Genomic DNA, 114,450 nt, shown 5'->3' on the forward strand with positions numbered 1-114,450 from the left:
GTTGCGCGACACGTCGAGCTCGGCCGACAGCGTGCGGCTCGACGGCAGCACAGCGCCGCTCCTGATCCGGCCGCTTGCCATCAGCGCACGCATCTGCTGGGTCAGCTGCGCAGTCAACCCGGCATCGTCAGTCCGCTTCAGGTCGAGCAGTTCGGCGAGGATCAATCTGGCTCCTTGGTTCTATCCAATCTGGCTCTTTCGAGAGAGCCAGCCTGATCCTATTCACAGGGGGTATCGCCCGCAAGGATTCTGTCGTGGACCAGTCACTCTCCCCTGCCAAGGCCGCCGCCCTGTTCATCGTCGTGGTGCTGGCGTGGGGCATCAACTGGTCGGTGACGAAATCGCTGGTCGAGGCGGTGCCGCCGCTGTGGACTGCATCGATCCGCAGCTGGGTCGCCCTGGTCGCGCTGCTGGTGATCCTGCGCGCCAGCGGCAATCTGATCATTCCGCGGATCGCCGATGTGCCGGTCGTGCTCAGCGTGGCGCTGCTGCACATGACGTTCTTCTCGACGCTCGTCGCCGCCGGCCTGCGCTATCTGCCGGCCAGCAAGGGCATCGTGCTGGGCTACACCACGCCGCTCTGGGTCGCGCTCGCCGCCGGCGCCGCGCGAACCGAGCGGCTCGGCGCACTGAAACTCGTCGGCGTCGCGTCGGGGCTCGCCGGGCTCTGCGTCATCCTCAACCCGGCATCCTTGGACTGGAGCAATCTGCACGTGATCGCCGGCGCCGGCATGATCATCCTCGCCGCGATCTGCTGGGCCGCCAACATCATCTATATCCGGTCGCACCGCTGGATCGCGACGCCGTTGCAGCTCCTGCTGTGGCAGGTGCTGGTCGCAACGCTGGTGCTGACCATCACGGCGCTGGTCACCGAGGGCGTGCCCACGGTGACATGGTCGCCGCACCTCGTGCTGCTGTTCCTCTATTCCGGCTTCATCGGCACGGCGCTGGCCTATTGGGCGATGTCTGTCGTCAACAAGAGCCTGCCGGCGCTGACCACCTCGCTCGGCACGACGGGGACCCCGATCGTCGGTATCCTGACCGCGGCGCTGCTGCTCGGCGAACCGATCGATCTCTCGCTGGCGATCGCCGCGGCCCTGATCGTCGGCGGCATCGCGCTGAGCTCGCTCGCGGATGCGCCGGCGCGGGCCTAGAGCAGGACGAAGTTAAGTTGAGACGGTTTGACCTCGGACTTACACTTAATGCGGTACCTTACCCGTCCGTCGGATTCGACGGGCATTTGCTGTACGATGGTGTAATTCGCAGGCGGTTCAGTTCCCGTACGTCCTTGTCGCCCTGCGGTTGGTGGCGAACGTCTTCATTGAGCTTATACGCATAGGACATGTGTTTACCTCACGGTTTCTGCTGCTCCAACGGGGCTGGAATGCACCCCCTTGCTTCCGGAGCCTGACGCGCTCACGTGCGGACCATTTTTGCCTTGGCGGGTTCGCTAATCCTCGAGTATAGATTTTGTAGCGTCGAATATCTGTTCAGCGGTGCCCTTGATGGTACCCTTCGCCCACGCTTGAAACACAGCGACGTAGGCGTTCCTGTAAGCCTCTTCATCTGCAGAAAAGTAGACTTCGTCGGTAGCGGTATCCAAGACGAGTGCTCCTATATCGATGCAGATTTCCTCGACTAAGACCAGCCGCTCTTCCTGCTCGGCCAGATGCCGCTTTACAATGCTCATTTGATCTCCTGCTTTGCTCTTAACTTACCACGTCTGTCGAATTGCACGGCCGCCCAATCCACTCTCGAAAGGGTTCTTGAAGAGTTTGGAAAGGTCGCATTGGGCGAGGCAGCGAAATAAACAGGAAAGGCATCCCTGGCAGCGGAGGTAACTCCGCAGTCTGCATGCATCGCTCGTGGTTCAGCTCTTCGAACAGTCTTTGCTGTCTTTCGCCAGGGATCGAAACTACGTGTCAGCGGTCCAGCGATCTGAGGCTGCCGCTAGTATTAACGTCATGCTTAGGTTGGCTTGACGATTGCAGTTCAGGCCAAATTGTCGGCTCTTCTCTCGGCAACTACGCGCAATGATTTTGACGGGAAGCCACCGACGAGCTTACTTGGGTATTGCTTTGACTGGATTCCATCAAAAACCCCGCCCCCAAAGATTTGGGAACGGGGCATGACCACAAGCTCTGCCAGTACATCCGTGGCGAGAGCGACAGGTCTGTCGTACTCTTACTTAAGCAGCAGCACGAAGATTGTCAGCGGCGGACTTGCCCGTACGACGGTCTGCGACGACGTCATAAGACACCGTCTGACCTTCGCTGAGAGTGCCCATGCCGGCGCGTTCGACCGCGCTGATGTGAACAAAAACGTCGCTGCTGCCGTTTGACGGCTGAATAAAGCCGAAGCCTTTTTGGCTGTTAAACCACTTCACTGTACCTGTGTTCATCAGGTCGTCCTTTCGTATACGCGCAGGATCTGACGCGCAGAGTTGCGGCCAGTGTCCGAGTTCGTCGATGTTGGAGAATGTCTGAAACGTGCGCGCCGTCAGGAACTGAGGCGAAAGCGGAACAGTTGTTCGGCCAGTATCGATGCTTGAGAGACTACACCAACGGTTGAGAGAGTACAATAAGAAATCCAATAGCGCTTTTCACAAGAGTGGTGGTTTGCTCCGAACATGGTAATTGATGGACCTTGGTGCCCGGAAATATGGCGGCTCCTCCTCTGCACAGCAAAAGGACAAAGCGTCGGTCGGGCCGGCGGCTCCAAATGCTTCCGCGAGCTTCACTTTTTGCGCACTTTGCTGCATAGTTCGGCATGGCAAAGGTAAAAGTGAGTTTCAAACCAGTCCGTAACTCTGAAGGCGACTGGGCTATCATCGCCGAGTACGCAGGCGCAGAACCCCGAGAAATCAAGGGTTTCACAAGCAAGACGGAAATTGACGATTGGATGAATGGAGAGCGTCGGATCGCGTGGCTCCGATCCCAAGGTTACGCGAAGTGACTTGATGACTCCTTCCTCCAAATATCTTCGCAGGGCGATACGGCCCTGATCGATGAGTGCAAGGAATCGAGCAATGACCGAACGGAAACGCTCCGCCCAGCAGCAGGTAGCCGACGAGGCGGACCGCAAGGCGCAAAACCCAAACGGTGCGCGGCAAAGGATTGCAGACAGTCAGGCCGATCCAGAGTTCCAAGAAAACCACAGACGTCTCAGAGCGGAGCGGATAGCGCGAGAGGTCGGGGGCAAGGCCGGCCGGTGAGGCGTTTTAAAGTCTTATTCCGGGATGTTCTTTCCCCTTAAGCGATCAGCGTTCATCTGCCATTTGTCTGTCGGCTTTCTTCTCGAGAGACTCGCCCAACACTAGCAGTGTTGAGTAGAGCTGTTGCGACATACCTGGTGTTGCGGCACTCGCTTTATTTCCTCTCGCATTGCCATGGCTATTCCCGCAGTGCCTTCGTGATCGGAGCTAAGACAGAAGAGACTTCGTGGCTGGAGCTCAGGTGCAAGTCGATGTTATTTGCGGCGATCCCGCTCGATCCGGTTGGCAGCCGCGAGCTTTCCCTCAATGTACTGTTCTAGATCACCAACCTTCTTCTCGATGGCCTCTCGCGTGATGTTTTGATTCTTGGCGCCATCAACGAGCCGCTCAACCAGTACGTCCACGCTTTGGGAAGCGCCTGGTGTCCCGTATTCTTCCGCAGCGTGAACGCTATTCTCGATCCAAAAATCAATGTACTCGCGGGTCTTCGTTAGCATATGAAGTCTTTGCCAGCACCGAATTGAGCTCACTGTGGAGCGTAACCACATGCCGAATTGGGAGCAAGGCGGACACCCCACACGTCGGTTACAGGCTATTCCAGCCTCAGCGGCCTAGTTCGATTTTCGCAGTGGCTGCTTCGCCTTTTGGGCGCATAAATTGGCATGCTCGATTCTTATAACCGATCCTGTCGATGTGGCGCGGTCTATAGCCGAACCGAGGCGATGGCCCTGGGTCGGCAGCTTCGAATGCTCGGTTTGCGGCGCGACGATAGAATCGTGGAACGCCGCTTGGGTTCCAACCTACAGGTTGATTGGCGGGCCCGTCCCACCGCCCCGAACTAGCAACTAGCGACGCGCTGCAGCATTGGCCGGTGATGGCAGAGTCTTTCGGCAATTCGTTCACTCTCGTTGAGGTGACCTCAGACGACGCGCCGCGGCCGACGAGGCAGATGTGGTTAGCCTTGGCCAAGCCAAATCAGGCCCTGACGCTGGTCCTTGCGGCTGTTCCCGAAGGCTGGACGGCGGAAGTTGTACCAGCTGTTCTCACGGAAAAGCAGCAAAGGATGTTCGAGGAACTCAACCTTGAACCCGGCGATGTTTACAGGATCGCTCCAGAGTAAGGCATCCTCGGTGGGCGCGCGGCGTCTGCTACCTACTCCAGGCCGAACAAGGCTGAGGCTATTGCGATGTCGGCTATGCGGGTGGATCGGACGCGGGGTCCTGCTTCCCTCGACCGCCGCTTGTGGCCCCTGAGCCGACAAACGATCAGCGGGTTTCTACCGCTACAGTTTCCACAGCACCTTCCATTGGCTATTTTTCAGCTTATGCTTAACCAACTAGATGACCAATTCCGTGGAGTTGAAAATGGCTTCGCCAATTCGAATTGGTGCAATTCTGATCGCTACTGCCGTTCTCGCACCAGCGCATGCAATGGCACAAACGCTTCCTCCTAGTAATCTGCCAACGAAGGAGCAACTTGCGAACGACAATAATCTCTTCATCTCTTTGGCAAAAAAGGTGCTGAAGTGGGAAGAGCCGGCCGAACCCGTCAGGATCGTCGGGCCGATCTACTTCGTGGGCACAAAGGGGTTGGGGGTTTTCCTGTTCACCACATCCGAGGGCCACGTCCTGATGAACACTGGAATGCCGTCCTCCGGTCCGATGATCGTGGACTCGATCCGGAAGCTCGGATTCAAGCCCGAAGATATCAAGTTGATGATCAACGGCCACGCACACATCGATCATGCGGGCGCCTTCGCCTTCATGAAGAAGCTGACGGGGGCGCAGTTGGCCGTCATGAAGGACGATGTCGCGGCGATGGAGAGCGGCGACAAGGACGATTTCAAGTACGCGAACGACTTCGCCTACGAAGGCGTGAAGGTCGATCGGGTGCTGCGCGATGGCGACCAGATCAGGATGGGCGACGTCCTGCTTACTGCCTATCACACGCCGGGCCACACGCGGGGAGCGACCACCTGGATCGCCAACCTGGTCGTCGACGGCAAGGCCTATATCGTGGCCTTCCCCGACGGCGCCGGGTTCAACCCCGGCTACCGCGTGGCGAAGGACCCTTCGTACCCCGGCATCGAGGACGACTACCGCAACACCCACCACGCGCTCGAGATGATCAAGCCGGACATATGGCTCGCTCAGCACAACGAGTATTACGACCTCGAAGGCAAGCGGAAGCGGGCGGAGACCGAGGGCGTGAAGGCCTGGATCGACCCGGAGGGCTACAGGCGCTTTGTCGCAGGGAAGAAGCGCGCGTTCGAGGACGAGGTCGACGAGGAGCTGGGCGCCCCCAAGGCAGCCGCGAAGTAGGGAGTTATGGCGATGAAATCGGCGGCCCGTCTGGTATTTGCCCTTATGCTGATGTCCGCATCTGCGGCAATCGCTCAGGATGCCAAACCCACCGCGGTCAACGCCCACAACTTCGTCCGCGCGGAGAGCGACCTCTACTTCCGGAAGGCCGCGGTCGACGACGCTTCGTTCGGCAAGCTCACGCACCGGCGCGAAATGGCCTCGATCGACAAGCAGGACGTGGTCCGGATGAACCGCGACACCCTGTACTCGCATGGCGTGTTCGATCTCGATGCGGCCCCGCTCACGATCAAGCTGCCGGACGCCGGCAAGCGTTTCATGTCGATGCAGGTGATCTCGCAGGATCACTACACGACCGAGGTGGTGTACGGCCCCGGCACCTTCACCTACGACAAGAACAAGGTCGGTACTCGCTACGTCTACGTCATCGTCCGCACGTTGGCCAATCCCGAGGACCCGCAGGACGTGAAGGCCGCGAATGCTATGCAGGACGCAATCGAGGTGCGGCAGGCAAGCGCCGGCAAGTTCGAGGTGCCGAATTGGGACCTGACGTCGCAGACCAAGGCCAGGGCCGCGCTCGAGAGCTTGGGGTCGCTCGGCGGGACGGTCGACCGTTTCGGACGGAAGGATGAGGTCGATCCGATTGACCATCTGATCGGCACAGCCATCGGCTGGGGCGGCAACCCGCGCTATGCCGCCGACTACCAAAGCGTCTTCCCGCCGAAGAACGACGGCAAGACGGTCTATCGCCTGACGCTCAAGGATGTTCCGGTGGACGGCTTCTGGTCCATTAGCGTCTACAACGGCCAAGGCTTCTTCGAGAAGAACGAATTCGGCGCATATTCTCTCAACAACCTGACCACCAAGGCGGATGGAGCCGGGGTCTACACCATCCAGTTCGGCGGCTGCGGCAAGGATACGCCGAACTGTCTGCAGATCGTCGAGGGTTGGAATTTCACGATGCGGCTATACAGGCCACGCAAAGAGATACTTGAGGGAAGTTGGAAACTGCCGGCGGCGCAACCGGCATCTTAGTAACGTCGCGTATTGGGCCCTTAGCGGACATTCACTCGGGCATCTTCAATGTCAGCTTTTTGACGGCAATCCGGAATCTCACAATCCCGCACGCGGGTACCCGATTGAGATTTATACGTATACGCCCTAATCTCATCATGCTCCAAAGCATGATCCGGAAAAGTCGAAGCAGTTTTCCCTCGCGACAAACGCAGAACGCGTTTGCGCGGAGATCATCGCTCTTTCAGCCTCAGGCCGTTGCAAGCGGCCTGACCCGCAGCGCGCCGCGCAGGCCGGCGGCGGTGCCGAGCATGATGCCGGCGATGGCGATGAACGACGACAGCGACAGCGTCGACAGGCCGGTCAGCCCCTGCCCGACCGAGCAGCCGAACGCCATCACGCCCCCCGCGCCCATTAGCACGGCACCACCTGCCGAGCGCAGCATGTGCTGCGGCGAGCGGTAGCCTTCGAGCTTGAAACGCCCGGTGGCGAGCGCCGTGACCAGGCTGCCGGCGAACACGCCGAACACGGTGACGATGCCGAAATTGAGCGTCGAGCCGGTCGACAGCATGACGTATTGCAGCGCGTCGGCGATCGGCGCGATGAAGGTCAGCGACGTCACCGGCACCGGATTGAAATCATCGGCGCCGAGATAGCCGGTCGCGTACCAGCCCCCCGCCACCAGCAGGCCCACGATCAGGCCGGCCGCGATCTGGCCCGGCGACTTGCGGAACGGGACATGGGCAAAGGCGAAGATGATCAGGATGGCCGACAGCACCGCGGCCGCGACCATTCGCGCCGGCACCGCGCCGAGGCCGCTGCCTGCCAGCAGCGCCGGCACCGAGTTGGCTGAGACCGTGGCCTGCGACGCCTGCACCATCGCGATGCGCGCAGGCGCGATCAGGCCCTTCAGCGTCATCTCGGCGACGATGCCGAGCACGATCACGACCACGAAGGAACGGAGATTGCCGCGTCCGAGCAGAACCAAGGCCCGCGAGCCGCAGCCGTTCGACAGCACCATGCCGTAGCCGAACAAGAGCCCGCCGAGGAAGATGACCGGCGCCGAGAACGAGGGCTGCAGATAGATCGACTTGCCGAGATCGACGAGGCCCGCCGCCGCGAGCAGTTGCGAGGCCGCGATCGCAATCCCCATCGCCAGCGCGTAAGTGCGCACCAGCCGGCCGTCGCCCTCGGCCCACCAGCCGCGCAGCCCGCTCATCATGCAGAAGCCGCTGACGAGCCCGACCGAGCCATAGATCAGGCCGATGATCAGGGCGGCGAGGATGACGATCGTTGCGGGGTCCATACTGTTCTCTTGATCCTAGACCGGGATGAGTTTGGGTTGAAACGGGTCCGCAGGCTGGGTTTACCTCTCCCCATTGGGGAGAGGTCGATTTGCGCAGCAAATCGGGTGAGGGGCCGCTGCTCCAACGAGAGAGCGTAACCCCTCACCCGGCGCTACGCGCCGACCTCTCCCAAGGGAGAGGTGAACTTCCGCCGCCGCTCCAGATCAAACCTAATCTCATCATGCTTCAGTTTATCCCGTCATCATGGCCGCAGGATCACGCGGTCGCGCGACGAGCCGGCCACGGCAACGAACGCCGCCTTGGCCTGTTCCAGCGGATAGATCGCACTTGGCTTGATCGGAAACGGCTTGAGATGTCCGCTGGCAAATCCGGGCGCGAGCTCGCGCAGCACCTCGCCGGTCGCGACCGACGAGAATGCGAGCGTGTCGATGCCGACATAGGTATGCTGGCCGCGGTAGAATTCGAGGATGTTGAACTGCACGATGCGGTCGACCGCCGCGATCAGGATCTGGCGGCCGCGCAGCGCCAGCGATTGGTGCGCGGCCTGGAAATAGGGATCGCCGACCGTGTTGTAGACGATGTCGGCGCCCTTGCCGCCGGTCAACTCGCGCACTTGCGCCGCGACATCAATGGCAGAGGCATCGATCACCTCGACCGGCGCATTGCTATGGCCCTCATAGGGCTCGCTCCTGCGCACCACGCCGATCACGCGCGCGCCGCGCCAGCTCGCGATCTGCACCGCGGCCTGGCCAACCTTGCCGTTGACGCCCATCACCAGCACGGTCTCGCCCGGCTTCGGCAGACCGGCGCGGCGCAGGCCTTCCATCGCGGTGACAAAGGGCACGCCGATCCCGGCGGCTTCGTCCCAGGAAATGCCGGCGGGCTTGTCCACCGCGGCATCGGCCTCGACCACCAGATGCGTGGCGTGGGTACCGTCGCGGCGGATGCCGAGGTCGCCGGACGAGCCGAACACCTCGCGCCCGATCAAGCCCGGCGGTCCGTCGATCACGACGCCGGCGTAATCGCGGCCGGAGGTGCGCGGGAAGACGGCATAGGGCATCAGCCCGGTCGCGGCCTTGACGTCCGACGGATTGACCGCCGCCGCCTTCACCTCGATCAGGACGTCGTTGTCGCCGCGCGAAAGTGCATGGGTCTCCACCACCGGCGCCACCGCCGCCGCGTTCTCCGCCTTCGTCAGCAGGCGGACGCAGCGGGCATCGATGGGATGACGGTTTGCTTGCGGGGCCGGCGGCATGAGCAGTCCAGTCTTGGTCATGAAGCACGCTGCAAACGCGCGCGGATGGCGGCGGCCGGGTGGCCTCTCGTCATGACTAATCGACTGACCGATCAATTCAAGGGGCTTGTTGAGACCGACGGTTCAGAGCCTCGGCGGCGGCGCCGTGCCGAGGATCGCCTCGATCGACAGGCCAAGCCCGAGCAGTCTTGTATCGCTGCCGACCGGACCATCGAGCTCGAGCCCGACCGGCAGGCCGCCGGGCGTCATGCCGGCGTAGAGTGACAACCCGGGAAGCCCGGCATTGCTGCCGGGATCGGTGTTGCGGATCATGGTGCCGAAGGTCGGCACCGGCTCGCCGCCATTGACCGACATCTCGCCGGATCCGGCCTTTTCGTCGATGAGCGGCGCGGGCGCGATCGTGGTCGGAAACAGGATGGCATCTAGTTTGTTGTTCCCGAGATACGCGGCAAAGATCGCCTGCAGCGCCGGCCGCTGCGCCTTGATCGCATCGTCATAGGCAGCGCCGAAGGCGTCCGCCGTGATCGCACCGAAGGCACCGACGACATCGGGACTGGCGACGGCGGCCGCGATGTCGGACAGCGCGATCCCCTCGATCCCGGAGGCGGCGAGCCAAGCCGGGATATCGGCGATCGGCTCGTGCAGCGCGACGACGAAGGACACCTTGTCGTTCTGCTCGAACAGGCCGGGCATATCGACGTCGACCAGCACCGCGCCATTGGCGGTGAGCCGCGTGCAGGCTGCACGGGCGACGGCTTCGACATCGCGATCGAGCCCGCTCCAGAAACAGGCGGGAACGCCGAGACGCACGCCACGCAATGGAATGGCTGCGGCCTGCGGCGCGCCCGTGATCACGGCATCGAGCAGCGCGACATCGGCGACGGTGCGGCCCATCGGGCCGACGGTGTCGCGGGTATGGCTGATCGGAACCACCTGGTTGTCGTCGTGGTAGCGCCGCTCGGCGCCGCCATTGCCGACCGACGGCCGGAGACCCACGGTCCCGGTCAGCGCCGCGGGCACGCGGGTCGAACCGCCGGTGTCCGATCCGAGGCCGCAGGTCGTGATCCGCGCAGCGATCGCCGCCGACGTTCCGCCCGACGAGCCGCCCGGGATCCGGTTGGTGTCGTAGGGATTGCGCACCGGTCCGGCGAAGGGTGCGAGATTGGTGCTGGTGATGCCGAAGGCGAGCTCGTGCAGATTGGTCTTGCCGATGACGACGGCGCCGGCGTCGAGCAGCTTTTGCAGCGACGGTGCGTTGCGCGCCGGCCGCGCATGTTGCAGCGCCGGTGTGCCGCCCGACGTCGGCAGGTTCGACGTGTTGATGTTGTCCTTCACGACGATCGGAAGCCCGGCCAGCACGCCGGTGCGCTTCCCCGCATCGACCTCGCGCGCCGCGGCCAGTGCGCCGTCGCGGTTCAGCACGATGAAGGCGTTGAGATGCTTGAGCCGCTCCGCGCGATCGAGCGCCGCCTCGACGACGCTGACTGCGGTCACCTTGCCGCTGCTTATATGGGCCACGATCTCCGCAGCGGTTGTCTCACTGGTATCGGCCATGGAAATCCCGCGCCCTCCTGGATTGCGGGCGAGAGGCTATTCTTTAGGCCGCTTGTCGTAAACCCGTTTCGCCTTGCCGAGCGAACGCTCCAACGTCTCGGGCGCGACGACGCGGACGCGGGTGGAAATGCCGATCGTGTTCTTGATGAAGGCAGATACCTTCTCGGCATGCGCGGTGAGCCCCTCGCCGTCCCAGCTCTCGGGCCGGGCTTCGGCGAGCACCGTCATCTCGTCCATGCGGCCCTCGCGGGTCAGCTCGATGACGAAATGGCCGCCGCACCAATCGGTCGCCAGCAGAACTTCTTCAATCTGGGTCGGGAACACGTTGACGCCGCGCAGGATGATCATGTCGTCGGAGCGGCCGGTGACCTTCTCCATCCGCCGCATGCCGGGCCGCGCCGTGCCGGGCAACAGCCGCGTCAAATCGCGGGTGCGGTAGCGGATGATCGGAAACCCTTCCTTGGTCAGCGAGGTGAACACCAGTTCGCCCTTTTCGCCGTCGGGCAGCACCTTGCCTGTCAGGGGATCGATCACCTCCGGATAGAAGTGATCCTCCCAGATGTGCAGGCCGTCCTTGGTCTCCACGCATTCCTGCGCGACGCCCGGGCCGATCACTTCCGACAGGCCATAGATGTCTGACGCGTCCATGTCGAAGGCCTGCTCGATCTCGACACGCATCGCGTTGGTCCAGGGCTCGGCGCCGAAGATGCCGAACCTCAGCGACGATTTGCGCGGGTCGAGGCCCTGGCGCTTGAACTCGTCGAGGATCGCCAGCATGTAGCTCGGCGTCACCGTGATGATGTCGGGCTTGAAATCGTTGATCAGCTGCACCTGCCGCTCGGTCATGCCGCCGGAGATCGGGATCACGGTGCAGCCGAGCCGCTCGGCGCCGTAATGCGCGCCGAGACCGCCGGTGAACAGGCCGTAGCCATAGGCATTGTGCATCAGCATGCCGCTGCGGCCGCCGGCGGCGCGGATCGAGCGCGCCATCACATCGGCCCATGTGTCGATATCAGCCTTGGTGTAGCCGACCACGATCGGCTTGCCCGTCGTGCCCGAGGAGGCATGGACCCGCACCAGCTGCTCGCGCGGTACCGCGAACATGTTGAAGGGGTAATTATCGCGCAGGTCGGTCTTCACCGTGAATGGAAATTTGGCGAGATCGGACAGCTGCTTGAAGTCCGTGGGGTGCACGCCCGCGGCCTCGAAGCTTTTCTTGTAGTGCGCGACATTGTCATAGGCGTGCTTGAGCGACCAGGCGAGCCGCCTGGTCTGCAACGCCGTGATCTCGTCGCGCGAGGCGCGTTCGGCCGCATCGAGCTCGGCGTGATAACCGCTATCCGCAACCCTGAGCTTTGCCGCCATCGACGTTTCCCCCGAAACCTTATGCCTTGATGTCCGTGTCCGGCAGCCAGGTGCCCTGGATCACGCGCGAATGTCCGCGGAACTCGGCGATCACGCTGCCGCCGGCAGTGACGCGCACGTCGTAGATTCCCGAGCGGCCGCTGCGCGAGACCTCACGCGCGGTCGCCACCAGGCGATCGCCGAGCTTGCCCGGCCGGATGAAGGTGACGTTGCCCTGCGCCGCCACCGCGCGATCGTTGCGGCTGTTGCAGGCAAAGGCGAAGGCTGAATCGGCGAGCGTGAAGATGTAGCCGCCATGGCAGATACGCTGGCCGTTGACCATGTGCGGCTGCACCGTCATCGCCATCGTAGCTTGCCCCGGCTTGATCTCGACCAGCTCCATGCCGAGGCCCTTGCTGGCGTCGTCTTCCTTCCACATCGCATCCGCGCAGGCGCGGGCGACATCCTCGGGTGATAGCGTGGCCTTCACGTTCACATCGAACTCCCTGTGCGCGGGCCCGTTGCGACGGGCCTCTTGGTGTCAGTGTTGGGCGCAACACCTTGGGTGTCAACGCGCCCGTAGAATTAGACGTGGTCGTAGTCGACCACGACCTTGTCCGAACACGGCTTGGCCTGGCAGGTGAGGATGAACCCCGCCTTCAGCTCCCACGGCTCCAGCGAATAGTTCAAATCCATCGGCGCCTCGCCCTCGACCAGCTTGGCGCGGCAGGTCGAGCACATGCCGCCCTTGCAGGCGAACGGCAGGTCCATGCCGGCGCGCAGCGCGGCGTCGAGGATCGACTCGCCGTCGGCCACCGGCACCTCGCGGCGCTTGCCGTCGATGATCAGCCCGGCGATCGCCTTCGGCGGCGCGCCGGCGGGAACGACGACCTTCGGACGCGGCTTGCCGCCGAATTCCGAGACGAAGCGTTCGACATGGATGCGCTCGTCGGCGATGCCGATCTCGCGACAGGTCGTCTCGATGGTTTCGCTCATCGCGGCCGGACCGCAGACGAAGACATGATCGACGGTTGCGGCCGGCACCAGCGAGCGCAGCAGCACCCGCACCTTGTCGCCGTCGAGCCGGCCATGCAGGATCGGGATGTCCTGCTCCTCGCCGGAGATGACGTGGAACACCGAGAGCCGCTGCATGAAGCGGTCCTTCAGCTCCTCCAGCGCCTCGCGGAACATGACGCCTTCGGTCGAACGATTGCCGTAGAACAGGAAGAAGCGGCTGTCCGGCTCTCGCGCCAGCACGCCCTTGATGATGGAGAGGATCGGCGTGATGCCGCTGCCGGCGGCGAAGCCGACATAGGTCCGCGCCTCGCCAGGTGCATGGGCAACACCAAAACGCCCGGTCGGCGTCATCACGTCGAGCTCATCGCCGGCCTTCAACTCGTCGGCCGCCCAGTTCGAGAACGCGCCGCCGTCGACCTTCTTCACCGCGATGCGCAGCTCGCCGTCGTCGGGGCCGGAGCAGATCGAGTAGGAACGGCGGACTTCCTCGCCGTCCATCGTGGTGCGCAAGGTCAGATACTGGCCGGGCGTGAAACGGTAGTCGCCTTGCAGATCGTCGGGGATCGCAAAGGTCATCGAGATGGCGTCCGAGGCCTCGCGGCGCAGATCGCTGACGGACAGACGGTGGAAGCGTGGTGTCGACATGGTCAATGACACTTGAAGTAATCGAAGGGTTCACGGCAGCTCTTGCAACGCCACAGCGCCTTGCAGGAGGTCGAGCCGAATTCGGACAGCAGTTCGGTATCGCCAGAGCCGCATTGCGGGCACGCGACCTGCTGCTCGCCGAACAGCGCACGGCGCGAGGAGCCGGGCTGCGGCGGCGCGATGCCGTATTCTTTCAACTTGCGGCGGCCGTCCTCGCTCATCCAGTCGGTGGTCCAGGCCGGTGACAGCACGGTGCGGACCTTCGGCCGATGGATGCCTTCGCGCTCCAGCGCGAGCTCGATCTCGAGCGCGATCATGTTCATCGCGGGACAGCCGGAATAGGTCGGCGTGATCGCGACCTCGACATGGCCGTCATGGACCGCGACATCGCGCAGCACGCCGAGATCGGCGATCGTCAACACCGGGATTTCGGGGTCAACCACCTGCGCGGCCGCGCTCCAGGCGCGCCGGCGCAAATCGGCATCGCTGAGCGCAACCGTCACCATGTCGCCCCCGGGAAGGTGCGCTGCATCGACTGCAATTCGCTGAGCAGATGGCCGAGATGCTCGCTGTGGCTGCCGACGCGGCCGCCCTGCTGCATCCAGTCGCTGTTCGGCAGTGCCAGCGTCGCCTCGTTGACGATGCCGGTCACGGTCTTCAGCCAGCGCGGCTTCAGCGCCGCCGGGTCGATCGCGATGCCGGCGTCGATCAGGCCGCGCTCGCCGTCGTCGACCGCGAACATCTCGCCGGTATAGGCCCAGAGGTCGTCGATCGCATTCTGCGCGCGGCGATGGCTCTCTTCGGTGCCGTCGCCGAGCCGGACGATCCATTCCGACGAATGCCTGACATGATAGGCGCTCTCCTTCTCCGACTTCGCCGCGATCGCGGCGAGTGTCGGATCGGTGGAGGCCATCATCGCGCGCCAGTAGAGATCGGCGAATGCCGCGTAGAAGAACTGCCGCACCATGGTGCGGGCAAAGTCGCCGTTCGGCTGCTCGACCAGCAGCAGGTTGCGGTACTGCCTGACGTCGCGCAGATAGGCGAACTTGTCCTCGTCGTTGCCGCGGCCTTCGACCTTGGCGGCATAGGTGTAGAGCTCGCGAGCCTGGCCGAGCAGGTCGAGACCCATATTGGCGAGCGCCATATCCTCTTCCATCGCCGGCGCATGGCCGCACCATTCGGACAGCCGATGGCCGAGGATCAGCGCATCATCGGCGCGGCGCAGCGCATAGAGCACCAGGGGTGTTTCGGAGACTTCGATATTGGCGGTTGCCATGCTCTAATCCACCTGCATCCACTTGCTCGACGTCATCCTGAGGAGCCTGCGCAGCAGGCGTCTCGAAGGATGGCCGCGGTTACGATCGGAGTGTCACGGTTCGAGACGGCGCGTACCGCGCCTCCTCACCATGACGGGTGAAATTCACATATGCCCGACTTCGTCGGGAACGTCGTAGAACGTCGGGTGGCGGTAGATCTTGGATTCCGCCGGCTCGAACATCATGCCCTTCTCTGTGGGATCGGACGCGGTGATCGCGTTCGAGGGCACCACCCAGATCGACAACCCCTCGCCGCGGCGGGTGTAGATGTCGCGCGCGGCCTGCAGGGCGAGCGTCGAGTCCGCCGCGTGCAGCGAGCCAACATGCTTGTGCGCGAGGCCGTTGCGGCTGCGGATGAAGACTTCCCAGAGCGGAACGTTCGGCGTGGCCATCTCGGGCTCCCTTATTCAGCGGCTTGCGCGAGCTGGCGGCGCTTGCGCTTCTCGGCATAGGCCGCCGCGGCCTCGCGCACCCAGGCGCCCTCCTCATGCGCCTTGCGGCGCGCGGCGAGACGCTCGCGGTTGCAGGGGCCGTTGCCGGCCAGCACCTGCTTGAACTCGTCCCAGTCGATCGGGCTGTGCACCCAATTGCCGTTCTCGTTCTGCTTCATGCCGGGATCTGGAATCGTGAGCCCGAGGAATTCGGCCTGCGGTACGGTGGCGTCGATGAATTTCTGGCGCAGCTCGTCGTTGGAGAAGCGCTTGATCTTCCACTTGGTCGAGGTGTCGCTGTGCTGGCTGACCTGGTCCGGCGGGCCGAACATCATCAGCACCGGCCACCACCAGCGATCGAGCGCGTTCTGCGCCATCGCCTTCTGCTCGGCGGTGCCGCGGCACAACGTCACCATGATCTCGAAACCCTGGCGCTGGTGGAACGACTCTTCCTTGCAGACGCGGATCATCGCGCGCGCATAGGGGCCGTAGGAGCAGCGGCACAGCGGGATCTGGTTCATGATCGCAGCACCGTCGACCAGCCAGCCGATGGTGCCGATGTCGGCCCAGGTCAGGGTCGGATAATTGAAGATCGAGGAATACTTCGCATTGCCCGCGAGCATCGCGTCGACCAGCTCTTCGCGCGAGGTGCCGAGCGTCTCAGCGGCGGCGTAGAGATAGAGCCCGTGGCCGCATTCGTCCTGCACCTTGGCGAGCAGCGCAGCCTTGCGGCGCAGCGACGGTGCGCGGGTGATCCAGTTGCCCTCAGGGAGCATGCCGACGATTTCGGAGTGGGCGTGTTGGGAAATCTGCCGGGTCAGCGTCTTGCGGTAGGCCGCGGGCATCCAGTCGTTCGGCTCGATGCGCTCGTCGGCATCGATGCGGGCCTGGAACTGAGCGGCACGGGCAACATCCTCGACGCCGCGATCGTCGCCGTCGGATGAGTTGAGCGCCTGCGTGTACATGGCCGACCTCCCGGTGTGTTGTTAGGCGGAAATATATAACACAAATTTCAGAATGCAAGATATTTCTGTAATATGTTCAGATGCCCTCGAAACGCCGCGCCACGGCCCCGTTGGGCTTCGGCAGCGGCCCGTCCTCGTTGGTTGCATGCTCGTCAAGCCATTGTTCCGACGCAGGAAGCAGCCCGCGATAGATCTCGCCGCAGAGTTTGCGCGCTGCCCTGCCCGGCCAATCCTTCGGCAGCAATGGTGCCGGCAACAGCGGATCACGCAGCACGACGCGGCGGTAGTGATGGATCAGCAGGATGCGCGCGGTGAAGGCGTCGGCGTCGCTGAGCGTCTCGCCGCGCGCGATCCAGCCATGCAGCGGCTCGAACGTCTTCATGAACTTCAGATAAGCGTCCGCGGTGCGATCGAGCGGCCAGCTTTCGCTGAGCAGCCGGCGCCCGCTGTCATCCTCCGCGGAGACTTCGAGACGGATCGCGCGCGCCGCTTCATCCGGGATCGGCACGCCCGACGGCGCCACCCACACGCCGGGCAGCGGGCTGCCGAAGCCGGCATTCTTCAGCGCCTCGCGCGCCGCGTCGCGGTCCTCGGCATTGCCGATCAACAACAGCTCGAAGCGGCCGGTCCAGTCCGACGGCGGCGGATCGTAGATGTGCCGGGTTGCGGTATCGAAAGTCTGCCGGCCCCTGGCGTTGAGGCGATAGAAACTGTTGCGGCCGACCTTGCTGCGCTCGAGCCAGCCGTCGGCGGCGAGCCGCGACATCGCTGTGCGCACCACATTGCCGTCGACGTCGAGCGACTTGAAGAATTCGAGCAGCGTGCCGAGCCACACCGCGCCGCCGCGCGGCACGATGGAATCGCCGAACACGGTGATGATGATCGAGCCGGTGCGCGACGGTTCGCGCTTCAGCTGGTCGACGATGCGGGCAAGCGGCTGCGGCATGCCCAACGCATAACGCGTTTTGTCGAGGAACGACAATGCGGGGTCACGGTCTGCTCCCTCGCCCCGCTCTTGCGGGGAGAGGGTTGGGGTGAGGGGCTGCCTCCGAAATAACGGTGAGAGACGACTCGCGCGGAGACTCCCCCTCACCCGGATCGCATCTGCGATGCGATCCGACCTCTCCCCGCACGCGGGGCGAGGTGAAGAGAGGGCCCTCGCAAGATCTAGCGATTGGGATCCGGATAGACGAGGCTGCGCCAGCCGCTGCGATCGAACGGGGCCCACTCGCCGTCCTTCTGCGCGAGGCGATCGGCAACGGCGTAGACCACGGCCGGGTGATGGCCCATGCCGCAATGGCTGCTCTCGACCTCGATGCTGTCGGTCATCGACGAGTTCTGCTCGCGGCAGCCTTGCCAGGCGCAGACGCCGTCAGTGCGGCTGAAAATCGCAGTGGTCGGCACCGGCGGCGCACTGGCGAGCGAGCCGCCGAAACGGGAATCCTCCTCGTCGGCGCGGCGGCCGCTGGCCATCTCGTAGACGCGCCAGGCATTGGTCGACTTCGGACCGGCGGCAAACGGGCTGCCGAGCGTGATCACCTGGCGCACGCGATCCGGCATCATCTTGGCAAGCTGGCGCGCATAGAGGCCGCCGAGGCTCCAGCCGATCAGCGAGACCTTGCGGCCGCTGGTCTCATTCATCTCCTGCAGCAGATCGACCATGCCGTCCTGCACGCCGGAGCGCAGCCCGAGATTGCGGCCCTGGCGCCAGCCGCTGACGGCGTAGCCTTTGCTCTTGAGGAAATCGCGCAGCGGCCGGGTCGACATGTCGGAAGCGATCAGTCCTGGCAGCACCAGCACCGGATGCCCGTCGCCGCGCGGCGCGAGGCTCAACAGCGGCAAGGCACCAAGAAAGGCACCAAGCTCGTGGATGGCGCGGCCTTCCAGAAACATCAGCGTCCTGGACGGCGGGCGTAGCGTCTGCGCAGCAACGGACATTTCAACTCCTCTTCCGACGCCGTCGTGGCGGTCGGCAATGGGATCATCAGGCAAAGGCCTGCAGGGATGGGTCAACAGGATCGACGCAAACCCGGCGGAATCGTTCCGCAACGCAACAATCAACCTTGAAAAGCTAGGGAACCGATCACTTTCGTGCAAGCGGGCCAGATCACACTTGCCACAACTATTGTGACGTCCGTGCCCAATCGGTCACAGCAGCCGCAACACGTATTCCAGGCTGTAAAGCGCGAGCCCGGCAAGCCCGCCGATCAGCGAGCCGTTGAAGCGGATGTATTGCAGGTCCTTGCCGACATTGACCTCGATCAGTGAGATCAATTGCTCCATGTCCCAGCTCTTCATCTGATCGGCGATGAACGTCGAGACGCCGCTCTTCTGCTCGGCGACCACCGTGCGCAGGATTGCGACGAGGCCCTGGTTGATCTCGCCGCGCAGCTCGGCATCGCCGTCGAGCGCATCGCCGGCTTCGACGAACATCCTTGCCAACTGATGCTGCAGCACCTGCGACTCGCCCGAGGCGCTGCGCGCGATGAAGTCCCTGACGTTGGCCCAGATGGTGCGCCCGAGATTGGCGAGCTCCGGCCGCGCCAGCAGGTCGCGCTTGAGGCCGTCGATGCGGTCGGCGAACGCCTTGTCGCTGCCGAGCCGATCGACGAACGACAGCAGCATGCGATCGAATTCGCCGCGGAACGGATGCTGCGGATCGTTGCGCACCTCCTCGAAGAATTTCGTGGCCGAGGCGATGATCCGGTTCACCACGAACTTGTCGGCGCGATAGAGCTTGAGCAGCGTCGGCATCTCCGCGCGGACCTTGTCGCGGATCACCGTCATCGTCTCCTGCTGCGTCAGCGTCTGGTGCAGCGCGCGCAAGAGGTCGTCGAGCAGCCCCTCATGCTTGCCCTCCTGCACGAAGCCGCGCAGCGCGCCGGCGGCAAGCGGCGCGAGATCGACTGAGAGGATCTGCGTCGTGACGCGGCGGCTGATGAACTGCATCAAGCCCGAGTTCTCGGTCGCCGCGAATGCTTCGGGCAGCATCCGCAGCACGAAGCGGGCGAGATCCTCCGAACGTTTGCGGTCGCGCAGCCAGTCGGCGATGAACGTGCCGAAATCGATCTCGCGCAGCTTGGCCTCGACCGGGCCGGCTTCCAGGAAATTGTTCTCGATGAACTCGCCGAGCTTCTCGGCGATGCGTTCCTGATTGCTCTGGATGATCGCGGTGTGCGGGATCGGCAGGCCCAGCGGTCGCTTGAACAGCGCGACGACGGCATACCAGTCGGCAAGCCCGCCGATGGTCGCGGCCTCGGCAAAAGCTGCGACGAAGCCGAAAGCGGGATGCAGCGGCAGCAGCGCCTTCGATGCAATGAAGATGACGAGGGTTGTCGCCAGCACGCCGGTCGCGAGCCACTTCACGCGCCGCAGCTCGGCCGCGCGTTCGGCATCGACGGGCATTGCGACGAGGGTGGCGGGAAGGATCATGAGGACTTTCGAATGTATGCTAGTTTGCGTCCACTCGCACCCCTCAGCTTGCTCAGTGTCATCACCCGCGCAGGCGCAGGCGGGTGATCCAGTATTCCAGAGACGGTGGTGCTTGAGCGGATAGGCCTCGGCGTACTGGGTCGCCCGGTCGAGCCGAGCGACGACACCTGTGGATGAGGACTAGCTTCACATCAGGATGACGACTGTGCGGCAAAAAAGAAGGCCCGCAAAATGGCGGGCCTTCAAAAAGGGCAGTTGGTCAGCGCGAGCGCGATCAGGCGGTCTTGCCGTAGACCTTGGCGAAGTTGTCCTGCGCGGACTTCGCACCGTCGGTGACGAGCTTGCCGAGATACTCCGACGTGGCCTTCGCCCGCGAGACGAACAGTTCGCCACGCGCGCGGACCAGGTCCGACTGGATCTGGGCAGCTTCGCTCAGCGACTTGGCGGACGCGAGCTGGTCGATGCCGGCGAAGAACGCCTCGGCGTCCTGGTAGAGCGCCTGCTGAATGTTGCGGCTGATCTTGGCGGCTTCGGTCACCGAACCGGCAACGGCGGTCTCGATTACGTTGGTCACCTTCTCGGAGCCGGCATACGCGTCGGCGGCGCGGGTCTTGGCGGCCTCGGCCTGCTTCTTCACGAACTCACGGGCGGCCTCCGGAACTTCCAGGTTCTGGAGCTTGGTGAACGCCTCGGTGACGGGCGCGAAGGCTTCCTTGACGCTGTTCAGCACGGAATTGGTTTCGGTGGTCATTGGGGTCTCTCCATCCTCAGGTTTGAGCTATGGGCTCACCCCGTCCGTTTTGGCCCGGGGCAACGGTGTTATGACACACCCCATGGTGCATCGCAACATCGATGTTGCAGCGCGATATCACAAACCTGTGAATGGCACGAATTTCCGGCAGACTGCCTAAAGGGTCGGCGTCAAACGGTCTCTAATTACCTGTAACGGCGTCCGGCAGCCCATATGCTTCCATTTGCGCCCGAACCTGCGCCACATTGTGCCCGAGCACGACGATGTCGTGGGTCTTGCCCTCGACATCCCTGACGTGGTCGCGCAGCAGGGCCTCCGCCTTGAAGCCGAGGCTTTCGAACAGCGTGATCGCCGCCCGCTGATCGACCGTCATCTGCACCGAGAACTTCTCCAGCCCGGCGCCGAGGGCAATCGCGAATGTCTCCTGCGACAACGCCCGGCCGACGCCCTGCCCGCGCACATCTTGTGACACCACCATCCGGATCTCGCCGACATGCGGCGACCAGGAGTGCGGATCGCGCACCAGCGTGCCGCAGCCGACCACCTTGCCATCCTTGATCGCGAGCAGGCTCGTGATGTCGCCGCGCTCGATCTCGTTGATCCAGGCCGACAGCACCTTCGGCTGGCTGATGTTGCGCGGCAGGAACAGCAAGTCATGCGTCGGCAGCTTCTGCGCGAAGGCCAGCACCGCGGCCTCGTCGGCCCGCGTCATCAGCCGGAACTCGATGTCGCCGGCCTCGGTCTTGACGTGGCGCGGATAGGAACGTTGTTCGGTCATGTCGATCTCTTGCCCAACCAGGAGTCCAGTTTCGGCCACAGCCGCTTGATTGCATTGGCGCCGGCGACCAGCGAGACGTGACCGCCTTTCAGCATCACCTCCTCCTTGTCCGCCGAGCCGATCTTGGTGATGAGGTGCTTTGCCGCATCGTACGGCACGATGTGGTCGTGCTCGGCGACCGCGTGCAGGATCGGCACCTTGATGTCAGCGAGCTTCGCCGGGCGGCCGCCGACCGTCATGGTGTCGTTGTAGAGCTTGTTGTCCCACATCAAGTCCTTGGTGATGGCGCGGAAATACTCGCCCGCCAGCGGCAGCGTGTCGGTCGCCCAGCGGTCGAACATCCGGTACGATTTGACGAACTCGTCGTTCCAGATGTTGTCCCAGAGCTGGATCTGGCCAACGACGCGCGCGGCCGGCCGCAGCATGTCGAACGATTGCAGGATCAATTCGGGCGGCATGTTGCCGGTGCTGTCGATCAGGCGGTCGACGTCGAAATAGCGGCGGTCGGCAAAGTTCGAGAACAGCTTCATCTCGCGGAAATCGATCGGCGTCGTGAAGCAGATCAGGTTCTTCATCGGGCCGTCGTTGAAGATCGAGCCATAGAGCAGCGACAGCACGCCGCCGAAGCAATAGCCGATCACCGACACGTCCTTTTCGCCGGAATCCTGCTGCACGCGACGGATCGATTCCGGAATGAAGTCGAGGACGTAGTCCTCCATACGCAGCGACTTCTCCTCGGGCTTCGGCGCGGTCCAGTCCAGCATGTAGACGTCGAAGCCGCGCTTGAGCAGGAATTCGATGAAGCTCTGCCCGGGTACCAGGTCGAGGATGTAGCCGCGGTTGGTGGTCGCCATCACGATCAGCACCGGCACGCGATAGACTTCGTCGGACATCGGGCGGTAGTGATAGAGGTTCATGGTGCCGCGCGAATACAGCACGTCCTTCGGTGTCTCGCCGAGCGTGGGGCCCGAGCTCGAGAAATACTCGACGCCCTTGATGCTGCGCTGGATCGCGCGCTGCACCTCGGACTGGACCCGCTCGGAGATCGAGGCGAAATCAAACGGGGTGGGCGCATTCATTTGCCGTCTCCCTCCGATGGCGGGCGCTTCGTGCGCGGCGGCCGCGGCGTCGCGCCATATCCATCGTCCGGCGCCAGCGAATTGTGATGCACCTGCTGCAGCAGTGTCTTGATCTCGTTGAGCTGGTTCTCCATCGACTGCAGGCGCTCAGCCATGCCGACCAGCTGGGCGCGGCTCGGCAGGTTCATCGCCAGCAGATATTTCTCCATCAGCTCGCCGAGTTGCTTCTGCGCGCCCGCCGCAACGCCGCCGGCCTGGTTCATCACCTTCGAGAATTCAGGCGAGCTCATCAACTGGTTGCCGAAGGAGTTGAACCCCTTCTCCATCTCGCCAATCATCGTCTGCCATATCACGGCAGGGTCGTTGCCCTTGTCGGCCATGTGGCCCTCCTCCACAGCAAGTTCGAGCGCTTGTCGCGCTTCGGTTTGTTCGTGCCATACGACACTGTTGCCGTTGATCGGTCAACTGCGCGGCGCGCCCAGCGACGTCGAGGCTCTTCTGCGCTGCGTCAATCCATGGCATAGAGGTTCCTGACCGCGCCATCAGCAGGGGATGCCAGTGACCACGCTCGCCCATCAGCCGCCGCAGCTCGCCCGCGCCAACAACATCGACATCTGCTACGAGGTTTTCGGCGATGCGAATGCCGAGCCGCTGCTGCTGATCATGGGCCTCGGCGCCCAGATGATCCATTGGGACGACGAGTTCTGCCGCCAGCTCGCCGCGCGCGGTTTTCGCGTGATCCGATTTGACAACAGGGATATCGGGAAATCCTCCCGACTGAGCGGCGGCAAGCGGCTGACCGCGCTCGAGCTCATCAAGCTGCGCTTCCTGAAGATCCCGGTCGCGGCGCCCTACAAACTGGCCGACATGGCACGGGACACGATCGGGCTGATGGACGCGCTCGGCATCCGCAAGGCGCATCTGGTCGGCGCCTCAATGGGCGGCATGATCGCGCAGGAGGTTGCGATCACCTTTCCCGAGCGCGTGCTGTCGCTGACCTCGATCATGTCGACCACGGGCAATCCAAAGATCCCCGGCCCGACCCGCGAGGCGACCGCCGTGCTGATGGCGCCGCCGCCGAAAAGCAAGGAAGAGTATTTCGTCCGCTACGGCCAGACCTGGAAGGTGCTGCGCAACGGCTCCTTCCCCGAAGACGAGGCGCTCGATCCCGAACGCGCGCGGCGCACCTTCGAGCGCGGCCTCAACCCGGAAGGCGTCGGCCGCCAGCTCCGCGCCATCCTCGCCTCCGGCAGCCGCAAGGAGCGACTGCGCAGCGTCAAGGCGCCGACGCTCGTGATCCACGGCACCATCGATCCGCTGGTGCATCCGGAAGGCGGCAAGGATACCGCGGTCTCGATCCCGGGCGCAAAGCTGCTGATGATCGAAGGCATGGGCCATGCGCTGCCGATCCCGATGTGGCCAGAGATCATCGACGCCATCGACAAGCACGCGCATGGCGCCGCGGCGAAGGCGGCATAGGGCCGGTATCTGCGGGTAACCATGTGAGCCGGGAGTGCGTTCTTCCGGGCACGGCACGGACGCTGTAGAGAGCGCTATCCATCGCTCAGCCTCGGGAGCTACCAGATGAAGACCCTTCTCCGGCCACGGACAGCCGTCGCCGCTCTCTTCCTCGCGCTTGCGTCTTCCTCCGCGATGGCGGCCACCAGCGAGGCGCAGCAGGAAGCCAACCGGAAAGCCGTGCTGGCGTTCTACGACAAAGGGCTGAACCAGAAGGACGCCGATGCTGCGCTCGCCTATGTCGGCAACCGCTATGTGCAGCACAATCCCGGCGCGGCCGACGGCCCCGACGGCTTCCGCAAGTTCATCGGCTTCCTGCGCGAGAAGTTTCCGAACTCGCACAGCGAGATCAAGCGTTCGTTCGTCGACGGCGACTACGTGATCCTGCACGTCCACGCCGTGCGCGAGCCCGGCACCCGCGGCAACGCGATCATCGACATCTTCAAGCTCGAGGACGGCAAGATCGTCGAGCATTGGGATGTGGTGCAGCCGATCCCAGAAAATCCGGCGAACAACAACACGATGTTCTGAGCGCAACGGCGCGATAAGATCAGTTTGAATCGGATCGGCAGCGGAGGTTCACCTCTCCCTTGGGAGAGGTGAAGCAAGCACGTAGCCAACGAGATCCGATCTAAGCCCACCATACGCTAGCGGCTGCGGCCGAGCCAGCGTTGTGTCGGAAACAGCTGCAATTGCCAGCGCCGCGCCGCCGCGCCCCACACGCCCCGCGGCATGAACAGCATGATCAGGATGGCGAGCGTGCCGAGCACGACCAGATATAGGCTGCCGTACTGCGCTAGCCAGGTGACCAGCCCCCACAGCAGCAGCACGCCGACCATCGGGCCCTCGATGGTGCGCACGCCACCGATCACGACGATGAAGATCACGTATGCGGTCCAGTCGGTGACGCTGAAGGCGGCATCCGGCGAAATCCGCGCCTTCTGCAGATAGACCACGGCGCCGACCATGCCGCTGGCGAACGCGACCGCGATCCATAGCATATGGCGGATCCGCGCGGTGCGGACGCCGACGCTGCGCGCCGCCGCTGCATTGTCGCGGCTGGCCGCCAGCGCGAGGCCATGGCGCGAGCGGATGAAAGCGTAGATGCCGAGCGTGACCAGCACGCAGAGCAAGAGCGCAAGCCAGTAGACCAGCACGTCGCGCGCGGCGGCCGGACGCAGGCCGAGCAGCGCCTGCACCGCCTTCAGCCCGACCATCTGCGACAGTTCGCCCGGCGAGATCGACATTCCGGTGCCGCCGCCGAGCGACTTGAACTGGGCGCAGATCAGCCGCAGCGCCTCGGCGGCCACCCAGCTGCCGATCGCAAAGTATGGGCCCTCGAGCCGGAACAGCAAGGGCCCGAGCATCGCGGCGATCAGCGCCGCGAACAACCCGGCCAGCGGGATCGCCGCCACGGGATCGAGCCCGGCCATCACGATGCCGGCGAACAGCGCATAGGCACCGAGCCCGACAAAGGCCTGCTGGCCGACCGACACTAGGCCGCCCCACCCGGCCAGCACGTTCCAGAGCTGCGCCAATGTCAGCATGGTGAGGACGAAGATCAGATCCTGGATCAAATTGCGCGAGGCGATCGCCGGCAACACGGCAAGCACCGCGACCAGCACGATGCCGGCCACGGCCGCGATGCGCGACAGCCGCGTGCCGACCTGGATTTGCCACACCGGCACATCGGCCGCGTGCTGCTCCCGGCTTGCCGGCATGTCGATGCTTCCGACGCTCATGTCCGCCTCGCCGGGAAGAGACCGCGCGGCCGCACCATCAGCACGGCCAAGAAGGTGAGATGGCCGGCCAGGATCTGCCATTCCGGATTGATCCGGCCCCCGATCGCCTGAGCCAGCCCGAGCACGATACCGCCCGCCAGCGTGCCCCACAGGCTGCCGAGGCCGCCGATGATCACGGCCTCGAACGCATAGAGCAGCCGCGCCGGCCCGATCGACGGATCGAAACTGGCACGGATGCCGAACACGACAGCGGCGATCACCGAGACCGCGAGCGAGAGCCCGACCGCAATCGCATAGACGTTGCGCTCGTTGACGCCCATCAATTGCGCGATCGCGGGATTGTCGGCGGTGGCGCGGAAGGCACGGCCGAGCCAGGTGCGATAGAAGATCAGCTGAAGCAGCGCGACGGCGGCGATCGCCGTCACCAGCGCCGTCAGCGGCGCGAGGCCGACGCTGAGACCCGGGGCCAGCGTCACCGACGAGGATTCGAAGGCGCCGGCCTGCAGGCGGCGGCTGTCTGCGCCATAGCCGAGCAACAGCCCGTTCTGGATCACGATCGACAGGCCGAAGGTGACGAGCAGCGGCGGCAAGATGTCGTCGCCGAGCACGCGCTCCAAGACCAGCCGCTGCAGCACGAAGCCGAGCACGAACATCGCGGCAACGACCAGCAGGGATGCGGTTACAAGCGGCAGGCCGAGCGCGGTGGTGGCGCTGAGCACCAGATAGGCTGCAAGCAGGATCAGATCGCCGTGCGCCAGATTAACCAGGCGCATGATGCCGAAGATCAGCGACAGGCCGAGCGCGAACAGCGCATAGACGCCGCCGAGCAGCACGCCTTCGATGATGGTGTCTAGTCCGCTCATCGCTCCCTCATGCTCCGAAATAGGCCGCGCGGATCGTGTCCTGATCCACATCGTCAGGCTTTCCGCTCAAGGTCACCCGCCCCTCCTGCAAGCAATAGAAGCGATCTGCCGCCCGCAACGCGCGGGCGATGTCCTGCTCGACCAGCACGACCGCGGTGCCGCCGGAGCGGATCTGCGGCAGCATCCGGTAGATGTCCTCCACCACGATCGGCGCGAGGCCGAGGCTGATCTCGTCGCACAGCAGGACCTGTGGGTTCGACATCAGCGCGCGGCCGATCGCCACCATCTGCTGCTGGCCGCCGGACAGCGCCGTGACGGCGCCGCGCCGGCGCTCCCTGAGCACCGGGAATATCCGATAGACCGCCGCAAGATCCCACGGTGCGGTGCGCTCGCCGCCATAGGCGCCGATCAGGAGGTTCTCCTCGACGCTGAGCGAAGGAAACAGCTGCCGGCCCTCCGGGACCAGCGCAAGCCCGAGCCGCACGATGCTGGCCGCAGACGCATCGCCGATCGCGCGTCCCTTGAGATGAATGGCATCGGGGCGGTTCTTCACGAGTCCCGCCAGCGACTTCAGCATGGTCGACTTGCCGGCGCCGTTGGCGCCGATCACCGCGACCGCCTCGCCCTCCTTCAGTTCGAAATCGATGCCGAACAGCGCCTGGAAGTCACCGTAGAACGCATCGAGCGCGGAGACATTGAGCAGCGCGGTCATGCCGGCACGCCCATGTAGATGGTCTCGACCTCGCGCGAGCGCATCACCTCGGCGGGCACGCCTTGCGCAACGACCTTGCCGAAATTGAGCACGACCAGCCGCTGCACCACCGCGAGCAGCGCGTGCACCACATGCTCGATCCAGATGATGGCGACACCCTCGGCATGAATGGTTCTGATGGTCTCGACCAGCTCATGGCATTCGGCATCGGTGAGCCCGCCTGCGATCTCGTCGAGCAGCAGCGTGCGCGGCCTGGTGGCGAGCGCCCGCGCGAGCTCGAGCCGCTTGCGATCGAGCAGCGGCAGGCTGCCGGCGAGCCGGTTGGCCTTGGCTTCGAGGCCGGTCAGATCAAGCATGCGGCCGCAATGCTGGACCGCATCGGCCTCCGACAGACCGCCGCCGAACTGGGCGGCAACGGCCAGATTCTCGAACACCGAGAGGTGGTCGAACGGCTGCGGGATCTGGAACGAGCGCCCGATGCCTGTGCGACAGCGCGCCTCCGGAGAGAGATGCGTGATGTCGGCGCCATCGAGGACGATGCGGCCGGCCTCCGGCCGCAGCAGGCCGGTGATCAGGTTGAACAGCGTCGACTTGCCGGCGCCGTTCGGCCCGATCACGCCGAGCGCCTCGCCGGACGCAAGGGTCAGGTCGATGGCATCGGCAACCACGATGGCGCCGAACCTCTTCGAGACGGAATGGAGTTCGAGCATGTTTGCTCACCGCATGGATTCGCTGGGAGAAGATGCGCGGCCGTGCCTCGCATCCTCGATCGACAATCTGCCTGCGACGCGCTCGCTAGCTCAGCGCCTGCATGTCGCCGCCGAGCGGGATTTGCGGCGCCAGTCTGTTGTCGGTGATCACCATGTCGTATTTGTCGCCATTGAGCCGCCATTGGCCGCCGACCAGCGGCGTCTTGGCGATGTTCTTGGCCGCGAATGGCGGCACCGCGCTGGAACCGAACGCGACCTGGCCCACGATGGTGTCCAACTTTGTGGCTCCGATCGCCTTTGCCAGCGCGGCGCCGTCGCTCGGATCGCCGGAGCGCTTGATCGCGTCGATCGCGACCTCGAACAGCGAATGCACGAAGCCGATCGGCTGGGTCCATTGCTTGCCGGAGGCCTGCTCATAGCCCTTGGCGAGATCGGCCGCGCTGACGCCGCTGAGGCTCGACTTGTAGGGATGCGTCGGCGTCCACCACACCTCGGTCGAGATGTTGTTGCCGCCCTTGCCGAGCGCCTGCACAGAAGCAGGAAACAGCAGCGCCTTGGCGACCGAGACGACCTTCGGCTTCAGTCCCTTCTGCCGCGACTGGTTCCAGAAGGTGGTGAAGTCGGGCGGGATGATCACGCCGGTGATGATCTCGGCATCGGCGCCACGGAACGCGGCGATCTGCGAGGAGAAATCGTCGGTGAGGTTCTGGAAGCGGCCGGGATCGGTCAGCTTGAAGCCCTGCTTGGCGAGCACTGGCGGGAAGCCGATCGCGGTGTCGCCCCAGGCGTTGCCGTCGGCATCGTTCGGGAACAGCGCGCCGACCGATTTGTTGGTCGCGACCTGGCTCCACATGCTGGTGAAGACGCCGATCACGTCCTCCAGACCCCAGAAATAGTGGAAAGTGTAGTCGAACGGCTTCCAGCTCTTGGGATCGCCGGGATTGGCCTGGCGGCCGATGAAATTGGTCTGCCACGGCGCCACGGAGGAGATGCACGGCACCTGCTCGAGCTCGCATTGCGTCGCCACCGGATTGTTGGTTTCGGGTGTCGCGCCGACCACGATCAGGCCGACATTGTCGCGGGTGATCAGCTCCTTGGCGACTTCGGCGGCGCGGTTCGGATTCGACTGGCTGTCCTTGGTCACCACCTCGACCGGATAGATCTGCGATCCAACCTTGACGCCATCCTTGATGAACTTGCGGAATTCACCCAGCACGAAATCGTCGGCCTCGGCGAAGGCCGCCAGCGGCCCGCTCTTCGGCGAGACATAGCCGATCTTGATCGGCTTGTTGGCCGCCCGCACGGCCGGCGCGAACAACGTCGTGCTGCCTGCGGCGGCGAAGCCTCCGGCGATGCCCTGCAGCACGCGGCGGCGATCGAAGGACATTGTGCTCAACTGATCCTTGCTCATTTTCCCCTCCCTTGAGGCAAGCCGGTCGAAAGCCGGCTGCCGTTCCATTCGTTCTGAAAAGAGTCGCCGGCGTCGCGCCGCATCACGCGGCGGCGACGGACTTCGCTTGCGCGCTGCGACCGAGGATCCGGCCGAACACGTCGAGCAGCACATCGCTGGCGTCAGTTGCGGACTCCTTGGCGCGCCAGGCGACATACATGTCGGGACGCACCAGCACGCAGCCGTCCTCGTCCACCTCGCTCTGGCGATACCAGTCGGCATAGATGTCGAGCGCATCGCAGCCCTGCGGGCCGATCGTCACCACATCGACCGGCAGGCCATAGGCCTTCTCGACCGCGGCCGCGGCCGTCTTCCAGCCATCGCCGCCGATCCCGGTGAGCAGCGTGAAGCGGCCCTTGCCGGTGAGATCGAGCGTCGACTTGCGCTCGCCGTGATGCTCGACCCAGACATGCGGCAGATGCGCGCCGGGCCAGGTGGTCGCCTGATAGTAGAGCTCGTGATCCCGGGTGAAGGCCGGCATCGGCGTGCCGTCGGATACGACCGCGGTCGACCCGTAGCGCTGATTCAGCTCGACGCCGTGGCAGTTGAACTCGTAGCTCTTGTTGGCGATCGCCTCGTAGAGCTTCTTGCGCCGCGCCTTGCCCTCGGCGGTCGGTGCCTTGCGCGCGGCGATTGCCTTGCGTGCTTCGGCCGGATCGGTCGAGGCGACGAGCCCCACCGCCTCGAAGATCGGCGGGAAGTCGCCGATGCTCTTGTTGGCGCGGGTCACGATCTGCTTGCCGACCGGCTGCCGTTCGGCCGAATAGGTCTCGAGCAGCGACGGCGCGGCGTGGCCCTCCAGCACCAGCTTCAGCTTCCAGCAGAGATTGTAGGCATCCTGGATCGAGGTGTTGGAGCCGAGGCCGTTGGTCGGCGGATGGCGGTGCACGGCGTCGCCGACGCAGAACACCCGGCCAGACGAATAGTGGCCGGCATACATCTCGTTCACGGTCCAGGTCGAGGTCGAGCGGACCTTGACCGCGAGCGTCTCGTCGCCGACCAGATTGCGCACGATCGAGATCGCCTCGTCATTAGAGAGCTTGCGCTCGCCCTGCTCGATGTCGTAGCCCCAGATGATCAGCCATTCGTTCCACGGCCGCACCATGCGGATCAGGCCAGCGCCGATGCCGCCGATCTCGGCACCCGGCTGCAGCACCCAGTACAGCACGCTCGGGCGGTGCGCGACGTACTTGCTCAAATCCGCCTGCACGATGATGTTCATACTGCCGGCGCGGCCCATCTGGCCCTCCATCGGCAGTCCGATCACCTCGGCAACCCGGCTGCGGCCGCCGTCGGCGCCGATCAGATATTTGGCGCGGATCTGATAGGTCTCGCCGGACAGACGATCCTTCACCGTCGCGGTGACGCCGTCGGCATCCTGCACCAGGTCGACGAACTCGGTGTTGAAGCACAGCGAGGTGCCGCGCTGGCCGGCCGCCTCGATCAGGATCGGCTCGAGGAAATTCTGCGGCAGGTCGCAGATGCGGGCGGGACTGGCGAGATCGTAATCCGCCTTGCGCGAGGGATGGTTGCCCCAGGAATAGAGCCGGCCGAACTCCTCGCCGGCGAGGCTCTCGCAGAACACGTTGTTGGCCATCAGGTGCTGCGGCACCGCCTGCGCCACCGCCTTCTCCTCCAGGCCGAGATCGCGCAGCACCTCCATCGCACGCTGGTTGGTGATGTGGGCGCGCGGCGTGTCGGCCAGCCAGCCATATTTCGTCACCAGGATGTGCTTGACGCCGTACATGCCGAGCAGCGCCGCCGCCGTCGCGCCGGCCGGGCCGCTGCCGACGATGAGCACGTCGGTCTCAACAGGTTTGCTGGTCATGGTCCTCTCCTTGGTCGTGTTGTCGGTTGTGATCGTTATTCCGCGGCCATCATCGGCTGCGGCACCAGGCCGGCGCCCGGCTTCATCTGGAAGTCGTAGGTCATCAGGTGCCAGGGGCCTGCGACCCGCTCGCCGTTCGGCAACACCGGCTCGCTTTTCGGCTCGACCCGCGCGACGAGTTCGTCCTTGACGCCGAACACCACGTCGCTGCGCAGGTATTCGTCGCCATCGAGGAACACGTGGGTGATCAGCGGCTCATAGCCATCGGCCTTGACCAGGAAATGCACATGCGCCGGCCGCATCGGATGCCGTTTCGTCGCGGTGATCAGATCGCCGACCGGGCCATCGGTCGGGATCGGATAGCTGCACGGCAGGATGGTGCGGAACGAAAAGCGGCCGTCGGCATCGGTGACGAAGCGCGCGCGCAGCGACGGACCATGCGCGGCGTAATCAGCCTTCTGCGAATCGTAGAAGCCGTCATCGTCGGCATGCCAGACGTCGATCTCGGCGCCGGCGAGCGGCTTGCCGGCCAGATCCGTGACGCGGCTCTGCACGAACATCACTTCGCCGTCGATCCCGTCGGAGATGTCGGCGCCGTGCGGCGTGACGCGGTGCTCGCCGACATAGAACGGACCGAGCACCGTGGTCTCGGTCGCGCCCTCGCGCTCGCGATGGTTGACCGCGTCGACCAGCATCGAGACGCCGAGCACGTCGGACAGCAGGATGAACTCCTGGCGCAGCGGCGTGCAGGTCTGACCGGTGCGGGTCAGGAACTCAATCGCCTGATTCCATTCCTCGAAGGTGAGCTCGGTGCGACGCACCAAATCGTGCAGCGACTTCACCGTCTCCTCGATGAGGAATTTCAGTCGCTTGTTCGGCGTGTCGGCGAAGCTGCGGATCACCTCGTCGGTGAGGTCATGCTCGTTGAAGTTAGCCATCGTGTTGTCCTTTGATCTCGAGAGGTCAGTGCCGCGCGGGCGCGTCGCCGCGCCAGGCCGCAGCGATCAGGTCCTGGATCGCGACGCGCTCCACAGGTCTTGGATTGGCATAGGGGCTGCGCACCGCCATCTCGGCGGCACGCGCGATGCCGTCCTCAGGCATTCCGATGTCGGCCAGCCGGCGCGGCAGCGCGAGCCGCTGCGCGAGATCGAACAGCCCTTGCGGCGCATCATCCGTGCGCAACGCGCGCGCAATCCGGGTCATCGCTTCCGGCGCCGCAGCGGCGTTGTAGGCGGCCGCATGCGGCAGCACGATCGCATGGGTTTCGGCATGGGGCAGGTTGAACATGCCGCCCAGCACGTGACAGAGCTTGTGATGCAGCGACATCCCGACCGCGCCGAGGCAGACGCCGCACAGCCAGGCGCCGTAGAGCGCGTCGCGCCGCGCGCCCGCATCGGCGGGCGCAGCCACGATGCGCGGCAGCGCGCGGGCGAGCGCGGCGGTGCCGTCCTCCGCCATCAGCGAGGTCAATGGGTTGGCGTCGGGCGCATAGAGTGCCTCGACCGCGTGAGCGATCGCATTCAAGCCGCTGGCGGCGGAGACATGCGGCGGCAGGCTGACGGTGAGATCGACGTCGTAGATCACGGCGTCCGGCACCAGATCCTGGGAGTGCTGCGTGGTCTTGATGCCGTTCGTGGTCTCACCGAGGATCGGGGTCATCTCCGAGCCGGCATAGGTGGTCGGGACCGCCAGATGCGGCAGCCCGGTGCGCAGCGACAGCGCCTTGCCGAGCCCGACCGTCGAGCCGCCGCCGATCGCGACCAGCCCGTCGATGTCGCGGGATTCCACGATGCGAAGCGCTTCGTTGGTGACCTCGACCGGCGTATGCATCCGCGCGCCGGCAAACAGTCCTGCGAGCCGGTCGCCGAGGCCCGCGCCGAGCCGGTGTCCGAGGTCCTGCTGCTCGGGGGTGGTCAACACCAGCGCCCGCTTGATGCCGAGGCGCTCAGCTTCCTCGCCGAGCCGCGCCGCGGTGCCGGCGCCGAACAGCACGCGATATTGCTGCGAGCAATAGGCAAAGGTGCCGCTGCCGGCATTTCCGGCCGCCGCGATCGGCGGGCGTGCGGCATCGGGCGCTGCGATGCTCATGGCATTTCTCCCAGCCGGCGGACCGGCACATTTCGCTTTGTTGGGAGAAAGCTAGCGGCAGGCGGCGGTCGCGGGCCTGCACGAAACCGGACAGAATCTGCACAAAACCGGAAAAATCGTCAGCCGGGCTACGGCTAGTGGCTGCGCCGGTACCTGCCCGGCGTCACGCCGGTGAAGCGGCGGAACATGCGTGTAAAATGCTCCTGATGGGAGAAGCCGCAGGCCAGCGCGATGTCGGCGAGGCTCTGCGTCTCGTCGGCAAGCAGCGCCCTGGCGCGCTCGATGCGCAGATTGAGCACGTATTGATAGGGCGAGACGCCGCTGGTCGCCTTGAACAGGCGCACGAAATATTCGGTGCTGCGGCCGCACAACTCGGCCAGCTGGTCGAGCCGGATATCGGTGTCGAGATTGGCGTCGACGAACTCGCGGATGCGCGCCATCTGCCTGTTGCTCAGCAGGTTCGGATGCTTGCCGGCCTCCACGCTCGGCTTGTGGAAATTGATCGCGACGAAGCGATTGGCGATCGCCTGCGCGATCGGATCGACGAACAGCGACGAGGCCGGCAGGCCGCCGGTGATGGTCTCGCCGATCGCCGCGGCAAGATGCTCCAGCACGGCGTCCTGATTGCCGAGCATCGGGGCCAGCCCACCGATCAGGTTCGCAGCCCCGTCCCGGCCGGCGAACAGGTCGGAGCGCAGATAGATGTGGGTGGATTCCAGCGCTTCACGCAGCACCACGTTGCAGGTGTGCCCGGCCGGCAGGAAGAACACGCCGCCGCGCGGAATCTGCCGGGCAACCGACTTGCCGTCCATTACATAGGTGATGTCGACCGGACCGCCCCGATGCAACACCATCAGATTGTCGGACAGCGCGTGGAAGTGCCCGTCGAACGGCCGTTCACGCTGCACCGAGGCATAGGCCGACGACCAGCCGAGCCCTTCGCTCGAACCACGGAATTCGGCCTGGAAGCGGTTCAGGATCCCGTGCGTCTCCTGCACCCCAAAATTCGACGTCGCCTGCATCCGGGAGTCCAAGGGCTCGAGGCCTCACCTGCCGCCAAGTGAAACCCAACCGCCCTCGGTTTTCAATACAGTCAGAACCCGGCCGCATGGCCGGCGATCTTGTTGCATCGCAATAGCGACGCCCGCTACGCCTTGGCCGCGATCCAGATCACGTGGCGTACACCGCGGCCTCGCCCGGTGGCACGGACGGCAATCTCGTTGACCGCGAACCCGGCCCGCGACAGCGCTTTCGGGAACTTGGCATTCGGACCGGACGACCAGACGGCGAGCACGCCGCCGCGCCGCAAGGCGGCATGCGCGACCTTGAGCCCGGAGACGTCGTACAGCCCGTCATTGGCCTTGCGGGTCAAGCCTTCGGGGCCGTTGTCGACATCGAGCAGGATGGCATCGAAAGTGCGCGGATGACGCGCGATCACGTCGGCGACATCCACCTCCTCGATGCTCACGCGGGGATCGCTCAGGCTGTCGCCGAAAATCTCCGCCATCGGGCCTCTTGCCCAGGCAACGACCGCCGGCACCAGCTCGGCCACCATAATCTGCGCCTCGGCCCCAAGCACCTTGAGCGCGGCCCGCAGCGTGAAGCCCATGCCGAGGCCACCGATCAGGAAATGCGGCGCTGCGACCTGCTCGATTTTCTTCGCAGCAAGCGTCGCCAGCGCCTCTTCCGAGCCCGACAGACGGCTGTTCATCAGCTCGTTGGTGCCGAGCATGATCGAGAACTCGCGGCCACGCCGCATCAGACGCAATTCATCTTCGGTGCCGGGAATCCGCGCGGTATCGATCTTTTCCCATGGAATCATGCGGCGGCTTGTAACATGGCGGGCACCTTGGACGAAGGCTACCCGCCAGCCCAAACGTCGAGCACGTAGCGGTTCCCTGTGCCCATCTCCTCGATCCAGCGCGCGGCGGCATCGGCGTCGGCACCGGCGCGCTCGCGATAGATCGACATTAAGGTTGCCTTGACGTCGGGCTCCATCTTGCCGCCGTCGCCGCAGACGTAGACGATCGCGCCCTTCTCGATCAGCTCCCAGACCCGATCCTTCTGCGCCGCGACGAGGTGCTGCACATAGGTTTTCGGCCCCTCGGCGCGCGAAAAAGCGGTGTGGAGCTCTGTGACGCCATCGGCCGCGAACGCCTTCAGCTCATCCGCATAGATGAAGTCCTGCTCCGGATGGCGGCAGCCAAAGAACAGCATCGCAGGGCCGAGCGTCGCGCCTTTCACCTTGCGCGCGGCGCGCTCCTGCAGGAAGCCGCGGAACGGTGCGAGGCCGGTGCCCGGGCCGATCATGATGATCGGCACGGCATTGTCGTCCGGCAGGCGGAAGCCGGCCTTGGTCTCCTTGATCGTGGCGTGGACGGTGTCGCCGGCGCGACGGCGCGCCAGATAGTTCGAGCAGACGCCCTTGTAGATGCCGTGGCCCGAGCTCGCAGGCGCCTCGACCACGCCGACCGTGACACTGCAGCGCTGCGCCTCGCCGGCCGGAGACGACGAGATCGAGTAATAGCGCGGCGCCAGCAGCGACAGCATTTCGAGGTAGAGGTGGAACGGCAGCTCGCAGGCCGGATATTCCTCGAGCAGATCGAACACCGATTTGCGCTTGGCCAATACTTCGGTGCGATAGCGTTCGGCCGAAGCGTCGTCGTCGCCGACATAGGCCGTCAGCTTCGGCTTGGTCACCGGGCAGCGGGTGTGCTCGGCCATGATCTGGATCTGCTTCCGGGTCGCGACCTGCTGCAGCTCGACGAATTCGGTGAGCAGCCGCCCGACCGACACCGCATTGCCGACCGGCAGTTGCGCGCGGCGGCCTTCCGAGACCTGCAAGCGGATCTGGTCGGCCGGCAGGAAGCCGAACCGGCGCGCAACGGAATCCACCAAGGTCGGATCGTTGCGCGGCACCACGCTGAGATGATCGCCGACGCGATACTTCAGGCTGGCCGGCAACTCGACCTCGATATGCCGGGTCGAGCGCTCCGACGGATGCGCGCCGTCCTTGGTCTGCAGCTCGTTGTTGGCGAGCACCTTCATCGGCACCGCGCCGCCCTGCGTCACGATGGTGTTGACCGCGCCCTGCGCCACCGGCTCGATCGCGTAGAGCGGCTCGTCCTCGGCGGTGCGGGTGAAATTCCAGTCGATGCCGAATTCCTTGGTCGCGACCTTGGCTGCCTCCGGGAACCACTTCTGGAACTGGCCGTCGAGATCGCTGCGCGCATCGCCCTCGCCGCGCGGATAGACCGCGCGGGCGCCATGCCTGGTCAGTTGCTCGTCGATCAAGCGCGGCACCGACTGATAGGTCGCCGCCCAATCGCTGTTGCCGCAGCCGAACACCGCATAACGCACCTTGGCGAAAGCGTCCTTCGGCAGGTCGCTCTCGAGCCATTTGACGAATTGCGTGGCGTTGTCGGGCGCCGCGCCGTTGTAGGAGGCGCAGATGATCAGCACGCCGCCCTCCTCCGGCAGTTTGCCGACATAGTCGTCCAGCGGGCCGAGCCGGGTGGCGAAACCATTGATCTCGGAGAGATCGGCCATGCGGGTCGCCAGTTCCTCGGCCGAGCCGAGGTTGGAGCCGTAGAGCACCAGCATCGGCGTGTTATGGCCGGGACGCGTGGTCGGCGCGCGTGGTGCCTTCGGCGCGGCCGCAACCGCGCCGGCGCTGCCAGCGAACGCGCCGCGATCCCTGTCGTCGCGCGGCCGCACCTTGATCCTGAAGCCGTCGGGCTTGACGGTCAGCGTCTCCTTCAGATGCATCTGGTAGCGATGCACGTCGAGCAGCTTGAAGCGCTGCAGGATCATCCCGATCGCGAGCGCCGCCTCGTGCATGGCGAAGCCGCGGCCGATGCAGGCGCGCTGGCCGTTGCCGAACGGCTTCCAGGCGTTGATCGGGCGCTTGGCCTCGGCTTCGCGGCTGAAATTCTCGGGATCGAACACGTCGGGGTTCGGGCCCCAGACCGAGGGATCGCGGTGCAGCGCCATCACCAGGATGGTGATGAAGGTATTCTTCTTGAGCTTGTACTTGCCGCCGATCATCTCGTCGTTGAGCGGCGCGATGCCGTAAGCCGGCGCCGGCGGCCACAGCCGCAGCGCCTCCTTCAGGCATTGGGTGATGTAGGTAAGCTGCGTCACCTGCTGATAGGTCGGCCGCGCGTTAACGTCGGGACCGAGGACGCGGTCGACTTCCTCATAGGCCTTCTTCAGCACCTCGGGATGCTTCAGCAGCGCATAGATCGTGCACGACAGCAGGCCGGAGGTGGTCTCGTGGCCCGCGATCAGGAACGTATTGATCTGGTAGCGGATGTTGACGTCGTCGAGCTGCTCGCCGGTCGCGCGGTCGACGCCGGTCATCATCGCTGCCAGCATGTCCTTCTTGTCGTCGGTCGCGGCGGTGTTGCCGCGGCGCTCGGCGATGATCTCGTCGACCATCTTGTTCATGAAGGCGACGTCGTCGGCGAGCGTCTTGCGCCGCTTCTGCATCCACAGGCCTTCGAGCGGCAGGCCGCGGGTCATCATGATGGTTTCGAGCGAGCGCACCAGCGATTCCACGAAGGGGTGGTAGTCGCGGCGGTAGAAGGAATTGAAGCGATAGTCGAAGCCGCACAGCCCGATGGTGTCGAGGGTCAGCGCCGTCATGTCGTGGACGACCTCGATCTCCTCGTCGGCGTTGAGGCGCTCCCATTTCTTGACCAGTTGCTCGGCGATATCGACCATGCTCGGGTGGTACGACTGCATGGCGCGATTGCCGAACGGCTGCAGCAGGATGTTGTGCGCCTTGCTCCAGTTCGGCTCCTTGGTATCTGCGGTGAACAGCCCGTCGCCGCCGACCGCGCGCACCCGACGCAGCGAGCCGCGCACCGCCTTGTCGAAGCGCTTTTCGTCGGACAGCTCGTCGACGAGATCGTGGCCTGACACGATCACCAGCGGAGCGCCCATCATGTCGAGCCAGAAAATCGGTCCGAGCTCCTTGGAGAGCTTGACCAGATGCTGCACCGGCGCGCTCGAATCCAGCGACAGCATGTTGCCGACCACCGGCTTCGTCGGCGGATGCGGGATCGGACTCAGTCTATTGCCGGACGCCATCTTGGAAGTGCCCCCTACCCTGTCGCTCAACCGTCATTGCGAGCGAAGCGAAGCAATCCATCGTGCCGCAAGCGGATAGAATGGATTGCTTCGTCGCTCCGCTCCTCGCAATGACGGCAAAATTATCCGAACCGCTTTCTGCGCCACTCGATCAGCTTGGCGCTGACCTCGTCAGGCTTTTCCTGCTGCGTCCAATGGCCGCTGTCCTTGACCAGGTGTTTCTCGAGGTCCGGCACCAGCCGCTCCATGCCGTCGGCCGCGGACGGCGGCAGCACCGCGTCATTCTCGGCCATGATCATCAGAGACGGCACCCGCACATTGTGATCCAGCCCGGCCGAGCGTTCCCAGTTGCGGGTGAAATTGCGATACCAGTTGATGCCGCCGGTGAAGCCGGTCCTGGTGAAGGTGTCGACGAACACCTTCTTCTCCTCGGCCGACAGGATCGGTGTCCGCGGATCATGCTTGGCGTCGTAGTTCGCTATCATCTGCGGAAACGCCAGATTGAGCCGCGCCGAGGCGCCGACACCTGCGATCGGCTGTTCGGGGGGCGCATCGGCGGGACGTGGTGCCGGCTTGCGCATGAAAGCGTCAAAAGTCTGCTCGACCCGGCTGCCGAAGATGCGGTCCGGCTCGCGCGCCGGATCCTGGAACTGGACGATGTACATCTGGTCGCCGAAGCGCTGGCGGAACAGCGCGATCGGGTCCATGGGCGCGCGGTCCCAATGCGGCGTGTTGACGCCGACGACGCCGGCCACCCGCGAAGGGTGCCTGAGCGGCATCTGCCAGACGACAAAACCGCCCCAGTCGTGACCGACGAAGATCGCCTTGTCGATCTTGAGATGGTCGAGCAGCCCGACCAGGTCGCCGGTCAGGTGCTCCATGTCGTAGGCTTCGACCGGCTCCGGCCGGTCGGTCGCGCCGTAGCCGCGCTGATCCGGCGCGATCACCCGGATGCCGGCCTCGGCCAGCGCCTTGATCTGGTGACGCCAGGAGAACGCGAGTTCTGGCCAGCCGTGGCACAGCACCACGGGCGGCGCGTCGGTCTTGGGGCCGGCTTCGTAAAACCCCATGCGGATGCCGTTCGTCTCGGCGAACTGCAGCGGTGGCATTTCGATCATTGCAGGAATTCCTATTCGGCCGCGCCCTTGATGTCGGCAGGCGGGGGCGCGAACGCCGCCTCGAGTGCATCGAACTCGAGCGGCAGCATGTCACACATCACCTGCACGTGGGGAATGATGTTGGCACCGACGATGAACCCGAAATCGAGCTGATCGCGATAGCTCTGCACCGTGATGTTGAGCGCAATCCCGTGGGTCGAGATCGAGACCGGGAAGATATGCAGCAGCTCCGCGCCTGCCGCGTACAGCGTCTGCCGCGGCCCCGGCACGTTCGACACCGTGATGTTGGTCGCCGGCGGCAGCACGTTGGAGAGGTCGGAGCGGCTGTACAGCAGCGCCATGATCTGCACCAGGATCGGCGCGCCCAACAGCGAGATGTTGGAAACCTGCGGCATCAGGGCGCGCAGCGGATGCGACATCTCCTTGGACTTGGTCGACTGCGCGATGATGGTCTCCAGCCGCTTCCTGGGATCCTCGACGTCGGTCGCGATCGAACAGATCATGCCGAACACTTGGTTGTTGGATTCGGCATTGCCCTCCTCGCGCAGCGAGATCGGCACCCCGGCGGTCAGCGATTTGTTGGGCAGCGCGCCCTGGCTGATCAGGTAGCGCCGCACCACGCCGGAGGCGAGCGCCAGCACGACATCGTTGAGCTTGCCGCCGGACGCTTTCGCCAGCGCCTTGGCGCGCGACAGCGAGATCGAGGTGCCGGCAAAGCTGCGCTCCGACGAGATCGCCTTGTTGAGGATGGTCGGCGGCGAGGACATCGCCTGCAGGCTCTCGCGCGACCGGGGATCGGCGACCTTGGCGACGACGTCGGACAGGCTCTTCAGGACCGTCGGCATCGAGCCGGCGAATTTCACCGCGCTCTCGATCTGGAACATGGCGTTGTCGAACAGGATCGAGCCGAGATCGCTCTTGCCGGAACGCGGCAGCTCCAGGCTCTTCTGCGCCGCGGCTGCCGCCTCGAACGGCTGGGTCCACAACTGCTGATAGGCGTCGATCAGATTGGCCGCGATGTCGCGCGGCTCCTGCGCCACCTTCTTCGCGCTCGGCGGCTCGATCTCGCGCGGCACCGGCGTCAGGTCATAGATCATGCTGGTCAGTGCAGCACCTGCACCGCCGTCGATGCAGGCGTGGTGCATCTTGGAATAGAGCCCGATCTCGTTGTCCTTCATGCCTTCGAAGACGTAGAACTCCCAGAGCGGGCGGGCGCGGTTCAAGAGCTTGGCATGCATCCAGCCGACGATCCGCTCCAGCGTGGCGCGGTCGCGCGGCGCGGGCAGGCTGGCGCGGAAGATGTGGCGGTCGATGTCGAACTGATCGTCCTCGACCCAGGACGGATGATCGATGTCGAGCGGCGCCTTCTGCAGGCGCGCCTTGAGGATCGGCGCGATATGCAGCCGCGAGGCGATCATCGCCTTGAATTCCTCGAAGAAGTCGCCCTTGTAGCCGTCAGGCAGGCGGAAGATCGCCATGCTGCCGACATGCATCGGCATTTCCGGCGTTTCCAGATACAGAAACGATGCGTCCAGCGAGGACAGCTTCTTGGCGTCGCTCATGATCTCCTCCCGAGAGCCAACTCACGCGGGCGCCTTGGCGGCGCTTCTCGTCGTCAGGATAGTGCCTGTTCTGCCGGCCCGTAGGCAATGGCAAAGGGGCCTGACCGGTCAAAATGCCGGAACTGCCCTTCCGGCTGTGCCAGCCGGTCCGCAATCGCCCACAGCGCCGCAGGGTTGACGCCGAGGCCGAGATGGCTGGCGAGGTGCACCTCGATGTTCTCAGCGCGCTCCGACGGGCGCACCCGCGAGGTCCGCCAGTTCACGATGCCGTCGGTTCGGGAATAGATCGAGGTGGTCGGCACCGGCATGTCACCGGCAATCGCGGCGCGGACCTCGGGAATGTCGTCCACGCGCTCGCCGGACAACAGCTCATAGAGCCGCGTCGCATTGGTGGCGCGGATATCCTCGGCGAACGGGCTGCCCAGCGTGACGATGGAACGCACCAGCTCCGGCATCTGCGACGCCAGGTCGCGCGCATAAACGCCGCCGAGGCTCCAACCGATGATCGAGACCTTGCGTCCCGACGCCTCATGGACCCGCTTCAACAGATCGCGCAGCGCAGTGCGCCTGCTGGAAATCCCGCCGAAATTGCGACCCATGTTCCAGGCATAGGCGTCGTAGCCGAGTTCCTTCAGATAGCGCCGCATCGGCGCCATCGACAGGTCGCTGGCGAGGAAGCCCGGCAGCGCCAGCACCGGATGACCGTCGCCCTTCGGCGCTTGCAGCAGCAACGGCGACAGCAGCAGGCTCGAATTCAGCTCGAGCACGCCGCGCGCTTCGGCCAGCATCAGGAACAGGCTGGGCGGGCGCAACCGGCGTTCGGTCCCATCAACGCTCCTGTCCATGTCGATCACTATTTCTTCTTGCTGGAGCCGCCGAAGCCGGCCATCGCCACGAACATGTCCTGGAAGCGTTCGGCGAGCTTGGGATCGAAGGTGAACCAGCTCTGCATCAGCGATTCCGGCGAAATCTTCTCGATGTTGGACAGCATCTGCTGCTGCAGCTTGTCCATGACCGCGGTCTGCATCGGCTGCACATCGGGCAGACCGAAGAACTGCCGCGCTTCAAGGGGCGTACAATCTACCTCGACGTTGACCTTCATATCCGCCTCCTCAAATGCGCCTCAGCCCAGCTCCGCTTGGCCCGGCGCAGTATCGCCGGGACGGGGTCGGTTGCGCAAGCGAGCCATAGCTGCCCCAACGGACAGTCGGCCTCAATCACGCCTTATGGTCAACCAAAGGGTTTGTGGCCAGCAACAGCACTCCGAAAGTCGAATGTCACGCGCGCGCACCACCCGCCTACTCTCAAATTCCATTGGTTGCGCTGCACCCGCGCGAGCCGATTAACCCTCCAGGAAATCGCGCTTGCACGGCCGGCAAACTCTGGCAACATGCATCAATAATACCAGCCGGACAAAGCAGCCGGCGGATAAAAATGGGGGACGCGGGATCACATGTCGGTACGTTGGAGTTTGTTTGCGGCGACTGCCGTCGCACTGCTCGCCCTTGCCTTGCCGGCATCGGCCCAGACGCTGAAATACGCCAACCAGGGCGAGCTGAAGTCGCTGGATCCATACACGCTGAAGGAAACCACGACGATCGCGCATCACGGCCACGTCTATGAAGGACTGGTCGCTCGCGACAAGAACCTGAAGATCATCCCGGCGCTGGCGGAAAGCTGGGAAACGGTGAGCCCGACCAAATGGCGCTTTCATCTGCGCAAGGGCGTGAAATTCCACAATGGCGACCCCTTCACCGCCGACGACGTGCTGTTCTCGGCGGATCGCGTCCGCGCCAAGGGCTCCAACTTCCTCAGCAACGTCCCGCCCGACGCCAAGTTCACCAAGGTCGACGATTACACGGTCGACGTGACGCTGGACTCGCCCAATCCCATCCTGACCTCGCAATGGGATAGCTGGTACATCATGGACAAGAAATGGTGCGAGGAGAACAACTCGGTCGCACCGACGCCGGCCTCCGCCACCACCCCGAGCTACGCGGCGCTGCACGAGAACGGCACCGGGCCCTTCACGATCGAGAGCCACCAGCCCGGCGTGAAGACCGTCTTCAAGGTCTACCCGGATTACTGGCGCAAGCCGGAGCATAATCTCAAGGAGATCATCTTCACCTCGATCGGCTCGGACGCCACCCGCGTCGCCGCGCTGCTCTCGGGCGAGGTCGACGTCATCGAGCCGGTTCCAATCCAGGATATCCAGCGCGTCAATTCGAGCGGCACCGCGACCGTCCTGACCGGGCCGGAGATCCGCACCATCTTCATCGGCATGGACATGGCGCGCGACGAGCTGCTGTACTCCAGCGTCAAGGGCAAGAACCCGTTCAAGGACATCCGCGTCCGCGAAGCCTTCTACAAGACGATCGACGTCGAGCTGATCAAGACCCGCGTCATGCGCGGCATGTCGACGCCCTCGACGCTGATGATCGCGCCCGAGCTCTATCCGCTGTCGAAGGAGTTCACCCGGCCGAAGCTCGATCCCGACGGCGCCAAGAAGCTGCTCGCCGACGCCGGCTATCCGAACGGCTTCGAAGTCACGATGGATTGCCCGAACGACCGCTATGTCAACGACGCCGCGATCTGCCAGGCTGTGGTCGGCATGCTGGCCCGCATCGGCATCAAGGTGAACCTGCTGGCGCAGCCGAAGGCGCAGTATTTCGCCAAGGTGCTGAAGCCCGGCGGCTACCAGACCTCGCTCTTCATGCTGGGCTGGACGCCGGCGACCTCGGATTCCCACAACGTGCTGCACGACATTTTCGGCTGCCGGCCCGATCCGAAGGATTCCACGCGGGGCGAGGCCAATCTCGGCGGCTATTGCAACAAGGAAGTCGACGAGCTGACCGACAAGGTGCTGGTCGAGGCCGACGACGCCAAGCGCAACCAGCTGATCAAGCAGGCCTACGAGATCGTCATCAAGGACTATGGCTACATCCCGCTGCACCAGCAGTCGCTGGCATGGGGCGTATCGAAAAAGGTCAAGCTGACCCAGCGTGCGGACAACCAGGTCCTGCTCTACTGGGCGACCAAACAGGGTGAATAGTGGTTTTGGCGAATTGGGTCCCGGAAGCGCCTGCTTCCGGGACTTCTCGTTTTCCGGGCGCGCAATGCCGCGTGCCGCGTTTCAAGAGCAGTGAAAGGTAGAGATGCTGGCTTTCACTCTGCGCCGCGTACTGCAGGCGATCGGCGTGATGCTCGCCGTCGGCGTCATCGCGTTCGCGATGTTCCGTTTCGCCGGCGACCCGGTGAACCAGATGGTGTCGATCGACACCTCGGCCGCGGAGCGCGCCTCGATCCGGCAATCGCTCGGCCTTGACGATCCCGTGCTGGTGCAGTTCGGCCATTACTTCATCAATGCCGTGCAGTTCAAGTTCGGGGTGTCCTACCAGTTCCGCCTGCCGGTCTCCTCGCTGTTGGCGGAACGGCTGCCGGCGACGCTGGAGCTTGCGATCTGCGCGACGCTGTTCGCGATGGCAGCCGGCATCCTGATGGGGGTCTATTCGGCGCTGCGCCGCGACACCGTGCTGGCCAAATTATTCCAGGCGGTATCGCTGATCGGCATTTCGCTGCCGACCTTTCTGATCGGCATCCTCCTGATCTATCTGTTCGCCGTGACGCTGGGCTGGCTGCCGTCCTTCGGCCGCGGCGAGGTGGTGAAGCTCGGCTGGTGGACCACCGGGCTGCTCACGGTCTCCGGCCTGAAGGCGCTGATCATGCCGGCGATCACGCTCGGACTATTCCAGATGACCCTGATCATGCGGCTGGTGCGCGCCGAAATGCTGGAAGTGCTGCGGACCGACTATATCCGCTTCGCCCGCGCCCGCGGGCTGACCACGCGTGCGATCCATTTCGGCCATGCGCTGAAGAACACCCTGGTTCCGGTGATCACCGTGGCCGGCCTGCAGTTTGGCTCGGTTATTGCTTTCTCGATCATCACCGAAACCGTGTTCCAATGGCCGGGCATGGGGCTTCTGTTCGTGCAGGCCGTGCAAAACGTCGATATCCCGATCATGGCCGCGTATCTCCTGATGGTCTCGCTGATCTTCGTCACCATCAATCTCGTGGTCGACATCCTCTACACCGTGGTCGATCCGCGCCTGCGGTCAACCGTCAGCCGCGCAGCGTGAGGGGCTGACCGATGTCAGACGCCGTCGTCCCCGATCGCACGCAGGACCACGAGCCGGCTGCCGGCTGGTTCAAGCGCGCGCTCGACAGCGACATTTTCTATTCGTTCCGCCGCTCCAAACTGACGATGGTCGCTGCCGCGATCACGCTCGCGTTCTTCCTGCTGGCGATCTTCGCGTCCTGGCTTGCGGTGCAGAACCCGTTCGATCCGGCGCAGCTGCAATTGATGAACTCGCGGATCGCGCCGCTGTGGACCGCCGACGGCCAGAGCCCGTTCCTGCTCGGCACCGACGAGCAGGGCCGCGACGTGCTCTCGGCGATCCTCTACGGCCTGCGCATCTCGCTTGCGGTCGGCTTGGCCGGCGTGGTCTTCGCCGGCGCGCTCGGCATCGCCCTCGGGCTGGTCGCCGGCTATTTCGGCGGCGTGGTCGACAGCGTGATCATGCGGATCGCCGACGTGCAGCTCACCTTTCCGGCGATCCTGATCGCACTGCTGGTTAATGGCGTCGCCAAGTCGCTGCTCGGCAACCGGCTCGACGAGATGAGCACGCTCGGCGTGCTGATCATCGCGATCGGCCTCAGCTTCTGGGTGCAATATGCCCGCACCGTGCGCGGATCGGTGATGGTCGAGAAGAACAAGGATTATGTGGCGGCGGCGCAGCTGATCGGCCTGCCGGCGCAGAAAATCATGCTGCGGCACGTGCTGCCGAATACGATGGGCCCGATCCTCGTCATCGCCACCATCAACCTCGCGCTCGCGATCATCACCGAGGCGACGTTGTCGTTCCTCGGCTCCGGCATGCCCGACACCATGCCCTCGCTCGGCACCCTGATCCGGATCGGCAACAACTATCTGTTCGCCGGCGAATGGTGGATCGTCGCGTTCCCGGGCATTGCCTTGGCCGGGCTGATCCTGTCCATCAACCTGCTCGGCGACTGGCTGCGCGACGCGCTCAACCCAAAGCTCCGATGACCAAGCCTGTTCTCTCCGTCCGGAACCTCGAGGTGGAATTCGTCACCCGCCGCGCGACCTTGCGCGCCATCAACGGCGTGTCGTTCGACATCGCCAAGGGCGAGGTGCTCGGCATGGTCGGCGAGTCCGGCGCCGGCAAGTCGGTCACCGGCCTTGCGGTGATCGGGCTGATCGATCCGCCCGGCCGCATCTCCGCCGGCGAGATCGAGCTGTCGGGCACCCGGATCGACCATCTCCCGTCAGAGGAGATCCGCAGAGTCAGGGGCAAGCGGATCGGGATGATCTTCCAGGATCCGCTGACCAGCCTCAATCCGCTCTACCGGATCGGCGACCAGATCATCGAAACCATCCGCACCCACACCAACCTCAGCGAGAGCGCCGCGCGCAGGCGTGCCATCGACTTGCTCGCCGAGGTCGGCATTCCCGCCCCCGAGAAGCGCATCGACGGCTACCCGCACGAATTCTCGGGCGGCATGCGTCAGCGCGTCGTCATTGCGCTCGCGATCTGCGCCGAGCCGGAGCTGATCATCGCCGACGAGCCGACCACCGCGCTCGACGTCTCGGTGCAGGCGCAGATCATCGCGCTGATCAAGCGGCTCGGCCGCGACCACGGCACCGCGGTGATGCTGGTGACCCACGACATGGGCGTGATCGCCGAGACCTGCGACCGTGTCGCAGTGATGTATTCGGGCCGCATCGCCGAGATCGGCCCGGTGCAGGAGGTGGTGCGCAATCCGCTGCATCCCTATGCCAAGGGTTTGATGGGCGCGATCCCGACGCTTGCGGGCGAAGACAAGCGCCTGGTGCAGATCCCCGGTTCGATGCCGCGGCTGTCGGCGATCCCGCCGGGCTGCCCGTTCAACCCGCGCTGTGCGTTTGCCTTCGATCGCTGCTGCGTCGAACGGCCCGAACCGATCCGGCAGGGCACCCAATCGGTGGCCTGCCATCTGTTCGAGCCGGCGAAGGAGACGGCGGCATGAGCGGGACATTGATCGAGGTCAGGAATTTGCGCCGTGTCTTCGACGTCTCGAAGCCGTGGCTCAACCGCGTGATCGAGGGCGGCCATCTCGAACTCTTGAAGGCCGTCGACGGCGTCAGCTTCGACATCAAGCGCGGCGAGACCTTTGCGCTGGTCGGCGAATCCGGCTCGGGCAAGACCACGGTCGCGCGCATGGTCGTCGGCCTTTTGCCGCCGAGTTCGGGCGAGGTCGTCATCGATGGCGTCTCGATGACCGATCCGCGGCAGGGCCAGGCGCGCCGCCGGCTGCGCCGGCGCATCCAGATGGTCTTCCAGGACCCCTATGCGAGCCTCAACCCGCGCTACCGGGTCGCCGCCATCGTCGCCGAGCCGATCCGCGCCTTCGAGCTGATCCAGAGCGAACGCGACATCAAGGCCCGGGTCGGCGAACTGCTCTCGCTGGTCGGCCTGCATCCCGACGACGGCCAGAAATTCCCGCACGAGTTTTCCGGCGGCCAGCGGCAGCGCATCGCGATCGCCCGCGCGCTCGCCTCCGAGGCCGAGTTCATCGTCTGTGACGAGCCGACCTCGGCGCTCGACGTCTCGGTGCAGGCGCAGATCCTCAACCTGATGCGCGACCTGCAGGACAAGTTCGGCCTGACCTATCTGTTCATCAGCCACAATCTCGCGGTGGTCCGCCACATGGCGAGCCGGATCGGCGTGATGTATCTCGGCCGTATCGTCGAGATCGCCGAGGGCCGGCAATTGTTCGAGAACCCGCGGATGCCCTACACCAGGATGCTGCTCGGTGCGGTTCCGGATCTTGCGATGTCCGGCCGCCAGCGCATTCCGGTCAAGGGCGAGATCCCGAACCCGATCAACCCGCCGCCGGGCTGCTCGTTCAACCCGCGTTGTCCCCTCGCCTTCGATCTCTGCCGGGAGAAGCCGCCGGACCTGATCGACGGCGTCGCCTGCCACGCCGTCAACAGCCCCGCCGCCGCCGTTCCGGCTTGATCACGCGGATGGGAGCGGCCATGTGCACCAAGCGGTTGGCATACCAGCCCGGCTGTGATCAAGTGCGCGCGCAACAAGTCCGGCAAGCCGCCTAACGGTGAATAGCATGAGCAACGTCAACCCCGATCCATTCACCACAAGGCCTGAGATCGAAGGCACCTTCGGCGTCGTCACCTCGACGCACTGGATCGCCACAGCGGTCGGCATGGCGACGCTGGAAAAAGGCGGCAACGCCTTTGACGCCGGCGTTGCAGCCGCCTTCACGCTGCAGGTGGTCGAGCCGCATCTGAACGGCCCCGGCGGCGACGTTCCGATCATCGTGCACGACGTCAAGCGCGGCAAGAGCGAGGTGATCTGCGGCCAGGGCCCGGCGCCGGCGAAGGCAACGATTGCCCACTACCGTAGCGAGGGCCTCGAGATGGTGCCCGGCACCGGTCTGCTCGCCGCCTGCGTGCCCGGTACGTTCGAAACCTGGATGCTGCTGCTGCGCGACTACGGCACGCTGAAGCTGCGCGACGTGCTGGAGCCCGCGATCTTTTATGCCCGCGACGGCCATCCGCTGGTCGAGCGTGCGTCAGCGACCATCAAGACCGTCGAGCAGCTGTTCCGGAAATACTGGACCACATCGGCCGACGTCTATCTGCCCAATGGCGAGGTGCCGAAGCCCGGCACGCTCTTCACCAACAAGAAGCTTGCGGAGACTTATGCGCGCATCCTGACCGAGGCGGAGAGCGCCGGCGGCGATCGCGTGGCGCAGATCGAGCGCGCCCGGCAGGCCTGGTCCAAGGGCTTCGTCGCCGAGGCGATCGACAAGTTCTGCCGCACCCAGGAGGTGATGGACGTCTCCGGCGCGCCACATCGCGGCGTGCTGTCGGCCGACGACATGGCGCGATGGCAGCCCACCATCGAGGCGCCGCTGACCTATGATTACGGCCGCTACACCGTGCAGAAGGCCGGGGTCTGGAGCCAGGGTCCGGTGATGCTGCAGCAGCTCGCGCTGTTGAAGGGCTTTGAGCTCGACGGGCTCGACCCCGCAGGCCCCGACTTCATCCATTTGCAGATCGAAGCCGCCAAGCTCGCTTATGCCGATCGCGAGACGTTCTATGGCGATCCCAAGTTCACCGATATCCCGATCGAGACGCTGCTGTCCGATGCCTATAACAACGAGCGGCGCAAGCTGATCTCGAAGGACAAGGCCTCGCTCGACTTCCGCCCCGGCTCGGTCGCAGGTTTCGGCGGCGTCGTGAAGCTGCGCCGCGCCGAAGGGCATCGCGAGGCGGTCGGCGCCATGGGCGCCGGCGAGCCGACGGTCGGCCGGTTCGGCGAGGTGCGCGGCGACACCGTGCATTTCGACATCATCGACAAGGCCGGCAACATGATCTCGGCGACGCCGTCCGGCGGCTGGCTGCAATCCTCGCCTGTCATTCCCGAGATCGGCTTCTGCCTCGGCAGCCGCGCCCAGATGTTCTGGCTGGAGGAGAACCACCCGGCCTCGCTGGCGCCGGGCAAGCGGCCGCGCACCACGCTGTCGCCGACCATGGCGCTGCGCGACGGCGAGCCGTATCTCTCCTGGGGCTCGCCGGGCGGCGACCAGCAGGATCAGTGGATCACGCAATTCTTCCTGCGCCACGTCCATGCGAAGCTGAATCTGCAGGAGGCGATCGACGCGCCGGCCTGGCACTCCGAGCATTTCCCAATCTCGTTCTGGCCGCGCACATCGCGCCCCGGCGTGCTGGTGCTGGAAAATCGCGTTCCGAAATCGACCATCGATGAATTGAAACGCCGCGGCCACGTGGTGGAGATCGGCCCCGATTGGTCGGAAGGCCGCCTCACCGCGGCCTCGAAGGTCGGCCCCCGCCGCCGTGCCGCCGCCAACCCGCGCGGCATGCAGGGTTACGCTGCGGGCCGCTAGAGGTTTCAGATGACCTGGTCGATCATCGCCCGCGACAGCGCCACCGGCCAGCTCGGCATCGCCGTCGCGACGCGGTTCTTCGCGGTCGGCGCGCTGGTGCCGCACATTGCACCCAGGATCGGCGCCATCGCGACACAGGCGCTGGTCAATCCTTATTACGGCATCGACGGCCTCGCGCTGCTGCGCGAGGGAAAGAGCCCGCATGACATGATCGCGGCGCTGCTCGCACCCGACGGCGGCCGCGAGAGCCGGCAGGTGCATGTCATGGACAGCAAGGGCCGCATCGCCGCGCATTCCGGCAAGGATTGCGTCGATTGGTTCGGCCATATCGCGGGCGACGGCTTCTCGATCGCGGGCAACATGCTGGCCGGACCCGCGGTGCTCGATGAGACCGCGCGCGTCTATGCCGCAAATGAAGGCCTCCCGTTCTCGGAACGGCTGATCAAGGCGATGTTCGCCGGCGAGGCGGCCGGCGGCGACAAGCGCGGCAAGCAGTCGGCGGCCCTTCTGATCCACGGCACTGAGGAATGGCCCTTGCTCGACCTCCGGGTCGACGACCACACCGATCCATTGCGCGAGCTGCAACGGCTGGAAGCGGTCAGCCGCGAGCACTGGGTGCCGTTCCGAACCTTCATGCCGACCCGCGGTAACCCTTCCGGAACCAGCGACCGCGCGGCGATCAACGCCGCAATCGCCGCGGCATCCGCGAGCCGCGAATGACCACCGGCCCGCTGATCGAAATCGAGGGCCTGCGCGTCACTTTCCAGGGCGACGACGGCCGCGTCACGCATGCCGTCGACAGCGTCGATCTTTCCGTCGCCAACGGCGCGACGCTCGGCCTGGTCGGCGAATCCGGTTGCGGCAAGAGCGTGACCTCGCTCGCGATCATGGGGCTGCTGCCGAAGCAGTCTGCTGCGGTCACCGGCGCGATCCGCTTCGACGGCTTCGACCTGCTCGACGTGCCGGATGCGACGCTGCGCGACCTGCGCGGCAACCGGCTCGCGATGATCTTCCAGGAGCCGATGACCTCGCTCAACCCGAGCTTCACCATCGGCGACCAGATCACAGAGACGATTTTGCGCCACCGCGGCGGCTCCCGGCGCGCGGCGCGCGAGCGCACCATCGAACTGCTGCGCCGGGTCCACATCCCCTCGCCCGAGAAGCGCATCGACGAGTATCCGCACAAGCTGTCCGGCGGCATGCGCCAGCGCGTGATGATCGCGATGGCGCTGGCCTGCGATCCACAGCTGTTGATCGCCGATGAGCCGACCACCGCGCTCGACGTCACCTTGCAGGCGCAGATTCTCGATCTGATGCGCGAGCTGAAGGCCGCGAGCGGGGCTGCGATCATCCTGATCACCCACGACCTCGGCGTCGTCGCCGAGGTCTGCGACGAGGTCGCGGTGATGTATGCCGGCGAGATCGTCGAGCGCGCCCCGGTCGATGAGTTGTTTGCCAATCCGCAGCACCCGTACACGGTCGGCCTGCTCGGCTCGATCCCGCGGCTCGATCGCCGTACCAGCCATCTCGCCACCATCGAGGGGATGGTGCCGAACATGGCGAGCCCGCCCGCCGGCTGCCGTTTCGCCGCGCGCTGTCCGTTCGTCGAGAACGCCTGCACAAGCTCGCCGCCGCCACTCGCGATGCTGAGCGCAACCCACGCCTCGCGCTGCATCCGTGCGCCGCTGGAACGGCTGGTGTCATGACCGCGCTGCTCGAGGTCGACGGGCTGGTGAAGCATTTCGTCGCCGAACGCTCGGTGTTCGGACGGCCGACCGCGCATGTGAAGGCGGTCGACGGCGTCAGCTTCACGGTCGAGGCCGGCAAGACGCTGGCCCTGGTCGGCGAATCCGGCTGCGGCAAATCCACCGTCAGCCGGCTGGTGCTGCGGCTGATCGAGCCGGACGCCGGGCGTATCCGCTTCGAAGGCCGCGACCTCGGCACGCTCAATGCCGAGCAGTTGCGCGCATTCCGCCGCGATGCACAGCTGATCTTCCAGGACCCCTACGCCTCGCTCAACCCGCGCATGACGGTGAGCCAGATCCTGACCGAGCCGCTGGCGCTGCACAATCTCGTCCCGGCGGCGCGTCGCCGCGAACGTGTCGATGAGCTGCTGCGGCTGGTCGGGCTCGAGCCGCGCTTCGCGCGCCGCTATCCGCACGAATTCTCCGGCGGCCAGCGCCAGCGCATCGCGATCGCCCGCGCACTCGCGGTCGAGCCGAAGCTGATCATCTGCGACGAGCCGGTGTCTGCGCTCGATGTCTCGATCCGCTCGCAGATCCTCAATCTGCTGCGCGACCTGCAGGATCGTCTGAAGCTCGCCTACATCTTCGTGTCGCACGATCTGGCCGTGGTCAAGCACATCGCCGACCGCGTCGCCGTGATGAACCTCGGCACCATCGTCGAGACCGCGGATGCCCAGGCGCTGTTTGCCGCCCCGCGGCATCCCTACAGCCGCGCGCTGTTGTCGGCGATCCCGGTGCCGAAGCCGCGCGCCAAGCGTAGCCGAATCGTGCTGGAGGGCGAGCTGCCGAGCGCGCTCAATCCACCCTCCGGCTGCCGCTTCCATACCCGCTGTCCCTATGTGATCGCGCGCTGCCGCAGCGAAGTGCCGCCGTTGCGCGAAGATGGCACCGGATATGCAACGGCCTGTCACCGGACGGGCGAGCTGCCCGGCGCGGAGGCAATCGTGCCGTCCGACGGCGGGTTCTCGCCGACACTGGAAAAGCTGGTGGCGGCGTTCAATACGGCGGAAGCCTCGGGGCGGACCGGGGTTATTTCGTAAGGGAACACAGGCGTAGGGAATAAGGGGTTGGCGATGAGATTTTGGCGCTTGGCGGTCCTGATGGCGGCCCTCGTGACCTGGTGCGGAACGAGCGCGCGTGCCGAAACGACGCTTCGCATCGGGCTCGCCGAGGACCCCGACATCCTCGATCCCTCAGTCGGACGCACCTATGTCGGCCGCATCGTCTTTTCGGCCTTCTGCGACAAGCTGTTCGACATCGACGAGAAGCTGAACATCGTTCCTCAGCTCGCGCTATCATACGAGAATTCGTCCGACGGCAAGGAGATGACGATCAAGCTCCGGCCGGGCGTCAAGTTCCACGACGGTGAACCGTTCGACGCCGAAGCCGCCAAGTTCTCGCTGGAGCGCCACCTCACGCTGCCGACCTCGTTTCGCAAACCGGAATTGGCCGCGCTCGACCATGTCGACGTCGTCGATCCCCTGACCATCAAGCTGGTGCTCAAGACGCCCTACTCGCCGCTGATCGCCCAATTGACCGACCGCGCCGGCATGATGGTCTCGCCGAAGGCCGTGAAGGAAGCAGGCGACAAGTTCGGCCTGCATCCGGTTTGCGCCGGACCCTACAAGTTCGTCGAACGCGTGCAGCAGGATCGCATGGTGTTCGAGAAATTCCAGGATTACTGGAACAAGGACAACGTTTTCATCGATCGCATCGTGTTCCTTCCGATCGTCGATGCCACGGTGCGGCTCGCGAACCTGAAATCCGGCGGGCTCGATCTGATCGAGCGCGTGCTCGCCACCGACATCAAGGACGTCCGCGCCGACAAGCGGCTCGTGCTGTCGACCGCACCTGAACTCGGCTATCTCGGCCTCACGATCAACATCGGCAACGACAAGAACAAGGGGCCACTCAGCCAATCGGAAAAGGTGCGCCAGGCGCTCGATCTGTCGATTGACCGCGAGGCGCTCAACCAGGTCGTGTTCAACGGCGAGTTCACGGCGGGCAATCAATGGGTCAGCCCGACGCATCCTTACTATCAGAAGGCGTTCCCGGTTCGCGGACGCGATGTTGCCAAGGCCAAGGCACTGCTGAAGGAGGCCGGTGTCACACTGCCCGTCTCCATCGACTACATGGTCCCCAAAGGGGCCGAGAACGAAGCCGTGGCCCAGGTCGTGCAGTCGATGGCGGCCGAAGCAGGCTTTGACATCAAGATCCGCGTGGTCGAATTTGCGACGACCTTCAAGCAAGCCCAGGCCGGCGAATTTCAGGTGTTTCAGATCAACTGGAGCGGCCGGATCGATCCTGATGGCAATTCCTATGTCTTCCTGCACACCAAGGCGCCGCAGAACGACGGCGGCTATTCCAATGCGGAAGCGGACAAGTTGATGGAAGATGCGCGGCTGATCAACGATCCCGCCCAGCGCAAGGCGATCTACGAGAAGATGACCAGGATCGTGCTCAACGACGAGCCGATCATCTATCTCTATCATCGCACGCTGCTGATCGCGCACTCCGGCAAGGTCGAGGGTTACCGGCAGATGCCGGATGGATTGGTGCGCGTGGTCGGGCTGAAATTGAAATGATCGCCGCGGCGCAGGATACGCGGGGCCGACGATGCTGAACTTCCTCGCCAAGCGGCTGGCTCAGCTGATCCCGACGCTGTTCTTCGTCTCGCTCCTGATCTTCTCGCTGCAACATTTGCTGCCCGGCGATCCGGCGCTCGTGATGGCCGGCGAGGAGCGCGATCCGGCCGTGATCGCGCAAATCCGCGCCCAGTACCATCTCGATCAACCGATTCCGTTGCAATACGCCTATTGGGTCAAGGGCGTGCTCATGGGCGACTTCGGCGAGTCGCTGCGCAGCAAGATGCCGGTGCTCGCCCTGATCGCACAGAAATTGCCGGTGACGATGCAGATCGCCGGTATGGCCATCGTCATCGCATTCCTGATCGGGATCCCCGCCGGCATCATCTCCGCGGTGAAGAAGGGCACCGCCTGGGATTACGGCGCCAACCTGTTCGCACTGTGGGGCATCTCGACGCCGAATTTCTGGCTCGGCATCATGCTGATCTTCCTGTTCTCCGTCGAGCTCGGCTGGCTGCCGGCCTCCGGCTACGTGCCGCCCGCCGAGAACTGGCGCGCCAGCCTCGCTGCGTCGATCATGCCGGCCTTCGTGCTCGGCAATGCGATCGCCGCGATCCTGATGCGGCACACACGAAGCGCCATGCTGCAGGTGCTGGAGAGCGACTATGTCCGCACCGCGCGCGCCAAGGGCCTGTCGGAGCGTACCGTGATCCTCAAGCATGCGATGCGCAACGCGCTGACGCCGATCATCACGCTCGGCGCGCTCGAGCTCGGCACGCTGCTGTCGGGCGCGGTGCTCACCGAGCAGATCTTCTCGATCCCCGGCTTCGGCAAGCTGATCGTCGACGCCGTGTTCAACCGCGATTACGCCGTAGTCCAAGGCGTGGTGCTGACCACGGCGACGATCTACATCACGCTCAATCTGATCGCCGACATCGCCTATATCCTCGTCAATCCGCGGCTGCGGGGCTGATCGCATGACGGACACAGCGCTCGGGACTTCAGCTGCGCTTGCCGCCACCGAAACGCTGGAAAGCCCGGCGCGGCGTGCCTGGCGGCGGCTCGTCAGGCACAAGGGCGCGATGCTCGGCCTCGCCGTGATCGCGATCTTCATCCTGCTCGCCGTGTTCGCGCCGATGATCGTGCCCTATGATCCGATCGCGGCGAGCTGGTCGCTGGTGCGCAAGGCGCCGTCGGCGCAGCACTGGTTCGGCACCGACGAACTCGGCCGCGACGTGCTCGCCCGCGTCGTGTTCGGCGCCCGCGCTTCGCTGCTCGCCGGCCTGATCTCGGTCAGCATCGCGCTTGCGATCGGCGTGCCGCTCGGCCTCGTCGCCGGCTATCGCGGCGGCTTCATCGACGCGTTGATCAGCCGCATCACCGATGCGATGCTGGCCTGCCCATTCCTGATCCTGGCGATCGCGCTCGCCGCCTTCCTCGGGCCGAGCCTCGGCAATGCGATGATCGCGATCGGCGTCTCGGCGACCCCGATCTTCATCCGCCTGACCCGCGGCCAGGTGATGAGCGTCAAGGTCGAGGACTATGTCGAGGCCGCGCGCGCGATGGGCAATCCGCGCTGGCGCATCGCGCTGGTCCACATCCTCCCCAACATCCTGCCAGCGCTGCTGGTGCAGGCCACGTTGTCGATCGCGGCCGCGATCATCGCCGAGGCCGCACTGTCCTTCCTCGGCCTCGGCCAGCAGCCGCCGGCGCCATCCTGGGGCAGCATGCTCAACGCCGCGCAACGCTTCCTGACCAGCGCGCCGTGGATGGCGATCTGGCCCGGACTTGCAATCTTCCTCGTCGTGCTGTCATTCAATCTGGTCGGCGACGGCCTGCGCGACGCGCTGGACCCGAAATCGCGGTGACTCAAGCTGAGCGCGCTCCATCCGTCCCCGTCATCCAGAGGCGTGAGCGGAGCGAGCCTCGAAAGATGACGGGACTGATAGCGTGCGCACCCTAAGCTCTTCAGTTAAATAACCACCTCCCGCAGCACCCGGCGGCAATCCATCTCGTATTCGAGATCGACCACCGGCGGGCGGCAAAAGTGCCAGGCCAAGCCGGATCGCGTCGCGCCGCGGCGGACCAGCTCATCGACGATGACCGGATGGAAATCGTGCACCGTATAGGCCTGCACCGCCGTCGTGTCCTGCCAGCCGAAGCTGAACTCCGCCAGACGCCGCTCCATCTCACCTACCGTGAAGCGGACCTTCTCCCGCCACGCGCCGGGGCTGAGATCGCGGTAACAAACGATGCGCTCGGGATAGCTGCCGGGACCTCCGCGGGCCTCGGCGCCGCCCGCGATCACGAAGGACGGCGATGTGGTCGTGCTCGCCCGCGTGAACGAGAATGCATGGAACGACGGCTCGGCCGGCGGATCAATCTCTGGACAGACGTTGCTGCGCGCGACCGGATTGATGGTGTCGTCGAACAGGCCCCATTCCGCGAGCGTCTTGACGTAGTGCTGGTTGAAGGCGCGGAAGCCGTCCTCGGTGAAGGCGGCTGGCGAGCGCAATTCGCAGGCGCAGAACGACGTCAGCGGCCGGCCGGCGTCCTTGATGTAGGCCGCGATCCGCGCAAAGCCTTCCGCAAGCGGCACCAGCCGATCGAAGCGCACCCGCTCGATCTCATAGCCGGCGTTCGCCTGCGCGCCGCTGGAATATTGGAACACGGCCGGTATGAACCGGTAATTGCCTGCCGCGAATTCGCTCGCCATGCCTGTTTCCTCCAGATCTTGTGAGGCGAGCATAGCGTTTTCGAGCGAACCGGTCTCGCGGTTCAGCCACCACGGGACAAAGAAAAGGCGGCAGTGGCTTTCGCCAGTGCCGCCCTTCCTGCGAGCATGAGCCTGGAGGGCTCAGGTTGGTTTCAATGCGCCGCCGCGGCCTTCCAGTTCGTAGTCGGCGATCTGCTTGGCGCGCTCCGAACGGGCCGCGGCCTGGTGGTCGGTTGCGATCACGGTGTAGACCATCGGCAGCACAAACAGGGTGAACAGCGTGCCGATCGTCATGCCGGTGACGACGACGAGCCCGATCGAGAACCGGCTGGCCGCGCCGGCGCCCGAGGCGGTGAGCAACGGCAGCAAGCCGGTGACCATCGCCGCCGTCGTCATCAGGATCGGACGCAGACGAATCCGGGCCGACATCTCGATCGCCGAGCGACGGTCGAGCCCCTCGTTGAGCTGCAGCTCGTTGGCGAACTCCACCATCAGGATGCCGTGCTTGGTGATCAGTCCGACCAGCGTCAACAGGCCCACCTGGGTGTAGATGTTCATGGTGGCGACACCGAAGAACAGCGGGATCAAGGCGCCGACGATCGCCATCGGCACCGAGATCATGATCACGAACGGATCGCGCAGGCTCTCGAACTGCGCCGCCAGCACCAGGAAGATGATGATGATGGCGAACGCGAAGGTGACCAGCAGCTGGTTGCCTTCGTGGACGTATTGCCGGGAGTCGGCCAGGAAGTCGAATGTGAAGCCGGACGGCAGCTTCTTGGCTTCACCCTGCAGGAAGTCCACCGCCTGGCCCATCGAGACGCCGGGCATCGGCACGGCCTGGAAGGTCGACGAGTTGAGCTGGTTGTAGTGGGTCAGCGCGTTCGGATCGACGCCGGTCTCGACGGTCACCACCGTCGACAGCCGCACCAGCTGCCCGGTCGCGGTCGGGACGTAGTAGTTGTCGAACGATTCAGGCGCGAGCCGGTTGGCGCGCGGCACCTGCGGGATCACCTGATACGAGCGACCTTCGAGGTTGAAGCGGTTGACGTAGTTGCCGCCGAGCAGCGTCGCCAGCGCGCCGCCGATCGACTGCATGGTGATGCCGAGGTCACTCGCCTTGGAGCGATCGACCTTCACCCGAACCACCGGCTGGTTGAAGTCGAGGTCGCTGTCGGTGACGATGAACAGGCCGCTCTTGCGCGCGGCTTCCTTCAGCTTGTTCATCTGGTCGAACACCTGCTGGAAGCCGGCGGTCGACGAAATCACCATCTGCACCGGCAGACCGCCGGGTCCGCCGGGCAGCGGCGGCAGGCTGAACGCGAATGCGCTGACGCCTTCGATCTTCGACAGCTCGTTCTGCACCAGCGGCTGCAGCGTCTGGGCCGAGCGCTTGCGCTCATCCCAGGGCTTGAGAAGCATGCCGGCGAAGCCGCCCTGCGGACCGGTGATGCCGTTCAGGATGAACCGCAGGTCGGTCTCGGGAAACTTCTGGAACTCCTTGTCCATTTTGTCGCCGTAGAAGTCGATGTAGTCGATGTTGGCGTATTTCGGCGCCTTGGTCACCGCGAACACGATGCCCTGGTCTTCCTGCGGCGCCAGCTCCTTCTGGATGTGCATGTAGAGGAAGCCGACCAGGCCGAGGATGGTGACGGCGAACAGCGCCGTGATCGGACGGTAGTCGAGCGAACGGTCGAGCTGGCGGCCATAGGCACGCGTCAGCGCGCCGAACACGCGGTTGACCAGCTTGGCGAAACGCCCCTCCTCCGCGCTCTTGAGGAACACCGAGCACATCATCGGCGACAGCGTCAGCGCGATCACGCCCGACACGATCACCGAGCCGGCCAGCGTGAAGGCGAATTCGCGGAACAGCGTGCCGGTCACGCCGCCGAGGAAGCCGATCGGCGCGTACACCGCCGCCAGCGTGATCGTCATGGAGACGACCGGGCCCACGATCTCGCGCGCACCTTTCAGTGATGCCTGCACGGGTGGCAGGCCCTCCTCGAGATGTCGATGGATGTTCTCCACCACCACGATGGCGTCGTCGACCACGAGACCGATCGCGAGCACCATCGCCAGCAGCGTCAGCAGGTTGAAGCTGAAACCTGCCGCCAGCATCAGGATGCAGACGCCGATCAGCGACAGCGGAATGGTGACGACGGGAATGATCACCGACCGCAGCGAAGCCAGGAACAGGAAGATCACGACGACGACGATCAGGACCGCTTCAGTCAGCGTCTTCTCGACCTCGTCGATCGACGATTGGATGAACTTGGTGGAGTCGTAGGCCACCTTCATCTTCATCGACGGCGGCAGGTTGCGCTCCATGTCGGGGAACAATGCGCGCACGCCCTTGACCAGGGTCAGCGGGTTGCCCTGCGGCGTCGCCTTGATGCCGATGAAGATCGCATGCTCGCCGTTGAAGGCGACGCTGGCGTCGGTCGACTGCGCCGCGAGCTCCACCGTCGCGATGTCCTCGATGCGCACGAAGCCGCCGTCCTTCGCCTTCACGATCATGCGCTTGAACTGATCGATGTTCTGAAGGTCGGTGTTGGCCGAGACGTTGGAGACGATGAAGAAGCCCTTGGTCTGGCCGGCGGCCGCCTGGAAGTTGTTGGCGGCGATCGCGGCCGCAACGTCGTTGGGCGAGACGCCGCGTCCGGCCATCCGGGTCGGATCGAGCCAGACGCGCATCGCGAAGGTCTGGCCGCCGAGGATGTCGGCCGACGCGACGCCGTCGACCGTCGAGAGCACCGGCTGCACGACGCGGGTCAGATAGTCCGAGATCGCCGATCCGGTCAGCTCCTCGCTGGAGAAGCCGAGATACATCACGGCGATGGTGTCACCGGTCGCCTTGGTCACGACCGGGTCGAAGGCTTCCTTCGGGATCAGGTATTTGACCGAATTGACCTTGGCGAGCACCTCGGTGAGCGCCTGGTTCGGATCGTGATTGAGCTTGACGTAGACCTGGATCGTCGAGGTGCCGAGCACCGAGTTCGACGTCATGTAGTCGACGCCCTCGGCCGAAGCGACCGCCTGCTCGATCGGCGTGGTGATGAAACCGTTGATCAGTTCGGGCGACGCGCCGGGATACGACGTCGTGATCGTCACCACGGTGTTCGACAGGTTCGGATATTGCCGGATCGGCAGCACCATCGCCGCGCGCAAGCCGATCAAGAGGATCAGCAGGCTGACGACGACCGACAGCACCGGGCGCTTGATGAAAATATCAGTGAAGGCCATCGCCAACTCGATTCGTGTTGTCTGCCGGTTTCCCGGCGCAAGTGGCGGAGGGCCATCGGGCCCTCCGAGTTCAGATGATCGGTATTAGTAGCGCGGCGGCTCGGCCGGCACCGGCGGCGCCGGGTCGGTCGAGATCGCGACCGCCATGCCGGACTGCAGCTTGATCTGGCCGACGGCCACGACCTTGTCACCGGCCTTCAGGCCCTTGAGGATCTCGACCCGGCCCTCGACACGGTTGCCGGTCTTCACGAAGGTACGCTCGGCGGTCAGGGTGGTCTTGCCGTCCTCGCCCTTCTTCTCGGTGATCAGGAACACGGAGTCGCCGTACAGCGTGTAGTCGACCGCGGTTTCCGGAATCGTCACGACCGGCGGCTTCTCGGGCAGCACGATGGTGGCGGTCGCGAACATGCCGGGCTTGAGGATGCTGTCCGGATTCTGGATCGTCGCCTGCACTCGGATGTTGCGGGTATCGGTCGCGATCTGCGGCTCGATGGTGGTGATCTTGCCGTCGAAGGTGCGACCCGGATAGGCGTCGACCGCGATCCGCACGATCTGACCGACCTTGATCTGCGAGCTCTGCTTCTCGGTCACGGTCATGTTGGCATACAGCACCGACAAATCGGTCAGCGATACGATCTGCGTGCCGGCCGTCAGATACTGGCCGACTTCGACCTGGCGAACGCCGAGATCGCCTTCGAACGGCGCGCGCACCAGCTTCTGCGAGATCAGCGCCTCGGTCTTGGCGATACCCGCCTTGGCCTGGTCGTAGGTCGCCTGCGCGGTATCGACGGTCGACTGCGGCCCGAACTGGCGCGACGCAAGCTGCTTGGCGCGATCGAGTTGCTGCTCGCCGACGGTTGCCTGCGCCTTGAAGCTGGCGAGGTCGCCCTGTTCCGGCGCGTCGAACAGCTGCACCAGCGGCGTGCCCGCCTTCACATGGCTGCCGGCGGTGAACAGGATCTCGGTGATGCGGCCCGGCACGTCGGTCGTGACGTTGACCTGGTGCACGGCGACGAGATCGCCGACGGCAGTCAAGAGGTTCGGAATCACTTCGGTCTTAGCCTCGGCAGCCGTGACGTTCGACGGCGGCGGCTTATTGTTGGCGAAGAACTGCGCGATCATGTGGCTGCGGAAGGCGTTGAAGCCGACCAGCGCGCCGACCAGCAGGGCCAGCAACAGGCCTACGATGATGAACCAGCGCACCAAACGGACGGGACGCTTGGCTTGCTTCTCCTTGATCGGTTGACCCGAGATATGGCTTTCGGTCTGGATATTCATGTCATGCACTTTCTGCAGTTACCGACGGTCCTGCGCTCGGCGACGGCTGGCGGCTCAAATGAGTTGAGATTGCGGCTTCGGTAAGTCCGATGCCGCGAAGAATGAACTGGCAAAGCTGCTGCTCGGCCGCTGCAGCATCACCATAGGGGAGACAAGGTGTCGCAGGCAGCTGCGTCAGCGCCCCCATGAGCACGGTATGGTGCGCAAACCAGAACAGGTTGAGCGGCTCGTCGCCGATCCGCGTGGCCTCGCCGGCGGCGATCGCCCGGTCGAGCGAGGCGGCGAAGGTTGGACCGATCAGCTTGCCGACCTTGTCGTACAGCAGGCGCGCAAACTCGCCGTCGTCGAGATGGCTCGTCACCATCAGCCGCATCCGCTGCGCCTCTTCCTGGTCCGGCGCATCGCGCAGTTGCATGAAGTGACCGACCATGCCTTGCACCAGTTCGACCAGCGTCGCGGTCGAAGGCTCCTGGCCGAGCAGATGCGCGAGATCAGGGTCCGCCTCGCACTCCTCGGCAAGGATTTCGGCGTAGAGCGCAGCCTTCGACGGGAAGTGCTTGAACAATAGCCCTTCCGAAATGGCAGCCGCAGCCGCCACGCTTTTCGTCGTGGTGCCGGCAAAGCCGTTCCGGGCGAAGCACCGCTTTGCAGCGCTCAGGATCAACTGACGCCGCAAGTCACTCGTCATGCGTAAGGTAGACATTTGGGTCGTGAGTAATCACTCACTTTACCAAAAGTCAAGGTTCTATTGCACCGCGAAAGCTACTTTAAATTGGACTGTGTCCGATCGACCCGCGGATGCGGTTGACGATGTAGGTGCCGTCGCGGCTGGACAGCACGCGTTCCAGATTGGCCCCGTCGATCTTCGCGCTCGCGAACCGCGGCCCCGCTGTAACATCTTGCAAAGACGAGGCAAAAGTCTCAACCTCGGCCATCGTGCTGATCGAGCGGCTATCTCCGATTCCGCAGGCTTTGGCAACACCCACAAGGTCGGCGGTTCCCCCGGTGTGGCTCGCCTGGCCACCGGTCTCGCCGTAGGCCTCGTTGTCGAGCACGATGATCGAGAGGTTTTTCGGCTGCTGCAGCGCGACGGTCGCAAGGCTCCCCATCCCCATCAGCATCTCGCCGTCGCCGGTGATCACGACGACCGGCAGCGTCGGCTGCGCCAGCGCCAGGCCGAGCCCGATCATCACGGCGCCGCCCATGCCACCCCAGAGATAGAAGTTGCGGTCATGGTCGCCGGCCGCGGCGATGTCATAGGTCGAGGCACCGAGGCCGCCGACGGCGAAGGCGCCCTTGCGATCCCTGAGCAGTTCGGCAACCACCGCGCGGCGGTCGAGGCGATTGGCTTTGCTCATTTGGTGAAGACCTTTGCCCCGATCAGCCGCTGCGACAGCAGGACGGCGGTTGGCGTGCAGGCGTTGTAGGCCTGCGCCGCGCCGGCCTCGACGACCTCGCGAACCTCACCGGGATGCGCTGCACGCAACACCTTGATCCCCGACAATTCGAGAATGCCCTGCGTGTTCGAGCCCATCGGCACCTGCCAGGGATTGAACTCGCCCCATTCGCCGCGCATCGTCACCAGCGTGAGGAACGGCAAGCGGAAGATCTGCACCAGCGACAGCATGTTGATGCAATTGCCGACCCCGCTCGACTGCATCAGCAGCACGCCGCGCTGGCCGCCGGCCCAGGCGCCCGCGAGCAGCGCCACGCCCTCCTCCTCTGTGGTCAGTGCAATGCCGCGCATCGATGACGACCCCAGCACCCGCTCGATCAGCTCCGAATGCCCGGCGTCCGGCACGTAGGGCACCTGGCGCACCTCGAAGCGCTGCAATATCGAAAAGATCTCCTCGGGCCAGGAGACCGCGGTGTCGGCACGGGCATGCATCGGCGTTTCCGGCTCTCTCTTGTTTGGCCGCGACTGTAGAGGGGCACGCGCGCTTCATCAAAGCGCAAAACCGCATATGGCTCTGCGATATATTCGCACCACGCCGAGGGCGTCGCGCCGTTCCCGATACTTTCATATTGTGTTGCGCCGCGCCCGGCCGCGGCCTACGATAGTTGCAAATGAAACTAATTAGGTTGGATTCGCCATGGACGGGCACGCGCGCGAGCTGGCTGACGGTTTCGACCTGGAAAGGCTGACCCCGAAGTTCTACGCCGACCCCTACCCGACCTATCGCGCGCTACGCGAGCACGCGCCGGTCAAGCGCCTGCCGAACGGCTGCTATTTCCTCACCCGCTACGACGACCTGATCGCCGCCTACAAGAACACCAGGACGTTCTCCTCCGACAAGAAGACGGAGTTTCTGCCGAAATACCGCGACTCGCTGCTCTACGAACACCACACGACCAGCCTCGTCTTCAACGATCCGCCGGCGCACACCCGCGTGCGGCGCTTGATCATGGGCGCCTTGTCGCCGCGGGCAATCGCCGGCATGGAGCCGGACCTGATCGCGCTGGTCGACAGCCTGCTCGACCGGATCGCAGCCAAGGAGCGCTTTGAGTTGATCGAGGATTTCGCCTCGGCGATTCCGGTCGAGGTGATCGGCAACCTGCTCGACGTGCCGCACGAGGAGCGCGAACCGCTGCGCGACTGGTCGCTGGCGATCCTGGGTGCGCTGGAGCCGGTGATCGGCAAGGACGCGTTCGACCGCGGCAACGCCGCGGTGAAGGATTTCCTCGCCTATCTCGAAACCCTGGTCGAACGCCGCCGCGCCAGGCCGGGCAATCCCGAGCGCGACGTGCTGACCCGATTGATCCAGGGTGAGGACAATGGCGAGCGGCTGACCGCGAAGGAACTGCTGCACAACTGCATCTTCCTGCTCAATGCCGGCCACGAGACCACGACCAACCTGATCGGCAACGGTCTGGTGACGCTGACCCAATACCCTGGGGAGAAGCAGCGGCTGATCGCGCAGCCGGAGCTGATCAAGACCGCGGTCGAGGAGATGCTGCGTTTCGAAAGCTCCAACCAGCTCGGCAACCGCATGATCGTGGAGGAGACCGAGCTCGGCGGCATCAAGCTGCCGGCCGGCACGCTGGTCACGCTGTGCATCGGCGCCGCCAACCGCGATCCCGCGCAATTCCCCAACCCGGAAAACTTCGACGTCGCACGCACGCCGAACCGCCATCTCGCCTTCGGCACCGGCGCGCATCAATGCGCGGGCATGGCGCTGGCGCGCCTTGAAGGCGCCATCGCGATCTCGCGGTTCCTCAAGCGCTTCCCGAACTATCTGCTCGACGGCGAGCCGGTGCGCGGCGGCCGGGTGCGGTTCCGCGGCTTCCTCAGCGTGCCATGCCGGCGCGGCGCGTGATCCGATGACGACAGAGCAATTGCGCGAGCGCTGGGGCGATTCGCTGCTGACGGTGCTGACCGGACTGCTCCTGGTCATGATGTTCGTGGTCGCGCCGCTACAGGCGCTCGGCCTGTTCGAATTCCAGGTTTTCGAGCTGTTGCTCGCGATCTTCCTGGTCGGCGGCGTGTTCGTGATGTCGGGCAGCGCGATCGCCGTCGTCACCATGCTGGTCGCTCTGGCGATGATCGTGACCGGCGCGATCCTGCGCCTGCACTCGCCGTCGATCCTCGACCTCAATCTGTTCGCCGGCTCCTGGCTTCTGGTCGGCATCACGATGGCAGTGACGGTCGCGCGGGCGATCTTCGCGCCGGGGCGCGTCACCTACCACCGGGTGATCGGCGCGATCCTGTTCTATCTCACGGTCGCGGTGATCTTCGTGGCGCTCTACACCTTCATCGGCACGCTGGTCCCGGACGCATTTGCCGGCATGAAGATCGAAGACCGGCCGTCGCTCGCAAGCCAGCTGATCTATTTCTCCTTCGCCACGCTGACGACAACCGGCTACGGCGACGTCGCACCATTGCATCCGATGGCGCGCAGCCTGTGCAATGTCGAGGCGATCTTCGGCCAGCTCTACCCGGCGACGCTGCTCGCCCGGCTGGTCACGCTCGAGATCGCGCACCGCGATCGGGATTCGTAGCGCAGCGACGCTGACAGGATCGATCAAATTTGGTGCACGGTCATCCTTTAAGCCGCGCGGGCCGATCCCCAATCAGCTATAATTTGATCGCGCGACACCTCACCGGTGCCGGCACCGCACAGCTGGAGTGACGAAACATGCGTCCGCCAGTCACCGATTTCATCGCCAGGGAAGCGCAATTCGGCGCCCACAACTACGCGCCGCTCGGCGTCGTGCTGACGCGCGGCGAAGGCGTCTGGGTTTGGGATACCGACGGCAATCGCTACCTCGATTGCCTCTCCGCCTATTCAGCGGTCAATCAGGGCCACTGTCATCCGAAAATCCTCGCCGCGATGATCGAGCAGGCCGGCCGCCTGACGCTGACCTCGCGGGCCTTCCACAATGACCAGCTCGCCTTGTTCTACGAGCAGCTCGCCGATCTGACCGGCTCCCACAAGGTGCTGCCGATGAACAGCGGCGCGGAGGCAGTGGAGAGCGCAATCAAGTCGGTGCGCAAATGGGGCTACGAGGTCAAGGGCGTGCCCGATGACCAGGCCGAGATCATCGTCTGCGCCGACAATTTCCACGGACGCACCCTGGCGATTGTCGGCTTCAGCACCGACCCGGCGAGCCGCGTGCATTTCGGGCCGTTTGCGCCGGGCTTCAAGGTCATTCCGTTCGGCAACGCCAGGGCACTGGAAGCCGCGATTACGCCGAACACCGTTGCCTTCCTGGTCGAGCCGATCCAGGGCGAGGCCGGCGTCATCATTCCCCCTGCAGGCTATTTCGCCGGGGTCCGCGAGCTCTGTACCCGCAATGACGTGATGCTGATCCTCGACGAGATCCAGACCGGACTTGGCCGCACCGGCAAGCTGCTGGCGGAGCAGCACGAGGGCATCGAGGCCGACGTGACGCTGCTCGGCAAGGCGCTGTCCGGCGGTTTCTATCCGGTCTCGGCGGTGCTCTCCAACAACGAGGTGCTCGGCACGCTGAAGCCCGGCCAGCACGGCTCGACCTTCGGCGGCAATCCGCTCGCCTGCGCGGTCGCGCGCGCGGCGCTGCGCGTGCTGGTCGACGAAGGCATGATCGAGAACGCGGCCGCGCAAGGCGTGCGCTTCATCGACGGCTTGCGCAGCATCCGTGCCAACACGGTTCGCGAGGTGCGTGGACGCGGGCTGATGCTCGCGGTCGAGCTTCACCCCGAGGCCGGTCCCGCGCGCCGCTATTGCGAGCTGCTGCGGGAGCACGGCATCCTCGCCAAGGACACCCATGACCACACCATCCGGGTCGCCCCGCCGCTGGTCATTACGGGAGATCAGGTCGATTGGGCGCTGGAACAGATCGGCGCTGTGTTGACACAGGATTTGACCTGACGGCGGCTTTGCGCCGTCCGACCTAAACCACCGTCCGGTGCCGCTCGATGCAGGTCTGCAGCACCTCGTCCAGCGGCCGGCCCCACCAGTCATTCGAGAATATCTCGATCTCCGAATAGCCGGCGAAGCCCTGCGCTTCGACCGCCGCGCGCACAGATTTGATATCGATGACACCGTCACCCATCATGCCACGGTCGTTGAGAATGTCCTTGGTCGGCACCAGCCAGTCGCAGACATGGAATGCGAGCAGCCGGTCCCTGCCGGCGCGCGCGATCTGGGCCATCAGCTCCGGGTCCCACCAGATGTGATAGACGTCGAGCGCGACGCCGATCGCACCAGTGCGGCCGGGATCGAGCGCGTCGCAGAGGTCGAGCGCGTGCTTCGTGGTGTTCACGCAGGCGCGGTCGGCGGCATAGGCCGGATGCAGCGGCTCGATCGCGAGCGGCAGTCTTGCCTGCTTCGCATAGTCCAGCATCTCGGCGATGCCGTCATGCACCTGATTGCGCGCTGCGGCGATGTCCTTGGACATCGCGCTGCCGGGCCGAGAATATTGCGGCAGGCCGCCGACGACGAGCACGATGCAGGAGGCACCGAGCGCGACGGCCTCGTCAACGGCGCGGCGGTTGTCGTCGCGTGCCGCGCTGCGATGCGCGTTATCGGCCGTGAACATGCCGCCGCGGCAATAGCCCGACAGATCGAGCCCCGCGTCCTTCACCGCGCGCACGGCACGGTCGAGACCGACGGCAGCGACCTGGTCGCGCCAGGGATCGATGGCGCGGATGCCGAGCCGCGCGCAGGCCTCGATGATGGCGAGAAGATCGCCCTGCTTGCGGACGGTTGCCGTGTTCAGCGACAGCCAGCGGTGATCTCTGGAAAAATCGCGCATCAGGCGTCTATGCCACGGCTCGCAAGGATCGTCGCCATCCGGCGTGTCGCTGCTTCCGGATCGGCTAGCAGCCCCGCCTGGTCGGCGAGCCGGAACAGTTCGGCGAGATGCAGGGTCGAGCGCGCGCTTTCCTGCCCGCCGACCATCGTGAAATGATCCTGGTGGCCGTTGAGGTAGGCCATGAACACGATGCCGGTCTTGTAGAAGCGGGTCGGCGCCTTGAAGATGTGGCGCGACAGCGGCACCGTCGGGCCGAGCACGTCGTGGAAGCCGGCCTCGTCGCCCGCCGCGAGCCGCGACAGGGCGTAGGACGCCGCGGGCGCGATCGCATCGAAGATGCCGAGCAGCGCGTGGGAAAATCCCTTGTCGTCGCCGGCGATCAGTTCGGCGTAGTTGAAGTCGTCGCCGGTGTACATCTTCACCCGTGGGTCGAGCCGCCGCCGCATGTCGATCTCGCGCTGCTTGTCGAGCAGCGAGACCTTGACGCCATCGACCTTGGCCGCATTGGCGTTGATGATCGCGACCGCCGTATCCATCGCCCTGTCGAGATCGGCCGTGCCCCAATAGCCTGACAGCGCCGGATCGAACATGTCGCCGAGCCAGTGGATGATCACGGGCTCGCGGACCTGCGACAGCACGCGGTCATAAACCCCAGCGTAATCGTCCGCGGTCCTGCCGAGCTTTGCCAGCGCGCGCGAGGCCATCAGGATGATGCGGCCACCGGCCTTCTCCACCGCCGCGATCTGCTCCTCATAGGCACGGATGACGTCGTCGATCGACCTTGCGTCTTCTACCGCCAGATGATCAGTCCCGGCGCCGGAGAACACCAGCGCATTGCCCCTGGCCTTCGCCGCCCTGACCGAGCGCTGGATCAATTCGAGCGAGGTCGCCCAGTCCAGCCCCATGCCACGCTGCGCGGTATCCATCGCCTCGGCGACGCCGAGGCCGAGGTCCCAGACGTGCTCGCGGAATGCGATCGTCTTGTCCCAGTCGATCGCAGCCGTCAGCCAGGGATCGACGTCGGCGCGGGGATCGGCAACCACATGGGCCGCAGAGAACGCCACCCGGTTGAGCGTGCCCTCAAGCTTTGCCGGAAAGGTCCGCGACGCCGCCAGGCGATAGGTCTCGAGGCCCCCATCGGCGGTCGGCAGCTTCAGCGAAAGGGATGACATCGGCAGGACTGGCTTGTTCATGGCAAGGTCCCTCTCAGACGGCGATCGGTGCGACGTCGATCCAGCGCCGCTCCTTCCAGCTCTTCAGCGCGCACTCGGCAAGCTGCACGCCCTTGGCGCCTTCGAGCAAGGTGTATTTGTAGGGCGCATCCTCGCAGACGTGGCGAATGAACATCTCCCACTGCTCCTTGAAGCCGTTGTCGTAGACGACGTTCTCGGGCAGCTTCTGCCAGTCGGCATAGAAATCGTGCATCCGCTTCTCGTCCGGATTCCACACCGGCCGCGGCGTCGCCTGGCGCGCCTGGATCACGCAGTCGGTCAGTCCGGCAACGGCCGAGCCATGGGTGCCGTCGACCTGGAAGGTGACGAGGTCGTCGCGGTAGACCCGCGTCACCCAACTCATGTTGATATGCGCGATCACGCCGCCCTTCAGGCGGAAGGTGGCGTAGGCGGAATCATCGGCCGTCGCCTGGTACTTCTTGCCCTTCTCGTCAAAGCGTTCTGGGATATCGGTCGTGCCGATGCAGACCACGCTCTCGACCTCGCCGAACAGATTGTCGAGCACGTAGCGCCAGTGGCAGACCATATCCAGAATGATGCCGCCGCCATCCTCTGCGCGGTAGTTCCACGACGGCCGCTGCGCTTCCTGCCAGCCGCCCTCGAACACCCAATAGCCGAACTCGCCGCGCACCGAGAGCATGCGGCCGAAGAAGCCGGAGTCACGCAGGAAGGCGAGCTTCTTCAGGCCGGGCAGGAACAACTTGTCCTGCACGGTGCCGTGCTTGAGACCCTTGGCATTGGCCAACTTCACGACCGCGACGGCTTCCTCGAGATTGGTCGCGATCGGCTTCTCGCAATAGACATGTTTGCCGGCGTTGATCGCCTTGGTCAGCAGCGAGGGCCGTGCCTGCGTCGTCGCGGCATCGAAGAACACGGTATCGTCCTTGTCGGCCAGCGCGCGATCGAGATCGGTGGTGTGGCGCTCGATGCCGTAGCGCTTTGCCAATGCGCCGACCTTCTCGGCGTCGCGCCCGACCAGGATCGGATCGGGCATGATGCGGTCGCCATTCGACAACAACACGCCACCCTGCTCGCGGATCGCGACGATCGAGCGGATCAGATGCTGGTTGAGCCCCATCCGGCCGGTGACGCCGTTCATGATCAGGCCGAGGCGTTTGGTCGTCATACTGTCTGCTCCTGCGAAACGCGTGGTGTTGGCCGCTTGAGCGGCTGCATGGTGGACCAGTCCGGATGGATCGAACTGGCAAAGCCCGGTACTGCGGCGATCGATCCGGTCAGGAGATCGCCGTCATGGATCGCGAGGCGGACCTTGCCGCCCGCGCGTGTATAGAGATCGGGATGCGCGGTGAGGAAGGCGTCGGCTTCGTCAGCCGGGGTGTCGGCAAAGCCGTCGACGTAGTGATGTCCGTTGCGTTCGGCATGGGTGACGCCGATCAGCGCGCCGAGCGCAAGATCCTGCTGCACACCGAGGCCGGCCTGGCAGGTCAGGTCCTCACCGCTGATGAAATACCGGTCGCCATCCGCGCTCCACGCCGCCGCGCGGGCGGCATTGACGACCGATTTGTAGATGCCCTTGCACGATTTCGACGAGATGCCGCGATAGCCGAGCGCCCGCGCCCGCGGGAACGCGTCATAGGAATCGTCGGCCTCATCGATGATGAAGTTGCGCCCGGCCAATTTCCCGAGCGGCGATGCTTTCGTGACGTCACGCGGCATCGGTTGCTCGATATAGAGCAGGTTTGCAGCGATCGGCTTGAGTGCCTCGTCATGGTCGAGCCGGTCGACCAGCGCGTTCAGCGCGGCAAGGTCCGCGTATTGCTCGTTGGCATCGAGCGTGATCTTGGTGGCGTAAGGCAGCTTGGCGAGCTCGTCGCCGATCCGCGCCAGCCGCGCTGCGTCATGCGCCGGATCGCCGTTCAGCTTGAGCTTGAAATAGCGTGCACCGGCATTTTCGTTTGCGTCGGCAACACCGCCCTCGCCTTCGATCGTGTCATCCATCCCGACCGTATGCCTGACGGCGACACGGTCGAGGCGCTTGCGGGCGGACAGGAACCGCGCGATGTCTGGATCGCCGAGATCGGGCGTCAGCCGCCCGTCGATTCCGGCGATATTGCCGGCCATGCCGTCGAAGACATTTGCGCCGGCCGCACGCAGCAGCGCATCCAGGATCGCCTTGTCGATCTCCGCCGGGCCAAAGCTCGCGGCAAGCTGCGGAATGTCTTCCGCAGCGCAGGCCGCGACCTGCGGACCGATGTACGCGGCGTGCAGGCCGAACGCGGTATCAAAGGCTCCGTTCGCCAGATAGAACTCGCGTGCAATCGCCAGCGAGCGGCGAAGTCCGTCGAGCGACTGGGCTTCGGTCAGATGCGGCCGCTTGTCGAACCATTTCGGCGCAAGCATCTCGGCGCTGGCGCCGGTGGCGCGGCCCTTGCCTTCGACCTCGATCTCGACCCGCACGAAAACCTGCGTCGCCGCATTGATCGTCACCGCGCCGAAGCGGAACGGCCGGACGAAGGGCAGCGGCCGTTCGAAGAAGGCGATATCTTTGACAGCGAGGCGAAGCGGCATTGAAAGCTCGGGCGTTAGTCCAGCGATCCCTGTGTGAAGAAATGCTTGCGGATCCGCTGCACCAGTTCGGTGAAGACGGGATCGGACATCGTCTCGAGCGAACGCGGCCGCGGCATCGGCACGTCGTAGATCGCCGCGATCGCGCCGGGCCGCTCGGTCATGACGAGCACGCGGTCGGCGAGGAACACGGCTTCGGGAATCGAGTGCGTGATCAACAGCACCGTCTTGCCGGTCTCGCGCTGGATCCGCATCAGTTCGACATTCATCCGTTCCCGCGTCATGGCGTCGAGCGCGCCGAACGGCTCGTCCATCAGCATGATCTTGGGATCGTGCACCAGCGCGCGGCAGATCGAGGCGCGCTGCTGCATGCCGCCGGACAGCTGCCAGGGCAGCTTCTTCTCGAAGCCTTCGAGGCCGACGAGCTTCAACAACCCCTTGGCGCGGTCGAGATATTTGTCCCGGGCGAGCCGCTTCATGTCGATCGGCAGCATCACGTTGGAGAGGATATTGCGCCACGGCAGCAGCAGGGCGTTCTGGAACACGATGCCGACATTGCCGTGGGGTTTCGTCACCGGCTCGCCGTCCACCAGCACCTGCCCCGTCGTCGGCGGCAGCAGGCCCGAGATCATCTTCAGCAGCGTGGACTTGCCGCAGCCGGAGGGCCCGACCACGACAAAGAACTCGCCGTCATTGATGGTGAAGTCGAGCGGCCGCAGCGACGGCACGTCGCCGTCGCGCGACCGGTAGGTCTTCGACACGCCCGACAGCTTGATGCCCGGCGCGGCGCCGGGCGCGCGGTCGGACACCAGGCGCAGATGCGCGGCGGGCTGCTCGGCAGCGCTCTTGATCGCCGATTTCATGGCTTACGAATTACCCTTCGGCAGATAGTCGTTGGTGTAGAACGCCTTCGGATTGGCCTTCGCCTTGGCGTCGAGGCCACCATATTCGACCATCAAATCGACCGACTCGGTCATGTTCTGGTCGGTGACCTGGAACGGCCGCTTGTCCTTGGTCGCCGGCGTGCGATAGAGCGGGATTGTGAGCTCAAAACCCTGCGTCAGCGTCTCGATCTTGCCGCCCTTCGGGTTGGCATCGAGGATCGACTGCGCGGCCGCCTTCGGGTCCTTCTCCGCAGCCTCCACCGCTTTTGTCGTCGCCGACATGAAGCGGCGGACCAGGTCGGCATTGGCCTTCACATAGTCCGAATTCGCGATGATGCCCGACGACACCATGTTGATGCCGTAGTCGGCGAACTTGATCGGATAGACGTCCTTGCCGGTGGCGTCCTTGATCTTCATCGACTGGTCCATGACATAGCCGAGCAGGAGATCGGCCTGGCCGTTGATGACGGCGTTGAGCTTGGTCTGGCCGTCGCCGGCAACCGTGTTGAAGTCGCTTTCCTTCAGCCCGGTCTTCTTCAGGAACAGCGGCCAGATCTGCGTCATCGAATCCGCGGGCGTGATCGCGACCGTCCTGCCCTTGATGTCCTCCGGCTTTTTGATGTTCTTGTCGACGAAGCCCATCGCCGACATCGGGCTGGTCTGCAACAGCACGCCGGTTGCGATCACAGGCGCGCCTTTCACCGCGGCGCGCATCATGGTAGGTACGTCGACATAGCCGAAATCGGCGGTCTTGGCCGCCACCGCCTGTGTGGTCGCGGCCGAGCCGCGGCCTTCCTGGATCTCGAGGTCGATGCCCTCGGCGGCGTAGATGCCCTTGGCCTTGCCGTAGTAGAACGGCGCGTGCTCGCCATAGACGTACCAGTTCAGCATCAGCACGACCTTGTCGGCCGCGGACGCTGGTGCCATCGCCAGTGCGGTCCAGGCCAATGCGGCGCCGGCGACCGCAATCAAACGCTTCATGGATGCTCTCCCTCTATTGTCCGCGGCCCTTGGATGGGCCGCTTGTCCGATTGCTGCGCTATGACGCAAAACTGATGTCGTCACGCTGGCTGACGTGCCAGGGGATCACCAGCCGCTCGATGCGGTCGACGATCCAGAACAGGATGACGCCGAGCAGCGCCAGGATCACCAGCGCGGCGAACATCGTCGGCAGGTCGAAGGTGCCGATCGAGCGCTGCATCACATAACCGATGCCGGAATTGGAGCCGACGAACTCGCCGACCACGGCGCCGACCACCGCGAGTGTCACCGACACTTTCAGGCCGGAGAATATCGCCGGCATCGCGTGCGGCAGGTTGACCGCGCAGAACACCTTGAAGCGGCTGCCCTGCATTGCGCGCGCCAGATCGACCATGTCGGGATCGACCGACTTGAAGCCCTGCACCGCCGAGACCACGACGGGGAAGAAGCCGAGCAGGAACGCGGAGATCACCTTGGGGACGATGCCGAAGCCGAACCAGACCACGAACAGCGGCGCGATCGCGATCTTCGGCACCGATTGCGAGAACACCAGGAGCGGATAAACGTAGCTCTCCACCGTCTTCGAGCCCGCGATCAGCATCGCTGTGGGAATGCCGAACAGCGCCGAGAGCAGGAAGCCGCAGAGCGTCGCATAGGTGGTCGGCCAGGACTGCCGCAGCAGTTCCGGCCAGTCGCTGATCAGCACCGTAACGACGTCACCGGGCGACGGGATCTGATAGGCGGGGATGTGGAACAGGCGGATCGAGAGATCCCAGGCCGCCACGATGACGATCAGGAACAGGAACGGGCGCACCCACGCCGCATTCAGCACCTTCGACAGGCCCGAAGGGCTCCTTGCCTCCGCCACGTCACACTCCCTTGCAGTTTCTCTCGTTCGGTTAGAAATTAACCTGTTGGATAATTACTGTCCAGCCCCCGGCACGCGACGAAATCGCGCTGGAATCCCATACTTTCGCCAGACGAGACTTTCTGGATACGGGCTGCGGACGAACCGCGAGCCGTCACACCACGCGGTGTTCCGCGGCGTGCCGCACCGGCATCACCCCGAACGCGGCGGTGGACTTACCCGTCAACGCCGCCAGCACCAGCGCAATCATATGCTCGAGACGTTCGTCGCGGGCGTCCTTCTTCAGGAGGTCGCGGCCGAAGATCACGCTCAAGGTGGCGCTGTTGGAGAGATAGAAGAACGCAAGCCCCGCGATCGAGATATAGAGCTGCACCGGATCGACCGTGACGCGGAAATCGCCGCTCTCGACGCCGCGCGTCACCACCGTGCGAATCATCTCGACGAACGGCGAGTGCATCGACTTGACCTTGGTCGAGCGCTTCAGGTGCTTTGCCTTGGCGAGGTTTTCCGTGTTCAGCAACGCCAGGAACTCGGGATTGCGCAGAAAATAGTTCCAGGTGAAGGCGATCAGGCGCCCGATCGCCTCGGGCGGATCGAGATGCTCGAGGTCGAGCGTGCGCTCTTCGGCACGGATCTTCTCATAGGCGCCTTCCAGCACCTCGAGATAGAGATCCTCCTTGTTGCCGACATGGTAGTACAGCATGCGCTTGTTGGCGCCGGCATTGGCCGCGATGCGATCGACCCGCGCGCCGGCGAGGCCATGGGTGGCGAATTCCTGCTTGGCCGCCTCGAGAATCCGCAGCCGCATCCCTTCCGGGTCGCGCTGCCATCTCTGTATTCGCTTTGCCTTCGCCAAAATCAATCGCCCGGTGATGCTGGATTGATGAACGTAGCATGACGCGCGACGTTTGAGAACGAATGTTGTCGCGACGGGCGTGCGGGAATATTTCTTGTCCCTTCGTCATTCCGGGGCTCGCGAAGCGAGAGCCCGGAATCCATCCATCCACGGAGCTTGCGGCTAGATGGATTCCGGGTTCGTGCTTCGCACGCCCCGGAATGACGAAAGCGCCACGCACGCTGCCGTGACGACGCACGCACAACCTGCGCCCTAGTCTGGCTTCCCCTGCGAGGGCTGCACCAGGAGCGTCGGCACACCGCACGTGCCGTTGCGCACCGTCATCACCCGCGTGCCGGGCTTGCGGCCGGCGCGGATCTCCGAGACGTCGACGCCGGCGGCAACCAGCCGCGCATGCGTGGCATCGATATCGGCGACGCGCCAGCAGATCCCGCGCAGCCGGTCCGGCGCGTCGGCCTCCACCTTGTTGCTCTGCTTGCCCGGCCGGTGCGTGACCTCGACGACGAGATCGCCGCAGCGGAAGAACATCAGCCGGCCCCACTCGGGATGCGAGCGGTCGAGCGCCATGTCGAGCCCGAGCCGCGCGCCGTAAAGCGCGGCGGCGCGTTCCGGATCGGCGGTCGAGACCACCACATGATCCATCGCCGTGATCGAGGCCGGCGTGGTGCGCACCGAGAGCGGCCGCTCCTGCTCCCGCTCCAGGAAGAACATCCGCACGCCGCGCGTCGTGTCGGTCGCAGCGCGCGTGCGCTTCCACGACAGCGTGGCACCGCTGACATCGTCGCGGCTCTCGACCTCGGCGACCGGCTCGGGCTTCAGCGTCAGCCGGTCGAGCCTGCGATGCGTCCTCTTGATATCGCTGGTGCGAAAACAGAGGCTCGCAAGCCCCTCGCCCTGGGTGACGAGCGCGCCGCGGACGCGTTGCGCGGCGGCATCGTCGCCGCGCGGCGCCATCAATTCCAGCGTGGTGTTATCGAGCGTGAACAGCACGCGGTCGGCGCCGTCGCCGCTGTTGCGCCAGGCCGGCGCCCGCGCGAACAGCGTCTCGTAGGCGGCACTGGCAGCGCTGATGTCGCCGGTCAGGACGACGATGTGGTCAAGACCGGTAATCATGGCACGGGCCTCCCCGAATCTGCCGTCATGATGCTTCTCCCTCACGCAACCTCGGAACCGCGAGCAGCGGGCCGCCATTATGCCGAATGCCAGCGCCGCGCGGCTGCCCACATCTCTAGCCACAACCAGCCAAAGTTGCGAATAATTTCAGCGAAATCGGCCGAGCAGCGGTGCTAGTCTGCCGTGCCGGCCGGGACCACACCAAGCCACGACGGAAAGCGAATGCAGGCTCTCTTCATCGGACAGACCTATATCGACGTCACCTTCATCACGGATCACATGCCGGTCGGCGACGAGAAGCACGTCGCCGACGCCTATGCCGTGTCGTTCGGCGGCAACGCCGTAACCGCAGCGTTCTGCTGCGCCAAGCTCGGCATCCAGCCGGACCTGATCGCGACCATGGCCAATGACTGGCTGGGGCGGATGTTCTGGGACATGGCCGACAGGTACGGCATCTCGTTCCACCCCCGCAAGGTCAACTCCTCCTCACTGTCCTTCATCATGCCCCACGATGGCAAGCGCGCCATCGTGCGCTGCCGCGACGACCAGCACATCCACCCCTTTCCGCTGCTGAACATCGATGGCTGCCGCGCGCTGCACATCGATGGCCATCAACCGGACGCCGCGATCCATTACGCGAAGCTGTGCCGCGAAGCCGGCATCCTGACCTCGCTTGACGGCGGCGGCCTGCGCACCAACACCCACGAGCTGCTCGCCTTCATCGATATTGCGATCGTCGCCGAGCGGCTGTGCGAGCAGATGGACAAGACGCCGGAGCAGATGCTCGACTATCTCAAGAGCCGCGGCTGCACGGTCGGCGGCGTCACCATGGGCGAGCGCGGCCTGCTCTGGTACGACGAAGCGGGCGTGGTGCGCACCTTGCCGGCCTTTCCGATACCGCGGGAACGGGTGATCGACACCAACGGCGCGGGCGATGTCTTCCACGGCGCCTACATCTATTCCTACCTCTCAAATCCGAGCAAGGGCTGGCATGAGCATTTCAAGTTCGCGCGTGCGGCGTCGACCTACAAGATCCAGAAGCTCGGCAACGAGGCCGGCCTGCCGACGCTGGCCGATATCGCGGCCGTCAAGCAGGAGTTCCGCGCCGAGGCCTGATCGGGCGGATCGAGGCTAGGCCATGAGGCACGTTTTTGTCGCCGGCAGCATCAATATGGACGTGGTGGCGACCGCCGAGCGCCATCCGCGGGTCGGCGAAACCGTGGCCGGCGAGGCCGTGCTCTATTTTCCCGGTGGCAAGGGCGCCAATCAGGCCGTGGCATCGGCAAAACTCGGCGTTGCGACCACACTCATCGGCAGGCTCGGCACCGATGCGTTCGGCAAGGAGCTGAGAGCGTTCCTCGTCGCGCAAGGCGTCGATCTCAGCCTCGTCAAGACCACCGCTGGTGCGCATTCCGGCACGGCGATCATCACCATTGCCAATGCCGACAACACCATCGTGGTCGTGCCAGGCGCCAACGGGCTCGTCGATGCTCGTGATGTCGCGGTGCCTGCCATGGTGAAGGGTGACGTCGCGGTCAGCCAGTTCGAGATCCCGCTGCCGACGATCGCCGCATTCTTCCAGCGCGCCCGCGCCGCCGGCGCCACCACGATCCTCAATCCGGCACCGGCGAAACAGGCCGACAAGGCGCTGCTGGATCTGGTCGATATCCTGATCCTGAACGAGACCGAGCTTGGATTCCTCACGGGAACTGAGCTGCGCGACAGCGACGCACCCGCCCGCCTTGCCGAGGCGGCGCGAAGCTTGGGGCAAGGCAAGACCGTCTGCGTCACGCTCGGCAAACGCGGCGTTCTGGCGCTGGTCGAAGGCCAGCCGCTGCTGGTGCCGGGACGCGAGGTCAAGGCCGTCGATACGACAGGCGCCGGCGACTGCTTCGTCGGCGCCCTCGCCTCGCAGCTCGCGGGCGGCAAGCCGCTCGGCGACGCCCTGGCCTATGCCAACGCCGCCGCCTCGATTTGCGTGCAACGGATGGGCGCTGCGCCGTCGATGCCGACGGCGCAGGAGGTTAGCGCCGTTCTTTCCACGGGTCGTCCCGGCGAAGGCCGGGACCCATAACCACCGGCTTCCATTGTCTTGAACTGACGTCAACCCGCACCGCCTCAAATCGAGAGGCCGCGGCGTATGGGTCCCGGCCTTCGCCGGGACGACGATCCAACTACGCCAGCGCGCTCTTCAAATCAAAGCTCGCATCCGCGGCCTGCTCCGGCGTGATCGAGCCGCCGGCGCCGAGCAGCCGGCGGCCGAACATGTGATCGCCGGCGCGATTGACCGACTCGATGCCGAGCAGCCTGTCACCGCGATAGCAGAATGCCGAGAACGCGCCCTGCGCGCGGTCACCGCGCACCACCACGCGGTCGTAGCCGGTGGCGAGCCCCGCCATCTGCAGCTTGTCGGGGCCCTGGTCGCTCCAGAACCACGGCAGGCCGTCATAGACCTCGGTCTTCCCGGTCAGCCGCGACGCCACGCAACGCGCATGGTCGGTCGCGTTCTGCACCGATTCCAGCCGCAGCGATCCGCCGAACCGCTTGCTGGTGTAGAGCGCGCAATCGCCGATCGCGGAGACATTGGGATCGGCGGTCAGAAGATGCTCGTCGACGATGATGCCCGATGCGACCGGCAGGCCTGCCTCGGCGGCAAGCTCGACATTCGGCAGCACGCCGACGCCGACCACGACGAGATCGGCCGGGATGTGCGTGCCGTTGCTCAGGCTGACGCCGGTGACCTTGGCACCATCGGCCTCGATCGCCGTGACCTGCACCCCGAGGTGAATCCGGATGCCGGCCGCGGCGTGGCGCGCCTGCGAGAACTCGGAAATCTCCGCGGTCACCGCGCGCGCCATCACCCGAGATGCGAGCTCGACCACATCGACCTCGAGACCCTTGGCCCGTGCGGTGGCGGCGAATTCGAGCCCGATGAAGCCCGCGCCGATCACGACGACGCGCATGCCGGGCGCAAGCAATTCGCGCAGCGCATGGCTCTCATCGAGGATGCGCAGGTAGCGGACCGCGTCCAGCCTGGCGTTCGGAATATCGAGCAGCCGGTTCCGCGCGCCGGTCGCGAACACCAGGTGGCCGTAGTCGAGCGACGCGCCGGAGGCGAGCGCCACCTTCCGCGCATTGCGGTCGATCGCGTGCGCCCGATCGGTGATCAGCTCGATCTTGTTGTCGTGGTAGAATTTCTCGGGCCGGAACATCAAGGTCTCGGGCCCGCCGGTCCCCTTCAGATAGGCCTTCGACAAAGGCGGCCGCTGATACGGCAAATGGCCTTCGTCATTGATCAGGGCGATGCGCTCCGCAAAACCCGCCTGGCGCAGCGACGCCGCGAGTTGGAAGCCGGCATGTCCGGCGCCGACGATGATGACCGAGCCTGTCATCGGAACAACCCAAATTCGCGCGAGCAGGAGTGACCCATGCTGTTTCCTCTTGTCGATGTTAGCTTGCTTGCCCCGTCCCCACAGCGCTCGTGTCTGCGTACCGAAGGCTGACGGCCATTTGGCCTGATGGCCGGCGCGGACGCAAGGGGGTCTCCAGCAAATCCAGGCACCGCAGAACCGCCTCCGATACGGAGGCGGATTGCCACGGCTCGCGCCAGGGCCTTAAATGGCCCGAACCAACAAGCCCAAGGTCTTCAAAATGCCCGATCCCGCCTCCGCCAACGACCCCGCTCTGCTCCGCATCGACGGCGCCATCGCGACCATCACGCTGAACCGGCCGGCCGCATTCAACGCGATCGACCTGACGATCGCCAAAAAGCTGGAGCAGCTCAGCGCCGAGGTCGAGACCAACACGGACGTCCGCGTCCTGGTCATCGAAGGCGAAGGCCGCGCCTTCTGCGCCGGCGGCGATCTGCAGACGATCGGCGCCGCCGCCGAGACCAACAATGTCACCCCGGTGGTCAGCGAGATGCTGCGCCACTACCATGCCTTCATCGAGACGGTGCGGCGGATGCCGAAGATCGTGCTGTCGAGCGTGCATGGTTCGGCGGCCGGCGCCGGCATGGGCCTCGCCTTCGTGACCGATCTGTGCATCGCCGCCGACGATGCCCGCTTCACGCCGGCCTATGCCAAGATCGGCGTGTCGCCGGACGGCGGCAGCACGGTCGGCATCGTGGGCACGGTCGGCACCCGTCGCGCGCTGCAGATTTTCCTTGCCGAGGACGGCTTCACCGCGCAACAGGCCTATGAATGGGGGCTGGTCGTCAAAACCGTCCCCGCGGCCGAGCTGAAGGCGGCCACAAGGCAACTCGCCGAGCGCCTGGCGAAAAATCCGCCGGCCGCGATCGCTGGGACCAAATCACTGGTCTATCAGGCGGTCACCACACCGACCAGGCAGCAGCTGGACGCCGAGGAGCACAAGATCATCACGTCGATGCACACCGAGGACTTCCGCGTCGCCGTGAAGAAGTTCACCAGCAAGTCGAAGTAGCGGTCCGGCTAGTTCGGGCAGATGTATCCGGTACCGCCGGGCGCCTTGAAACAGCCGACAGACTCCGGGATTACCTGCTTGGGCAGCCACAGCACGACCTTCGGGAAATAGATGGTGAAACAGATCGTGACCAGGAACACGACATAGATCGGCAGCGCCGCCCGCAGCGCTTTTGCAAAGCTGATGCCGACGAATTTCGAGGCCATCAGCAGCACGAGCCCGTAGGGCGGCGTGATCAGGCCGAATGCCAGCGTTGCGATCAGCACCACGCCCATGTGCACGCCGTTGATGTCGCCGGCTTGGGTCAGCGCGTTGACCAGCGGCATGAAGATGATGATGGTCGGCACCGGCTCGATGAAGTCGCCGACCACCGTGAACAGCAGCACCATCAAGAGCATGATGAGGTGCGGATCGTTGCCGGCGATCGAGGTGATCCAGTCGGCGATGTAGATCGCGCCGCGCAGATAGGCGAGCATCCAGCCGAATGCATTCGCGGCGCCGATCGTGATCAGCGGCAGCGAGAAGATCAGGCCGGCGAGGCAGAAATCGTACGGAATCTTCTTCAGGTGACCGCGGTTCAGCGCCGGGATCACCAAGATGATGATGTAGGCGACCGCGACTACGCCGGCTTCGGTCGGCGTGAACCAGCCGGTCAGGATGCCGCCGAGCAGGATCACCGGGATCATCAGCGGCAGCGCGGCGTCACCGGCGGCGAACACGACCTGGCGCAGCGGCGCGCGGGGCTTGCGCAGGCCTGACGGCCCGAAGAAATAACAGTAGATCATCAGCCCGAAGCCGATCATGAGGCCGGGGACCACGCCTGCCATGAACAGGCCGGCGATCGAGACATTGCCGACCGCGCCATAGACCACCGCCGTGATGCTCGGCGGCACCAGCGCCGCAATCGTCGAGGCCGAGGCGATGATCGCGGCGATGAAGGCCGGCTCATAGCCCTCCCGCTTCATCGGTCCGCCGAGCGCGCGGCTCATGACCGCGACATCGGCGGTGGTCGAGCCCGACATCTCCGAGAAGAACATGCTGAACACGACGACGACCTGCGACAGCCCGCCCCTGATATGCCCGACCAGCGAGACCGACAGGTTGGCGATGCGGACCACGACATTCGCGGAGCTCATGAGCTCGCCGACCAGGAGGAAGAACGGGATCGCAAGCAGCGCCTCGGAATCGACGCCGTCGAAGATCTTCTGGATGATCGCCGCCAGCGAGACGTCCGACAGCATGGCGCCGACGAACACGCCGGCCATCAGCGAGAACGGCACCGGCACGCCGAGATAGCCGAAGAACAGGAAGCAGGACGACATCAGCACGAGCACCACCGGCGCGCTCACGGCTGCGCCCCCGTGGTCGAAGGGATCGCGAGGTCCTCGTCCGGCGGCTCCGGATGGTCAAAGCCGTTGCGGATGCCGTTGACGAGTTGCTCGATCGTGAACAGGCCGATCAGGATTCCCGACAGCGGGATCACCGCATAGAGCGAGGCGATCGGCGTACCCGACGGCAGGCGGAAGCTGCCGAAGCCGCGCAGGTAGTTCTGATAGCCATACCAGACCAGGCAGAAGGCGACGCCCAGCACGACCAGCCGAATGATGATCTCGACGACCAGCCGCGACCGGCCATGCATCGCCTCCGAGAGCGCGGTGAGATAGAGATGATCATTGCGCCTGGTCGCGACCGCGGCCCCGATGAAGATCGCGTATATGAACAGCGTCGAGGTCACCTCCTGCAGCCACAGCCAGGGGTGGCCGATGGTGCGGGTGACGATGTCGGCGGTGACCGAGAGCGAGAAGCCGAAGCACAACAGCCCGCACAGCATCATCAGGACCAACTCGAGCCGATCGAGCGCCCGCCACTTCAGATGCCGCTGCCGTTGCAGCACCAGTCTGTCGGCGATGGCCATGGCTCGAAATTCCTCGTCGTCCCGGCGAAGGCCGGGACCCATAACCCCGGCTCGAGTTGTGCAGAAAAGTCGGCAACCCAATTGCTTAATTAAAGGCCGCGGCGTATGGGTCCCGGCTTTCGCCGGGACGACGCTCGTCTAGTTGATCGCGCGGATCAGGTTCTTGATCTTCTCGGCATGCGGGCCGAGCTCCCTGGCGAGCTTGTCGAGATAGGGATCGGCGATCGCCGTAAAGCTCTTCTTGTCGACATCCTCGACCACCTTGACGCCGAACGATTTCAGCTTGGTCAGCGCATTGCGCTCGAGCTCGAACGCCTTCTGCGGCTCCTTGGCGCTGACCTCGTTGGCGGCAGCCTGCACCCACTGCTTTTGCTCGGCGGAGAGGCTCTGCCACAGCTTGTCGGAGACGAACAGCAGCGCATTGTTGGCCTCGTGCTCGGTGATCGAGAGCACCGGCGCGACCTCGTAATGCTTGTTGACCAGATAGACATTGATGCTGTTCTCGGCGGCGTCGACCACGCCGGTCTGCAGCGAGGTGTAGACGCTGCCGAACGGCATGTGCACCGTCTGCGCGCCATAGGCCGGGAACATGGTATCCTCGGTCGCGGTCGCCTGCACCCGGACCTTCATGCCCTTGATGTCGCCGACGTTGTGGACTTCCCTCTTGCTGTAGATGTGACGCACGCCCTGCGAGCCGGTGCCGATCACATGCAGGCCCTGGGCGGTGTCGTCGATCATGGTCTTGATGGCGTCGAACACCTTTGGGTCGGCCAGCGCCTTGATGACATGGGCCTCGTTGCGGAACAGGAAGTGCAGCGACATCACGCCCGCCTGCGGCGAGATCGTCGCGGTGTTGGCGGAGGAGATGATCGCGAACTCGATATCCCCTGACTTCACGAGCTGCAGCAGCTGGGGCTCCTGGCCGAGCTGCGCGCCGGGATATTGATCGACGACCAGAGTCCCCTTGCTCAACTCCTTGAGCTTCTCGGCGAACAGATCACCGGCGACCGAATAGCCGGTGTTGCGCGGCTGGTCATAGGCGAAACGGAAGTGCTTGACCTCCTGTGCGCCGGCGCTCGACGGCAGCAGCAGCGCTGCCGCGGCCATGGCTATCCCGACGATCCCGGCTGAAGTGCCCATCGCGACGCTCCCCCTGTTTTTGCTTGACGCGATCATCCCACCAGTCTCGCGGGATTGTCAATAAAACAGAGGTAATCAGCTCATCGTAGGCGCGAACGAGCGCCGCATTACAGAAATTATCGACAATTCAGCAAATAGCCGAACTTGGCGCGCGTTACTTCCCCTTACTTCCCCTTGGCGCTCATGAAGTCGAAATCGCAGCCTTCGTCGGCCTGCAGGATGGTCTCGTTGAAGAGATGCGCGTAGCCGCGCTTCGCCCAGTCCGGCGTGCCGGCCGGCGCGAGCGCTGCGCGACGCTTCTCAAGTTCGGCCTCATCGACCAGCAGATCGATGCTGCGCTTGGCGACATCGAGCCGGATCATGTCGCCGTTGCGCACCAGTCCGAGCGGACCGCCGACGGCGGACTCCGGCGTGATGTGCAGCACGATGGTGCCGAACGCGGTGCCGCTCATGCGCGCATCAGAGATCCGGACCATGTCCTTCACCCCGGCGCGCGCCAGCTTCTTCGGGATCGGCAGGTAGCCCGCCTCCGGCATGCCCGGCGCGCCCTTCGGGCCGGCATTGCGCAGCACCAGCACGTCGTCAGCGGTCACGTCGAGCGCGGGATCATCGACCCGCAGCGTCATGTCTTCGACCGACTCGAACACCACGGCGCGGCCGGTGTGCTGCAACAGCTTTGGGCTCGCCGCCGACTGCTTGATCACGGCGCCGCGCGGCGCGAGATTGCCGTGCAGGATCGCCATCGCACCTTCGGACTTGATCGGGTTTGCCTTGGAGCGGATGGCATCCTGCCCCGGCACGTCCTCTGCATTAGCCACGACCTCGCGCAAGGTCTGACCGGTGATGGTCCTCGCGTCGAGATCGATGAGGTCGCCGAGTTGCGCCATCAGCTTCGGCACACCACCGGCATGATGGAAGTGTTCCATGTAATGCTCGCCCGACGGCTTGAGGTCGACCAGCACCGGCACCTCGCGGCCCAGTCTGTCGAACGCCTCGAGGTCGATCTTGTGCGGCGAGCGGTTGGCGATGGCGGTGAGGTGGATCAGCCCGTTGGTCGAGCCGCCGATCGCCTGCATGACAACCTGGGCGTTGCGGAACGAGGCCGGCGTCAGGATCTCGCTCGGCTTCGGTCCCTTGGTCTTCGCCATCTCGGCGGCGACGCGGCCGCTGGCCTCGGCGGAGCGGAAGCGTTCGGCATGCGGCGCCGGGATCGTCGCGCTCATCGGCAGCGACAGGCCGAGCGCCTCGGTGATGCAGGCCATCGTGGAAGCCGTGCCCATCACCATGCAAGTGCCCACGGAGGGCGCAAGGCGCCCGTTCACCGCCTCGATCTCGTTGTCGTCGATCTCGCCGGCGCGATACTTGCCCCACAGCCTTCGGCAGTCGGTGCAGGCGCCGAGCACCTCGCCCTTGTGATGGCCGACCACCATCGGCCCGACTGGAATCACCACCGTCGGCAGGTCGGCGCTGATCGCGGCCATGAGCTGTGCCGGCAGGGTCTTGTCGCAGCCGCCGATCACGATCACCGCATCCATCGGCTGGGCGCGGATCATCTCCTCGGTATCCATCGCCATCAGGTTGCGCAGATACATCGAGGTCGGATGCGCAAAGCTCTCGGCGATCGAGATGGTCGGGAACACGAACGGCATCGCGCCCGACAGCATCACGCCGCGCTTCACCGCCTCGATGATCTGCGGCACGTTGCCGTGGCAGGGATTGTAGTCGCTGTAGGTGTTGGTGATGCCGACGATCGGGCGATTGAGCGCGTCGTCGGAATAGCCCATCGCCTTGATGAAGGCCTTGCGCAGGAACAGCGAGAAGCCGGCGTCACCGTAGCTGGTCAGTCCCTTGCGAAGTCCGTCGGCCATTTTCTTCTCGTCCCGTGGTTATCAGGTCGCACTTAAGGAGCGGCCGGAATTATTGTCAATATGAGATAATCCGGCGGCAGCGGGTGGCTGCTCCGCGGCAAAATTGCTCTCATTATTGACAATGGCCAGAGCATCATGCTGACCTCAGGGCATCGCCCCCGAAGCCCAGAGCCCATGAAAGCCGAGCCCGTCCCGCCCGAACTCCTGGCCCCCTCGCGCGAGGAGGAACAGGCGGAAGTTATCCGCCGGCTGGAGGAGGACATCATCTTCGGCCGCTTCGCGCCTGGCCTGCGGCTGGTCGAGGATACGCTGATGCAGCGCTACGGCGCGAGCCGGCATTTCGTCCGCCAGGCGCTGTTCCAGCTCGAGCGCCAGGGCATCGTGCTGCGCGAGAAGAATGTCGGCGCCACGGTGCGGTTCTATTCGGCCGAGGAGGTGCGGCAGATCTACGAGGTGCGCGAGATGCTGACGCGGCAGGCCGCGCTGATGATCGCCCTGCCCGCGCCGGACAGCCTGATCGACCAGCTGAGCGAGCTGCAGCGGCACTACTGCCTCAAGGCCGACACGCAGGACATGCGCGGCATCCATGAGACCAACGACGCATTCCACCTCGCGCTGTTCTCGGCCTGCGGCAATCCCTATCTGGTGCGCTCACTGCAGGACTACATGAACCTGACACTGCCGATGCGCGCCAAGAACCTCGCCGACAGCGAAGGCCTCGCGCTGTCGCGCCGCCAGCACGAATTGATGATCGAGCTCCTGAAGGGCCGCGACAGCTGGGCGCTGGCGCAGCTCTGCGTCGATCACATGCAGTACAGCAAGGCGGATTATCTGGTCCGCATCTCCAACGACAAAAAGCCGCAATAGCGCGATACGCGGCCTCCTCGTGAAGGGGAGACGGCGATGCGCTACGTGGCTTTGTTGATGGGATCGTTCGCCGTGCAGCTTTCGCTCGGCGGAATTGCGGAGGCGGCCGACCCGCGCGCGACCGAACTCACCTACGAGCCCTGGGCCAAGACCTGCCTGACCGAGGCGAGCTGCTTCGTTGCCGCTGCCGCACGCGGCCAGTGCGCGCCCTCGGGCGGCACCATCAGCATCTCGCCGCAGAGCCCGACGCGCGCGCTGCTCACTGCCAATGTCGGCACGCGGACCATGCTGGAAGGCACGATCAGCCTGCGGATCGACCAGGACGAGCCGATGCAGATCGCGCGGACGCACTGCTACACGCTGGGCTGCGGCGGGAGGCCAATGGCGAACTGATCGAACGGCTGAAGCATGCGCAGACGATCGTGGTGGAAGCCAAGAACCTGACCGGACAGAAGATCAGCCTCAACTTCCCGCTCGCGCACTTCTCCCAGACCTATGATGGGCCCGGAAGCGCCCCCAAGGCGACCTCCGGGAAAGGTGCCAACGAGCCGCAGCGGGAGCACACCGAGGCGGTGAAGCAGCTGCCGCAGTGCGAGGATTGATCACTTCTTCCAGTCGATCACCGCTGTCCTGTCGCCGTCGAATTCCATGCTGCAGAACGCGCCGCCCTGGTAGTAGTCGCCGACCGGATCGGGCGGCAGCTTGGCCTGCTCGGCCATCGCGTGCTCGCGAAAATCTTCGCCGCGGCCGGTCGGACGATAGCCGAGATCATAGGCGCGGTGATTGTCCCACCACGAGCGCTCATTGTACGACGCGCCGTACAGCACCTCGAAATGGATATCGGGATGTTCGAGCCCGATCCGGCAGAGCTGCACCAGATCTTCCGGCTTGAGCCAGATCGACAGCCTGCGGTGATCGAGCGGCGCCTCGCCGAAATTGCCGATCCGGATGCAGGTCACCTTGATGCCGTGCTTGTCGGCATAGAGCGCGCCGACGCCCTCGCCGAACACCTTGCTGACGCCGTAGCGGCTGTCCGGGCGCGCGGTGACGTCGGTGCCGATGCGATGATGCCGCGGGTAGAAGCCGACCGCGTGATTTGACGAGGCGAAGATCACGCGCTTGACGCCCTGCTTGCGCGCGGCCTCGAACAGATTGTAGCCGCCGATGATGTTGGCCTGCAGGATCGCATCCCAGGACCCTTCGACCGAATAGCCGCCGAAATGCAGGATGCCGTCGACGCCCTCGCAGACCGCCTCGACCTGTGCGAGGTCGGCGAGATCGGCGGCCTTGAATTTCTCGTGTCCGCCGAGATCGGAGGGCTGCTTGATGTCGCTGAGCAGGAGGTCGGGATAGATCGGCGGCAGCAGCTTGCGCAGGCTCGTTCCGATTCCCCCCGATGCGCCGGTCATCAATATGCGTGGCATGCCGTCCCTCGTCTTTCCTGATTGATCAGCGCAATCCCTGGAGCAAATTGCGATCGCAGGCCGACAATGATAGCAAACCAAGCGCTCAAGGAAACACCATCGAAACACAACAACGAGAACAGCAAATGTCCGATGTTCATTCCGCCGGCTGGCGTCCCGCGACGTACTATCCCGATCCCGCGATCCACGCGCTCGACCCGCGCTTCGAGAAATACTGGCTAAAACTCTCCGCGGTCGAACGCATCGCGACCGGCCTGCGCTGGGCCGAAGGCCCGGTGTGGTTCGGCGACGGCCGCTATCTGTTGTGCAGCGACATCCCGAACCAGCGCATCCTGAAATGGGAGGAGGAGACCGGCGCGGTCAGCGTCTTCCGCAAGCCGTCGAACTTCGCCAACGGCAACACCCGCGACCGCCAGGGCCGGCTGATCACCTGCGAGCACGGCGGCCGCCGCGTGGTGCGCACCGAATATGACGGATCGATCACGGTACTGATCGATAGCTTCGGCGGCAAGCGGCTGAACTCACCGAACGACGTCGTGGTGAAATCCGACGGCGCGATCTGGTTCACCGATCCGACCTTCGGCCTGCTCGGCAATTACGAGGGCTACAAGGCCGAGCCCGAGATCGACGCCAATGTCTACCGGCTCGATCCGGAAACCGGCAAGGCCACCATCGTCGCCGAAGGCGTGCTCGGCCCCAACGGGCTGTGCTTCTCGCCGGACGAGACAATCCTCTACGTCGTGGAATCCCGCGGCGTGCCGAACCGCAAGATCCTGGCCTATGACGTTTCCGCCGACGGCACGACGATCTCCAACAAGCGCGTCTTCATCGATGCCGGCCCGGGCACGCCGGACGGTATGCGCTGCGACATCGACGGCAATCTGTGGTGCGGCTGGGGCATGGGCGACCCCGAGCTCGACGGCGTCGTGGTGTTCGCGCCCGACGGCGTCATGATCGGTCGCATCGCGCTGCCGGAGCGCTGCGCCAATCTCTGCTTCGGCGGCGTCAAGCGCAACCGCCTGTTCATGGCCGCGAGCCAGTCGATCTATGCGCTCTACGTCAACACCCAGGGCGCACTCGGCGGGTAGTAGTTCTTGGTCGTCCCGGCCTAATGCGCAATTGCGCACGGGAGCCGGGACCCATACCGCGTGATCTATCGAGCAAGAAAGTCGCAGTACCACGGCACGGCCAAATCTTCGCCAAACCTCTCCCTGTGGTTATGGGTCCCGGCCTTCGCCGGGACGACAATGAATATGCGGCATCCCAAAACGTCTGACGCCGGAGCAGTTGCCTGCCCCGGCGCCAGAATGTCGTCTCTCGTGCGTTCGGCTTACGCGGCGTTGTAGCCGGCGACAGCCTTGGCCTCGAGGTATTCTTCCAGCCCGTAACGGCCCCACTCGCGGCCGTTGCCCGACTGCTTGTAGCCACCGAACGGCGCGGTGCGCTCGTTCGGCACGCCCTGCAGGTTGACGTTGCCGGCGCGGATCTGGCGGCCGACGCGGCGCGCGGTCTCCACGGTGTCGGCCGAGACGTAGCCGGCAAGACCATACGGCGTGTCGTTGGCGATCTTCACGGCTTCCGCTTCGTCCTTGGCGCCGATGATCGTCAGCACCGGCCCGAAGATCTCCTCGCGGGCGATCGTCATGTCGTTGGTGACGTCGGCGAAGATGGTCGGGCGGACATAGAAGCCCTTGTTGACGCCTTCGGGCAGGCCCGGGCCGCCGGCGACGAGCGTTGCGCCCTCGTCGATGCCCTTCTGGATCAGCGCCTGGATCTTGTCCCACTGGCCGCGGTTGACCACCGGACCGATCGTGGTGCCGTCGGCACGCGGATCGCCGGCCTTGGTCTTGTCGGCGACGCCCTTCGCGATCGCAGCCACTTCCTTCATCCTGGAGAGCGGCACGATCATGCGCGACGGCGCGTTGCAGGACTGGCCCGAGTTGTTGAACATGTGCATCACGCCGCCGGTCACCGCCTTGGCGAGGTCTGCACCCTCGAGGATCACGTTCGGCGACTTGCCGCCGAGCTCCTGGCTGACACGCTTGACGGTCGGCGCCGCACGCTTGGCGACGTCGACGCCGGCGCGGGTCGAGCCGGTGAACGAGATCATGTCGATGTCCGGGTGCTCGCTCATCGCAGCACCCACCTCCGGGCCGAGGCCGTTGAGCAGGTTGAACACGCCCTTCGGCACGCCGGCTTCATGGAGGATTTCCGCGAAGATCAGCGCCGAGGTCGGGGTGAACTCCGACGGCTTGAGGATCATGGTGCAGCCGGCGGCGAGCGCGGGCGCGACCTTGCAGGCGATCTGGTTGAGCGGCCAGTTCCAAGGCGTGATCATGCCGACGACGCCGACCGGCTCTCGCACGATCACGGCGGTGCCCATGGTCTCCTCGAACTCGTACTTCTTCAGCACTTCGAGGGTGTTCATGAGGTGGCCGAGCCCAGCGCCGGCCTGCAGCTTCTCCGCCATCGGCAGCGGCGCGCCCATCTCGTCGGAGACGGCAGCGCCGATCTCCTTCATGCGGCCCTTGTAGACCTCGACGATCCTGGTGAGCAGCGCGATGCGCTCTTCGCGGCTGGTCTTGGAATAGGTCTCGAACGCGCGCTTGGCGGCGGCGACTGCCTTGTCGACATCGGCCTTGGAGCCGAGCGCAATCTCATACATCGCTTCTTCGGTCGCCGGATTGACGACGGGGGTGGACTTGCCTTTGACGACGGGATCGACCCAGGCGCCGTCGATGTAGAATTGCATGCGATTGACCATCGGAAACCTCTTGTAGGGGGCGTATGGAATTGGGAACGGAAAGCGTTCGGCAGGCATCCTTGCACGAAAGCAGGGCGAATTGAACCCGCCATATGCGGGGCGCGGCTCGTGCACGCACGGCGCATATAAGGGTCGAGGCAAGAGGCTGGCAAGGCTCTCTCCCCGTCATTCCGGGATGCGCCGTTTGGCGCAGGCCCGGAATCCATTTCACCACGAAATTTGCGGCCCGATGGATTCCGGGCTCGTCGCTTCGCGCCGCCCCGGAATGACGACTCGCGTGTGTGGCTACACCGCCATCTTGCGATGCCGCACCGGGGCGCCGGCCGAGACGCTTTCCGCAGCATCGATGATGGCGTTGGCGTCGATGCCGTAGTGCCGGTAGAGGTCGGCGATGGTGCCGGTCTGGCCGAAATGCTCGACGCCGAGCGCCTCGAGGCGGTGGCCGCGCACGCTGCCGAGCCAGCCGAGCGTGGCCGGATGGCCGTCGATCACGGTCACAATGCCGCAGTCGCGGCCGAGCGGCGCCAGCAACTGCTCGATATGACTCAAATGCTGCACGCCGCGGCGGTCGCGGCGCAAATTCCGCGCGGCGGACCAACCCGCATAGAGCCGATCGGCCGAGGTTACCGCCAGGAGACCGACGTCGCGGTGGCTCTCGCCGATCAGGCCGACCGCCTCGATCGCCTCAGGCGCGACAGTGCCGGTATACGCGATGACGATGTCGCAGTTCGGGCCCGGCTTGCGCATCCAGTAGGCGCCGTCGGTAATGTCGCGCTGCAGGTCCGGCGTCATGATCCGTTGCGGCTGCTCCAGCATTCGGGTCGAGAGTCGCAAGTAAACCGAACCACCCTCGGCGCCCTCGCGCTGCATGTGGCCGAAGCCCCAGCCCATGATCACGGCAAGTTCATCGACGAAGGCCGGATCGAACGAGGCGAGTCCGTCCTGCCCGATTCCGATCAAGGGCGTCTTGATCGACTGGTGCGCGCCGCCTTCCGGCGCCAGCGAGATGCCGGACGGCGTCGCCGCCACCATGAAGCGCGCATCCTGATAGCAGGCATAGTTCAACGCATCGAGGCCGCGCTCGATGAAGGGATCGTACAGCGTGCCGACCGGCAGCAGCCGCGCACCGTTGATCTGGTGCGACAGGCCGAGCGCCGAGAGCATGATGAACAGATTCATCTCGGCGATACCGAGCTCGAGGTGCTGGCCCTTCGGCGAATACTCCCAGGTGTAGGCAGACGGGATCTTCTCCTGCCGGAACAGGTCGTGGTTCTCCGCCTTGGCGAACAGGCCGCGGCGGTTGACCCAGGCGCCGAGATTGGTCGACACGGTGACGTCGGGCGATGCGGTGACGATGCGCGATGCGAGCTCGCTATCGCCGCGCGCCAGTTCGTGCAGCACGAGGCCAAAGCCCTGCTGGGTCGACATCTGGGCTGAAGCCTTGAACGCCAGCCGCTCCGGCACATCGACGACGGGCGCCGAGAGCCGGCGGCGGCCCTCGCGATTGAACGGCGCATGGGCCAGGAACGCCTCGAGCTTGGCAGGTTCCTGCGACAGGCCCTCGAACTTGTCCCATTCGTGGCCGGTGCGGATGTTCTGCGCGGTGCGCCATTTCTCCATCTGCGCCACCGTCATCAGGCCGGCGTGGTTGTCCTTGTGGCCCTGCATCGGCAGGCCGACGCCCTTGATGGTGTAGGCGATGAAGCAGACCGGACGGTCATGGTCGATCGCCTCGAAGGCCTCGATCATGCTCGCCATGTCGTGGCCGCCGAGATTCGACATCAACGCCAGCAACTCGTCGTCGCTGCGCCGATCGATCAGGGCCGACACCTCGCCCTGGTCGCCGATATCGTCGCGCAGGTGCTTGCGGAACGCCGCCCCGCCCTGGAAGCACAGCGCCGCGTACATCTGGTTCGGGCAATTGTCGATCCAGCGCCTCAGCGCTTCGCCGCCGGGCTCGGCGAACGCCTCCAGCATCAGCTTGCCGTATTTCACGATCACCACGTCCCAGCCGAAATTGCGGAACATGGTTTCGAACTTGGCCCACAGCCCCTCGCGCACCACGGCGTCGAGCGACTGCCTGTTGTAGTCGACCACCCACCAGGTGTTGCGCAGGCCGTGCTTCCAGCCTTCGAGCAGCGCCTCGAAGATGTTGCCCTCGTCCATCTCGGCGTCGCCGACCAGCGCGATCATGCGGCCTTCGGGCCGGCCCCCCAACCAGCCATGCGCCTTGACGTAGTCCTGCACCAGCGAGGCGAACAGCGTCTGCGCCACGCCGAGGCCGACCGAGCCGGTGGAGAAGTCGACGTCGTCGGTGTCCTTGGTGCGCGACGGATAGGACTGCGCGCCCTTGTAGCCGCGGAAATTCTCCAGCTTGTCGCGGGTCTGGTGGCCGAACAGATACTGGATCGCGTGGAACACCGGGCTCGCATGCGGCTTCACCGCGACGCGGTCCTGTGGACGCAGCACCGAGAAGTAAAGCGCCGACATGATGTTGGCGAGCGAGGCCGACGAGGCCTGGTGGCCGCCGACCTTCAGCCCGTCGGTCGAGGGCCGCACATGGTTGGCGTGATGGATGGTCCATGACGACAGCCACAGCACCTTGCGGGCCAGGGCCGTGAGCATGTCGAGACGTTCCGGCGCGATTCCCATGGCAATGCTCCCAGCGATATTGCCGATGTTACTGCCGCTGGCACCGTCGAAAATCTCAATTCCACGCGACAGCACAGGAAAAATTGGGATAAATTCCCACGATCCCGCCTCAATCAACGAGTTCATCCCAATGCCTGCCCTCGATGCCATCGACCGCAAGATCCTGGCCCTGCTCCAGACCGACAGCCGCATGACCATGCAGGAGCTCGCCGACAAGGTCGGGCTGTCGGTCTCGCCCTGCCACCGCCGGGTCAAGCTGCTCGAGGAGCGCGGCGTGATCTCCCGCTACATCGCAACCGTCGACCAGAAGTCGATCGGGCTGCATGTCTCGGTGTTCATCTCGATCAAGCTCGCACGGCAGAAGGAGGAGGACCTCAACCGCTTCGCGCGCGCGATCTCGAAATGGGACGAGGTGCTCGAATGCTATTTGATGACCGGCAACCGCGACTATCTCTTGCGCGTCGTCGCCGCCGACCTCTCCTCCTATGAAGCGTTCCTGAAGAACAAGCTGACCCGGCTCGACGGCATCGCCTCGATCGAGTCGAGTTTTGCGCTGAGCCAGGTGAAATATTCAACGGCGCTGCCGGTGTAGGTGTGTGGTTGGTGAGCCGAACCGCGTCACCCCACAGTGTCGTCCTGGCGAAGGCCAGGACCCATAACCACCACATTCGGTGATGAACGGGATCGTGGCCCCGGCGTCGCGCAACAACAGACATTCGGGATAATGGGTCCTGGCTTTCGCCAGCACGACGGCGTGGATGGCTCTCGCTTTAAGCCGTCAAACAACGCGGTGTCATCGCCGCTGCGCAACAACCGGCCCGCAAAGAGTCGCACGCAATTCAGGTTGCGGCGGGAACCGAGCGGCAGCGTGGCGTGTTGGTATCGAGCATTATTGAGTGTTTTGACACAAGTGAGAACGAACATGGCTCGCCGCAGACACGTCTGGTTGGCGCTCATCGCGGTGCTCGCGACCGCGGCACCGGTGACGCTGTTCGCCGATCCCGCACAGGCAGCCCGCGGCGGCGGTCACGGTGGCGGCGGTTTCCACGGTGGCGGCGGCTTCCGTGGCGGTGGTGGCTTCCATGGCGGTGGTGGCGGTTTCCACGGCGGCGGGCTTCGTGCGGGTGGCTTCCACGGAGGAGGCTTTCACGGTGGCGGCGCCCGCGCGGGCGGTTTCCATACCATCCATACGGCGCCCCATGCCGCGACAAGAATGGGACGCAGCGGCGGCGCGCGGCAATTCCATGCCGTCCACAATCCGGCCATGGCCCACAGCCCGGCCGTCAGCCGCAATCCGGCGTTCTCGCACGGCGTAGCTGCGAGCCGCCAGGCGCCGTCGGCCGCCGCGATGCGGCGCAACGCCAGCGCCATCGGTCGCACTTTGTCCTCGCGTCCGGTCACGGCCGCCCTGCGCAGCCCGGGCGGCTTGCGCAACCCGGCGGCGCGCGCCGCGATCATGACGGCCGCCGCCGGCGCCGCCTGGGGCTATCACAACCACAATGGCGGCTGGTGGTGGCGCCATCCGCATGGCGGTTTCGGCTGGGTCGGTCCGGTGTTCTGGCCCTATGCCTATTACGATCTCTACGACTACGCCTGGTGGGGCGACGACTACGACCCGTACTTCTGGGACTATGGCTACAACGACATCTATACCGGCCTGTTCGGCCCCTATGACTACGATGCCTTGAGCGGCTATGCCGACTACCTGCCCGGCCGTACCGGTCCGCGGCCGCCGGTCGCGGGCCGCTCCGGTGCGCCCGCTCAAACTGCGACCCTCGCCGACATGTGCGGTAGCGACAGAAGCGATATCGCGGGCTTCCCGATCGAACAATTCCGCAGCGCGATCCAGCCCAATGCGGAGCAGAGCGCGGCGCTCGACGAACTCGCCACTGCATCGCAGAAGGCGTCCGAAACCATTCTCAGTTCATGTCCCAAGGACATCCCGTTGACCGCGCCGAGCCGCCTCGCCTCGATGCAGCAGCGCCTCCAGGCCATGCGCGACGCGGTCGGCACCCTGCAACCGGCGCTGGAGAAGTTCTACGGGCTGCTCAGCGACGATCAGAAAGCCAAGGTGACCGCGCTGGCAGCGGATCAGCAACGCAGCAGACGCGAGGCGACGCGAGACAACGGCAATTGCAACGCGGCGCAACCTGCCGCCATCGCATGGCCCAGCGAGATCATCGAACGCGACGTCAAACCCACCGACGCGCAGCGGGCGAGCCTCGATGCCTTGCGGGACGCGGCAACAAAGGCCGAGGACGCATTGAAATCGTCCTGTCCGCCCAGCGATGCGCGCACGCCGCCGGCGCGCCTTGCGGCAGTCGGAGCACGGCTCGATTCCATGCTCCAGGCGATCGGGACGGTACGCCCGGCCCTCGACACCTTCTACGGCGCGCTCAGCGACGAGCAGAAGGCGGCGTTCGACGCGGTCGGCCCCGGGCAGGACGGCGGCAGGACCGCAATGGCCGCAGCCAACGACGAACCGCCGCGAAGCCGTCATCGCCGCCACCGCCATCACGGTCCCAATATCGGCGGCATGATCTTCCGGATGATCGGCCTGTAGGGCTCGTCATCGCCGCCGCGCGCGGTTGGCGGCAACGCCATCCCAGGATCGCTTACCGCGGTCCGCTGCCTCTGCGCTCACCGGGCTACGGCGCGATCCAGACGCCGATCAGGATGATCGCCAATGAGACGGCAATCACGAGCACGTCGGTCGTGAGCCACTCCGGCATTCCACTTGCTGGCTGCTTGCTCATGTCCGCGACTCCTTCTGTTCGCGTCGAGCCACCATGCTGAAGCGGATCAGCGCGAACGAGGATGAACTGGATCACATAAGGGCGCGACAAGCGGTCGCTCTGAATTTCGCGCATCTGCGCGCGCTGAAGTTGCGGCGCGCGATCGTTCTGCCGCACAGGTTTCTGAACATGTTCGAGAACGCCGGCGGCTGCGGCTAACGCTAGCACGTTATCGACCGGCGCGGGGTACCACATGACAAGGCGGATCACACCCAGAAGCCCGTGATCGGGCCGCAGTTCGCGCACATCCGCAGTGCGTAAGATGTGTAGAGCGCAGCGAAACTCATCCTACGCAGCTACAGCGGCATCACAGCACCTTGCGCTGCGCCAGGTTCTTCATCAACGCACCGACGCCGAACGTCCACGGCTCGCATTCGTCGCTGCCGCGCATGCGGTTGACGAGCTTGCCGAGCTGAGGCGCCGCGATGGTGACGATGTCGTCGCGCTTGTGGGTGAAGCCCTCGCCCTTGGCGTCGCGGTCCTTCACCGGCGCGAACATCGTGCCGAGGAACAGCGCAAAGCCGTCGGGATATTGATGCACGGGGCCGATGGTTTGCGCGACCAGATCGGTCGGGTCGCGGCTGATCTTGGAGATCGAGGAATGGCCCTCGAGCACGAAGCCATCGGTGCCGGTCACGGTCAGGCCGACATCCATCTTCCTGACGTCGTCGAGCGAGAACGTCTGATCGAACAGCCGCAGCAGCGGACCGATGGCGCAGGAGGCATTGTTGTCCTTGGCCTTCGACAGCAGCAGCGCCGAGCGGCCCTCGAAGTCGCGCAGATTGACGTCGTTGCCGAGCGCGGCGCCGACGATCTTGCCGGCGCCGGAGACGACGAGCACGACCTCCGGCTCGGGATTGTTCCAGGTCGACTTCGGATGCAGCCCGGCATCCATGCCGGTGCCGACCGAGGACAGTGTCGGCGCCTTGGTGAACACTTCGGCATCGGGACCGATGCCGACCTCCAGATACTGGCTCCAGGCATTCTGATCGATCAGCACCTGCTTCAGCCGCATCGCCTGCTCGGAGCCGGGCTTCAGCTTGGAGAGATCGTCACCGACGAGGCGCACCACTTCCTTGCGGATCGCCTCCGCCGAGGACGGATTGCCGCGCGCCCGCTCCTCGATCACGCGCTCCAGCATCGAGATCGCAAAGGTGACGCCGGCGGCCTTCAGCACCTGCAGGTCGACCGGCGCGAGCAGATGCGGCTTGGTCGCGTCGCGGCGGTCGGGCGGCGTGTTGGCGAGGATCGTCTCGAAATCGCCGATCCGCTCGCCGCGCGTGGCGCGCAATGCGGCAGCGGGATCGGCTTCCTCGCAGAGCGCGCTCACGGTGGGGAAACGCGCGGTGACGTCGAACACGCCGTCCGCCCGCACCGCAACCACGGCCGGTCCGCCCGCCTGCGGCAGCCAGACCCGTCCGACCAGCGCGCCGGCGGTGCCGTCCTCCGGCAGGACGTCTTTTGGCGTGAGCGAAATCATCGGCATCTCCCATTTTCGTGTTGTTGGCGCTTGTTAGCACAGCCGCGGCGCCGGCGTGAGACAGCGGTCATGGCATTGTCATAGAGGGGTAACATCGCCCGTCAATGCTCCCGTCGATCCATCTAACACACTGAAAGACGGACCTTCATGACCGCTCCCCACCTCACCGACGAAGCCGCCCACGAGGAAGCACTGCGTGAGGAAGCCTTGCGCGCCCGCATCCATCAGGAGATGGCCGACAATCTCGACGAGGAACTCGAGCTCGAACTCGACGACATCAGGCTCGACGAGCTCGACCATGACGGGGAAGCCGGAAAGCCGTCGATCGACCGCAAGTTCTACTTCCGCGAATTGCTGCGGCTGCAGGGCGAGCTGGTCAAGCTGCAGGACTGGGTGCAGCACGAGAAGAAGAAGGTCGTCGTGCTGTTTGAGGGCCGCGATTCCGCCGGCAAGGGCGGCGTCATCAAGCGCATCACCCAGCGGCTCAACCCGCGCGTCTGCCGCATCGCGGCGCTGCCGGCGCCGAACGAGCGCGAGCGCACGCAATGGTACTTCCAGCGCTATGTCTCGCACCTGCCGGCCGGCGGCGAGATCGTGCTGTTCGACCGCAGCTGGTACAACCGCGCCGGCGTCGAGAAGGTGATGGGATTCTGCACCGACGAGCAGTATGAGGAGTTCTTCAACTCGGTGCCGGACTTCGAGCGCATGCTGATCCGCTCCGGAACCATCCTGCTGAAATACTGGTTCTCGATCACCGACGAGGAGCAGGCATTCCGCTTCTCGATGCGGATCCAGGATCCGCTGAAGCAATGGAAGCTGAGCCCGATGGACGTCGAGGCGAGGACCCGCTGGGAGCTCTACACCAAGGCCAAGGAGACGATGCTGGAGCGCACCCACCTGCCGGACTCGCCGTGGTGGATCGTCGATGCCGTCGACAAGAAGCGCGCCCGGCTCAACTGCATCTCGCATCTGTTGAGCCAGATCCCCTATCAGCACGTCGCCCACCAACCGGTGGTGCTGCCGCCGCGGGTGCGCAACCCCGACTATCACCGCGGTCCGATCCCGCCGGAGATGTTCGTGCCGGGACGGTATTGATCCCGTTGTTTCCCCTCTCCCCGTTCTTGCGGGGGGAGGCACATCGCGCATTTTCGGAATAATAGAATAATGCCTCTGATTTGCCCGACATGTCAAGTTGACGTGTCGACTGCCGGCACGCGGCCGGCTCCTTTGCATGGGGTTGTTTTCGAGTTTTTGACGGTGCGCCCCGGCGAGGGCAGGCGATGTGCGATAGCCAGGCCGCAAACGGGGAGGTGAAGAGATGGGCATCTCCTCTTCGCCACGCCTACCAATGGTGCAGGCGCGCGCCCTTGCTGGCACAGGAACCCGACGCTAGGCTTCGGCGACCTGGTGCAGGGAGGCCCGCTTGACTCAATCCGACGATGTGAAGATTTCCGAAGATCGCCGCGACGCGCTGCGCTATGCGCTCGGGATCGGCAGCGGCGTGGCGCTCGCGGCCGCGATGGCAACCCCGGCCGCAGCGCAAGCCCAAGCCGACAACACGCTGGATCGCATCCGCGCCACCAAGGTGCTGCGGATCGCGGTGCTGCCCGGCGAGCTGCCCTATTTCAACAAGGATCTCGCCACCGGCACCTGGTCCGGCTTCTCGATCGAGATGGCCAACGACCTCGCGAAACTGCTCGACGTCAAGCTGGAATATGTCGAGTCGACCTACGGCAATTCGATTCTGGATCTGCAGGCCAACAAGATCGACCTCGGCTTCGCGCTCAACCCGACGCCGCAGCGCGCACTGGTGGTCGATTTCACCAACCTGGTGTTCCCGCATCCGTTCGGCGCGATGCTGAAGAAGGGGCTGGAGGCAAAAACCTGGGCCGACATCAACAAGCCGGAGGTCAAGATCGCAGTCGACGTCGGCTCGGCCAATGAGGCGGTGGCGCGGCGCTTTGCGCCGAACGCCACCATCAAGTCGCTGAAGTCGCGCGACGAGGTGATGCTGGAAATGTCGTCGGGCCGCGTCGATTGCGTAGTCAACGCGCTGGTGCTCGGGCTGACCGCGATCGCCAAGAACCCGAACCTGGGCACCTACAAGATCCTGACCTCACCGTCGGTGACGATCGCGAGCGGCACGGCGGTGCGGCGCGAGCAGGACAAGCGCTGGCGCGATTTCCTCTCGGTGTGGATCGACTACAACCGCGGCATCGGCCAGATGCGCGAATGGTTCGTCAAGGGCCTTGGACTTGCCGGCGTCAAGGCGGAGGACGTCCCGGTGGAGCTGAATATCTGAGGCTCTGGCGTGGTTCGGTTTGGGGCTCGGTCCCTTCACCTCTCCCTACGGGAGAGGTCGGCGCGAAGCGCCGGGTGAGGGGTCTCAGGTCCTACGAGAGAGCGTGCCCCCTCACCCGGATCGCATTCCGCTTCGCTGCATGCGATCCGACCTCTCCCACAGGGGGAGAGGTAAGACAGATCACACCTTGTCGTAGGTCAGCCCGCGCTCCAGCCGGCGCGCCACCAGCGTCGACGGGAACAGGATCGCAAAGTAGATCAGCGCGACGATGGTGTAGACCTCGAGCGGCCGATAGGTGTCGGCGTTGATCAGCGTCGCGTTGTAGACCAGATCGGGCACCGCAATGATCGAGACCAGCGAGGTGTTCTTGAGCTGCGTCACCGACTGGTTGACATAGGGCGCCATCATCGGCTTCAGCGCCTGCGGCAGGATCACGAGCCGCATCAGGCGCCAGCCGCGAAAGCCGAGCGCCTTCGCCGCGTCCCACTGCCCGACCGGCACGCTCTCGATCGAGCCGCGCACGATCTCGGCATAGAATGCGCCGCCATAGAGCGACAGCACGCTGACGGCCGCGACATGCGCCGGGATGTTGACGCCGATCACGACCGGAAAGGCGTAGTAGAACCAGATGATCTGCACCAGCAGCGGCGTGCAACGGAACAATTCGATATAGGCGATCAGCAGCCAGTCGATCACGGGAATGCGCCGCAGCCGCAGCATGCCGACGATCAGACCGATCAAGGTGCCCAGGATGATGGTGCCGATCGTGTAAGCAATGGTCCAGCCGAGCCCGAGCCAGAACAGATGGCTGTACTTGGCGAGGATCCCGAAATCCCAGACGTAGTTCATCCTGCCCCTCTGTTGCCGCGCGGCGTGTGCTGACCTTGCGGCCCCAGCATCGCAGGCGGCCTCGCGCGAGTCACGCGATATGCCGGCACGACGACGCCGACCATTGTGCCGTTACATCAGGGTGAGCCCGCCATCGACCGGCAGCGTCGCGCCGGTGACGTGGGCAGCGTCCGACGACAGCAGGAAGGCGACGACGGCGGCGACCTCGTCGGGCTCGGCCAGCCGCTGCATCGGATTGGCTTTCGCGACGCGATCCCAGGTCGCGGTATCGAGCGCGCCGAGCAGGCCGGGGTCCTTGCGCGTATAGCCGGGCATCACGGCATTGGATGTGGCGCCTGATACAGCGAGTTCGATCGCCAGGGACTTCACCAGCACTTCGAGCGCGGCCTTCGCCGCGGCCGATCCCGGATAGGTGGCTCCCGGCACGAAGCGATGCGGCCCGAAACTGGAGACCGCGACGACGCGGCCTTGCGCGCTGCGCGTGAGGTCGGCCAGCGCGGCGGCAGCGATCTCGTGGAAGGCCGCTGCCATCACGGCGAAGGCGCGCTCCAGCGCCGCGCGCGGCAGGCTAGCGAATTCGCGGCGGTCGGCAAAGCCCGCGGCGTGCACGATGCTGTCGATCGGCCCGAACGCGGCGCGCGCTGCCTCGACCAGCGCGGCGCCGGCACCGGCCGCGGCGAGATCGCCGGTCTGGATCTCGACCTTGGCGCCTTTGGCGCGGCATTGCTCGGCAACCGCATTCAGCCGGGCAAGGCCAGCGGCGTCAGCGCCTTGGCCGTGCAGCATCAGGGATTGATCGGGGCCGGCGAGCCGGCGCGCGACCGCAGCACCGATGCCGGAGCCGCCTCCCGTGATGATTGAAACGCGCATGAGATAGGTGCTGTCAGTACTTCCGAGGACAGCGAACTATAGGTTCGGTGCCGCGAAATGCAAACCGCGCCGCCACCTTCAGTTCAACGCCACGGCTCGACCAGGATCTTGGTATGGGCCTCGGGATTGGCGAGATCGGCAAAGGCCTGCGCGACGCCGTCGATGCCGACGCGGCCGGTGACCAGCGAGGCGGCATCGACCTGGCCTTCAGCGATCAGGCGCAGCGAATAGGCGAACTCCTCGGGCGTGTAGCCGAGCACGTACTGGACGTTGAGCTCCTTGATGATGCCGAGCATCGGTTCGGACTTGTCGGTCTCCATGCAGACGCCGACCACGACGACGCGGGCGCTGCGCGGCGCGCCCTCGAACACCTGCTGCAGCACGCCGGGCACGCCGACGCATTCGAAGATCAGCGCGGGCTTCAGCGGCGGCAGCAGCGCCTGCATCGGCGGCCGCGCGGCCTTCTCGGCTTCGGACATCTGGGCGTGCTCGGCCCAGCTCGCATAGGGCTGCGTCTTCGCCGGATCGACCACGACATCGGCGCCCATCTTCTCGGCAAGCAGCCGCCGCGCCGGCGAATAATCCGCAGCGACGATCGGGCCGAGCCCCCTGATCTTCAACGCCGCGATCACTGCGAGCCCAACCGGCCCGCAGCCGATCACCAGCGGCACCTCGCCGCCCTTGATGCCGGCCATCGCCACCGCATGCACACCGACCGCCAGTGGCTCGGTGAGCGCGGCGTGCTCGGCGGCAAGCCCGTTCGGCACTTCAAGCAGCAGCGGCTCGCTGAGCAGCATCTGCTCGGCATAGGCCCCAGGATAATCGTTGGAATAGCCGACGCCCTTCGGGCCCTCCGGCGTCAGCAGCGCCGGCAGCGAGCAGACCCGCGTGCCGGGCTTCAGCTTGCGCGTGGTGCCCGGACCATAATCGAGAATCTCGCAGCAGAACTCGTGGCCGAACACGACGTCCCGGGACAGGTCCATCGGCGTGCGGCCGGGCAGGAACTTGCTCAGCTCCACCATGCGGTGGGCATGCTTGCGCGCGTGCAGATCGGAACCGCAGATGCCGCAGGCGAGCGATTTGACCAGCACCTGGCCGGCGCCCGGCTTCGGCTCCGGCATCTGATCGACGACAATCTCGCCGTTTCTGAAGATCGCTGCGCGCATGTTTCCTCCGCGTGGGTTTTGTCCCACTCATTTTGATGCGTATTTCGTCCCGCGAAATGCGCTGACGCGGATCAAATCCGCATCAGGCTTTCGTTGCAGGACGCTATAGCATGGAGGGTCACCACGTATAGCGCATAACACCCTTGCCGGCGTAGGACTGGGTCACGCTGGAGAACTCGCCTTCGAAGGTCGCCCCCACCGACCAGCCGTTGCGCCACCGCATCTCGAGCGCAGCCGTGGTCAGCGCGGCCTCGCTGGCCTGCGCCGCGCCGTTGACCACAAACGCCGAGCCGGGCAGCGCCTGGAACACGGCCGCGGCGCTGCGGCTCGGGTTGAAGTCGTGCGCCCAGGCGACGCGGCCGCGCAGCGTCATGAGGCCGCCATCCACCGCGAAGGATTTGTCGGTGCGCAGGCCGAGCTCGCTCCTGACATCGGTGACGCTCTTGCCCGCATAGTTCAGCGCGAAGGCGCCGCCGCCGGAGACCACACTCTCCGCATAGGCCGGCAGCTCGAAGCTGGTGAACTGGGCGGCCGCGTACGGCGTCAGCCCCAGCCACGGCGTCACGTACCGATAGCCGCCTTCGAGCCGGCCCGACCACGCATTGGCATTGAAGTTGGCGCGCAGACGATCGGTGCCCGCGGCAGTGACGACGCGGTCGGTCGTGATGTCCTGCCAGCCATAGGCGAGTGCCGCACTGAGATAGGCGGCACCGATGTTGTGGCGCAGGAAGGCGCCAGCCTGGAACAGGTCGGAGCGGCCCCAGCCGAGACCGTTGGTGGCGAAGCTGGTGCCGCCGCCGGCGAGAGCAACACCGGCGATCGTGTTCGGCGAGAAGCGATAGTCGGCGCCGACCGCGGTGCCATAGACGCTGCTCGTCGTGTTGTTGGAACCCAGCACCGCATTGCCGCTGGTGCTCTGCGAGCCGCCATAGCCGGCCGCCCAGACGCTCCAGCGCTGCGCGAAATCGAGTTGCGGCGGCGGCGCCTTGGCATAGATGGCGGCCAGCGCATCGCGCGGCTCGGTGCTGCGCGCCGCATAGGCCAACGTTGCGCTCTCCTCGGCGAACGGCACGGCGCCCCCACCGACACCGCCATCGCGCCCAGCGACGAACGGATCGGCCAGCAGCCCGAGGAACAGGTTCATTGCGTTGAACGTCGCTTGTTGCGATCCGGTCGCACCCTCGCCCGAGGCCTGCGTCAGGCCATTCGGCGACAGCCCGGCATACATCAAGTTGATCCCGCCATTGGCATTGAAGAAATTCTGCAGCGTGGTGGCGACATTGCCCTGATTGACGTTGAGCTTCGATGTTGCGCCGTAATCGAGCGCGAAGTTGAGATAGGCATTGTTCGCGTCATAGCCGAGCGTTGCGACCAGACCCGACGGCAGCCCGGTCGAATCGACGCCGGCGAAGGTGCCGCTGCGGCCGCCGGCCGCCGACAGGATGGTGTATTGCCTGGCGATCGTGCTGCCGGCGGCAACGCTGGCGCCGACCGAGCCGGCCAGCGTCGCGGTGCCGGTCACCCTGGCTGATGTCGACGCGGTGGAATTGAGCCCGACAAGATAAAGCGCACCGGATTGGAAGGCGAGATTACCTGCCACGTTGAGGAACGTGCCCGGCACTGCATTGCCGGGCAGCAGGATGCCGCCGCTTGCAATCGTCGTATTGCCGACGGTACCGATGCCTGTGAGCGCACCACCTGAATTCACCGTCACCGAGCTCGACGACACGATCGAGCCGTCGATCTGCAGGACGCCGCCGTTGACGACGGTAGTGCCGGTATAGGTGGTAACGCCCGACAAGGTCAGCGTGCCGCTGCCGGTCTTCTCCAGATTGGCGGGGCCGGCCGGGCCGCAGCCGCAGGGATCCACATCGGCGATCACGCCGCTGACATTGGTCGAGAGATTGTTGCCGCCGACCGTGAGTGTATTGCCGCCGCCGATATAGTAGATGCCCGAGCCCGCGATCGAGCCTGCCGTGATGCGGCCGTCGCCGTTCGGTCCAAGGCTGCCGCCAAAGTCCACATAGCCAGTTCCCTGGGTGATGAATTGCGCGTTGCCGCCGGTCGAATTACCGAAGAACTTGACGCTGGCGCCGCTCGCGGTGGTGATCGTGGCGTTGCCGGCCGTCGCGTAGGCGTCAAAGATCAGCGAACCGCCGGATCGGTTGGTGATCGTCGCGTTGCCGGCCGTTGCATAGGCGTCAAAGATCAGCGAACCGCCGGATCGGTTGGTGATCGTCGCGTTGCCCGCGGTCGGCGCCTCGGTCGAGCTGAAGTTCGACGTGCCGAAATAGGTCAGGCCGCTGTTGTCGATGGCCGCGTTCGCCGCGGTGCTGTTCTGGAAGAACGCAAGATAGCCGGTGGCGGACGTCGTTATCTTCGCCGACGCCGCCGACGAAAATTCGAAGAACTGCGAACCGCCGTTGTTACCATTGGTAATGGTGGAATTGCCCGCAGTGCTGCTGTCGCGAAACACCGTGGCGCCGTAATTCCGGTTGACAATCACAGCCGTCGACGCCGTCGTGGAATTGTGGAACGTCGTGCTGCCGAACCCGATGGAGCCGTCGTTGACGATCTTGGTGATGCCCGCCGTGTTGGCGTTCACGATCTCGAACCTGCCATTGACAGTGACTTCGCCGACGATCGAGGCGGTGTGGCTGGCGTCGCCGAGTTGCAGCGTTGCGCAACTGCAGATCGTGGTGCCGCCGGCATAGGTGTTGGAGCCTGTCAAGACCACGCGGCCGAGGAAGGCCGAAGCGCCCAGCACTGACAGTCCACCGGCGCCGCTAATGTTGCCCGAGTAAGTGAAGGTGTATCCGTTGGCATCGATGGTGCCGCCGGTGGCATTGATCTGTGCGTTGTTCGCGATCGTGTAATTGCCGCCGGCCTGCAGCGTCCCGCCATCGAAGGTGAGCAGGCCGGTGCCGATCGCCGACGAGACGATCGCGCCCGGCGTACCCACGGTGTCGACGCCGACTTGCAGCACGCTGCTGCCGCCGGCAATGCCGCACGCAGTGCCGCAGATCGTGGTGCCGCCGGTGTATGTATTGGCGCCGGACAGCACCAGCGTGCCGCCCCCGTTGAGCACGATGTCGCCGGCGCCGCTGATCGGCCCCGACATCGTGTTGGTGGTGCCGGTCGCGACGGTGATGACAGGATCGCTGTTGATGACGACGCGGTTGGCGATGTTGATGCCGTTGCCGTCCAGCATCAGTTTGGTGAGCCCGGCAAGCGTCTCGCCCATCGTCAGCGTGCCGCTGCCAAGCGCATTGCTGTTACGGAGGACGAGTCTCGATCCGTCGCTCACCGAGGTGCCGCCGGTGTAGGTACTGGCGCCGGTGATGATCAGCGAGCGCCCGCCGTCCAGCTTGACCGCAACCGAGGCGTCAGTGGCGCCGCCCGTGAGGCCGGTGATGCGAGAGATGGTTACATCGCCGGTGGCGCCGGCCGCGCTGGTCTGCAGGAAGGTCAGGCTGGCGCCGACGCCATTGGCAATGCCGAGATTGCCGGACAGCGCTCCGCCGCTCGACGTCAGCGTATTGGCACCGCCGGTGAAGCCGATCGCGTTGCCCTGCACGCCCGGGCCACCGCCGCCGGTAATCGTTCCGCTGTTGATGATGGTCAAGCCGCCACCGACGATCCCGGAACCGCCCGTGCCTGCTGCACCGGGCCTCCCCCGCGTGCCGCCGGTGGACGGCTCGCCTTGATTCGAGTAGACATCGGACACCTGTGCGCCGCCGCTACCGCCGGCGCCACCGGAGATCGAGCCGGAATTCCTGATCGTTACGCCCGGCGACGTGACGACGATGCCGGTGCCGCCGTCGCCGCCGCTGCCACCGACGTCCCCTGCGCCGCCCGCGCCGCCATTGCCACCCGTGATGCTGCCGCTGTTCGAATGGGTCCCGGCGCCGGTGATGACGACCGCGGCGCCACCCGCGCCACCACCGCCGCCACCGCCAGCGACTTGATTTGAAGGCATCGAGGCGTTGACGCCACCGTCACCGCCCTTGCCGCCGTTGCCGCCGGTCAATATCCCGGCGTTGTTCAGCGCCGCGCTGGACGCTCCGTTGAGACCGCCGCCGCCACCGCCGCCGCCGCTGGCTGTGGATCCGCCGCTCGTTCCCGCAACGCCGTCCTGCCCGGCCGCGCCACCGGCACCTCCGGCGGGAGAGGCGTTATTGCCGCCAGGGCCGCCGGCACCTCCGGCGGCCCCCGCAGCGCCACCACCACCGCCACCCCCGGTGCATACGCATGACCGGTTCGGCGCGCCGCCGTCGCCGCCAACCCCGCCGTTGACGCCCGGAGCGCCGCCGGCACCGCCATATTGTCCCGTCGACTGAAAATCACCCTCGCCGCCAACGCCGCCATTCTGTGCGAGGGCTGGCACGGCCAATAGACCCGCTGAGAGGATGACCGCGGCCATCAACCAGCCTTGCAGACGGATTCGCGCGCAGCCCCACTCCGGCATTGCCCCAGCCCCAAATCGATAGCGCCGCGCGGACGCGGCTTAACCTGAATGGGCTATGTTGCAATTCGCGGCGGACGCGTCTTCTCAGGCCGTGCACGACCGTGGCGCTCAGCCCGTGTTCGCAACGATAAAGCGCAGCTGTTGTAAAATAGATACGTATTGTCAGGCGTTCGGCGACGGCTCGCTGGCCACATCCAGCAATTGCGAGCGGCGGATGCGCTCGCGATGCGCGGTGTAGAGGCCGGAGGCGACGATGAAGCCGGCGCCGAGGATGGTCCAGCGGTCGGGCACCTCGCCGAAGATCAGGAAGCCGAGGACGCTGACCCAGAGCAACTGCGTGTAGGAGAACGGCGCGAGCACCGACGCGTCGCCATAGCGGAACGCCAGCACCACGATCCACTGTCCGACCGTGGAGGCAACGCCGATCAGGATACCGAACATGATGTCGTGCCAGCTCGGCGTGACCCAGACGAACGGCACCAGCGCGCTGACGATGGCGACGCCGACGATGGACGAATAGGTCATCACGGTGACCGGACGCTCGCTGCCGCTCATCATACGCGTCAGGATCAGCGTGCCGGCCCAGGCCAGCGCCGAGACGATCGGGAAGACCGCGGCGGGATGGAAGGCGCTGGTGCCCGGCCGCAGGATGATGAACACGCCGGCGAGGCCCACCGCGGTCGCGATCCAGCGCCGCATCCCGACCCTCTCGCCGAGAAAGGCGATTGACAGCGCGGTGACGAACAGCGGCGAGACGAAGCTCGTCGCCGAGGCCTCGGCGATCGGCAGGAAGCCCAGCCCCGTGATGAAGATCAGGGAGGAGCCGAGCAGCGCGGCGCCGCGCAGCACATGCAAGCCGGGACGGCTGCTGCGCAATGCGAACAGCGGCGTGCCCGGCAGCATGGCCGGCGTCATGATCAGCGCGAACACCAGGAAGCGGATCCAGGCGATCTCGATCGAAGGCAGCGAGGACGAGAGATATTTTGCGGTGACGTCGGAGGTGCCGAGAAACACCGTCGACAGCAGGATCAGCGCAATGCCCTTGAACGGCCGGTCGGTGCGCGCAGGCGCTTTGCGCGTTGCGGACGTCCTTGCAGGCAATGAAAGGGGAACGCTGTCCAGCCTGGCGGCTACGGCGGGGGGCGGTGTCACGGCAATCTCGAAGGCGAAATAAGGGGAATCTGCTGCCCTACAGAACGCCAATTCCGCTGCGAGAACAATGCCCGAAAACGGGACTCCGATATGCGTCAGCAGGCGCGACCGCCCGCCGCAGCCGCAATACGGCCGCACCTGCAACAGTTTGTTAACTCACGTGTGGAGCGGGCGTCGTGAATCCCGCGAACTTGCGGGAACGCTGGATTGTTGTGTGACGCGCTCAGTTCAGAGCATCGGCAACGAGCGCGGTTTCGGCCCGCGCGGGAACGCCGCGTCGAGCGCGGCGAGTTCGTCACCGCTGAGCTTGAGCGTACCAGCTGCCGCGTTCTCCGCCGCGTGGTCCACGTTCGACGCCTTCGGAATCGCGAGCACCGACGGCAGCCGCGTCAGGAAGCTCAGCGCCACCTGGCGCGGCGTCGCCTTGCGCACCTGCGCGATCGATTGCAGCACCACGCCGGCCTTGCTCGATGCTGACGGAAAATCATTGTGGCCGAACGGCGAGTAGGCGACAACGGCCACGCCGTGCTGCTCGCACCACGGGATCACGGCATGCTCGATAGCGCGCTCCCGCAGATGGTAAAGCACCTGGTTGCAGGCGATATTCCCCTCGCCTGCGACCTCGAGCAGTTCGTCGAGATCATCAGCGTCGAAATTGCTGACGCCCCAGGAGCGGATCTTGCCCGCGGCGATCAATTCGTCAAACGCCGCGACTGTCTCGGCGAGCGGATAGGTTCCGCGCCAATGCAGCAGGTAACAATCGAGCCGATCGGTCTTCAACCGCTTCAGCGAGCGCTCGCAGGCGGTGATGGCGCCGCGCCGCGAAGCGTTGCTCGGCAGGACCTTCGAGACCAGGAACAACTCGTCGCGCCGGCCGCCGATCGCATCCGCGATCACGAGCTCGGCGTCGCCATACATTTCGGCGGTGTCGATATGGGTCATGCCGGCATCGATGCCGCGCTTCAACGCCGCGACGGCCGCCTTGCGGTCACCGCGATCGAGATACCAGGTGCCCTGCCCGATCACCGAAACCTGCGGGCCGTTGTTGCCGAATTTTCTTGTCTGCACGATCGCCTCGTTCTGCGTGGCTGGTGTCTCACCCACGAGGATAGAGGAAACAAGGGATCGTGTCTGCACACCGCCCGACGGTGTCTCCCCATCGTCGTCCCGGCGCAGGCCGGAATCCACTACCAAAGAGGTCGGATATGAAAAGCGACTGCGGCCACAACGTCGTGCAACAACGTAGATTTGGGGTTATGGGTCCCGCTCATGCCGCCTCGACGAAGCTGTGGCGCTCATAGAGGAATTCGAGCACGCGCTGCCGGCACTTCAGGTAGCCGGCGTTGGTCGCGAGCTCGAGCCGCTTGCGCGGACGCGCCAAGGGCACCTCGAGCACCTCGCCGATCCGCGCGGCCGGGCCGTTGGTCATCATCACGATGCGGTCCGACAGCAGCACGGCCTCGTCGACGTCGTGGGTGATCATCAGGATGGTGTTGCCGAGCTTCTGGTGCAGCGCCATCACCGAATCCTGCAGATGCGCCCGGGTCAGCGCGTCGAGCGCGCCGAATGGCTCGTCGAGCAGCAGCACCTTGGGCTCCATCGCGAGCGCCCGCGCAATGCCGACGCGCTGCTTCATGCCGCCGGAGATCTCGCTCGGCCGCTTGTCCCTGGCATGCGCCATCTGCACCAGGCCGAGATTGTGCATCACCCAGGCGTCGCGCTCGGCCCGGCTCTTGGTTCGGGCAAACACCTTGTCGACGCCGAGCTTGACGTTCTCGTACACGGTCAGCCACGGCAGCAGGCTGTGGTTCTGGAACACGACGGCGCGATCCGGCCCCGGCGAATTGACCTCTCGGTTCTCCAGCAGCACACCACCATTGGTGGCGCCGGTAAGGCCGGCAACGATGTTGAGCAAGGTCGACTTGCCGCAGCCGGAATGGCCGATGATCGAGACATATTCGCCCTGATCGATGGTCAGGTTGATGTCCTTCAGGACCTCCGTGGTGACATTGCCGCGGGCAAAGGTCTTGTCGATGTGATCGAGCTTCAGATAGGCCTGCATGACTTGTCCCCCTCAGTTCGCCGCCGTGCCGCGGGTCACGGCCTTGCCGAGGCCCGCAATGAGGCGATCGAGCACGAAGCCGATGATGCCGACATAGAACAGCGCCAGGATGATTTCGCTGATATGCGAGGAATTCCACGCATCCCAGATGAAGAAGCCGATGCCGACGCCGCCGATCAGCATTTCCGCCGCGACGATCGCGAGCCAGGACAGGCCGATGCCGATGCGCAGGCCGGTGAACATGTAGGGCGCAGCCGCCGGGATCATGATCTTGGTGAAGAACTCCAGCGGATTGAGCTGCACCACCGCGGCGACGTTGCGGTAATCCTGCGGGATGTTGCGGATGCCGACCGCGGTGTTGATGATGATCGGCCATACCGACGTGATGAAGATGACGAAGATCGCCGAGGGCTGGCCGTCGCGGAACGCGGCGAGCGACAGCGGCAGCCAGGCGAGCGGCGGAATCGTGCGCAGCACCTGGAATAGTGGATCGAGCCCGCGCATCGCCCAGACCGACTGGCCGACCAGCGTGCCGAGCGCGATGCCCGCGATCGCCGCCAGCGAGTAGCCGTAGGCAACGCGCTGCAGGCTGGCGGAGAGATGCCAGAACAGCCCCTTGTCGATGCCGCCATGGTCGAAGAACGGATCGAGGATCAGCTCCTTGGTGTCCTTGAACACTTTTGTCGGCGGCGGCAGGCTGGAGCCGGCGCGCCGGCAGATCAACTCCCACACCACCAGCAGCAGCGCGACCACGATCAGCGGCGGCACCACCCGCGCCGCGGTCTCCTTCGCCAACCTGGCGTAGGTCTCGGCGCGCGGTGCGCGCTTCGGCGTCATGGTCACGACCGGCGCCGCGGCAGTGGCCGGCGGCGTCGCGACCTCCGAGGTCTCGGTCTTCATGGCAATCATCGACATTGACAAAGGATCTCCGTGGTCGGCGACGGGCCGCGCAGAAAAGCGCGGCCCTGACGGGGGCTCGGCTCAGACGTCGACGCGCTTGATGGACAGCGACTTCAGATAGGCGGCGGGATTCTCCGGATCGAAGATCTTGCCGTCGAAGAAGGTCTCCTTGCCGCGCGAGGTCGAGGTCGGAATGTCGGACACGCCGAGCTCCTTGGCGGCCTCCTTCCAGAGATCCTCGCGGTTGACCTTGGCGATCAGCGCCCTGGTGTCGAAGCCCGCCTCATACTTGCCCCACCGGATATCCTCGGTCAGGAACCAGAGGTCGTGGCTTTGATAGGGATAGGAGGCGTTGTCCTTCCAGAACCGCATCTGCTGCGGCGAGTTCTCGACCACACGGCCGGTGCCGTAGTCGAACTTGCCCTTCATGCGGTCGGTGATGTCTTCCACCGGACAGTTGATCCACTGCCGCTTGGCGCAGATCGCCGCGGTCTCCTCGCGGTTCTCCGCCTTCTCGCACCACTGCTGGGCTTCCATGACAGCCATCAGCAGCGCCTTGGCGGCCTTCGGGTTCTTGTCGACCCAGGCGGCGCGCAGCCCGAACGATTTCTCCGGATGCTTGTCCCAGAGCTCGCCGGTCGTGATCGCGGTGTAGCCGATCTCCTGATGGATCAGCTGCAGATTCCACGGCTCGCAGACGCAGAAGCAATCCATGGTGCCGACTTTCATGTTGGCCACCATCTGCGGCGGCGGCACCACGATGGTCTCGATGTCCTTGTCGGGATCGATGCCACCGGCAGCGAGCCAATAGCGGATCCAGAGATCATGGGTGCCGCCCGGGAAGGTCATCGCGGCCTTCACTGCCTTGCCGGAGGCCTTCTTCTTCTCCAACGCAGCCTTGAAGGGCGCAGTGTCGATGCCGACCTTGAGATCGGCATATTCCTTGGCGACCGAGATGCATTGGCCGTTCAGGTTGAGCCGCGCCATGATGTACATCGGCGTCGGCTGATTGTTCTGCGTCACCTTGCCGGCCGAGATCAGGTACGGCATCGGGGTGAGGATGTGCGCGCCGTCGATGCCGCTACCCTCGGAGCCGAGCACGAGATTGTCGCGCGTAGTGCCCCACGAGGCCTGCTTCTGCACCTCGACATCGGGCATGCCGTATTTGGCGAAGATGCCCTTCTCCTTGGCGACGAACAGCGGCGACGCATCGGTCAGCGCGATGAAGCCGAGCTTGGCGCCTTTCACCTCCGGACCGGCGCCCTGCGCGAACGCGCCGGCGGGAAAGTTGAGCTTGGCCGCGGCGAGCAGCGCGGCGGCGCCACCGCTTGCCTTCAGCAGCCGGCGACGGCTGATCGCGCGGCTCGGCGGCGTGTTGCTGGGCTTGGTCATCGGTCGTCCTTTGCGTTGCGGTGTTGCGTCTGTGCGTCGAGCAACCTCCCGTCGGGTGGCGACGCGCGCAGGGCGCAACAGGGCATGCACCGGGGAGGCCCCGGACTGGCGGCGTCAGAAATCCGATGGGGTGGCCTCGAGGGACGGCTTCAATGGCGTCGGCAGCTGACTATTCAAGCCTCGTGCCAAGCTACCGCAGGGCAGAAATGGATTTTATTGCAATGTTTTGCGCAACTTGTCGCAGCGCGCGCCAACGTGCCGCGCGCTGCCAAAAATTGCGATCAGCTCAATTCTTGTGCGGTGCACATAAATCGAGCAGTCGATTTGACGATAGCTATCAGGCGTCTTCGGCGAGCTTGGTGCCAAGTGGCGCGGGCGCCATGCCGCCGCCGGGCTTCACATGGAATTCGTAGCTCATCAAGCTCCACGGACCGTCCGAGCGCTGGCCGTCGGGCATCACGGGATCGGTGCGCCGTTCGACCTTGGCGATCAGCTCGTCCTTCACGCCGAACACCACATCGGAGTCGATGTACTCATCGCCTTCGACGAACACATGCGTGATCAGCGGCTCGTAACCCTTGGCGTTGACCAGGAAATGCACATGCGCCGGCCTCATCGGATGACGGTTGGTCTGCGTGATCATCTGCCCGACCGGACCGTCGGTCGGGATCGGATAGCTGCACGGCACGATGGTGCGGAAGAAGAAGCGGCCGTCGGCATCGGTGATGAAGCGCGCCCGCGAAGAGGCGCCTTCCGTTGCGAAGCTCGGCTTCTGCGAGTCGTAGAATCCATCATCGTCAGCGTGCCAGACATCGACCGGGACATTGGCCAGCGGCCGGCCCTTGAGGTCGGTGACGCGGCTCTGCACGAACATGCGCTCACCGGGCAGGCTTGCCGAGATGTCGGTGCCGTGCGGCGTCACCTTGTGCTCGCCGACATAGAACGGCCCGAGCACAGTGGTCTCGGTCGCGCCGTCGCGATCCCTGTGGTTCACCGCATCGACCAGCATCGAGACGCCGAGCACGTCGGACAGCAGGATGAATTCCTGGCGAATGTCGGTGCATTTCTGCCCAGTGCGAGTCAGGAAACCGATCGCGTGGTCCCACTCCTCGAAGGTGAGATTGGTCTTGCGCACATAGTCGTGCAACGACGTCACCAGTTCCTGCAGCAGGAACTTGGCCCGCGGATCCGGCGTCTGGTCGAAGCTGCGGATGACGGCGGCGGTGAGCTCGGTTTCGTTGAACTGGGTCATCTCGGCGTTTCCCCTGAGGCCCTTTGGGCGCGATCGCAGCGGCGAGCCTACACCACCGGCCCGGAGCCGGTAAGTCGCAGCAGATTGGTGAAACCGACACTTTTCGGCTATCAAGGCTGCCTCGCCAGCCGGAGAAACGCCCGATGTTAGCCCCCACGCCTGCCTCGCCCGAATCCGCGGGAATGTCGACCACAGCCCTCAATCGCCTCGAAGCGCATCTGAAGAGCCGCTACATCGAATCCGGCCGCTTTCCGGGGACCCAGCTGCTGATCTACCGCCGCGGCAAGATCGTGCATTCCACCGTCCAGGGCTTTGCCGACCTCGAG

Annotated in this window: 104 protein-coding genes (2 of these 104 only partly in view); 34 read left to right on the forward strand and 70 right to left on the reverse strand. The window is 65.0% G+C overall.

The window, feature by feature from the left end:
• Positions 1-165, reverse strand: the start of a protein-coding gene (pdxR, locus tag ACTUWL_RS05215; protein ID WP_021076216.1) for a MocR-like pyridoxine biosynthesis transcription factor PdxR. The gene continues 1,293 nt to the left of window position 1, outside the view; the window shows 165 of its 1,458 coding nt (coding positions 1-165); it begins with the start codon at positions 163-165; its stop codon lies beyond the left edge, outside the window.
• An 89-nt stretch (positions 166-254) separates the two neighbouring features.
• Here pdxR and ACTUWL_RS05220 point away from each other — a divergent pair, with 89 nt between their 5' ends.
• Entirely contained in the window at positions 255-1,154 is a 900-nt protein-coding gene (locus ACTUWL_RS05220; RefSeq protein WP_021076217.1) for a DMT family transporter, read from the forward strand.
• Positions 1,155-1,450: 296 nt separating this feature from the next.
• Here the strand turns inward: ACTUWL_RS05220 and ACTUWL_RS05225 are convergent, their stop codons facing one another.
• The 3 genes from ACTUWL_RS05225 to ACTUWL_RS05235 form a co-directional block, all read right to left on the reverse strand.
• Positions 1,451-1,690: a hypothetical protein gene (locus tag ACTUWL_RS05225; RefSeq protein ID WP_021076219.1), complete on the reverse strand. Its 240-nt coding sequence runs from the start codon at positions 1,688-1,690 to the stop codon at positions 1,451-1,453.
• A gap of 498 nt (positions 1,691-2,188) precedes the next feature.
• Positions 2,189-2,401, reverse strand: a complete 213-nt coding sequence (locus tag ACTUWL_RS05230) for a cold-shock protein (protein WP_021076220.1) — start codon at positions 2,399-2,401, stop codon at positions 2,189-2,191.
• Between the two features lie 1,067 nt (positions 2,402-3,468).
• A complete protein-coding gene (locus ACTUWL_RS05235) occupies positions 3,469-3,711 on the reverse strand; it encodes a hypothetical protein (protein ID WP_035649628.1) in 243 nt (80 codons plus the stop codon).
• Between the two features lie 377 nt (positions 3,712-4,088).
• Between ACTUWL_RS05235 and ACTUWL_RS05240 the strand changes: the two genes are divergently transcribed.
• From ACTUWL_RS05240 to ACTUWL_RS05250, 3 genes are all read left to right on the forward strand, one after another.
• Entirely contained in the window at positions 4,089-4,334 is a 246-nt protein-coding gene (locus ACTUWL_RS05240) for a hypothetical protein (protein WP_035649629.1), read from the forward strand.
• A gap of 244 nt (positions 4,335-4,578) precedes the next feature.
• Positions 4,579-5,535, forward strand: coding sequence for a subclass B3 metallo-beta-lactamase (gene bla, locus ACTUWL_RS05245; protein WP_021076221.1), 957 nt, complete (start codon positions 4,579-4,581; stop codon positions 5,533-5,535).
• Positions 5,536-5,547: 12 nt separating this feature from the next.
• Positions 5,548-6,570, forward strand: a complete 1,023-nt coding sequence (locus ACTUWL_RS05250) for a DUF1254 domain-containing protein (protein ID WP_021076222.1) — start codon at positions 5,548-5,550, stop codon at positions 6,568-6,570.
• Between the two features lie 229 nt (positions 6,571-6,799).
• Here ACTUWL_RS05250 and ACTUWL_RS05255 read toward each other — a convergent pair whose 3' ends face one another.
• The 17 genes from ACTUWL_RS05255 to ACTUWL_RS05335 all read right to left on the reverse strand — a co-directional run bounded on the left by ACTUWL_RS05255 (position 6,800) and on the right by ACTUWL_RS05335 (position 22,803).
• Positions 6,800-7,855 (reverse strand): YeeE/YedE family protein, encoded by a 1,056-nt coding sequence (locus ACTUWL_RS05255; protein ID WP_021076223.1) that lies wholly within the window; start codon positions 7,853-7,855, stop codon positions 6,800-6,802.
• A gap of 242 nt (positions 7,856-8,097) precedes the next feature.
• A complete protein-coding gene (locus ACTUWL_RS05260) occupies positions 8,098-9,132 on the reverse strand; it encodes a quinone oxidoreductase family protein (protein WP_373011147.1) in 1,035 nt (344 codons plus the stop codon).
• A gap of 102 nt (positions 9,133-9,234) precedes the next feature.
• A complete protein-coding gene (gene iaaH / locus ACTUWL_RS05265) occupies positions 9,235-10,665 on the reverse strand; it encodes an indoleacetamide hydrolase (RefSeq protein ID WP_021076225.1) in 1,431 nt (476 codons plus the stop codon).
• A gap of 36 nt (positions 10,666-10,701) precedes the next feature.
• Entirely contained in the window at positions 10,702-12,030 is a 1,329-nt protein-coding gene (gene paaK / locus ACTUWL_RS05270; RefSeq protein ID WP_021076226.1) for a phenylacetate--CoA ligase PaaK, read from the reverse strand.
• A gap of 19 nt (positions 12,031-12,049) precedes the next feature.
• Positions 12,050-12,505, reverse strand: a complete 456-nt coding sequence (gene paaI / locus ACTUWL_RS05275; RefSeq protein ID WP_021076227.1) for a hydroxyphenylacetyl-CoA thioesterase PaaI — start codon at positions 12,503-12,505, stop codon at positions 12,050-12,052.
• A gap of 89 nt (positions 12,506-12,594) precedes the next feature.
• Positions 12,595-13,671 carry a 1,2-phenylacetyl-CoA epoxidase subunit PaaE gene (paaE, locus tag ACTUWL_RS05280; protein WP_021076228.1) on the reverse strand — a complete coding sequence of 359 codons (1,077 nt, stop codon included), beginning with the start codon at positions 13,669-13,671 and terminating at the stop codon, positions 12,595-12,597.
• A 2-nt stretch (positions 13,672-13,673) separates the two neighbouring features.
• Positions 13,674-14,177 carry a 1,2-phenylacetyl-CoA epoxidase subunit PaaD gene (paaD, locus tag ACTUWL_RS05285; RefSeq protein WP_021076229.1) on the reverse strand — a complete coding sequence of 168 codons (504 nt, stop codon included), beginning with the start codon at positions 14,175-14,177 and terminating at the stop codon, positions 13,674-13,676.
• Positions 14,171-14,947: a 1,2-phenylacetyl-CoA epoxidase subunit PaaC gene (paaC, locus tag ACTUWL_RS05290; RefSeq protein ID WP_021076230.1), complete on the reverse strand. Its 777-nt coding sequence runs from the start codon at positions 14,945-14,947 to the stop codon at positions 14,171-14,173. The genes paaD and paaC overlap by 7 nt, the downstream gene beginning before the upstream one ends.
• A 144-nt stretch (positions 14,948-15,091) precedes the next feature.
• On the reverse strand, positions 15,092-15,379 hold the full coding sequence (paaB, locus tag ACTUWL_RS05295; protein ID WP_021076231.1) for a 1,2-phenylacetyl-CoA epoxidase subunit PaaB: 288 nt from the start codon (positions 15,377-15,379) through the stop codon (positions 15,092-15,094).
• Between the two features lie 11 nt (positions 15,380-15,390).
• Complete coding sequence (gene paaA / locus ACTUWL_RS05300; protein WP_021076232.1) at positions 15,391-16,383, reverse strand: 1,2-phenylacetyl-CoA epoxidase subunit PaaA; 993 nt, start codon at positions 16,381-16,383, stop codon at positions 15,391-15,393.
• 76 nt (positions 16,384-16,459) lie between these two features.
• Positions 16,460-17,329: a phenylacetic acid degradation operon negative regulatory protein PaaX gene (paaX, locus tag ACTUWL_RS05305; RefSeq protein WP_021076233.1), complete on the reverse strand. Its 870-nt coding sequence runs from the start codon at positions 17,327-17,329 to the stop codon at positions 16,460-16,462.
• Between the two features lie 221 nt (positions 17,330-17,550).
• Positions 17,551-18,321 carry an esterase/lipase family protein gene (locus ACTUWL_RS05310; protein WP_021076234.1) on the reverse strand — a complete coding sequence of 257 codons (771 nt, stop codon included), beginning with the start codon at positions 18,319-18,321 and terminating at the stop codon, positions 17,551-17,553.
• A gap of 210 nt (positions 18,322-18,531) precedes the next feature.
• The gene (locus ACTUWL_RS05315) at positions 18,532-19,815 is read right to left on the reverse strand and encodes a DUF445 domain-containing protein (RefSeq protein WP_021076235.1); all 1,284 of its coding nucleotides are present in this window, start codon (positions 19,813-19,815) and stop codon (positions 18,532-18,534) included.
• Positions 19,816-20,089: 274 nt separating this feature from the next.
• Positions 20,090-20,566 (reverse strand): phasin, encoded by a 477-nt coding sequence (locus ACTUWL_RS05320; protein ID WP_021076236.1) that lies wholly within the window; start codon positions 20,564-20,566, stop codon positions 20,090-20,092.
• 181 nt (positions 20,567-20,747) lie between these two features.
• On the reverse strand, positions 20,748-21,344 hold the full coding sequence (locus ACTUWL_RS05325) for a GNAT family N-acetyltransferase (protein ID WP_021076237.1): 597 nt from the start codon (positions 21,342-21,344) through the stop codon (positions 20,748-20,750).
• The gene (locus ACTUWL_RS05330; RefSeq protein ID WP_021076238.1) at positions 21,341-22,423 is read right to left on the reverse strand and encodes a PHA/PHB synthase family protein; all 1,083 of its coding nucleotides are present in this window, start codon (positions 22,421-22,423) and stop codon (positions 21,341-21,343) included. Before ACTUWL_RS05330 ends, ACTUWL_RS05325 begins: the two co-directional genes overlap by 4 nt.
• Entirely contained in the window at positions 22,420-22,803 is a 384-nt protein-coding gene (locus ACTUWL_RS05335; RefSeq protein ID WP_021076239.1) for a tryptophan-rich sensory protein, read from the reverse strand. Before ACTUWL_RS05335 ends, ACTUWL_RS05330 begins: the two co-directional genes overlap by 4 nt.
• 172 nt (positions 22,804-22,975) lie before the next feature.
• On the opposite strand from ACTUWL_RS05335, the gene ACTUWL_RS05340 reads away from it, so the two are divergent.
• Together ACTUWL_RS05340 and ACTUWL_RS05345 are read left to right on the forward strand one after the other, a co-directional pair.
• Positions 22,976-23,902, forward strand: a complete 927-nt coding sequence (locus ACTUWL_RS05340; RefSeq protein WP_106940228.1) for an alpha/beta fold hydrolase — start codon at positions 22,976-22,978, stop codon at positions 23,900-23,902.
• 174 nt (positions 23,903-24,076) lie between these two features.
• The gene (locus ACTUWL_RS05345) at positions 24,077-24,472 is read left to right on the forward strand and encodes a nuclear transport factor 2 family protein (RefSeq protein ID WP_206542684.1); all 396 of its coding nucleotides are present in this window, start codon (positions 24,077-24,079) and stop codon (positions 24,470-24,472) included.
• Positions 24,473-24,588: 116 nt separating this feature from the next.
• Here ACTUWL_RS05345 and ACTUWL_RS05350 read toward each other — a convergent pair whose 3' ends face one another.
• From ACTUWL_RS05350 to ACTUWL_RS05420, 15 genes are all read right to left on the reverse strand, one after another.
• Positions 24,589-25,683, reverse strand: coding sequence for a branched-chain amino acid ABC transporter permease (locus ACTUWL_RS05350; protein ID WP_021076242.1), 1,095 nt, complete (start codon positions 25,681-25,683; stop codon positions 24,589-24,591).
• On the reverse strand, positions 25,680-26,546 hold the full coding sequence (locus tag ACTUWL_RS05355) for a branched-chain amino acid ABC transporter permease (protein WP_021076243.1): 867 nt from the start codon (positions 26,544-26,546) through the stop codon (positions 25,680-25,682). The genes ACTUWL_RS05350 and ACTUWL_RS05355 overlap by 4 nt, the downstream gene beginning before the upstream one ends.
• Positions 26,547-26,553: 7 nt before the next feature.
• On the reverse strand, positions 26,554-27,258 hold the full coding sequence (locus ACTUWL_RS05360) for an ABC transporter ATP-binding protein (RefSeq protein WP_021076244.1): 705 nt from the start codon (positions 27,256-27,258) through the stop codon (positions 26,554-26,556).
• Entirely contained in the window at positions 27,255-27,968 is a 714-nt protein-coding gene (locus ACTUWL_RS05365) for an ABC transporter ATP-binding protein (protein WP_021076245.1), read from the reverse strand. Before ACTUWL_RS05365 ends, ACTUWL_RS05360 begins: the two co-directional genes overlap by 4 nt.
• Positions 27,969-28,053: 85 nt before the next feature.
• Positions 28,054-29,379, reverse strand: a complete 1,326-nt coding sequence (locus tag ACTUWL_RS05370; RefSeq protein ID WP_021076246.1) for an ABC transporter substrate-binding protein — start codon at positions 29,377-29,379, stop codon at positions 28,054-28,056.
• Between the two features lie 82 nt (positions 29,380-29,461).
• Positions 29,462-31,246 (reverse strand): FAD-dependent oxidoreductase, encoded by a 1,785-nt coding sequence (locus ACTUWL_RS05375; RefSeq protein ID WP_021076247.1) that lies wholly within the window; start codon positions 31,244-31,246, stop codon positions 29,462-29,464.
• A 35-nt stretch (positions 31,247-31,281) separates the two neighbouring features.
• Positions 31,282-32,184 (reverse strand): intradiol ring-cleavage dioxygenase, encoded by a 903-nt coding sequence (locus tag ACTUWL_RS05380; RefSeq protein WP_021076248.1) that lies wholly within the window; start codon positions 32,182-32,184, stop codon positions 31,282-31,284.
• Between the two features lie 25 nt (positions 32,185-32,209).
• The gene (locus tag ACTUWL_RS05385) at positions 32,210-33,334 is read right to left on the reverse strand and encodes a maleylacetate reductase (protein WP_021076249.1); all 1,125 of its coding nucleotides are present in this window, start codon (positions 33,332-33,334) and stop codon (positions 32,210-32,212) included.
• A gap of 134 nt (positions 33,335-33,468) precedes the next feature.
• Positions 33,469-34,356, reverse strand: coding sequence for a helix-turn-helix domain-containing protein (locus tag ACTUWL_RS05390; RefSeq protein ID WP_021076250.1), 888 nt, complete (start codon positions 34,354-34,356; stop codon positions 33,469-33,471).
• Between the two features lie 125 nt (positions 34,357-34,481).
• Positions 34,482-35,156: a spermidine synthase gene (locus ACTUWL_RS05395; RefSeq protein WP_021076251.1), complete on the reverse strand. Its 675-nt coding sequence runs from the start codon at positions 35,154-35,156 to the stop codon at positions 34,482-34,484.
• A gap of 38 nt (positions 35,157-35,194) precedes the next feature.
• Entirely contained in the window at positions 35,195-38,428 is a 3,234-nt protein-coding gene (locus ACTUWL_RS05400; protein WP_021076252.1) for a bifunctional cytochrome P450/NADPH--P450 reductase, read from the reverse strand.
• 122 nt (positions 38,429-38,550) lie between these two features.
• A complete protein-coding gene (locus tag ACTUWL_RS05405) occupies positions 38,551-39,546 on the reverse strand; it encodes an alpha/beta fold hydrolase (RefSeq protein WP_021076253.1) in 996 nt (331 codons plus the stop codon).
• Between the two features lie 11 nt (positions 39,547-39,557).
• Positions 39,558-41,108 carry a WS/DGAT/MGAT family O-acyltransferase gene (locus ACTUWL_RS05410; RefSeq protein ID WP_021076254.1) on the reverse strand — a complete coding sequence of 517 codons (1,551 nt, stop codon included), beginning with the start codon at positions 41,106-41,108 and terminating at the stop codon, positions 39,558-39,560.
• A 53-nt stretch (positions 41,109-41,161) separates the two neighbouring features.
• Positions 41,162-41,953 carry an esterase/lipase family protein gene (locus ACTUWL_RS05415; protein WP_021076255.1) on the reverse strand — a complete coding sequence of 264 codons (792 nt, stop codon included), beginning with the start codon at positions 41,951-41,953 and terminating at the stop codon, positions 41,162-41,164.
• Between the two features lie 8 nt (positions 41,954-41,961).
• Complete coding sequence (locus ACTUWL_RS05420) at positions 41,962-42,210, reverse strand: DUF6489 family protein (protein ID WP_021076256.1); 249 nt, start codon at positions 42,208-42,210, stop codon at positions 41,962-41,964.
• Between the two features lie 351 nt (positions 42,211-42,561).
• On the opposite strand from ACTUWL_RS05420, the gene ACTUWL_RS05425 reads away from it, so the two are divergent.
• The 12 genes from ACTUWL_RS05425 to ACTUWL_RS05480 all read left to right on the forward strand — a co-directional run bounded on the left by ACTUWL_RS05425 (position 42,562) and on the right by ACTUWL_RS05480 (position 56,297).
• Positions 42,562-44,160 (forward strand): ABC transporter substrate-binding protein, encoded by a 1,599-nt coding sequence (locus ACTUWL_RS05425; RefSeq protein WP_021076257.1) that lies wholly within the window; start codon positions 42,562-42,564, stop codon positions 44,158-44,160.
• Between the two features lie 103 nt (positions 44,161-44,263).
• Complete coding sequence (locus tag ACTUWL_RS05430) at positions 44,264-45,244, forward strand: ABC transporter permease (protein ID WP_021076258.1); 981 nt, start codon at positions 44,264-44,266, stop codon at positions 45,242-45,244.
• Positions 45,245-45,255: 11 nt separating this feature from the next.
• Complete coding sequence (locus ACTUWL_RS05435) at positions 45,256-46,215, forward strand: ABC transporter permease (RefSeq protein ID WP_021076259.1); 960 nt, start codon at positions 45,256-45,258, stop codon at positions 46,213-46,215.
• Positions 46,212-47,195, forward strand: a complete 984-nt coding sequence (locus ACTUWL_RS05440; RefSeq protein WP_021076260.1) for an ABC transporter ATP-binding protein — start codon at positions 46,212-46,214, stop codon at positions 47,193-47,195. Before ACTUWL_RS05435 ends, ACTUWL_RS05440 begins: the two co-directional genes overlap by 4 nt.
• Positions 47,192-48,187 (forward strand): ABC transporter ATP-binding protein, encoded by a 996-nt coding sequence (locus ACTUWL_RS05445; protein ID WP_021076261.1) that lies wholly within the window; start codon positions 47,192-47,194, stop codon positions 48,185-48,187. Before ACTUWL_RS05440 ends, ACTUWL_RS05445 begins: the two co-directional genes overlap by 4 nt.
• Before the next feature lie 106 nt (positions 48,188-48,293).
• The gene (locus ACTUWL_RS05450; RefSeq protein ID WP_021076262.1) at positions 48,294-50,099 is read left to right on the forward strand and encodes a gamma-glutamyltransferase family protein; all 1,806 of its coding nucleotides are present in this window, start codon (positions 48,294-48,296) and stop codon (positions 50,097-50,099) included.
• A gap of 9 nt (positions 50,100-50,108) precedes the next feature.
• A complete protein-coding gene (locus ACTUWL_RS05455; RefSeq protein ID WP_021076263.1) occupies positions 50,109-50,819 on the forward strand; it encodes a DUF1028 domain-containing protein in 711 nt (236 codons plus the stop codon).
• Positions 50,816-51,805 (forward strand): ABC transporter ATP-binding protein, encoded by a 990-nt coding sequence (locus tag ACTUWL_RS05460; RefSeq protein ID WP_106940227.1) that lies wholly within the window; start codon positions 50,816-50,818, stop codon positions 51,803-51,805. The genes ACTUWL_RS05455 and ACTUWL_RS05460 overlap by 4 nt, the downstream gene beginning before the upstream one ends.
• Positions 51,802-52,884: an ABC transporter ATP-binding protein gene (locus tag ACTUWL_RS05465; protein WP_021076265.1), complete on the forward strand. Its 1,083-nt coding sequence runs from the start codon at positions 51,802-51,804 to the stop codon at positions 52,882-52,884. Before ACTUWL_RS05460 ends, ACTUWL_RS05465 begins: the two co-directional genes overlap by 4 nt.
• Before the next feature lie 33 nt (positions 52,885-52,917).
• A complete protein-coding gene (locus tag ACTUWL_RS05470) occupies positions 52,918-54,429 on the forward strand; it encodes an ABC transporter substrate-binding protein (protein ID WP_021076266.1) in 1,512 nt (503 codons plus the stop codon).
• A gap of 31 nt (positions 54,430-54,460) precedes the next feature.
• Complete coding sequence (locus tag ACTUWL_RS05475; RefSeq protein ID WP_021076267.1) at positions 54,461-55,402, forward strand: ABC transporter permease; 942 nt, start codon at positions 54,461-54,463, stop codon at positions 55,400-55,402.
• Between the two features lie 4 nt (positions 55,403-55,406).
• A complete protein-coding gene (locus tag ACTUWL_RS05480; RefSeq protein WP_035649642.1) occupies positions 55,407-56,297 on the forward strand; it encodes an ABC transporter permease in 891 nt (296 codons plus the stop codon).
• A gap of 104 nt (positions 56,298-56,401) precedes the next feature.
• Here ACTUWL_RS05480 and cnbZ read toward each other — a convergent pair whose 3' ends face one another.
• The 6 genes from cnbZ to ACTUWL_RS05510 all read right to left on the reverse strand — a co-directional run bounded on the left by cnbZ (position 56,402) and on the right by ACTUWL_RS05510 (position 63,554).
• The gene (gene cnbZ, locus ACTUWL_RS05485) at positions 56,402-57,145 is read right to left on the reverse strand and encodes a 2-amino-5-chloromuconate deaminase CnbZ (RefSeq protein WP_021076269.1); all 744 of its coding nucleotides are present in this window, start codon (positions 57,143-57,145) and stop codon (positions 56,402-56,404) included.
• Between the two features lie 141 nt (positions 57,146-57,286).
• Positions 57,287-60,388 carry a multidrug efflux RND transporter permease subunit gene (locus tag ACTUWL_RS05490; RefSeq protein ID WP_021076270.1) on the reverse strand — a complete coding sequence of 1,034 codons (3,102 nt, stop codon included), beginning with the start codon at positions 60,386-60,388 and terminating at the stop codon, positions 57,287-57,289.
• An 84-nt stretch (positions 60,389-60,472) separates the two neighbouring features.
• Entirely contained in the window at positions 60,473-61,666 is a 1,194-nt protein-coding gene (locus ACTUWL_RS05495; RefSeq protein WP_021076271.1) for an efflux RND transporter periplasmic adaptor subunit, read from the reverse strand.
• A 1-nt stretch (position 61,667) separates the two neighbouring features.
• Entirely contained in the window at positions 61,668-62,369 is a 702-nt protein-coding gene (locus tag ACTUWL_RS05500) for a TetR/AcrR family transcriptional regulator (RefSeq protein WP_106940226.1), read from the reverse strand.
• Positions 62,370-62,433: 64 nt separating this feature from the next.
• Positions 62,434-63,024 carry a thiamine pyrophosphate-dependent enzyme gene (locus tag ACTUWL_RS05505; RefSeq protein ID WP_021076273.1) on the reverse strand — a complete coding sequence of 197 codons (591 nt, stop codon included), beginning with the start codon at positions 63,022-63,024 and terminating at the stop codon, positions 62,434-62,436.
• Complete coding sequence (locus ACTUWL_RS05510; RefSeq protein ID WP_021076274.1) at positions 63,021-63,554, reverse strand: thiamine pyrophosphate-binding protein; 534 nt, start codon at positions 63,552-63,554, stop codon at positions 63,021-63,023. Before ACTUWL_RS05510 ends, ACTUWL_RS05505 begins: the two co-directional genes overlap by 4 nt.
• Before the next feature lie 205 nt (positions 63,555-63,759).
• Here ACTUWL_RS05510 and ACTUWL_RS05515 point away from each other — a divergent pair, with 205 nt between their 5' ends.
• The 3 genes from ACTUWL_RS05515 to rocD all read left to right on the forward strand — a co-directional run bounded on the left by ACTUWL_RS05515 (position 63,760) and on the right by rocD (position 67,017).
• The gene (locus tag ACTUWL_RS05515) at positions 63,760-64,983 is read left to right on the forward strand and encodes a cytochrome P450 (protein WP_021076275.1); all 1,224 of its coding nucleotides are present in this window, start codon (positions 63,760-63,762) and stop codon (positions 64,981-64,983) included.
• A 4-nt stretch (positions 64,984-64,987) separates the two neighbouring features.
• Complete coding sequence (locus ACTUWL_RS05520) at positions 64,988-65,665, forward strand: potassium channel family protein (protein ID WP_021076276.1); 678 nt, start codon at positions 64,988-64,990, stop codon at positions 65,663-65,665.
• A 137-nt stretch (positions 65,666-65,802) separates the two neighbouring features.
• Positions 65,803-67,017: an ornithine--oxo-acid transaminase gene (rocD, locus tag ACTUWL_RS05525; RefSeq protein ID WP_021076277.1), complete on the forward strand. Its 1,215-nt coding sequence runs from the start codon at positions 65,803-65,805 to the stop codon at positions 67,015-67,017.
• A gap of 22 nt (positions 67,018-67,039) precedes the next feature.
• Here the strand turns inward: rocD and ACTUWL_RS05530 are convergent, their stop codons facing one another.
• The 9 genes from ACTUWL_RS05530 to ACTUWL_RS05570 all read right to left on the reverse strand — a co-directional run bounded on the left by ACTUWL_RS05530 (position 67,040) and on the right by ACTUWL_RS05570 (position 76,363).
• Positions 67,040-67,903 (reverse strand): sugar phosphate isomerase/epimerase family protein, encoded by an 864-nt coding sequence (locus tag ACTUWL_RS05530; protein WP_021076278.1) that lies wholly within the window; start codon positions 67,901-67,903, stop codon positions 67,040-67,042.
• Positions 67,903-69,096, reverse strand: a complete 1,194-nt coding sequence (locus ACTUWL_RS05535) for a dihydrodipicolinate synthase family protein (RefSeq protein WP_021076279.1) — start codon at positions 69,094-69,096, stop codon at positions 67,903-67,905. Before ACTUWL_RS05535 ends, ACTUWL_RS05530 begins: the two co-directional genes overlap by 1 nt.
• 13 nt (positions 69,097-69,109) lie before the next feature.
• A complete protein-coding gene (locus ACTUWL_RS05540) occupies positions 69,110-70,261 on the reverse strand; it encodes a Gfo/Idh/MocA family protein (protein WP_021076280.1) in 1,152 nt (383 codons plus the stop codon).
• Complete coding sequence (locus ACTUWL_RS05545) at positions 70,258-71,664, reverse strand: hypothetical protein (protein ID WP_021076281.1); 1,407 nt, start codon at positions 71,662-71,664, stop codon at positions 70,258-70,260. Before ACTUWL_RS05545 ends, ACTUWL_RS05540 begins: the two co-directional genes overlap by 4 nt.
• A gap of 14 nt (positions 71,665-71,678) precedes the next feature.
• Positions 71,679-72,524, reverse strand: a complete 846-nt coding sequence (locus ACTUWL_RS05550) for an ABC transporter ATP-binding protein (protein WP_021076282.1) — start codon at positions 72,522-72,524, stop codon at positions 71,679-71,681.
• Positions 72,525-72,527: 3 nt separating this feature from the next.
• The gene (locus ACTUWL_RS05555; protein ID WP_021076283.1) at positions 72,528-73,526 is read right to left on the reverse strand and encodes an ABC transporter substrate-binding protein; all 999 of its coding nucleotides are present in this window, start codon (positions 73,524-73,526) and stop codon (positions 72,528-72,530) included.
• Between the two features lie 58 nt (positions 73,527-73,584).
• On the reverse strand, positions 73,585-74,394 hold the full coding sequence (locus ACTUWL_RS05560; protein ID WP_021076284.1) for an ABC transporter permease: 810 nt from the start codon (positions 74,392-74,394) through the stop codon (positions 73,585-73,587).
• Positions 74,395-74,548: 154 nt separating this feature from the next.
• Positions 74,549-75,202, reverse strand: a complete 654-nt coding sequence (locus ACTUWL_RS05565; protein WP_021076285.1) for a TetR/AcrR family transcriptional regulator — start codon at positions 75,200-75,202, stop codon at positions 74,549-74,551.
• Between the two features lie 300 nt (positions 75,203-75,502).
• The gene (locus ACTUWL_RS05570; RefSeq protein ID WP_021076286.1) at positions 75,503-76,363 is read right to left on the reverse strand and encodes a VOC family protein; all 861 of its coding nucleotides are present in this window, start codon (positions 76,361-76,363) and stop codon (positions 75,503-75,505) included.
• A gap of 222 nt (positions 76,364-76,585) precedes the next feature.
• Here ACTUWL_RS05570 and ACTUWL_RS05575 point away from each other — a divergent pair, with 222 nt between their 5' ends.
• Positions 76,586-77,479, forward strand: a complete 894-nt coding sequence (locus tag ACTUWL_RS05575) for a sugar kinase (protein WP_021076287.1) — start codon at positions 76,586-76,588, stop codon at positions 77,477-77,479.
• A gap of 22 nt (positions 77,480-77,501) precedes the next feature.
• On the forward strand, positions 77,502-78,437 hold the full coding sequence (gene rbsK, locus ACTUWL_RS05580) for a ribokinase (RefSeq protein WP_021076288.1): 936 nt from the start codon (positions 77,502-77,504) through the stop codon (positions 78,435-78,437).
• 100 nt (positions 78,438-78,537) lie between these two features.
• On the opposite strand, the gene ACTUWL_RS05585 is transcribed toward rbsK, so the two are convergent.
• Positions 78,538-79,755: an NAD(P)/FAD-dependent oxidoreductase gene (locus ACTUWL_RS05585; protein ID WP_021076289.1), complete on the reverse strand. Its 1,218-nt coding sequence runs from the start codon at positions 79,753-79,755 to the stop codon at positions 78,538-78,540.
• Between the two features lie 259 nt (positions 79,756-80,014).
• Between ACTUWL_RS05585 and ACTUWL_RS05590 the strand changes: the two genes are divergently transcribed.
• Positions 80,015-80,806, forward strand: a complete 792-nt coding sequence (locus tag ACTUWL_RS05590) for an enoyl-CoA hydratase/isomerase family protein (RefSeq protein ID WP_035649674.1) — start codon at positions 80,015-80,017, stop codon at positions 80,804-80,806.
• Positions 80,807-80,814: 8 nt separating this feature from the next.
• Here ACTUWL_RS05590 and ACTUWL_RS05595 read toward each other — a convergent pair whose 3' ends face one another.
• From ACTUWL_RS05595 to ACTUWL_RS05610, 4 genes are all read right to left on the reverse strand, one after another.
• Entirely contained in the window at positions 80,815-82,155 is a 1,341-nt protein-coding gene (locus ACTUWL_RS05595; protein WP_035649647.1) for a TRAP transporter large permease, read from the reverse strand.
• Positions 82,152-82,721: a TRAP transporter small permease gene (locus ACTUWL_RS05600; RefSeq protein ID WP_021076292.1), complete on the reverse strand. Its 570-nt coding sequence runs from the start codon at positions 82,719-82,721 to the stop codon at positions 82,152-82,154. Before ACTUWL_RS05600 ends, ACTUWL_RS05595 begins: the two co-directional genes overlap by 4 nt.
• Positions 82,722-82,859: 138 nt before the next feature.
• Positions 82,860-83,861 (reverse strand): TRAP transporter substrate-binding protein, encoded by a 1,002-nt coding sequence (locus ACTUWL_RS05605; RefSeq protein ID WP_021076293.1) that lies wholly within the window; start codon positions 83,859-83,861, stop codon positions 82,860-82,862.
• 164 nt (positions 83,862-84,025) lie between these two features.
• The gene (locus ACTUWL_RS05610; protein WP_021076294.1) at positions 84,026-85,729 is read right to left on the reverse strand and encodes an IlvD/Edd family dehydratase; all 1,704 of its coding nucleotides are present in this window, start codon (positions 85,727-85,729) and stop codon (positions 84,026-84,028) included.
• A 174-nt stretch (positions 85,730-85,903) separates the two neighbouring features.
• On the opposite strand from ACTUWL_RS05610, the gene ACTUWL_RS05615 reads away from it, so the two are divergent.
• From ACTUWL_RS05615 to ACTUWL_RS05625, 3 genes are read left to right on the forward strand one after another with little or no spacing between them, the layout of a single operon-like run.
• Positions 85,904-86,596, forward strand: coding sequence for a GntR family transcriptional regulator (locus tag ACTUWL_RS05615; protein WP_035649653.1), 693 nt, complete (start codon positions 85,904-85,906; stop codon positions 86,594-86,596).
• Between the two features lie 36 nt (positions 86,597-86,632).
• Positions 86,633-86,989 (forward strand): hypothetical protein, encoded by a 357-nt coding sequence (locus tag ACTUWL_RS05620; protein ID WP_021076296.1) that lies wholly within the window; start codon positions 86,633-86,635, stop codon positions 86,987-86,989.
• Between the two features lie 29 nt (positions 86,990-87,018).
• Entirely contained in the window at positions 87,019-87,198 is a 180-nt protein-coding gene (locus tag ACTUWL_RS05625) for a hypothetical protein (protein ID WP_021076297.1), read from the forward strand.
• Here the strand turns inward: ACTUWL_RS05625 and ACTUWL_RS05630 are convergent, their stop codons facing one another.
• Positions 87,199-88,020: an NAD-dependent epimerase/dehydratase family protein gene (locus ACTUWL_RS05630; RefSeq protein WP_021076298.1), complete on the reverse strand. Its 822-nt coding sequence runs from the start codon at positions 88,018-88,020 to the stop codon at positions 87,199-87,201.
• 125 nt (positions 88,021-88,145) lie between these two features.
• Here ACTUWL_RS05630 and ACTUWL_RS05635 point away from each other — a divergent pair, with 125 nt between their 5' ends.
• On the forward strand, positions 88,146-89,108 hold the full coding sequence (locus tag ACTUWL_RS05635; protein ID WP_021076299.1) for an SMP-30/gluconolactonase/LRE family protein: 963 nt from the start codon (positions 88,146-88,148) through the stop codon (positions 89,106-89,108).
• Between the two features lie 242 nt (positions 89,109-89,350).
• On the opposite strand, the gene ACTUWL_RS05640 is transcribed toward ACTUWL_RS05635, so the two are convergent.
• Together ACTUWL_RS05640 and ACTUWL_RS05645 are read right to left on the reverse strand one after the other, a co-directional pair.
• Positions 89,351-90,784, reverse strand: coding sequence for an aldehyde dehydrogenase family protein (locus ACTUWL_RS05640; protein WP_021076300.1), 1,434 nt, complete (start codon positions 90,782-90,784; stop codon positions 89,351-89,353).
• A gap of 285 nt (positions 90,785-91,069) precedes the next feature.
• On the reverse strand, positions 91,070-93,436 hold the full coding sequence (locus ACTUWL_RS05645) for a pyruvate dehydrogenase E1 component (protein ID WP_021076301.1): 2,367 nt from the start codon (positions 93,434-93,436) through the stop codon (positions 91,070-91,072).
• A 130-nt stretch (positions 93,437-93,566) separates the two neighbouring features.
• On the opposite strand from ACTUWL_RS05645, the gene ACTUWL_RS05650 reads away from it, so the two are divergent.
• From ACTUWL_RS05650 to ACTUWL_RS05660, 3 genes are all read left to right on the forward strand, one after another.
• Complete coding sequence (locus ACTUWL_RS05650) at positions 93,567-94,028, forward strand: Lrp/AsnC family transcriptional regulator (RefSeq protein ID WP_021076302.1); 462 nt, start codon at positions 93,567-93,569, stop codon at positions 94,026-94,028.
• A 330-nt stretch (positions 94,029-94,358) separates the two neighbouring features.
• A complete protein-coding gene (locus ACTUWL_RS05655) occupies positions 94,359-95,999 on the forward strand; it encodes a Spy/CpxP family protein refolding chaperone (RefSeq protein WP_021076303.1) in 1,641 nt (546 codons plus the stop codon).
• Positions 96,000-96,225: 226 nt separating this feature from the next.
• Positions 96,226-96,390, forward strand: a complete 165-nt coding sequence (locus ACTUWL_RS05660) for a hypothetical protein (protein WP_021076305.1) — start codon at positions 96,226-96,228, stop codon at positions 96,388-96,390.
• Positions 96,391-96,538: 148 nt separating this feature from the next.
• Here the strand turns inward: ACTUWL_RS05660 and ACTUWL_RS05665 are convergent, their stop codons facing one another.
• Positions 96,539-97,711 carry a fumarylacetoacetate hydrolase family protein gene (locus tag ACTUWL_RS05665; protein WP_021076306.1) on the reverse strand — a complete coding sequence of 391 codons (1,173 nt, stop codon included), beginning with the start codon at positions 97,709-97,711 and terminating at the stop codon, positions 96,539-96,541.
• Between the two features lie 147 nt (positions 97,712-97,858).
• Here ACTUWL_RS05665 and ppk2 point away from each other — a divergent pair, with 147 nt between their 5' ends.
• Both ppk2 and ACTUWL_RS05675 read left to right on the forward strand, forming a co-directional pair.
• Positions 97,859-98,806: a polyphosphate kinase 2 gene (gene ppk2 / locus ACTUWL_RS05670; RefSeq protein WP_021076307.1), complete on the forward strand. Its 948-nt coding sequence runs from the start codon at positions 97,859-97,861 to the stop codon at positions 98,804-98,806.
• Between the two features lie 328 nt (positions 98,807-99,134).
• Positions 99,135-100,013: a transporter substrate-binding domain-containing protein gene (locus ACTUWL_RS05675; protein ID WP_021076308.1), complete on the forward strand. Its 879-nt coding sequence runs from the start codon at positions 99,135-99,137 to the stop codon at positions 100,011-100,013.
• A 180-nt stretch (positions 100,014-100,193) separates the two neighbouring features.
• Here the strand turns inward: ACTUWL_RS05675 and ACTUWL_RS05680 are convergent, their stop codons facing one another.
• The 10 genes from ACTUWL_RS05680 to ACTUWL_RS05725 form a co-directional block, all read right to left on the reverse strand.
• The gene (locus tag ACTUWL_RS05680) at positions 100,194-100,862 is read right to left on the reverse strand and encodes an amino acid ABC transporter permease (RefSeq protein WP_016839817.1); all 669 of its coding nucleotides are present in this window, start codon (positions 100,860-100,862) and stop codon (positions 100,194-100,196) included.
• Between the two features lie 111 nt (positions 100,863-100,973).
• The gene (locus tag ACTUWL_RS05685; RefSeq protein WP_021076309.1) at positions 100,974-101,732 is read right to left on the reverse strand and encodes an SDR family NAD(P)-dependent oxidoreductase; all 759 of its coding nucleotides are present in this window, start codon (positions 101,730-101,732) and stop codon (positions 100,974-100,976) included.
• Between the two features lie 83 nt (positions 101,733-101,815).
• A complete protein-coding gene (locus tag ACTUWL_RS05690; protein WP_021076310.1) occupies positions 101,816-102,898 on the reverse strand; it encodes a zinc-binding dehydrogenase in 1,083 nt (360 codons plus the stop codon).
• A gap of 118 nt (positions 102,899-103,016) precedes the next feature.
• The gene (locus tag ACTUWL_RS05695) at positions 103,017-107,321 is read right to left on the reverse strand and encodes an autotransporter domain-containing protein (RefSeq protein ID WP_021076311.1); all 4,305 of its coding nucleotides are present in this window, start codon (positions 107,319-107,321) and stop codon (positions 103,017-103,019) included.
• A gap of 207 nt (positions 107,322-107,528) precedes the next feature.
• On the reverse strand, positions 107,529-108,467 hold the full coding sequence (locus ACTUWL_RS05700) for a DMT family transporter (RefSeq protein WP_373011195.1): 939 nt from the start codon (positions 108,465-108,467) through the stop codon (positions 107,529-107,531).
• 279 nt (positions 108,468-108,746) lie between these two features.
• Positions 108,747-109,586 (reverse strand): aldo/keto reductase, encoded by an 840-nt coding sequence (locus ACTUWL_RS05705; RefSeq protein ID WP_021076313.1) that lies wholly within the window; start codon positions 109,584-109,586, stop codon positions 108,747-108,749.
• Positions 109,587-109,785: 199 nt separating this feature from the next.
• On the reverse strand, positions 109,786-110,580 hold the full coding sequence (locus ACTUWL_RS05710) for an ABC transporter ATP-binding protein (protein WP_021076314.1): 795 nt from the start codon (positions 110,578-110,580) through the stop codon (positions 109,786-109,788).
• A gap of 12 nt (positions 110,581-110,592) precedes the next feature.
• Complete coding sequence (gene ntrB / locus ACTUWL_RS05715; protein ID WP_021076315.1) at positions 110,593-111,495, reverse strand: nitrate ABC transporter permease; 903 nt, start codon at positions 111,493-111,495, stop codon at positions 110,593-110,595.
• Positions 111,496-111,561: 66 nt separating this feature from the next.
• Positions 111,562-112,872, reverse strand: coding sequence for a CmpA/NrtA family ABC transporter substrate-binding protein (locus tag ACTUWL_RS05720; RefSeq protein ID WP_021076316.1), 1,311 nt, complete (start codon positions 112,870-112,872; stop codon positions 111,562-111,564).
• Positions 112,873-113,209: 337 nt separating this feature from the next.
• Positions 113,210-114,124 carry an intradiol ring-cleavage dioxygenase gene (locus ACTUWL_RS05725; RefSeq protein ID WP_021076317.1) on the reverse strand — a complete coding sequence of 305 codons (915 nt, stop codon included), beginning with the start codon at positions 114,122-114,124 and terminating at the stop codon, positions 113,210-113,212.
• A 143-nt stretch (positions 114,125-114,267) separates the two neighbouring features.
• Here ACTUWL_RS05725 and ACTUWL_RS05730 point away from each other — a divergent pair, with 143 nt between their 5' ends.
• Positions 114,268-114,450, forward strand: the 5' end (the start) of a protein-coding gene (locus ACTUWL_RS05730) for a serine hydrolase domain-containing protein (RefSeq protein ID WP_021076318.1). The gene runs 1,092 nt beyond the window's last position; the window shows 183 of its 1,275 coding nt (coding positions 1-183); it begins with the start codon at positions 114,268-114,270; the stop codon falls past the right edge of the window.

The sequence above is a fragment of the Bradyrhizobium sp. WCU1 genome (genome assembly GCF_053474805.1).

Bases quoted from the DNA above. Each gene is read 5' to 3' on its own strand.
- ACTUWL_RS05225 (WP_021076219.1), bottom strand. From the start codon at position 1,690: ATGAGCATTGTAAAGCGGCATCTGGCCGAGCAGGAAGAGCGGCTGGTC.
- ACTUWL_RS05230 (WP_021076220.1), bottom strand. From the start codon at position 2,401: ATGAACACAGGTACAGTGAAGTGGTTTAACAGCCAAAAAGGCTTCGGC.
- ACTUWL_RS05235 (WP_035649628.1), bottom strand. From the start codon at position 3,711: ATGCTAACGAAGACCCGCGAGTACATTGATTTTTGGATCGAGAATAGC.
- ACTUWL_RS05240 (WP_035649629.1), top strand. From the start codon at position 4,089: ATGGCAGAGTCTTTCGGCAATTCGTTCACTCTCGTTGAGGTGACCTCA.
- bla (WP_021076221.1), top strand. From the start codon at position 4,579: ATGGCTTCGCCAATTCGAATTGGTGCAATTCTGATCGCTACTGCCGTT.
- ACTUWL_RS05250 (WP_021076222.1), top strand. From the start codon at position 5,548: ATGAAATCGGCGGCCCGTCTGGTATTTGCCCTTATGCTGATGTCCGCA.
- ACTUWL_RS05255 (WP_021076223.1), bottom strand. From the start codon at position 7,855: ATGGACCCCGCAACGATCGTCATCCTCGCCGCCCTGATCATCGGCCTG.
- ACTUWL_RS05260 (WP_373011147.1), bottom strand. From the start codon at position 9,132: ATGACCAAGACTGGACTGCTCATGCCGCCGGCCCCGCAAGCAAACCGT.
- iaaH (WP_021076225.1), bottom strand. From the start codon at position 10,665: ATGGCCGATACCAGTGAGACAACCGCTGCGGAGATCGTGGCCCATATA.
- paaK (WP_021076226.1), bottom strand. From the start codon at position 12,030: ATGGCGGCAAAGCTCAGGGTTGCGGATAGCGGTTATCACGCCGAGCTC.
- paaE (WP_021076228.1), bottom strand. From the start codon at position 13,671: ATGTCGACACCACGCTTCCACCGTCTGTCCGTCAGCGATCTGCGCCGC.
- paaD (WP_021076229.1), bottom strand. From the start codon at position 14,177: ATGGTGACGGTTGCGCTCAGCGATGCCGATTTGCGCCGGCGCGCCTGG.
- paaC (WP_021076230.1), bottom strand. From the start codon at position 14,947: ATGGCAACCGCCAATATCGAAGTCTCCGAAACACCCCTGGTGCTCTAT.
- paaB (WP_021076231.1), bottom strand. From the start codon at position 15,379: ATGGCCACGCCGAACGTTCCGCTCTGGGAAGTCTTCATCCGCAGCCGC.
- paaA (WP_021076232.1), bottom strand. From the start codon at position 16,383: ATGTACACGCAGGCGCTCAACTCATCCGACGGCGACGATCGCGGCGTC.
- paaX (WP_021076233.1), bottom strand. From the start codon at position 17,329: ATGCCGCAGCCGCTTGCCCGCATCGTCGACCAGCTGAAGCGCGAACCG.
- ACTUWL_RS05310 (WP_021076234.1), bottom strand. From the start codon at position 18,321: ATGTCCGTTGCTGCGCAGACGCTACGCCCGCCGTCCAGGACGCTGATG.
- ACTUWL_RS05315 (WP_021076235.1), bottom strand. From the start codon at position 19,815: ATGATCCTTCCCGCCACCCTCGTCGCAATGCCCGTCGATGCCGAACGC.
- ACTUWL_RS05320 (WP_021076236.1), bottom strand. From the start codon at position 20,566: ATGACCACCGAAACCAATTCCGTGCTGAACAGCGTCAAGGAAGCCTTC.
- ACTUWL_RS05325 (WP_021076237.1), bottom strand. From the start codon at position 21,344: ATGACCGAACAACGTTCCTATCCGCGCCACGTCAAGACCGAGGCCGGC.
- ACTUWL_RS05330 (WP_021076238.1), bottom strand. From the start codon at position 22,423: ATGAATGCGCCCACCCCGTTTGATTTCGCCTCGATCTCCGAGCGGGTC.
- ACTUWL_RS05335 (WP_021076239.1), bottom strand. From the start codon at position 22,803: ATGGCCGACAAGGGCAACGACCCTGCCGTGATATGGCAGACGATGATT.
- ACTUWL_RS05340 (WP_106940228.1), top strand. From the start codon at position 22,976: ATGCCAGTGACCACGCTCGCCCATCAGCCGCCGCAGCTCGCCCGCGCC.
- ACTUWL_RS05345 (WP_206542684.1), top strand. From the start codon at position 24,077: ATGGCGGCCACCAGCGAGGCGCAGCAGGAAGCCAACCGGAAAGCCGTG.
- ACTUWL_RS05350 (WP_021076242.1), bottom strand. From the start codon at position 25,683: ATGAGCGTCGGAAGCATCGACATGCCGGCAAGCCGGGAGCAGCACGCG.
- ACTUWL_RS05355 (WP_021076243.1), bottom strand. From the start codon at position 26,546: ATGAGCGGACTAGACACCATCATCGAAGGCGTGCTGCTCGGCGGCGTC.
- ACTUWL_RS05360 (WP_021076244.1), bottom strand. From the start codon at position 27,258: ATGACCGCGCTGCTCAATGTCTCCGCGCTCGATGCGTTCTACGGTGAC.
- ACTUWL_RS05365 (WP_021076245.1), bottom strand. From the start codon at position 27,968: ATGCTCGAACTCCATTCCGTCTCGAAGAGGTTCGGCGCCATCGTGGTT.
- ACTUWL_RS05370 (WP_021076246.1), bottom strand. From the start codon at position 29,379: ATGAGCAAGGATCAGTTGAGCACAATGTCCTTCGATCGCCGCCGCGTG.
- ACTUWL_RS05375 (WP_021076247.1), bottom strand. From the start codon at position 31,246: ATGACCAGCAAACCTGTTGAGACCGACGTGCTCATCGTCGGCAGCGGC.
- ACTUWL_RS05380 (WP_021076248.1), bottom strand. From the start codon at position 32,184: ATGGCTAACTTCAACGAGCATGACCTCACCGACGAGGTGATCCGCAGC.
- ACTUWL_RS05385 (WP_021076249.1), bottom strand. From the start codon at position 33,334: ATGAGCATCGCAGCGCCCGATGCCGCACGCCCGCCGATCGCGGCGGCC.
- ACTUWL_RS05390 (WP_021076250.1), bottom strand. From the start codon at position 34,356: ATGCAGGCGACGTCGAATTTTGGGGTGCAGGAGACGCACGGGATCCTG.
- ACTUWL_RS05395 (WP_021076251.1), bottom strand. From the start codon at position 35,156: ATGATTCCATGGGAAAAGATCGATACCGCGCGGATTCCCGGCACCGAA.
- ACTUWL_RS05400 (WP_021076252.1), bottom strand. From the start codon at position 38,428: ATGGCGTCCGGCAATAGACTGAGTCCGATCCCGCATCCGCCGACGAAG.
- ACTUWL_RS05405 (WP_021076253.1), bottom strand. From the start codon at position 39,546: ATGATCGAAATGCCACCGCTGCAGTTCGCCGAGACGAACGGCATCCGC.
- ACTUWL_RS05410 (WP_021076254.1), bottom strand. From the start codon at position 41,108: ATGAGCGACGCCAAGAAGCTGTCCTCGCTGGACGCATCGTTTCTGTAT.
- ACTUWL_RS05415 (WP_021076255.1), bottom strand. From the start codon at position 41,953: ATGGACAGGAGCGTTGATGGGACCGAACGCCGGTTGCGCCCGCCCAGC.
- ACTUWL_RS05420 (WP_021076256.1), bottom strand. From the start codon at position 42,210: ATGAAGGTCAACGTCGAGGTAGATTGTACGCCCCTTGAAGCGCGGCAG.
- ACTUWL_RS05425 (WP_021076257.1), top strand. From the start codon at position 42,562: ATGTCGGTACGTTGGAGTTTGTTTGCGGCGACTGCCGTCGCACTGCTC.
- ACTUWL_RS05430 (WP_021076258.1), top strand. From the start codon at position 44,264: ATGCTGGCTTTCACTCTGCGCCGCGTACTGCAGGCGATCGGCGTGATG.
- ACTUWL_RS05435 (WP_021076259.1), top strand. From the start codon at position 45,256: ATGTCAGACGCCGTCGTCCCCGATCGCACGCAGGACCACGAGCCGGCT.
- ACTUWL_RS05440 (WP_021076260.1), top strand. From the start codon at position 46,212: ATGACCAAGCCTGTTCTCTCCGTCCGGAACCTCGAGGTGGAATTCGTC.
- ACTUWL_RS05445 (WP_021076261.1), top strand. From the start codon at position 47,192: ATGAGCGGGACATTGATCGAGGTCAGGAATTTGCGCCGTGTCTTCGAC.
- ACTUWL_RS05450 (WP_021076262.1), top strand. From the start codon at position 48,294: ATGAGCAACGTCAACCCCGATCCATTCACCACAAGGCCTGAGATCGAA.
- ACTUWL_RS05455 (WP_021076263.1), top strand. From the start codon at position 50,109: ATGACCTGGTCGATCATCGCCCGCGACAGCGCCACCGGCCAGCTCGGC.
- ACTUWL_RS05460 (WP_106940227.1), top strand. From the start codon at position 50,816: ATGACCACCGGCCCGCTGATCGAAATCGAGGGCCTGCGCGTCACTTTC.
- ACTUWL_RS05465 (WP_021076265.1), top strand. From the start codon at position 51,802: ATGACCGCGCTGCTCGAGGTCGACGGGCTGGTGAAGCATTTCGTCGCC.
- ACTUWL_RS05470 (WP_021076266.1), top strand. From the start codon at position 52,918: ATGAGATTTTGGCGCTTGGCGGTCCTGATGGCGGCCCTCGTGACCTGG.
- ACTUWL_RS05475 (WP_021076267.1), top strand. From the start codon at position 54,461: ATGCTGAACTTCCTCGCCAAGCGGCTGGCTCAGCTGATCCCGACGCTG.
- ACTUWL_RS05480 (WP_035649642.1), top strand. From the start codon at position 55,407: ATGACGGACACAGCGCTCGGGACTTCAGCTGCGCTTGCCGCCACCGAA.
- cnbZ (WP_021076269.1), bottom strand. From the start codon at position 57,145: ATGGCGAGCGAATTCGCGGCAGGCAATTACCGGTTCATACCGGCCGTG.
- ACTUWL_RS05490 (WP_021076270.1), bottom strand. From the start codon at position 60,388: ATGGCCTTCACTGATATTTTCATCAAGCGCCCGGTGCTGTCGGTCGTC.
- ACTUWL_RS05495 (WP_021076271.1), bottom strand. From the start codon at position 61,666: ATGAATATCCAGACCGAAAGCCATATCTCGGGTCAACCGATCAAGGAG.
- ACTUWL_RS05500 (WP_106940226.1), bottom strand. From the start codon at position 62,369: ATGTCTACCTTACGCATGACGAGTGACTTGCGGCGTCAGTTGATCCTG.
- ACTUWL_RS05505 (WP_021076273.1), bottom strand. From the start codon at position 63,024: ATGAGCAAAGCCAATCGCCTCGACCGCCGCGCGGTGGTTGCCGAACTG.
- ACTUWL_RS05510 (WP_021076274.1), bottom strand. From the start codon at position 63,554: ATGCATGCCCGTGCCGACACCGCGGTCTCCTGGCCCGAGGAGATCTTT.
- ACTUWL_RS05515 (WP_021076275.1), top strand. From the start codon at position 63,760: ATGGACGGGCACGCGCGCGAGCTGGCTGACGGTTTCGACCTGGAAAGG.
- ACTUWL_RS05520 (WP_021076276.1), top strand. From the start codon at position 64,988: ATGACGACAGAGCAATTGCGCGAGCGCTGGGGCGATTCGCTGCTGACG.
- rocD (WP_021076277.1), top strand. From the start codon at position 65,803: ATGCGTCCGCCAGTCACCGATTTCATCGCCAGGGAAGCGCAATTCGGC.
- ACTUWL_RS05530 (WP_021076278.1), bottom strand. From the start codon at position 67,903: ATGCGCGATTTTTCCAGAGATCACCGCTGGCTGTCGCTGAACACGGCA.
- ACTUWL_RS05535 (WP_021076279.1), bottom strand. From the start codon at position 69,096: ATGAACAAGCCAGTCCTGCCGATGTCATCCCTTTCGCTGAAGCTGCCG.
- ACTUWL_RS05540 (WP_021076280.1), bottom strand. From the start codon at position 70,261: ATGACGACCAAACGCCTCGGCCTGATCATGAACGGCGTCACCGGCCGG.
- ACTUWL_RS05545 (WP_021076281.1), bottom strand. From the start codon at position 71,664: ATGCCGCTTCGCCTCGCTGTCAAAGATATCGCCTTCTTCGAACGGCCG.
- ACTUWL_RS05550 (WP_021076282.1), bottom strand. From the start codon at position 72,524: ATGAAATCGGCGATCAAGAGCGCTGCCGAGCAGCCCGCCGCGCATCTG.
- ACTUWL_RS05555 (WP_021076283.1), bottom strand. From the start codon at position 73,526: ATGAAGCGTTTGATTGCGGTCGCCGGCGCCGCATTGGCCTGGACCGCA.
- ACTUWL_RS05565 (WP_021076285.1), bottom strand. From the start codon at position 75,202: ATGCGGCTGCGGATTCTCGAGGCGGCCAAGCAGGAATTCGCCACCCAT.
- ACTUWL_RS05570 (WP_021076286.1), bottom strand. From the start codon at position 76,363: ATGATTACCGGTCTTGACCACATCGTCGTCCTGACCGGCGACATCAGC.
- ACTUWL_RS05575 (WP_021076287.1), top strand. From the start codon at position 76,586: ATGCAGGCTCTCTTCATCGGACAGACCTATATCGACGTCACCTTCATC.
- rbsK (WP_021076288.1), top strand. From the start codon at position 77,502: ATGAGGCACGTTTTTGTCGCCGGCAGCATCAATATGGACGTGGTGGCG.
- ACTUWL_RS05585 (WP_021076289.1), bottom strand. From the start codon at position 79,755: ATGACAGGCTCGGTCATCATCGTCGGCGCCGGACATGCCGGCTTCCAA.
- ACTUWL_RS05590 (WP_035649674.1), top strand. From the start codon at position 80,015: ATGCCCGATCCCGCCTCCGCCAACGACCCCGCTCTGCTCCGCATCGAC.
- ACTUWL_RS05600 (WP_021076292.1), bottom strand. From the start codon at position 82,721: ATGGCCATCGCCGACAGACTGGTGCTGCAACGGCAGCGGCATCTGAAG.
- ACTUWL_RS05605 (WP_021076293.1), bottom strand. From the start codon at position 83,861: ATGGGCACTTCAGCCGGGATCGTCGGGATAGCCATGGCCGCGGCAGCG.
- ACTUWL_RS05610 (WP_021076294.1), bottom strand. From the start codon at position 85,729: ATGGCCGACGGACTTCGCAAGGGACTGACCAGCTACGGTGACGCCGGC.
- ACTUWL_RS05615 (WP_035649653.1), top strand. From the start codon at position 85,904: ATGAAAGCCGAGCCCGTCCCGCCCGAACTCCTGGCCCCCTCGCGCGAG.
- ACTUWL_RS05620 (WP_021076296.1), top strand. From the start codon at position 86,633: ATGCGCTACGTGGCTTTGTTGATGGGATCGTTCGCCGTGCAGCTTTCG.
- ACTUWL_RS05630 (WP_021076298.1), bottom strand. From the start codon at position 88,020: ATGCCACGCATATTGATGACCGGCGCATCGGGGGGAATCGGAACGAGC.
- ACTUWL_RS05635 (WP_021076299.1), top strand. From the start codon at position 88,146: ATGTCCGATGTTCATTCCGCCGGCTGGCGTCCCGCGACGTACTATCCC.
- ACTUWL_RS05640 (WP_021076300.1), bottom strand. From the start codon at position 90,784: ATGGTCAATCGCATGCAATTCTACATCGACGGCGCCTGGGTCGATCCC.
- ACTUWL_RS05645 (WP_021076301.1), bottom strand. From the start codon at position 93,436: ATGGGAATCGCGCCGGAACGTCTCGACATGCTCACGGCCCTGGCCCGC.
- ACTUWL_RS05650 (WP_021076302.1), top strand. From the start codon at position 93,567: ATGCCTGCCCTCGATGCCATCGACCGCAAGATCCTGGCCCTGCTCCAG.
- ACTUWL_RS05655 (WP_021076303.1), top strand. From the start codon at position 94,359: ATGGCTCGCCGCAGACACGTCTGGTTGGCGCTCATCGCGGTGCTCGCG.
- ACTUWL_RS05660 (WP_021076305.1), top strand. From the start codon at position 96,226: ATGCTGAAGCGGATCAGCGCGAACGAGGATGAACTGGATCACATAAGG.
- ACTUWL_RS05665 (WP_021076306.1), bottom strand. From the start codon at position 97,711: ATGATTTCGCTCACGCCAAAAGACGTCCTGCCGGAGGACGGCACCGCC.
- ppk2 (WP_021076307.1), top strand. From the start codon at position 97,859: ATGACCGCTCCCCACCTCACCGACGAAGCCGCCCACGAGGAAGCACTG.
- ACTUWL_RS05680 (WP_016839817.1), bottom strand. From the start codon at position 100,862: ATGAACTACGTCTGGGATTTCGGGATCCTCGCCAAGTACAGCCATCTG.
- ACTUWL_RS05685 (WP_021076309.1), bottom strand. From the start codon at position 101,732: ATGCGCGTTTCAATCATCACGGGAGGCGGCTCCGGCATCGGTGCTGCG.
- ACTUWL_RS05690 (WP_021076310.1), bottom strand. From the start codon at position 102,898: ATGCGCGCAGCGATCTTCAGAAACGGCGAGATTGTCGTCGATCAGATG.
- ACTUWL_RS05695 (WP_021076311.1), bottom strand. From the start codon at position 107,321: ATGGCCGCGGTCATCCTCTCAGCGGGTCTATTGGCCGTGCCAGCCCTC.
- ACTUWL_RS05710 (WP_021076314.1), bottom strand. From the start codon at position 110,580: ATGCAGGCCTATCTGAAGCTCGATCACATCGACAAGACCTTTGCCCGC.
- ntrB (WP_021076315.1), bottom strand. From the start codon at position 111,495: ATGTCGATGATTGCCATGAAGACCGAGACCTCGGAGGTCGCGACGCCG.
- ACTUWL_RS05720 (WP_021076316.1), bottom strand. From the start codon at position 112,872: ATGACCAAGCCCAGCAACACGCCGCCGAGCCGCGCGATCAGCCGTCGC.
- ACTUWL_RS05725 (WP_021076317.1), bottom strand. From the start codon at position 114,124: ATGACCCAGTTCAACGAAACCGAGCTCACCGCCGCCGTCATCCGCAGC.